Here is a 113,350-nt window from a genome sequence, read left to right on the forward strand (position 1 = left end):
AGTCCCACTGGGGGCACCAAAAGGCCAGGTCAGAGAGTTTTCTGACCTGGCTTTTTGCTATTTGTGTGCGCTACACACGTATTACGGCAGGACGTTGAACTTCTTGCCGAGAACAAGTGCCGTGTTGAACACCTTCGAGTACAGCTCACGCGGCATCTGTGGCATCGACACCGGGGAAAGACGCTGCACGGTCACCGTCTGCGCATCGGTGTACTTCAGCAAGCCGCCCGCTGCTTGACGACGGCCCACACCCGAATCCTTGAAACCACCCATCGGGGCATCGACAGACGCGAAGGCCGCAGCAAAACCATCGTTGACATTCACGGTGCCGGCCTCAAGCTGTGGAGCCAGCTCCTTTGCACGACGCGGGGAGGTCCACAGCGAAGCGTTGAGACCATAACGGGAATCGTTGGACTTGGCGATAGCCTCATGGACATCCGAGACACGCTGGAGGACTACCACTGGGCCGAATACCTCTTCGGTCAGCAGGGCGACGCCCTCCGGGACGTCGGTAAGCACGGTCGGCTCGTAGAACAGCGGTCCTAGATCCGGGCGAGGACGACCACCGGCCAGTACAGTGGCGCCGGCCTCGATGGCCTCGTCGACCATGGACTTGACGATGTCGAACTGGCCCTGAGACTGCAGGCAGCCCATTTCGGTTTCCCACTCGTAGCCAGCGCCGATGGACATTGCCTTCACGCGGTCGGTGAATGCCGGGACGAATTCGTCCCAGACGGAGTCCACGACATAGATTCGCTCAATGGACACGCACAGGTGACCGGAGTTGGTGAAGCAGCCGATGCGCGCGCCCTCGACCGCGCGGTTGATGTTGGCATCCTCAGCGACAATCAGCGGGTTCTTGCCGCCGAGCTCCGCGGAGAAACTAATCAGGCGCTCGCCGCACTGCTGTGCCAGTGAGCGGCCGGTCTCGGAGGAGCCGGTGAACATCAGGAAGTCGCACTGGCCGACAATGCCCTGGCCGACAACGCGACCTGGGCCTGGAATGACCTGGAAGAGATCCTCCGGAAGACCAGCGCGGTAGAGCAAATCGACAGCGAAGAGAGCGGTAAACGGAGTGGTGCTGTCCGGCTTGAGCACGATGGCGTTACCAGCCATCAGTGCAGCCAGCGCGTCGGAAACCGCGAGAGTCAGTGGGTAATTCCACGGAGCAATAACACCGACGACGCCCTTTGGGTGGTGGTAGACGGTGGTCTTGGAAAGTACTGGGACAGCACCGTGTGCTCGCTTCGGCTCAAGCAGTTTCGGGCCCTGATTGCCGTAGTAGCGGGCGGTGATAGCGGTGTGTACGAGCTCCTCGTGGGCACTGGCGCGGTTCTTGCCGGTCTCGGCCTGCAGCAGGTCCAGCACCTGGTCGCAGTGGGTAAACAGCAGGTCGTGGAAGTGGTGCAGCACTTCGCCGCGCTTTTCCGGTGCCATGCGGGCCCACTTCTTCTGCGCCGCACGGGCACGCTTGAAGGCCTCGTCGACATCGGCCTGGGTACCGACAGGAATCTGCGCCAGCTCCTGGCCGGTAAATGGCGCCGAGATAGTGGCGGTCTTCGACTTATCAGCTACCGTGACGCGCTGAAGAAGGCGGGCAACGAGCTCGTCGTTAAGCGGATTGCGGATGGTAGTTCGGTTTGTCGTGGCAGTAGATGCTGTCATGGCACAGATACTACTGTTGCGCGACGCTCCGAGATAGTAAATTTGGCAAAACTACTAAAATTTAGAAAACTCTAGTAAGTAGTCCAGCCCATCCGACGGTTGCGGTCCGGGTCTCGCGGGCCATCGTTGCCGAACTCGAACGGTTCGTGACCGTCGACATCGCCGTAGCGCATCTCCGGGTCATCATCCAGATCGTCATCGATGTCGATGTCCGGCTTTTCCTCTGCCAACCGCTTGCCGAGAGTGTCATGCGGAGAAGCGCCTCGCCAGCGGTCTGGAGGATCCATTACATAATTCTCGCCGTCACCGGTGAGGAAGTCGCCATCGAGCCCCTCTGAGCCATCGAGCGTGGTCTCGTCGAAATCACCAGTGGTATCCGGATCGTAGTCAAGGCCATCAGACATCTTGACCAACCTCCTGTTTCGTAATCACTCAAGTGGTGCCCACGCCTGGCGACTGTGAGTGTTTCCGCGATTACAAAATCACCGCCAGCAGGCGAGGAATTACCTTGATACTAACTGTTTTTCAGGGTTGGGAACAATACCTTTACGTCGCCCGTTGTAGACAGTGTAGGCAGACGTATGCACGTGTGCCTAAGTTCAAAACTTGTAAGAAAAACTGAGAAAAAGAAAGAAGGACGACGTGCGCGAAAGCAGCAATCCTGCATTCAGTTCACTTACTAAGACCGTCGCCCGCGGACAGGCGGGCGCACAACACTACGGCCAAGGTCAGATGGGCGCTGACTACGGGGATAACCCGTACCAGTCGCAGGTTGCCGCCGACTACCGTCCGATGACGGTCGACGATGTCGTTTCCAAGACCGGCATCACGCTGGCAACCATCATCGTTTTGGCTGCAGTCAACTTCTTCATTGCCGTTAGCGTCTCCACCAGCCTGGCCATGATTCTGACCATCGTCGGCGCCATCGGTGGTCTGATTACTGTTTTGGTTTCCACCTTCGGCAAGAAGTACGGCTCCGCGCCGGTTACCCTCACCTACGCGGCCTTCGAGGGGCTCTTTGTCGGCGGCATCAGCTTCATGTTCACCGCCCCGATTCAGGGCGTTGCTGCTGGTGCGCTGATTATGCAGGCCGTGCTGGCCACCCTGGGTGTCTTCATCGGTATGCTCTTCGTCTACAAGTCGGGCGCTATCCGTGTGACCCCGAAGTTCACCCGATTCATGAGTGCGGCTCTGATTGGTGTCCTGGTCCTCATGCTGGGCAACCTGGTGCTCTCCCTGTTCGGCCTGGGCTTCCCGCTGCGTGACGGTGGCATGCTGTCGATCATCTTCTCGCTGGTCTGCATCGGCCTGGCAGCCTTTAGCTTCCTGATTGACTTTGATCAGGCTGACCGACTGGTCCGCGCAGGTGCTCCGGCTCAGTACGCCTGGGGTGTCGCCCTCGGCCTGGCTGTGACCTTGGTCTGGCTCTACACCGAGATTCTGCGTCTGCTGTCCTACTTCAGGGACTAAACGCTAGAAAACTAACTAACGCACAAGCGCCGGTTAGCCCGTTTTACGGGTTGGCCGGCGCTTTGCTCTTATCTGATGAGCTGCTTTCTCGATTCGCATTAAACACGGACGCGCGGTGGGCCAATCGACCGGCAGTCAACATTTTGACCAATCGGGCTGTGCAGTGTGACGTCGTAAAGCGCGATATTGAAGCGGGAGAGGGTACAAAAAATGGACCGATAGGCCATATGGGCTTCTATCGGTCCAAGAATCGGGCGCTGTGGCCCGAGATCGCCGCCTGGGTTGAGGCGGTCTAGCGCCGGGGGTAAGTAACCTCAGCGCTTAGGCATCCATCTCCGGGTTGTACGGCTCAGCCTTAACTACGGTGACAGACACTTCGTCGCCGCTCGGGGAAGCGTAAGTGCGGGTCTCGCCCTCCTTAGCGCCGACCAGAGCCTTACCCAGCGGGGAATCGGTGGAGTAGGTCTCCAGGTTCGGGTTGGAGGAGTCAGCGCCACGGGTACCGATGAGGAAGGTCTCGGTGTCGTCCTCGTCGCCGTCGTAGTAGACGTGGACCACGGTGCCGACCAGAGCCACACCGGACTCCTGCGGGATCTCGCCGACAGTGGCGCGCTGGAGCAGGTCTTCGAGGTAGCGGATGCGTGCCTCTTCCTGTCCCTGCTGCTCGCGGGCGGCATCGTAGCCGGCGTTTTCCTTCAAGTCGCCCTCTTCGCGACGCTCGTTAATCTCGGCGGCGATGACCGGGCGGTTTTCATATAGCGCCTCAAGCTCGGCCTTGAGCTTGTCGTAGGACTCCTGGGTGAGCCATGGGCTATTGTTCTTTGCCTCAGTCATGGTTCCTCCTGTGTTTTTGGCTATTTAATACAAAAGCGGCCCCGCGTGGGGCCGTCGGCTGCGTCACAGGATAGCACTGTCACGCCACATGGCAATAACAGGCGCGTCGGAGTGTTGTCGCGCACGCTTTACGACGTGCCCCCCGCAGCGCATGATCCTCAGTCGCGAAGGGAGATTACTTCGCAGGTGCGAGGAACTCCGGAATGTCGGTGGAGCAGCCATAGACATCGCCTGCGACGGCCAGCTCGCGGGTGGCAATGGGGACGTCCATCCGCACGGTAGCGGGGCCGCCGCCCGGGATGAATACGTCGCGACGCCCGACCTCTGCCACGTCATAGTTCAGCGCATAGATAATGCAGTAGCTATCCAGCTCCGGCTTTTCGCGGGTGACGTCCAGCGTGAAGATGAACTGCTCATCTTCCTTACCTGGAGTGCGGCTCCAGCCCGCTTGCGTTGCAGAGACATCCGGGGCGGAGACGCGGTTCATCTGAACGAAGATGTATGCGCCGGCGATGACGAGCATGCCAACAATAGCGATGACAACCAATTTTGCGGGGAGAGTGCGACTGTTGTCCCCATAGCGCTCGCGCTCTCGCTTCGGCGCTGCGGTATTTCGGGTGTTTCGCTCCGAACTTTCAGCCATGCTTTTTAGCCTATCGGAGTTCTCGGTCGACGTGGTAAAATGTTGACAGTTAAACAATCTTTCTGGTGTGGCGCGGTGTCCTGCTGCTATGTCGTTCCACCGAGTAGCGATGCTGCGTGGTCATATGATGGTGCAGCGCTATAGTGGGGCGGTATTGAAACGGTGCTGGAGTAGCATCGTTGCGGTCGAAGGGCTCCGGCCTTGGCCAGAAAACATGGACTGAGATAGTAGCGGGAGTGACTTCAATTGACACTTCGTCTGATGGCAATTCACGCTCATCCTGATGACGAATCGAGCAAGGGCGCCGCAACGATGGCCCGATATGCGGCGGAAGGGCATCGCGTCAAAGTGGTGACCTGCACCGGCGGTGAGGCCGGCAGCATTCTCAACCCTGCGATGGATCGGCCGGAGGTGCGGGAGAATATCGCCGCAGTGCGCGTTCACGAAATGGCTGCAGCCGCTGAGACTCTCGGCGTTGAACATGAGTGGCTCGGCTTTACCGACTCCGGTCTGCCTGCGGGCAACCCGGTGCCGGTGCTGTCGCACGGAGTGTTTGCTCGCCAATCGGTCGAGGATGCGACCAAGCCTCTCATTCGGGCAATTCGCGAGTTTCGTCCGCACGTCGTCATTACTTACGACGAAAACGGTGGCTACCCGCACCCGGACCACATCATGACCCATATCGTGTCCATGCGCGCTTGGCTGGAGTCTGGAACGGATAAGTACCCCGAGCTCGGTGAACCATGGGAAATTTCCAAGCTCTACTACACCCACGGTTTCATCAAGGCGCGTCTCATCGCGCTGGACAACTACTATCGCGACAACGGTTTGGAAAGCCCGCTGGCCGAGTCCTTCCGCCGTTGGACTAAGACTCCCGGCGACATCATGACCCGCGTGACCACGCAGGTTGAGTGCGGCGATTACTTCCAGCAGCGGGATCAGGCGCTGCTGGCGCACGCTACGCAGATCGATCCGAACGGGCCATTCTTCGCCGTGCCGGTAGACATTCAGCAGCGCGTTTGGCCGACCGAAGAGTTTGAGCTTGCCCGCACTCGAGTGCAGACCGAGCTGCCAGAGACCGATCTCTTCGCCGGTATCGACCCCGACGCGGAATAGTCCGGAATTAACGCTAAGCTGGAACTCATGATTGAAAGCTTCGATGCCTTGGCGGCTCGCACGACAATTTTCCTGGCGCAGAACCCCACTGGTCCGCGGGGTGCTGACTTCGGAAAGGCCTCTCCTGTTGGCCTGCTCATCATTGTCGTTTTGCTCATCGTCATCCTGGCTCTCGGCTGGGATCTCTCGCGGCGCGCGAAGCGCATGGCCGCTCGCCGGAAGTTCGCCGAGGCGCACGACATGGATCCCTTCGATTCCGAGGCTGTGGATAAGGCGATGGCTGCAGCAGAGCAGCGTCGTGAAGCGGAGTAGTCAGCGTCAAGGTGTGTGCGCGTCGCTTGACGACGGGCAGTTGCGCGCACCCCTGATTGTTTCCCGTGTGGCGGGATTTGGAGTTCGAATTGCGGGATTCTAGGCAGTGCGCTACAGTCAAGCGCATGCGTATGTGGCGATTTTATTTTTCGAAGGCTCCGGAGGCAGTGACGACATAGTCACAGCCGGCGGCTATTCGTCACGTCGCCACCAACCGGAGCCAAAGGCAGCAGCCCCACCAATAGGGGCGCTGCCTTTTGTCGTATCTACAGCCAAATACATGCGTAACGCCCCAGAGAAAAGAGACCTCAGATGACCCCTCCAACTTCCCTCGAAGCCCCCGCCTCTACCGCGAACCGCCGTGTCGTAGCCTTCCACGACCTGCCCTCCCCAGAAGAGGTCATGGCCAAACAGCCACTGACCCCGAACCTAGTTAACGAAGTGGAGCAGTCGCGACTCGACATCGCCCGCGTCATCGCCCGCGAGGACGATCGCCTGCTGGTCGTTGTCGGCCCGTGCTCCATTCACGACCCCGAGGCCGCCATCGACTACGCCCGCCGCCTGAAGGCCACCGCCGATGAGCTCGACGAGGACCTGCTGGTCGTCATGCGCGTCTACTTCGAAAAGCCGCGCACCACCGTCGGCTGGAAGGGACTCATCAACGACCCCGACCTGGATAGCTCCTTCAAAATCAACAAGGGCCTGCACATGGCCCGCGAAGTGCTCATCGAGGTCCTGCGCACCGGCCTGCCCGCCGGCGCTGAATTCCTCGAGCCCAACAGCCCGCAATACATCGCCGATGCCGTCTCCTGGGGTGCGATTGGTGCGCGCACCACGGAGTCGCAGGTCCACCGCCAGCTCGCTTCCGGACTTTCCATGCCCATCGGCTTCAAAAACGGCACCGACGGCAACGTCCAGGTCGCCGTGGACTCGCTGGTCTCTGCAGCAAACCCGCACTTCTTCTTCGGCATGAACGACCAGGGCCGCGCCGCCGTCGTCGAAACCGCCGGCAACCACAATTGCCACCTCATTCTCCGCGGCGGCACCTCCGGCCCGAACTGGGACGAGGCATCGCTTAACGACGCCGAAGCCCGCCTGAACAAGGCCGAGCAAACCATCAGCATCATGGTGGACGCCTCCCACGCCAATTCCGGAAAATCCGAGGTGCGCCAGGCCGAGGTCGTTGAGGAGCTCGGCAAGCTCATCGGTGCCGGCGACGAGCGCATCACCGGCATCATGATGGAGTCCTTCCTCGAAGCCGGTGCGCAAAAAATTACCGATGGGCGTAATGGCCTCGTATACGGCAAGTCCGTCACCGATGCCTGCATGGATTGGGAAACCACCGACCGGCTGCTGCGTACGCTTGCGACAGAAGTCCGGAAGCGTCGGCAGGCACGTGACTAAGCACAAAGCGGCCGTGCCCATTGGGTAGAGTTACATATGTGAAAGAAAACCAGCCGTCCTCACTCCGGCGGATTGCGTATCCGCTCTACGAGCGCAAACTAGCCCAAGAGCTAGAAGGAAAACCTCGCCCCAAGCACGTTGCCATCATGGCCGATGGCAACCGCCGCTGGGCGAGGGAGGCTGGCTTCACCGACGTAAGCCACGGCCACCGCGTCGGCTCCCGCAAAATCGCAGAATTCGTCGGCTGGTGCGCCGAGCAGGAAATCGAGCTGGTCACCATCTACCTGCTCTCCACCGAAAACCTCGGGCGCGACCCCGAAGAGCTGGAGTTACTGTTCGACATCATCGCCGACGTCGTCGACGAATTGGCGCAATCGCCTAACGACGTGCGCCTGCGCATGGTCGGCCACCTCGAGCTCCTTCCGGAAAGAATGACCGCCCGGCTACGCCACGACGAAGAAGTCACTGCGAACAACACCGGCATCCAGGTCAACATCGCCGTTGGCTACGGTGGTCGGCAGGAAATCGTCGACGCAGTACGCAGAATCATCCGGGAATCAGTCGCCGAAGGAATTGATGCTTCCGAGCTCGAGGAGAGCATCACCACCGACGCCATTTCTCGCCGCCTCTATACATCCGGACAACCGGACCCCGATCTAGTCATCCGCACTTCCGGAGAACAGCGGCTCAGCGGCTTCCTTCTCTGGCAAACCGCCTACTCCGAGATTTGGTTCACCGATACCTACTGGCCCGAATTCCGCCGCATCGACTTCCTCCGCGCACTTCGAGACTTTTCGCAGCGCTCACGCCGCTTCGGCAAATAACCTCCCTACATCCGGAAAAATTTCCGGATGTTAGAGTTTGCGCATCCGGACCCTCGAAACCTTGTGGTCCCGAGACTTCGTAAGAACTAATGACGCCCGCACTCGAGTGGGCAAAATATTTTCCGTCAGGTTCGGCAAGTTCACCTGCTGCCAAATGCGTCGGGCCACCTCGGCCGCAGCTTCGTCGTCAAGCGTGGCGTAATCCGCGAAGTGCGCGCCCGGAGCGCGAAACGCCGTCTGGCGGAGACTGAGGAAACGATTAATGTACCAGCGTTCGATGTCCGCGCGCGGGGCATCGACGTAGACACTGAAATCGAAAAGATCGGAAATCATCAGCGTCGGGCCCGTCTGCAAAACGTTGAGCCCCTCGAGAATGAGAATGTCCGGACGATCGACATCGACGAACTCATCCGGCACCCGGTCATAGAGCGTGTGCGAATACACCGGCGCCTTCACATGCCGCGCCCCCGACTTCACCGCCGTGACAAACCGCATCAACGCACGCTGATCATACGACTCCGGATACCCCTTGCGCTGCATAATGCCACGGCGATTCAATTCCTCAGAAGGGTAGAGGAAGCCATCAGTGGTGACCAAGTCCACCCGCGGATTAGTCTCCCAGCGCTCGAGCAGTACCTGCAGCAAACGCGCCGTCGTTGACTTGCCGACCGCCACCGAACCCGCGACGCCGATAATAAACGGCACCGACGCCCCCTTCGAAGGATTTTCCCCAAGGAAGTTCGACGTTACAGCGTTCAGCTCCCGATGCGCCGCCACACGCATATGAATCAACCGGGAAAGCGGAAGATAGACCTCGGCGACTTCGTCCAGGTCGATGTTTTCACCGATACCGGAAAGTCGTTCAGCTTCCTCTTCCGTCAGCACCAGAGGCATATTCTTGCGCATTTCGCGCCACTGCTCGCGTTTGAACTCGACGTACGGGCTGGGGGATGTTGCGCGCGTCATACTTCCAATTGTGCCAAGGGGGTGCCGAAAACCGGAAAACGAGTCAATAAAGGGGGCATGCTTGATTGGTGCTGCTTTCGTGGTTTGCCCCATAAAGGGCTAGCATGGCCTGTGGCATTGAAGTTTTATTGAAAGGTCGAAAACCTACTCATGACCGGGGCTAACAATAACGATGTCCGCTACCAATCGCTGCGTGAACTCGATCCCGACCTCGCAGAGGCAATGGCAGGGGAGCTCTCTCGTCAGCGTGACATGCTCGAAATGATTGCTAGTGAGAACTTTGTTCCACGTGCAGTGCTGCAGGCTCAGGGCTCGGTTCTGACCAACAAGTACGCCGAAGGATACCCGGGTCGTCGTTACTACGGCGGCTGCGAATACGTCGACGTCGTCGAGGACATGGCACGCAACCGCGCCAAGGAGCTCTTCGGCGCTGAGTTCGCCAACGTTCAGCCGCACGCAGGCGCGCAGGCCAACGCTGCCGTTCTGCATGCGCTGATCAACGCCGGCGACAAGATTATGGGCCTCGACCTGGCACACGGCGGTCACCTGACCCACGGCATGAAGCTGAACTTCTCCGGCAAGCTCTACCACGTCGCCGCATACGGTGTGGATAAGGACACCATGCGGATCGATATGGACAAGGTGCGTGAGCAGGCGCTCGCAGAAAAGCCGGATGTCCTCATCGCAGGTTGGTCGGCGTACCCGCGCCACCTCGACTTCGAAGCTTTCCGCTCCATCGCCGATGAGGTCGGCGCGAAGCTGTGGACGGACATGGCGCACTTCGCAGGTTTGGTTGCCGCCGGTCTGCACCCGTCGCCGGTTCCGCATTCTGACGTTGTGTCGACCACCGTTCACAAGACTCTCGGTGGCCCTCGTTCGGGCATGATTTTGGCCAAGCAGGAGTACGCCAAGAAGCTGAACTCCGCTGTTTTCCCGGGGCAGCAAGGTGGTCCGCTGATGCACGCTATCGCCGGCAAGGCCGTGGCGCTGAAGATTGCTGGTACCGAGGAGTTCAAGGAGCGCCAGCAGCGCACTCTCGCCGGTGCCCGCATCCTGGCTGAGCGTCTCACCGCTGCCGACTGCGCCGAGGCTGGCGTCGATGTTCTCACTGGCGGCACCGATGTCCACCTGGTTCTGGCGGATTTGCGCAATTCGGAGATGAACGGCCAGGAGGCCGAGGATCTACTCCACGCTGTTGGCATCACCGTCAACCGCAATGCTGTTCCGTTTGACCCGCGTCCTCCGATGGTTACATCCGGACTTCGTATCGGTACTCCGGCGCTGGCCACCCGCGGTCTCGACGAGAAGGCCTTCACCGAGGTCGCCGATGTCATCGGTACTGCTCTCGCCGCCGGCAAGAATGCGGATGTTGACTCCCTGCGTGCTCGTGTTTCGAAGATCGCTCAGGAATTCCCGCTTTACGACGGCATCGAGGACTGGAACCTCATCTAATTCTGCGTTTTTGCAGCGCAAGTACCCGTTCTAGCAGTGCGCTAGGACGGGTTTTCCCATACATCCGGGTTTTAGTCCGGAGGTGGTGGCTCCGGCCCAAGCTGTTTCGTCGTACCCGCTCGATACCCCGCGTACGACCTCCCGGACATTGACGTCACAAACGAGTTACTAAACAGGGGCGGTCGAGTTTTGTCCGGCGGGCGCCATCGAATATGTCCGGACGTGGGGATGCGTTCGAGATAGCCGTTGCGTCCTTCCCGGTCGTCGTCGTTAAGCCCGTTGTGTTCTCGGCAGACCATGGTGAGGTTGTCCAGCGTGGTTGTGCCGCCGTTTTTGTGGGCGACTAGGTGGTGCGCTTGTCCGCTATAGGCGGGGCGTTCACAGCCGGGCCAGGCGCAGATGGGGTTGTCGATGAGCATCGCGATGCGCTGCTCTTCAGTCGCCAGACGTGGGTTGCCGATGGGAAATAAGTCCGTAATGGCGCTGTGTTCGTCGTAAAGCACGGCCCACCCGGTGTCGGCGAGTAGGGCGTTGAGGAAGACGTCGGGCGCGAGCGCGGAGCCGTTGGTGGTGGCGGCGAAGCGCGGGCTGTAGTCGATGATGTCTTGTGCGGTGATGATGATGGCGGGTTGGTAGCGCATTTCATCGAGCTTGTCGACGGGCATTGCGGCATCGGCATGCTCGAGGCGCTCGGCAAGCGCCTGACCGACGCAACGGTCGTGGGAAAACTCCGGATGGGACTTCCGGATTTCTGCGGCGCGGATGGTAAGCGGCGACAGGAGATTGTCGAGCATATCCGAGGGGCCGGAGATGTGGAAGTGCTTCATTCCCCGGATGTCTACCTTCCGGGAAAACCGGGCGCGCAGGTGCTGGGGTGGTTCGTCTTCGGTGTTGAGCTCGGTGAGAGTTTCCCGCATGTAGAGATCGAGTTCTTCGAAGCCGAGACGCTCGGCGGCCGCGACGAATGTGAGCCGCAGGTTGTCGTGGAGTTCTGCGTTGTTGGCTTGGCGGCTGCGCTTGTCGATAAGCACGCAGGTGTCCAGGCTGAGCCCGAGTCGGCGGGCCAGAGCGGTGGCGTCTTCGCGGGCTTTGGTGTTTTCCTCGGTGTCAGCGGGTTGGAGATAGTGGGCGGCGACGCGTAGCAACAGCCGAAGGCGCGCCGGGTCAAGGCCGAGGGTTGCCGCCAGGTGGGAGGTGGCGTCGTGGCCGTCGGGACGGGCGGCGTGGAGTTCCGCCAGCGTGTCCATTCCGCGCGAGGCCAGTGTGGCGAGCGTCCCAAGAACTGTCATGCCTTCGAAGGTAAAAGTCCGGATGTAGGGGGACAACGCCCATGAGGGCAGGCTGTGGATAAGTCACCCAGTTTAGCAGTTATCCACATCCGGACTTTTCTGTTGCCGCATTACCCTGCAAACGCAGCGCAGCTGAACCTTCACACCGCCGCACAGCAGCATCTCCGCCTTCTACGCCCCGAAGTCAGCGAGCGGCTGTCCGGTGAGGCGGAAGGTGTCCCATTCGTCCATGGGGAAGGCGCCGAGGGAGCGGTAGAAGTCGATGGAGGGTTGATTCCACTTCAGGACGCACCACTCGACACGTGAGTAGCCTCGCTCCACGGCAATTCGCGCGAGGTTCTGCAGCAGTGCTTTGCCCTTGCCGGTGCCGCGTGCCTCGGGACGGACGTAAAGGTCTTCGAGGTAGATGCCGTGGGTGCCTTCCCAGGTGGAGTAGTTCAGGAACCACAGTGCAATGCCGTCGAGGCGAGGGCCGCCACCAACACCGCCACTACTAACAACACCGCCACTACTAACACCGGCGCCGTTATCGTCGCAATCGTCCAAATTTCCGGATGTGGAGTCGACGACATGGCAGAAAATCGCGGGGTTGTCCCCGAAGAGCTGTTCGCGCAGGCGCTCGGGGGTCAGTCGGACGGCGTCGGGTTCTTTTTCGTAGGCTGCCAGGTCTTTGATGAGGTCGACGATCTCGTGGACATCGTCAGGCGTGGCGGGGCGTGGAAGTGTCATGTGTCCCTTGTTACTCGCGGCGGGTGATTTGGTGCAAAAGTGCGTCCGAGGCGGGGGAGATTGCGATAACCTGCGAGGTTATGAGCAACGTTACTCAAGAATTTTCCGACGGCATTCTAGCCATCACCATCGACCGCCCGGATGCATACAACTCCCTGGATAAGAATCTCCGCTTGGAGCTAAAAGCCGCTTTTGAGCGTGCGCAAGAGCCGGACGTGCGCGCTGTTATCCTGCTCGGCGGACCGAAGGCGTTTTGTACGGGCCAGGATTTGAAGGAGCACATCTCTGACCTGCAGTCGGGCGCTGGCATGGGCAAGGTTGTCGAGGAGTACAACCCGATGGTCGCGGAGCTGACCGCGATTAACGTTCCGGTTATTGCCGCTATCGAAGGTGCTGCGGCGGGTGCCGGTTGGTCGCTGGCGCTGCACTGTGATTTCCGTATCGCTGGCCCGAAGGCGTCGTTCAAAGCGGCGTTCCCGTCGATTGGCCTGGCCACGGACTGTGGCATGTCGGCGCTGCTGCCGCGCATGGTCAGCGACGCGAAGGCGCGCGAGCTGTTGTTCTTCGATAAAAAGGTGCTTGCCGACGAGGCCCTGAGCCTCGGCCTGGTTACTGAAGTGGTGGATGATCCAGCGGCTCGGGCACGTGAGCTGGCAGCCCAGTTTGCCGCGGGCCCGACGGCCGCGCTGAAGGAGATCAAGACTCTGCTGCGCCGGGACACTCTGGCCGCTGCGGCGGCGGAGGCGGATGCGCAGGCACGCCTGGCGGTCTCGGCCGACCATAAGGAAGCGGTGGCCGCTTTCTTGGAGAAGCGACCACCGCGTTTCGTAGGTGAGTAAGTCAGATACCTGGAGTGGCAGGAGAGAAGTAGTAGTGAAGAACTACTGCTCTTCCTGCGCTCCTAGTACTTCGCTGGTGAGCTCTGGGTGATCTCCCAGTTCACCGGAAACCTCGTCGGGGTGCTTGGATAGGCTGATCAGCGCGACCGCCAGGCCGCCCCAGATGACGATGATGAACAGTGCCATCATGACAATTGCGATACCGGACATTTGGCTTAAACCTCCTGATTTTCCGGAGTGTGCTTGCGTGGCAGGTGTGAGGTCCGCTTGAAATCTGGCGTCACGCCGAAGTCCGAGCCCGGAGGGCCGTCGAGACGGTGTTGGCCGCGCCAAGGCAGGATGGCCATAATCAGAGCGCCGATGAGAATCACGCCGATGACGCCCCAACCGAAGATGTCGATTTGGGTGTCGGAGTAGCCTTCGTAGTTTTCCTGGAAAAGTCCAATGAGCTCCTGGAACAGGATGACGGCGAGAATGACCGGCGTGATGTTTCCGACGAAGATCTGCCACATGGTGCCGACCTTGAACGAGGACACGGCGTTGAGGTGCATAGCGAACTCGTTGGTGCGGCGCAGGATCCAGTCGATTGCGATGATGGTCAACAGCGCAACCAGGACGATACCGACGTTGTTGGTGAACTTATCGACGATGTCGAGGGTTACCAGACCTGAGGTGGTCGGGAAAGCCAGCAGCGAGATGACGGCCATGGAGCCGCCGACAGTGAGAGTGGCCTGGACGCGGCCGAGGTTCAGCTTGTCCTTGACTGCGGAGACGACGACCTCGAGTAGCGACATCAGGGAGGTCACACCGGCGATTGCCAGGGAGAGGAAGAATAGCAGGCCGAAGACCGAACCGATGAAGTTTGGCATCTCAGAGATGACCGTCGGGAAGGCGATGAAGGCAAGACCAATACCGGAGGTTGCGACCTCGTCGACAGCCTGACCCGACTGCGCTGCCATGAAGCCCAGGGTGGCGAAGACACCGATACCGGCGAGAACCTCGAAGGAGGAGTTTGCGAACGCGGTGACCAGGCCGGAGCCGGTGAGGTTCGTGCGTGGCTTCAGGTAGGAGGCGTAGGTCAGCATAATGCCGAAGGCCACGGACAGGGAGAAGAAAATCTGGCCGTAGGCGGCAATCCAGACGCTGGAGTCAGTGAGCGCGGACCAGTCTGGGGTGAAGAATGCGTCCAGGCCCTGTGCAGCGCCGTCCAGGGTCAGGGAGTAGATGACCACTGCGACGAAGAGAACGGTCAGCAGCGGGATGAAGATGACGGAGACCTTACCGATGCCCTTGTCCACACCAGCGGCCAGAATGCCGATGACGAGTACCCAGACAATGAGCAGGACGATGGAAATCGAGGGGACGAAGTCGAGAGAGAAGACGCTCTCGGTGTCCGCTTGGAGGAAGTCCTTCATGAAGTGGGTCTCGGCATCTGGGCCCCAGCTCTTGCGGATGGACTTCCAGGCGTAGATGAAGGACCACGCGATAATAACGGCGTAGTAGACGGTAATGAAGAAGGCGATACCGACCTGAATCCAGCCAATTGGCTCTGCCCAGGACTTAATGCGGCGCATCGACTTCGGTGCGGAACCGCGGAAGCGGTGGCCGATGGCGAAGTCGAGGAAGAGCAGTGGGATACCCGCGGTCAGAAGTGCGACCAGGTAGGGGATAAGGAAGGCGCCACCGCCGGAGCCGTATGCGACATAGGGGAAACGCCAGATGTTTCCAAGCCCGACTGCCGAGCCGATGGCGGCGAAAATGAAGGCTGCTCGGGTGGAAAACACCTCCCTTCGCTGAGGGGTAGCGGTCGAGTTAGTTGTGCTCATACCTCTGGAACTCCAATCCTTCATCTTCGGTCACGCGCCCGCGTGGCCGAGGGGAAAATTGGTGAAGTGCATCACCATTACCTAATGGAATCTTAGTATATGAGATAGGTATCTCATTGTATAGTTTCAGTTTTGTAGGGGGTAATGGTTTTGGTGAGGGGTGTGGCACAGGGGGAGGGCAGCTCCAATCAAGCCTCGTAAATAATCACCAGCCATGAACTTTGAGGTATGCAAAAACCCCGCCAGGAAAACCTGACGGGGTTTGTGTCGAATCAGCTAGGCCGACGTGCGCTATTTACTCTGCGCCGCCCTTGGCGATGCGACGGAAGATGATTTCCTTCATGATCTCGTTGGTGCCACCGTAAATGGTCTGGACCTTGGAGTCGAGGTAGTGAGTGGAGATCGGGTACTCGAGCATGAAGCCGTAGCCACCGAACATCTGCAGACAGCGGGTAACGATGTCCTGCTGCTCCTCGGTGGTCCAGTACTTGGCCATGGAAGCGCCGGTCTCGTCCAGCTGGCCTGCGTTGTGAGCCATAACGGCCTGGTCAACGAAAGCCTGCAGGGCGGTGACGCGGGTGGCGATGTCAGCCAGGTAGTGGCCGTGGACCTGGTGCTGGATGATCGGGCGGCCGAATGCCTCGCGCTCCTGAGCGTACTTGTAAGCGAGGGTCCAGGCGCGGCGGGAAGTTGCAACAGAGCCGCAAGCCAGGGTCAGTCGCTCGTGAGCGAGGTTGGTGCGCAGGTAGCCGAAGGCGGCACCCTCTTCGCCGAGCAGGTTCTCGGCCGGAACGCGGACGTTGTCGAAGTTGAGCTCAGCGGTGTCCTGAGCCTTCAAGCCGACCTTCTGCAGCGGGCCAGCCTTGGTGAAGCCCTCGAGGTCGGCGTCGACGATGAACATGGAGACACCAGCGCGGCCCTTGGATGGGTCGGTGATAGCTGCGACGAGAGCGAAGTCGGCCATCATGCCGTTGGAGATGAAGATCTTGGTGCCGTTGAGGACGTAGTGGTCGCCGTCCTTCTTGGCGAAGGTGCGCATACCTGCCAGGTCGGAACCTGCGCCCGGTTCGGTCATGGCGAGGCAGCCGATGGTGTCGCCGGCGTTCATGGAAGCCAGGTACTTCTGCTTCTGCTCTTCGTTGCCGAACTTAGCCAGGTACGGAGCGACCAGGTCGTTGAGAACGCCGAAGGAAACGACGATGGAGCCACAGTCAGCGTTGGAGAGCTCCTCGTTCAGGACCTGGTTGTAGCGGAAGTCCATCTCTCCGCCGCCGCCGTATGCCTCCGGAGTGGACATACCAATCAGACCGAGCTCGCCGGCCTTCTTGAAGACCTCGCGATCCGGCTGGCCTTCCTTGTGCCAGCGCTCTACGTTTGGGGTGATTTCCTTCTCGACGAAGCCGCGAACCATGTCGCGGAACATGTTGTGCTCTTCTTCGAAGTGAGTACGGGGCAGAAAGTCCTTCATGACATGCTCCTAGAAATATTGTCGTGGAATTTTTGTCTTAAGGCCTTTTCGTACGTCGCAGATAAACGCTGCAGATAAACGCGATGGCCTCGGTTCATCGTCATAGTGACTATGACTGTTGTACCCCATTATGCATGAGTGTGATGAGAGACACTTGTTTTTTTAAAAGTTTTTTCCCGATTGGTGATGTGGAATCGCTTGACGACGGATATTGCGCCCAGCCTTCCCGGAAAACTACCCCCGTTGCGGTTGGGGGTTGCTATTGAATTCGGACTATCGCCGACGGTCGGCAATATTAGGTAATGCTAACCTACAAAGCCAGGTGGATGGCTATTTTTGTCATGTCTGCCAGTCGGGCCGCTGGGACTTTGGGGTGGAGAGTGTAAGCGTTTGAGATGGCCGTCATGGGGGTGATTAACGAAACATTCTCGTTTTCTTATTCCCATTAGTGCTGGTGGTCGTTAGTATGAGCATCAGGTGGAGACCGGTTCCCTTGATTATCCGAGCTTCTTCCACTGCAGTCATAGCAACCTCCAATTGCACTCGAAAAAATGACGCGACCCGTGCGCCGTCCCTGTGGAATGGACAGCGAGCAGGTCGCGTCATTTTTTATTTTTTATTGCTGCGATTAGGCGCTAGTCGGCAATCCCATCAATGTGCGCCAGCAGAGCAGAGTTGTAGTACTCCGGGGTCTCCTGGTTAAGCAGGTGCTTGGCCGGCGAAATGACGACCATGGTCGAGCCCGCGATGCCGTCGTGAAGCGAAGTGACGACGTCGAGAGACGTCGAGGTGTCCTGCTTGCCGGCGATAACCAGCGTCGGAGCGGTGATCTCGGCGAGACGCTCGCGGGTGTCGAAGCGGGACAGTGCTCCGCAGGCGCCGATGTAGCCGTCATCGGGGCAATCTGCGATCATGCCGCGGAAGCGGGCGGGGAGCTCAGGGGTGGTGCCGAAGCACTCGTCGGTAAACCAGTTGCGGACGACAGTATCGGCGAGCGCGACCGTGCCCTTGTCGCGCACGAGCTCGGCCTTTTCCTGCCAGGCCTCGGGTGTGCCGAATTTCGGCGCCGTCGACGACAGCGTCAGGCTGACCACGCGATCGGCATGTTCTAGTGCGATGGTCTGGGCGATAGCGCCGCCGAGGGATAGTCCCACAAAATGTGCGCGGTCAACATCCTCCTCGTCGAGGACCTCGATGATGTCGGCGGCCAAGTGGCTCATGTCCCACTCACCCTCGGGGATAGGGGATTCGCCATGGCCACGGACATCTGGCGTGATGACCTGGTACTTTTCACTCAAAGTGGCTACCTGTGGCTCCCACATCCCCTGTGTGGTGCCCAGCGAGCCAATCAGGACAACCGTACCGTTGCCCTTGTGGTTGATTGCATGTGCGGTGTAGTCGATGGCCACGAGGATCCTCCTTGAAGACGTCGGCTGTGTCTGCTGTGTCTGCTGTGTCTGCTATTTCTCGGCGTTGCGAGCAGCTTCAGCGGCAGCCCGACCAGGGCCGTCGTCCTTCTTGGACTCTGCCTCAGCGGCTTCCACGCGCTGCTTCGCCAGAGACGCACGAGCGGCCTCCAGCCACTCCGGCATCTGCTCGAGCAAATCCTTAATCTCCGCCGTTGTCAGCGGCTTGTCCATGTCATTCTTCTTCAACGCCGTGATAGTAATGCCCAGCTTGCGGGCAACTTCCGGGCGCGGGTGCGGTCCGTTGCGGCGTAGCTCAGCGAGCCACTCCGGCGGATTGGACTGCAGTTCCGCAAACTGCGCGTGCGAAATCTCACCAGTGCGAAATTCCTCGGGTGTGGCCGGGAGGAAAATGCCAAGTTTCTTGGCTGCGGTTAGGGGTTTCATGGGTTCAACGCTAGCACCCATTCGAGTAACCTTGCGGAGTATGTCGACTCCTGAACCCGCCGTCCTGCGCATCGTGTTCGCCACCGGCACCAGTCCCGAGAAGTGGTTTCGCCGCTTTAGAGATCGGATTCCGGCAACACTGCACACCCACGCCGCCGACGATCCGATGTCCGACCTGGTCGGCGGTGCCGCTGACATGGCGCTGGTTCGGTTAGAGTCCGAAGGCTCGCTGCCCGAGTCGCTCCATCGCATCCGGCTTTACGACGAAGCCTGGGGCGTGGCCTACGAAAAAGAACACGTATTCTCCCTCACAGAGTCCGTGCCGGAGGAGCTGTTGGCGGACGAAACTGTGCTGCTGACCTCCGTGGATGCGGACGAGCTGCGACAGATGCTGCCTGTCGCAGCCACTGGTGCAGGTGTCGTAGTGGGGCCTCGCACGATTTTGAAGGCGCTATCGAAGAAGGCGGTGGCCTCATCGAACTTGGTGGCTGAGGAAGGTGCCACAGATCCGCTGTCCCGAACAGCTATTTGGTTGGTGTGGCCGAAAGCAGAGGACGACGAGCTCCGGCAGGAGTTCGTCGGCATTGTCCAGGGGCGTCGGGAGGGATCGACACGCACGCAGCTGGGGCGCAGGAAGGCTGACGAAGCTCCAAAGAAGTTGTCGGCCCGAGAAAAGACGCTTGCTAAGCAAGCCCGTCGGCAGCGCGCTGGGGCCGTCGTAAAGCATGCGCGCAGTGGCCGTGGCGGACGTCGAAGCGGTGGCGGAAGCGGGCGACCACGCAGGAGAAAGTAATCTTTTTACAATATTTTTGGCGTTTCGTTCGACGTGCGCGAAAAAATTAGCCACACTTGTAGTTATGGCTGAAAAGAAGCGCGATTTCACGATCCGAATGATGCGTGAAGAGGACTATCCACAGATCCAAGAAATCTATGAGATTGGCCTTGATACAGGACATGCATCGTGGGAACATTCGGCACCCGAATGGGACGAATTTATCGCTCTAAAGCGCGTTGACCTGTGTTATGTCGCAGTCGATGCGGAGAATCCAGACAAGATTTTGGCATGGGCATCAGCCGCGCCAGTGTCCAAGCGCCCGATTTTCAATGGCGTCATTGAAGACTCCATCTACGTCCACCCTGACGGGCAGGGCATGGGGCTGGCGGCGACGCTGCTGCAGAAGCTTATCGACGATGCCACGGAGCGCGGCTGCTGGTCGATTCACTCGTGGGTCTTTCCGGAGAATGTGGGATCGCTAAAGCTGCATCGAAAGCTTGGCTTCCGAGAAGTGGGGATTTACCACCACATGGCAAAGATGACCTACGGCCCAATGGCGGGGCAGTGGCGCGATGTCATTATTTTGGAAAAGCTCCTGGAAAAGCCAGAGGAGCGTGCGCTGAAGCGCGTCCAGGAAGAAGCAGAAGCCGCCGGTGAGCCGAACCGTCCGATTCTGGACAAGCTCGATCGCGCCGACGGCCAGGTGGGGGCATAGCTGCCGGGAGCTGTGGCTCCCGCGAATTAATTACTCGACGGTTTCCTTCAAAGGATCCTCGCGAACGAAGAACACAATGATTGCCGCCAGAATAATCACTGGCGTTAGTACCAAGAAAATCGGCGTCAAACCATCGTTGTAGCTGGAGATCAGCGCTTCATGGATTGGCGCCGGCATGCTATCCAGTACATGCGGCGTCAGTGAACCAATCGACTTAGAGGAAAAGCCCTCCGGGCCCATCTGCTTTGCGAACTCCGCTGCAGCTTCCGGTGATGCGGCCTTGATTTGTTCGACAGCCGCCGGAACGCGTTCGCCTGCCAGGTCCTTCATCCGGTGGATGAAAATCGAACCCACAATGGAGGAACCGACCGCACCGCCAATCTGGCGGAAGAAGTTATTCGCAGCGGTAGCGGTACCGACCATGGCGACCGGGAAGGAGTTCTGCACGATGAGAACCAGAACCTGCATGCCGGTTCCCAGGCCGAAGCCCATGATGAACAGGTAAACACCAACCTGCCACAGTGGGGTGGTGGTCTCCAGCGTGGACAGCAAGTAGAGGGAGACAGCCATAATCATCAGGCCGACGAAGGGGTAGAAGCGATACTTACCAGTCCGCGAAATAATCTGGCCAACGCCAATCGAGGTCAGAAGCATGCCGACCATCATCGGCGTCATCATCAAACCTGCAGCGGTCGGTGACATTGAGTGCACCATCTGCAGGTAGGTCGGAATATAAGCCATAGTGCCGAACATCGCGATACCCAGAATGAGGCCCGACACAGTCGTGAGCACGAAGTTTCGGTTATTAAACAAGTGCGTCGGAATCAGTGGGTTGGAAACGCGAGTCTCAGTGAGGAAGAACAGCACCCAGGAAACGACAGAGGCAACGATAAGCGAGATGATGACCCCAGAGTTCCAGTCGTACTGTGTACCGCCCCACGTGGTGGTAAGAATTAGCGTCGAGGCAGCAGCGGTCAAGAACGTCGTACCGATGTAGTCGAAGTTTCCTTCGCGCTGGCGTCGGGGCAGCTTCAGGAAGGCCGCAGCTGCCGATAGTGCAACCACGCCCATCGGGACGTTGATCCACAGACCCCAGCGCCAGCCTGGGCCGTCGGTGAACCAGCCTCCCAGTACTGGTCCCAGCACGGAGCTCAGGCCGAACACAGCACCCATGATGCCCATGTACTTACCGCGCTGGCGTGCGGGAATAACCTCGGCCAGGATGGCCTGTGAGGAAACCATCAATGTACCGCCAGCGAATCCCTGAAAAGCGCGGGCGGCGATGAGCAGGCTCATGGAGCTGGTGACTGCACCCATGACGGAACCGATTATGAACAGAGCGATGCCCATCATGAACAGGCCCTTGCGCCCAATCATGTCACCGAGCTTGCCGACAATCGGCATTGCCACAGTCTGTGCCAACAGGAATGCAGAAATAACCCACGACATGTGGTCAACTCCGCCGAGCTCGCCGACGATGGTCGGCAGGGCGGTGGCGAAAATCATCTGCCCCAGCGAGCTCATCAGCATAGTGAGAATGAGCGCGAAGAAGATGATTCCCAAGTGGGACTTGTTGCCAGAAACCGTGGTGTCGGTTTGGCCTTGAGCAGTGGTGTTGCTAGCTGTCACTATTCCTCCTCCAAAAATTTTTAACGACGTCGGCGGCGTCGTGAAGCGGTGTGTCTGTTGTGAATTCGTCCCGATGAGCCGATGAGTAGAGCACGCATTCGCGGACGAAACCGACTGACAGGGCTACCTCGTGCTCGACGGGCAGCTCGGGGTGCGTGCGCGACTGTGGATTCATCTCGAAATAGCGCTCAAATGCGGACCGGACGCGGCGCATTGAGCTGCCAAAATTGGAAATGACAACCGTCGAGAGCTTTGGCTCATTGCGCAAAATCTCGCGGATACGCTCCTTGAGCATGCAGTGAAATTCCTCGGTTGCCCCCAGCTCTTTATATCGGAGTAGCTGGGCCCGCTGCTTTTTCTCGATGAAATTGAGCATGTCCGCGATGGGGTCTTGGTGGGTTTGGGCGAGGAATGTCTCTTCATCGTCAGCATCGAATGACATGATGCCGTTGCCGAAGATGGATTGATCCTTGGAGTCGAAGTAATTGAAGAATGTGCGTCGACTGATATTGACCCGCTGGCAGATGTCTTCGATGTTGACGTGGTCGTATCCGCGATCCAACACAAGAGTGGTTGCGGCATCGGCCAAAGCGCAGTGTGTTTGAAACCTTTTGAGCTCTCGGAGACTGCATTCGGGATGTTCGCCCGGGTCCAATCTGGGAGAAGCTTTTTCATCAATTTGCACAAGGTGCAAAGTTACACCGAGTGCAATGTGGTGGCAAGTTGACTAATCAACATAAAGCTTGCCGCAGGGCGCATCCCCGGCAGTATGGCAGGGGGCGAATGGGGGACACGAAGTCACTCTCCGATCATTGCGAATGGAGAGTACCAAAACAAAGGACCCCGGAGTCTCTCAACGAAGTGAGACTCCGGGGTCTTATACGGAAGGTGCATTCACACCTTTGAGCTCAGAAAAGAACTAGTCACGATCAGTGTTGGCCATTGCCAGCACGTCGAGGCGCTTGTCCAGCTCTTCCTCGGTCAGCTTCTCGCCGTCGACGAAGCCCATGTCGATAACAGTCTGACGGATGGTCTTACCTTCCTTCAGAGCGGTCTTAGCGACCTTAGCTGCGTTCTCGTAGCCGATGGCGGAGTTCAGCGGGGTCACAATCGACGGGGAAGACTCAGCCAGAGTCTTCATGCGCTCAACGTTCGGCTCGATGCCGTCAACCAGCTTCTCGGCGAAGACGCGTGCGGTGTTCGCCAGCAGCTTAGCGGACTCCAGCACGTTACGTGCCATGACCGGGATGAAGACGTTCAGCTCGAATGCGCCGTTAGCGCCCGCGAACTCAACAGCGGTGTCGTTGCCCAGAACCTGCGCTGCGACCTGGGTAGCGGTCTCACACAGAACCGGGTTGACCTTGCCCGGCATGATGGAGGAACCCGGCTGCAGGTCCGGCAGGTGAATCTCAGCAAGACCGGTCAGCGGGCCGGAGCCCATCCAGCGGATGTCGTTTGCGATCTTGTTCAGGGAGACTGCAACGGTGCGCATAGCGCCGGAGAACTCAACCAGGCCGTCGCGGTTAGCCTGAGCCTCGAAGTGGTTCTGAGCCTCGCGCAGCTCCTTGATGCCGGTCAGCTCGACGAGCTCAGCGGTGACCTTGGCACCGAAGTCCGCTGGGGTGTTCAGGCCAGTGCCAACAGCTGTACCACCAATTGGCAGCTCGCCCAGACGCGGCAGGGTCGCCTCGATGCGCTCAATGCCAGCCTCAATCTGGCGAGCGTAACCGGAGAACTCTTGACCCAGGGTCACCGGGACGGCATCCATCAGGTGGGTACGGCCGGACTTAACAACGGTCTCCCATTCCTTGGCCTTCTTAGCCAGGGACTCCTGCAGAACCTTCAGTCCCGGGATGAGGTCCTTGACAGCTGCCTCGGTTGCTGCGACGTGAGTAGCAGTCGGGAAGGTGTCGTTGGAAGACTGGCCCATGTTGACGTGGTCATTCGGGTGAACCTCAACGCCGTTGGCCTTTGCGATGGATGCAATGACTTCGTTGGTGTTCATGTTGGAGGAAGTGCCCGAACCGGTCTGGAAGACGTCAATCGGGAACTCAGCATCGTGCTTGCCTTCAGCAATTTCCTTGGCAGCGGCGACGATGGCATCTGCCTGCTCAGCAGACAGCAGGCCGCGGTCCTTGTTGACGATGGCGCAAGCTGCCTTCAGCAGACCCATAGCGCGAATCTGTGCAGACTCCAGCGGACGGCCGGAAATCGGGAAGTTCTCAACTGCACGCTGAGTCTGTGCGCGCCACAGGGCGTTAACCGGAACCTTAACCTCGCCCATAGTGTCGTGCTCGATGCGGAACTGCTGCTCTGTCATTCGTTGCCTCTTTCAGCTAGGGAAACTTGAGTGCGCGCAAAACGGCCAATTATGCATGTCATTTTCATGCGACGCAGAACCGTTAGCGCATTCGCCTTCAAGTATGAATCAGATTGATAAAAAAGTGGTGCCCTGAGGGCACCACTAAAGGGGTAGTTACTTACAGATCGATGTTCGGCATCTCACCGGAGCCGTAGTCGATGGTGGCGTACTTACGCAGCTTCTCCAGAGAGTGGAAAGCCTCGATGCGGCGAATGGTGCCGGACTTGGAGCGCATAACCAGCGAGCGGGTCCATGCACCGTTACCGCGGTAAGCGACGCCGCGCAGCATGTCGCCGTTGGTGACACCGGTGGCAACGAAGTAGCAGTTGTCGGATGCAACCAGGTCATCGGTGGTCAGAACACGAGAAAGATCGTGTCCAGCGTCGAGAGCCTTCTTAATTTCAGCCTCATCGCGCGGGTGCAGTTTGCCCTGGATCTCGCCGCCCATACACTTCATGGCGCATGCGGTGATGACACCTTCTGGGGTGCCGCCGACGCCCATCATGATATCGACGGAGTTCGTGTCCTGCGCTGCGGCAACAGCGCCGGCAACGTCACCGTCGCCGATGAGGCGAACCTTGGCGCCAGCCTCGCGGATGTCACGAATCATGTCAGCGTGGCGCGGGCGATCCAGCACGACAACGGTGACATCTTCCGGACGCAGACCCTTGGCCTTAGCGACGGCCTTAATGTTGTGCTCAACCGGAGCCTCGATGTCAATCTTGCCGGCAGCCTCCGGGCCAACAGCAATCTTGTCCATGTAGAACACAGCCGATGGGTCGTACATGGAACCGCGGTCTGCAGCGGCAAGAACAGCGATGGAGTTCGGGCGGCCCTCAGCCATCAGAGTCGTGCCGTCAATCGGGTCAACCGCGATGTCAACGGCCGGGCCTTGGCCGTTGCCGACCTTTTCGCCGTTGAACAGCATCGGAGCTTCGTCCTTTTCGCCCTCGCCAATAACAACGACACCGTTCATAGCCACGGTGTTGATGAGCTGACGCATGGCATCGACGGCAGCGCCGTCGCCCTTTTCCTTCTGACCACGACCGACCCACTGACCAGCTGCCAGTGCAGCGGACTCAGTAACTCGGACGAGCTCCATCGCAAGGTTGCGATCTGGTGCTTCAGGATTCGAGGCGTTCATTGAATTCTGGCCCTTCCGTCGTTTTCTAGGAACTCTTTTGAGGTTTGAGAATGTGCTGGGAGACGCCACGCCAGGAAACTGGGGTTTAGCGCTGCAACAATTCCTATTAATCGATGTTTGGCGCGACCTTTTGAGCGCCATTGCATCTGTTACTAGTGTTCCACCTTTTTGGTGTTCGGGGGTGGACGCAGCGCCAAAGTGGGGGGAGCTTCAGGGCTAAACCCCCACATCACGCGGGTATCAAGAGTTTGTTCCGGCGTCAGTTCGCTTGACGACGTCGACAGCGTCCGTCATCAAGTATTGCTAGCCGCAGCTGTGCGGATGCGATTGATGACTAGGTTCGTTGCGGGGCCTTTGGCATACTTGAGCGCGTGGCGAATGAGAAACCTAGGATTTTGCAGGACAGTCGAGACATGATTCTCACCCTCGTGGTGATGTTTCTTGCGGTGGCTGTCACCATCGGCTTTACCGGCCTGTGCAGTTTTAACCCCGGGAAGCCGGAAAACGGTCCGGTGCGCGAGGTCGATGCCGCCCCATTCGTGAACATGGAGGCTCGGCGCGTGGACTATCCAGTTCGCCTGCCGAAGGTGCCTGAGGGCTGGACTTCAAACTCGACCCGCGCGGGTATGGCGGCGGGGAAGCAGACGACCATTATTGGCTATGTCACCGCTAGCGGAGCATTCGTCCAGGTCACGCAGACAGATGCGGAAGCAGGTCAGCTGCCGGATGACGGTAAGAATCGTCTCCGCGACGGTACCACTGACGTGGAAGGTACAACCTGGACTAAGTATGTGCCGGCTGAGGACAACGTGCGTCGCGTATGGGTTGGGGACCTCGGTGACTCCCGCGCAATTATCGAGGGCACTGCCAACGACGAGGAGTTCACACAGTTGGCGGCGGCTTTGCAGAAGGCCGAGCCAATCGATCCGGACGCGACAATGCCGGATCCGTCACAGCCGCAGCAGACTGCGTCCGAGACGCCGTCGGCACCAGCAAAGTAGGCCGAGTCGAGCACTCACCTGGATTGGTAATCCCAACTAGGGCCATAAAATAGCTGAACTCAGCTATCGGCGACGAGACGAGAATCGATATGCACTGACGGTCGTTTCTCGTCTCTTTTTATTCCTCACCGCTCCCATTCTCGGCCGAAGCCGCGGCATCCTGATTCTTGCTGGCCAAGGCGGCTTCAACCTTTGCCCGGGCGCCAGCCAAATGCTCCTCACAGCGGCGGGCCAGCGCCTCGCCTCGCTCCCACAGCGCCAGGGATTCATCCAGGCTCATCTGCCCGAGTTCTAGGAGCTTGACGGTTTCGACGAGTGCATCTCGCGCTTGCTCGTAGCTCAGGTTCTCCACCGGTACCTGTTCTTCCGAAGAGGGAGCCTGACCCGCGCCGAAAACATTGTCATTCATTAGCGAATACGTCCTTCACATCTAGTAATTAAAGCTTCAAGGTTGGAAAAGTCATTGCTTATTAATTCGCCGGCTTCGTAGCTAGCGTCGCTGCAGAGATGGAACCGTCACTGACGCGAATTCGCAGTTGGGAACCCATCGGAGCATCTGTAATAGAAGTCACAATCTGTGGTTCTGGCTGAGTAGCCGATTGTGCCTGCACGATGGCATAGCCGCGAGCGAGTGTGGCAGAGGGGCCAAGTGCTGAGACCTTGCCGCGCAATCCCGATACCGCTGCTTCCTCGCGTTCCAGACTGCGGTGAATGAGAAAACGCAGCCGATCCACCTGCGCCGTGACAAACTCTTCACGCACGCGGATGGGAGTGAGCGGATCGCGCAGTACCGGCCGCGACGTCAAATCCCGCAGGGTCGCTACTTCACGGTCAACCCATCGCCGCAGAGATGCTGAGGAGCGCTCACGCAGCTGTGCAATTAGGCGGCGTTCCTCAGCAGCATCGGGCACTGTTTTCTTCGCTGCATCCGTAGGTGTGGCAGCACGTAAATCAGCGACGTAATCCAACAGCGGAGTATCCGGCTCGTGTCCAATCGCAGAAACCACCGGTGTTGTCGCCTTACTCACCGCACGAATCAGCGCCTCATCTGAAAAGGGCAGCAAATCTTCGACGCTGCCACCGCCACGGGCGACGATGATGACATCGACCTCCGGGTCGGCGTCGAGCTGTGCCAGCGCCTCAATAATTTCCGGAACAGCCTTGGCTCCCTGCACAATTGTGTTGATTATCCGGAAATCCGCCTCAGGCCAGCGGGCACCCGCGACCGAAAGCACATCGCGTTCAGCTGCCGAACCGCGACCGGTAATCAACCCGATCTTGTTGGGGAGGTAGGGCAGAGGGCGTTTCAGCCGTGGATCAAAAAGGCCTTCCGCCGCTAGCGCTTGGCGCAGCTGTTCCAGCCGTGCCAATAGTTGCCCCAAACCTACGGGCCTCCACTCCGTAGCCCACAGGGAAAACTGCCCCCGCCCGGCATAAAACGCAGGCTTGCCCAAAACCACTACGCGGTCGCCGTTGCGCAACGGATTATTACGCAGTGCCGCAGTAGAACAAGTCACCGACACCGAAAACTCCGCGGAGGTGTCACGCAGAGTGATGTAGGAGAGCTTCCAACTCGGCTTGGAGTTGACCTGGGCGATTTCCCCCTCGACCCAAATCTGTCCAAGGCGCTCAATATAGTCCTTGACTAACTGGTTCAGGCGCCGAACCTGAACCGGTTTCTCGGCCGACGTTTCCAATTTCGACATACATCAACACTTACACGATGGGGCGGATCGCCCTGCTAATAAACGCAGGTTGCCCACAGGCTAAATTTGCCTGTGGGCAACTGTGACGGTAAAAGTGCAAGCCCGAGTTACTTGCGGTAACGAGACCTGCTATCGCGGCCGGTTATCCGCTCCTGGCGAGGGCGCTGCTGTCGCGGTGGCCACTCCTCGGTGCGGCGGTGGTTGCCCACTTGGCGTGCGGGGCTCTGTTGAGACTTTTCGGACGGAGACTCCGGCGAGGACTGTTCTCCCCACATCCGTGCCGTTCCTTCAGTTTGACGACGGGGAAACTCTGGCGTTGGCCGCTGCGGTGCGTTTGGCCTTTCAATCGGACGACGAGGCTGCTGTCTAGTCGAGTTCGGCGAAGTGGAATCCTGAGTGAACTGCGCCTGCCCCGGATGCGAGCGAGACTGCCAACGGGAGGTTGGCTGCTGAGCCCGCTGTGCGAAATTCGCGCGCTGCTGGGCACGCTCCCCAGAACGGTCAACTGGTCGCTTACGCAGTTGCTCGGCGTTGCGCGATGCCGAGTTGGCGTTCGCTGCAGGTCGGGCACCAGAACGAGAAGTCTCCTGCCGAGAGCGTGCAGCTTGCTGGCGCGCCTGGCGGCGAGCTTCGGCATCTCGGATAATGTCCGCAGCGGGACGTCGTGAAGCAGGACGTTCCTGGGTGCGAGAGGCGACCCGGCGATCAGATTCGGCGAGACGACGGCGAACCTGAGAGCTGGATTCGACAGCGGCTTCGTCACGGTGCTGGCGTTGTTTAGCGACCTTGCGCTGGGTGTTGAGGGATTTCTCCTGGGTGCGGGTGATTTCGAGGTAACGCCACACTGCGATGATGACACAGATAATCATCAAGACCAGCAGCCACGGGAACTGCTGGATGATGGGATATGCCGAGGTCACCAGGCGAGCGCGTTTAGAGGTTGTCGCGGTCGCGCCACCATTTTCAGGATCGGCGAGAGAACCGGTAAACCACGCTGTGAAAAAGGTGACAAGCGCGAACAAAATGGGGATTTGAGCGACGGTAACTACCAGACCGCGAGGAACCACCAACAGTGTTCCGGCCACAGCAGCCACGGCAAAAGCAATGAAGTAGGGCTTGCCAATCGAACCGTTGGGAACAGAAAAGAGCAAACCAATAACGCCAGCTAGAAGCATCAGCAACGGCGGCACAAACATTGGCACGCGTGGAAGCAGGGGTTTGTTTCCACTGCCTTTACGGGTTATTGCTGATCTGTTCGACACGAATGCGTATCCTACCGGTTATTAGTGATAATACGGGCAAGCCCGGTATGTGGGCTCGCCCGTGTCTTAAAATTTCGCCTTACTTCTTTTTCTTAGAGAAAGACCCGGAGACCACTTCAGAGACTTTATGGAAGGCCTTGGTCATCGTTCCCTCTTCCTGCTTGGTCGGACCAGCATCGGGGGAAACCTTACCGGCGGTGCGAGCATCTGCCTTCACGGCGCTCTCTGCAGAGCTGTCGGAGTCGTCACTGCCCAGGCGGAACGAAGCCAGTCGGTCGCGCATCGCACGGCCGGCAGCTTCAATCTGAATGCCGGAGATCGATCCGGCATCCGTGGCGAACTCGATATCCTTTGCGGTCTTGTCACCCGTACGCAAATCTGTGAGGTCGCCGAGGTAGCGGAACCAGACCGCGACGACTGCAGTGACTGGCACCGCCAGGAAGGCGCCGATGATGCCGAAGATACCGCCACCGAGCAGAACCACCAGCAGGACGATTGCGGCGTGCAGGTCCATAGCCTTGGACTGCAGAATCGGGGAGAGGATGTTGCCCTCGATTTGCTGGACAGCAATGATGATGAGCAATACGAGGATTGCTGTAGTCAGGCCGTTGGCGACGAGTGCGACTACCACTGCAATGAAGCCGGCGGTGAAAGCACCGACAATAGGAATGAAGCCAGCGAAGAAAGTCACCACGGCCAGAACCATTGCCAGCGGCACATTCAAAATCGCAAGACCAGCACCGATGAAGACCGCGTCGATAAGCGAAACGATAGCCTGCGTGCGGATGTAGCCCGACAGCGTGTTCCAGGAGCGGGTGAGTACCTCGGTGAGGTGCCAGCCGAGGCGACGTCCGGTCAGGCGGCGGAGCCATGGCAGGAAGTCCTGGCCGTCCTTGATGAAGAAGAACGTCAGAACCAGCATTGCCATCAAGGTTACGGCGGCCGAGGAGACCACCGATATGCCTTGGAAGACTGTGTTGGCGATATCGCCGGAGCGCTCCTGAAGCCATGTGGACCCCTGGTCCAGAGCATCGAGAATCTGCTCATCCTTGACGTTAAATGGTGGGGCCTGAATGATGTTCTGGACTTCTTGGATGCCGTCGGTGAACTGGCGACGCAATTCTGGGAACTGCGACTGCACAGTCGGTGCGAGGACCGCGACAACGCCGCCAAGCACCGCCAGCGCGCCTAGGATGACCGTCAGTGCGGAGAGCGCGCGGGGCCAGCGGTGTTTCATCAGGAACACTGCGGGCGGGGCCAGCACCGTGGAGACAATCAGGGCCAACAGAATCGGCAGAACGCCAGCCCAAATCTTTCCCAGAATCATAGCGCTGACGTACAGCGCCGCTGCGGTGATGAGGAAACGCAGACACCAACCTGCGAACCACCGGGCGCCCTCGCCAATGACGTCGGCGCGGTCGATGGACTCGGAGTCATTTTCGCTCATAAGCTCATCGAGGTTTTCAGCATCTTCCGGCAAATCCGGTTGCGTTGCCGCTGACTTATGGGCGTCGGAGGGTATAGACAGAGACTGTTCTATACGCAGAGGCTCCGATCCCATTACGTGATCGATAGCGTCTTTTTCGGACTGCGCAGTCCGCTCTTCGCCTTCATTGGGTTTATTGCTCACATATTCATTATGGGGGTTCGCAGGGGATAGGGGGAAACTTCACGAAGTTAGGGCGAGTTCAAATCTGTCTCCCCAAGCCCGTAAGATGGGCAATGTGAGTCTTACACTTGGAATCGTCGGTCTGCCCAATGTCGGAAAGTCAACCCTGTTTAACGCCTTGACGCGCAACGATGTGCTGGCTGCGAATTATCCGTTCGCCACCATCGAGCCGAACGTCGGCGTTGTGGAGCTTCCCGATCCACGTTTGAATAAGCTCGCCGAAATTTACGGCTCCGAGCGTATTCTTCCGGCTACGGTGTCGTTTGTGGACATCGCCGGCATCGTCAAGGGTGCATCGGAGGGCGAAGGTCTTGGTAACAAGTTCCTCGCCAACATCCGCGAGGCTGACGCTATCTGTCAGGTCGTCCGAGTATTCAATGATGATGATGTCGTGCATGTCGACGGCAAGGTCGACCCGGCCTCTGACATCGGTGTGATTGAAACCGAGCTGATTCTGGCTGATATCCAGACTATTGAGAAGGCGCTGCCGCGTCTGGAGAAGGAAGCCAAGAAGGATAAGGAAAAGGTCGGCGAGGTTGAAGCCGTCAAGCAGGCTCTTGCCGTGCTGGAAGAGGGGCGCACTCTCTTCGCTGCTTCTGATGATGTGAAGCTCTCCGCTCTGCGCGAGCTGCACTTGCTCACCGCAAAGCCGTTCCTCTACGTCTTCAATGCTGACGAGGAAGTGCTTGCCGACGAGGACCGCCGCGCGGATCTGGCCGCTGCTGTGGAACCGGCGGACTGTGTATTCCTCGATGCGAAGGCCGAGTCGGACCTGCTGGAGCTGGATGAGGAATCCCGCAATGAGCTGCTGGCCGAAATTGGTCAGACTGAGCCGGGCCTGCATTCGCTTGCTCGCGCTGGTTTCCGCACCCTGGGGCTACAGACCTACCTGACCGCTGGCCCGAAGGAGTCTCGCGCCTGGACCATTCCGAAGGGTGCTACGGCTCCGCAGGCTGCCGGCGTGATTCACACTGATTTTGAGCGCGGTTTCATTAAGGCTGAAATTGTGTCCTTCAACGACTTGGTCGAGGCCGGTTCGATTGCCGAGGCGAAGGCCAAGGGCAAGGTCCGCCAGGAGGGCAAGGACTACATCATGCACGACGGTGACGTGGTGGAGTTTAGATTCAACGTGTGATCGACGGCCGATTACCGGGCACGCTGGACTTCAGTTCATCTGTGGTCGAGTGGCCCAGGCGTTGACATTGCATTGCTGCTCGGTGTGGTCGCCCGCAGCCACGACTGTTCCGTCGGCGCGCAGCCCGAGCGAGTGTCTCGCTCCGGCTGCGATGGCTGTGATGCCGGTCCATGACTGGACATCGCACTGACCGAACTGGTTGTCGCCCGTTCCGAAGACCCTTCCGGTCTGGCTCAGCGCGAGCGTATGGACGGAGCCGGCCGCCACTGAGGTGATGCTTCTCCACGATGACACCTCGCACTAGCCTCTGCTGTCGTCGCCGACGGCGACGACGGTGCCGTCTTCGTGTAAGCCGACGGTGTGCAGGGTAGCCGGCAGAGACCCCAGACACGTGTGTCCACCGGGCGACGTCGGTCTGCCCTCGCTGATTGTTGCCAGTTGCGAGGGCTGTGCCGTCGCGTCGAACTGCGATTGTGTGCCAGTCGTCGCATCCGATCTCAGTTGACCATGATCTCGCTGTAGATTGTCCTACGTGGGGGCATATGGTGGAGTAAAGATTTTCGACCTGACATCTGGCCGCAAGACAGGAAGGAGCCCGGACCGGGAGCACGATGCCTAATGATCCTCTCAACCTCGACAAGGCCGGCGAGTGGGCTGGCGTGTGGTGGCTGCCGGAAGCCCCTAGCGAGAAGGTCCCGGGTGTCCTACGGTACGACCCGGAAGATGGTCTCTCTCTGTCGCTGATCGGCACCTTCGAGGATCGGATCTTGACGACGGACTCGTCTGGATGGACTGCTGTTCACGAAGGAACCCGCACCTGGGAAGTCATGCACGGTGTGGCCGAGCTCAGGGAGATCACACTGCTCGGCTGTGTTCCTAGGAGCACCAGAAGGACCATGGGTGCGCGAGTGGCGAGCCCTGACAAGCAGACCGTGACCGCGACGGTCGCCATCATCGGCGCGCATGTCAGCGGTGACGCGGATCCGGCGTTCGCTGGGGCAGAAGTCTCAGTCGAGGATTTGAGTCTCTGGGCGGCGTCTTCTGTGTTCGAAGGATCCCTCGGGGCTCCCGGCGGCAAGATCGACGGGACCGGGCGTATCTCGGTGAAGCCGGTCGAGGCGCAATCGGTCGTGGTCGACGACACTGAGTATCGCCTTCAGCACACGCACACGCTTCCATTCTTCGACCAGCGCAAGGGAGGAAGCGTCGGACGTATGCGGGACACGGTGTCCATCCGCGTCGTGCCAGCCGAACCATTCTCTCTGAGTGTTGCTCTGCAGGAGGCGAGCCTGGTGCAGGACCTGATCTCCCTGGCGACGCATCGCGCGGCCGGAGTGATCTGGCTCCGACTGGAAGTTGCCGGAACCGAGTCGCACTTCCCTGATGGCCGCCCGCTGCCGCGCCGACGTGCCGATGTGCTCTACTCACCGGCCGCGCTTGGAAAACACGACGCGAAAGCCGTCGATCACCACCGAATGTTCTTCACCTGCGGCTCGATCCCATTTGAGGAGGTCATGCCCCGATGGTGCGAGGCCCATGGCCGCCTGGAGGCAGCGACAAACATGATCTTGGGCTTGCGCTACGCACCGGCCCGTTTTGTTGAGAACAATCTTCTGACGGCAGTCGGTGCTGCCGAGGTGTTGCACCGCAACCTCCGCATCGACGAGAAACCGTTCCCCAACGCGGAGTTCAGGGCGATGCGAGAGGCGATGCTGACGCAGGTTCCCGATGAGCACCGAAACAGGTTCAAGGGGGCGATCCGCAACGACCCGACCCTCCGTGATCGGCTCCACGCCCTCGCCGCGCGACCCGATCAGGAAGCGATCGCACAGCTCTTACCGGATGTCGACCATTGGGCGAAGAGGACGACGCGCGCCCGCAATGACCTCGCGCACGAGGGCAGAACGCCCAACCATTCCATCGAGGAGCTGATCGCCGTCGTCGAGGTGACGACCGCGGTCGTAATCCTCAACCTCTTGCACGAGCTCGGGTTGCCGGCGGAGCGGCAGCGAGAGATCGTGCGGGAGCACCCGCAACTGAGGGCTACGTTCCGTACCGCTGCCGAATGGCTGGTTCCCTCACCAAACCCTTAGGTGCACTGCGATAGCCGCTACTTCGGAACCTCCGTGACGCTGCTGCCCGGTCGTTTAGTGCGAGACGCGTGTAAGCCTGCTCTATCGCTCGTTCGTTGAGTGCGTCATGGCGGGCGGGCGAGACGACCGGCTGTAAGTGGTGGCAGCGCGTCAGTGCCGCCTGGTGCGGCGGTGAGACGGGAGAATGTCGTCGGCCCTTAAGAACGCGGTGGAGTTCCGCTTCAATGTCAAAGCTCCATGTCGACGTGCTGCCGGGCCCGTTACCCCCCGGAAGCATGTCTGAGACCGTCGTGACGCCCGAGACGCTTGCCCTACGCAAGATTCTCGTTGCGCGTCTTGACAAGTTCCAGGTGCTCCTCGATCGGTACGGCGCGACCAACCCGAAGTTGTTCGGGTCCGTCGCGCGCGGCACCGCGTCTGCAGGATCGGACATCGACATCCTCGTCGGGATGGACCCTGCGGAGGGAAATCTCCTGATGCGTGCGTCTGGTCTGCTCGAGGAGAGTCGCGCTCTGTTCGGGCGCGATGGCATCGACGTGTTTCCTGCCCAGTTGCTCAGGCACCCGGTCTCCGCTTCGACGCTCGCCGAGGCGGTGCCGCTGTGAGTCGCAGTCCGGCGAAGCCGTGAACCATCTTCCCGATGAGATCACCGGCGCGCACCCTGAGATCGCCTGGCCTCAGATTCGGGATTTCCGCAACATCCTGGTGCACCAGTATTTCGGCGTCGACATCGACGTGGTCCGCGATGTCGTCGATACTCATCTGCCTCCTCTTGCCTAGGCGCTGCGGTGCCACATCTCTGCTGACTGACGGCGCGGCTCCAAAGGTTATTCGGCTACGGAACGTGGTGGAGTTTAAGTTTAACGTTTAGCCGAAAGCTCATGTCCGGTTCTCAGCGGAGAGCCCACACATCGAGACAGCAGTGCTGTCGCATGGCCGTCGCAGAGAGGCCCGCTCCCGCACCTGAGCGGACAGCTTGTGAGCCCTCACGAGCGCAACGCCGGTCAGCGCGGTCCAGAGCGCCAGCGAGTCGAAGGAGAGCCGCTCGGCACCGCCGAGCCCAATCCAAGGCATTTCGTACCCACCCAGTGCTGCGACGAACATGATAAAGCTTGCGACGGAGAGGATCACGACCGCGGCCGTGACCTTCCGGAATCTGCCCGGCCCGGCGGCGACGGCGATGAGCATCATGGCGATCCACTGCGCGGCGGCTTGAAGCAGGGCGAAACCGTCGTGGGCTGCGGGCGACACGTCCCAGGGGAGAAGGCCAACGCCGATGACCGAGGCTCCGGCGATCGCCATCAGGGTGGTTCCGGCCTGGCCGGCGAGCCGAGTCCAGTATCCATGCAGGGCAACCGCGCCGAGCAGGACCAGAGCCCCGGAAGCGACCATGCCGATGTTGAAGACCGCGTGTTCCGGCGAGCACACCTGACGTATCTGCTGACCGAGTTCGGAGTACTCCCCGCAGGTGGTCACACCGAGATCGCTGATGGTGTTGCGAGATAGCGAGTAGTGATTTGGCCAGCCCAGCGCCACGAACAACTGAATCGGGAGCACCAGTGCGCTGAGCACCCAGGCCATCGCGCCGACGCGGTACCGCTTCATACGAGCCTCCACTAGAATACGATCGTATGGTAGATGCTAGCAGCGATCGTCGACGTGTTCGACGTGCACAGGCAGTCGGCGCCCAGCTCGTGGTGGATGCGGCGGTGCGCGTCCTCGTGCGGGATGGCTTGGATGGGTTGTCGGTGCGCAAGGTGGCGTCGGAGGCCGGGCTCTCCATCGGCGCGGTTCAGCATCATTACGCGACGAAGAATGCACTGCTCGTCGCGGCGTCTGAGTGCGTGACGGAACAGTTCACGGCACGCGCTGATGCCCTCACCCACCGAGCTCTCGTCGAGGGCGGAACGTTCGCGGCATTCGTCGCCTTCTGCGAGCTCTTGGCGAACGCGTCACCGCCACCGGAGGGGACCGGGGACGATACGACGGCGTCCACCGTGTGGCTCTGGTACGCGGCGAAGGCGACGCGGCCCGGGCCCGTGGCCGATGCCTTCGCCGTGGCGTGGTCCCGAACGGAGGAGTATCTCGCGGATGTCATCGCTGAGCTGTACCCCACGCTCAATCCGGTAGACGAGGCGTCTCATCTCCTCGCTGTTCTCGACGGCATCGCCGTCGCGCGAGCCGCGGAACCTCAGCGGATGCCGCTCGCGCGGGCACGGATGCTGGTGCGGCGGCATCTGGACTGCTTGTCGCGGCGATGATGCACGGGGTTGTCAGCAGGCCAAGCTCAGCGCTCCTGTGCTCGGTTCAGCGTTGCTGATGGCAAGCACTGCTGCGCGGCGGCGCGGTGCTGCTGTCTCGGTAAAGCCGTAACACGGCCTGTGTCGGCGTAGAGGAAGACGGCGAGAGGCTCGGGCGTGCCGTCGAGGAAGATCGTCATGTCCCCCGGGAGCCCGCGCGGGGCACAGCCTGCCTCCGGGAGGGTCCTTGGGGAAGCCAATGACGGCAAGCTTGGGCGTGCTCCATGCGGAGACGCGCTCGCCGGCCTACTTGATGCCGTCCAGCGCTTCCCAAGAAGCCTGTCCTCCCTCTGCGTATCCTGTACGTGTCGTCGGCGACGGCCCAGCTCGGACGGGGTCTTGAGACCGGCCCGCCCGAGGACGTTCTTGAGCCGGGGCGCTCACGTTCCCGCGCGTGGTCAGACTCCGGTCGTCCTGGGCATGCTTGCCCTCCCATGTCTCGCGATCCTCGAGGAGCACAAAAGACGGCCGTAGCGCCGAGGCAGTCGAAGGCCTCGACATCGGCCTCGGTGGTGAAGCCATCGGTGGCCACCGAATTAGGGCGACCTCGGTGGCCACCCCGGGCAGGAGCGTGCGGACGAGGCTGGTGATCAGCGCTGTGTGGCAGGGGATCTGGGGCGCTAATTTAAAGTCCATCCGCAGGTCGCCGCGATCACTGCGTTGCGCGTCGCGTGACTACGATTAGTCGCCTTCGTACGACGACGATGCTCAGTGAGAATGCATGCCGACATTGATGACGTTGCCTGATCCGTCGCGGTAGAAGAAGCGCGTTACGCCCCACTCTTCGGTCGTGAGAGGGTGCACGATCTCGCAACCTGCCTCGACAGCGCGACCGTAGGCGGCTTCGACATCGCTGACGAAGACTGAGACATCGGGATTCTCGCGGGCTGTGGCATCTTTCGCGAGGAGATTCAGCTGACAGCCTCTGGAATCGGCGAGTGTGACGATCCAGCCGTGATCCATGACCACCTCGAGACCGAGGACCGCAGCGTGTTCGTCGACGCTTCTGCGGAGGTCTGCCACCGTGAGGTTGGGGACGATGCGTTCGATATCCATGCCTTCATGCTTCCCGCTGGAGGAGTGCCAGTCAAGAGGTTATTCGGCTACGGAACGTGGTCGAGTTCAAGTTCAACGTGTAGTGCTTAACCTCTGCGAGGAACTCTTTGATCCCGGGACGTGATGAGGACTGGGGCTATTGTGCTCCCCCGAACGCTACGGCCCGGGGGCACGAGGCTGTGTAGCAGGTGCAAGCGAGAGGACCAGGAGCGAAACACAGACCGCTGAGTCGACGCAGTCACGGTAAAGACGGAGCCGTCTAGGCGGTGCTCGAGGTTGTGCGAGACACGGTGACGCTGGGCGTCGGTAAGCGATGCGCATTCGGCGACATTGATGGAAAGCTGAGCTTTGCCGTCCGTCGTGTTGACGCCCTGGCTGCCTGGAGTCGACGATTCCGCGAAACGCTCCGCGAGATCGGCGGCGGCGATGACCGCACCGTCGGGGATCCCCGGGCCGGGCGCTATGGTCATGTCGTTCATGCCGCCCAGCCTAGGTGCCCACAACCCTTTCTCGTCTCGGCGGAAGCGGAGACCGCGTCGCGACGGCCGGGATCCAGCCTCAGTATTATCCTCGTCACCGGTTGATTCGAACGCTTTTTGCTCCTCCTTCTCCCGTCGGGCTTCGATTTTAGCGGCCTCCGCAGGTGGCAGTGATCGCTGGATCCGCTCGAACTACCGGTTCCGATCAGTGGTCGAAGGATTTTCGCAGCAGCCGGACCTGCGGCGCCGGTGCCGCCGCCGTAGCCTGACGAGCATCCCCGCCATGACGGCCATCACGACGGCGGTCCCGGCACCGATGATCCAGGGATTACCGAGGAGCCCACCGACGCCTGCGAGTGCTCCGCCCGCCGCGATGAACGGCAGGCCGCAGCAGAGCAGCGACGGAAGCGCGCAGCATGCCAGCAAGAGCAGCCCGGTCACTGCAGCGACGACGGGACCGGCGCGCCATTCGTCGCGGTCCTGATCGGCGCTCATCGTCTGCTTCAGGATGAGATCTCCCCGATTGCCTGCGTTGCCGTTCATGCGCAGCACGACAGCAGCGACGGGTCGGTGGTGAAGGCCTTCGCGGCGATCCGGATGCCCTCGGCCATGGTCAGGTAGGGGGCCCAGGCGTTGGCGACCTCGGCGACGGTCCTGCCGAGCACGTGGACGCCTGCGGCGGCGAGCTCCCCGGCGTCCTTGGCGACGGCGGTCAGGCCGAGGATCTCTTTCGTCTCGGCGTTCACGACGATCTTGATGAACCCGCGGGTGTCGCGGTTCACCAAGGCGCGGGGCACGTGGTGCAGGGGCAGGACGCGGCAGTCGCAGCGGATCCCCGCGGCGACGACCTCCTTCTCGGTCATCCCGACCGCGCCGATCGCCGGTCCGGTGAACGTCACCCGCGGCAGATGGGAGTAGTCGACGGACCGGTCGGCGTCGGCGAACGCGTTCTCGGCGACGAGGGTGCCGTGGTGGGCCGCGACGTAGACGAACTCCGGGTGCCCGGTCACGTCGCCCGCGGCCCAGATCCGCGGGTTCGACGACTGCAGATGGTCGGAGACGACCACCTCGCCAGAGTCCCCGGTCTTCACCCCGACCGCATCGAGGTTCAAGCCGTCGGTGACGGGACGGCGTCCGAGGGCGACGAGCACCTGGTCGGCGCGGAACTCCTGCGAGCCGCCGGACACGTCCGCGGTAACCACGACCTGCCCGGTCGCCGCGTCCCGGGACACCCGGGTCGGCACCGCGCGGCGGACCACCTGGATGCCCTCGTCGGCGAACACCTCCTGCAGTGTCCGGGACACCTCCGGCTCCTCCTTCGACGCGAGCCGGGACCGCACCAGCACGGTGACCTGGGAGCCGAGGCGGACGAACAGCTGCGTCTGCTCCAGGGCGACGTAGCCGCCGCCGAGCACCAGCAGCGACTCGGGGACCTCCGTCAGCTCCATCGCCGTGGTCGAGGTCAGGTACCCGGTCTCCTCCAGGCCGTCGATCGGCGGTGCCCACGGGCGAGAACCAGTCGCGACCAGGTAGTGGTGGGCCTCGATGGTCTCGACGCTTCCGTCGGATCCGGCAACATCGAGAACCGGCGCATCAGGGGTGCCCACGAACGAGGCGTCGCCGCGGAGGACCTGCCAGCCGTAGGAGTCGGCGACGTCGGCGTACTTCTCGCCGCGCAGCGACTCCACCAACGCTTGCTTCCCAGCGATCAGCGCGGGCATGTCGACGGGATCCGCCGTCGTAGCGATCCCGGGGAACCGGGTTGCGGCGTCGACCGCGACGTGCCGCGCGCCGGCCGCGGCAATGAGCGCCTTCGACGGGACGCAGCCCGTGTTCACGCAGGTGCCGCCGAGCGTCCCGCGCTCGATCATCACCACCGACTTCCCGAGCGTGCTGGCGCGGATCGCAGCGGCGAACGCGCCGCCTCCCGATCCGATGATGGCGAGATCGTACTTCGTAGGCATCGCTGCTCCTGTCAACTCTTGGCTTTCTGCTCTGTCTCAGCCATACTGGACCTTCCAGTGCAGGGGAAGGTCAAGCGCGGCCACGGAGGGAGACAGTAATGTGGATCGGAGAACTCGCCGAGAGGGCGGGCACTACCGCGAAGACCCTTCGCTTCTACGAGGAACAGGGCCTTCTGCCCCCGACCGAGCGCACGCCGTCCGGATACCGCGACTACGCGCCCGAGACGGTCGCTCGGATCGACTTCATCCACCGCGGCCAGGCCGCGGGCCTCACCCTCGCCCAGATCCGCCAGATCCTCGACATCCGCGACGGCGGCCATGCGCCCTGCGAGCACGTGCGCGACCTGCTTGACGTGCGCCTCGCTGAGATCGAGCAGCAGATCGCGCAGCTCTCCGTGCTGCGCGACACTATCGCGGACCTTAGCCAGGACGCCGCGCACCCGGATCCTGAAACGTGCAGCACCGATCAAGTGTGTAGGTACTTGTAGACGGCGGGACTCAATGACTCAAACGCTACAACCCCGATATGCGCTAGCGCAGGTCGATGCCGCCGGTGTCCACCTCGATGATTTTGGTGGTGGCCGCGATAGCACACAGCAGCGGCATCGGGGCGGAGGCCTGCAGCGCGAAGTGGTGGACTCGGAAGGACGCGTTGTTCACGCCGATTTCGTCCGCAGCCTGGGTGATCTCCAGACGAGTCTTGGCGATCTTTTCCGCAGATGGCCCGCACTAGCTGCCGAAGGCGTAATGCCCGAAGCTTAAGAAGCCGAACGCTTTCATTGGATAACACTCCTTTTGATGGTGTTAACGAGAGGGAGTAACTTTGCAACGACATACCGTCGAGTTCAAGTTCAACGTTTAAGCGCCGCGTCTGACTTATAGCGAAGGTGTTCTATGAGCATGATCGAGCTGAACGGCATCTTGATCTGCAAAGACCACAGTGATGTTTCAATCGTTGAACGGTTCCTTCCAAAACACGTTGAGCTCTCTCGTGATGAACCCGGGTGTCTGCGCTTCGAGGTCACTCAATCCGACGACCCGCTCGTATGGAATGTATCAGAACAATTCACTGATCAAGCATCGTTCGATTCGCACCAAGCGCGGGTTAAAGCGAGCGAGTGGGGTCAGGCAACAGCGCATATTCAACGTGACTACACCATCACGGGGCCCAGGGGAGGGTGAAATCGTTGACTACCGCTAGCAAGCTTCCGCCAGTGTACCCGAGCGTAAAGGCGCTAGGCAGTCACGCGCCCAACAGCAGCGTGCTGAGCAAGGGCGCTGGTGTTCCGACGGTGTACGTCCTATTGGCTACAGCTCAACAGGCGAGATCATCCCTGCTGAGGCGGAGGCTGTACTTGGTATCTATCGTGCTATCGAACGCGGTAATTCCATGCGCGATATCGCCAGCGTGCAGTGCATTGCTGCTTCAATTGGCCCTTCTTGCGTGCTCTCTTCTGTCCCAGCCACTTTATTGACACGTAGATTGCACTATGTACTAGGCAGCCATTTCATTGACACGTTAATTAAACAGTGAAGTAGCCAGCCATTCGATTGGCACGTTTACTGCGCAATAGATTGACACCAACGCCGTGTCCTTTACTCGGGAGACACCCCCGGTGACGGTGGCCAGCACAAAGACGACGGTGAAGCCGAGAATGAACAACCCGGCCGCACCCGCTACCGCCCACTGGCGTTTGGTGACCACCGCGCCCCCCTCGGCGTCGTAGTCGACCTCCCCGCCGACCACACTGGCCAGATACGACATATATCCGGGTACCAGGGGTACGACGCACGGGGAGGCGAACGAGATCAGACCTGCAGCTGCTGCAGCCAGGATGCCGATCATCAGTGGCCCGGTGGCCGCGGCGTCGGCGAACTGCTGGCCAATCGCCAACTGCGCAATCACATCAACGGTCATGATGCTGGTGCCTCCTCGGCCAGCGGCAGAGCGACATCAAGGATGTCATCGGCGGTGACCTCCCTCAGGAACACCGCGGCCGGGCGGTGGCTTCGGTCCAGGACAATGGTGGTCGGGATGACCGAGGTCGGCACCTCCCAGGGCCGCAGCGATACGAAACGGCGGGTCGTAGATCGAGGGATAGGTCACCGCGTTGTCGAGTTTGAAGTCCTGGGCGATGGTCTGGTTGTAGTCACGGACGTTGATGCCCAGCACCGTGCCACCGAGGGGGTCGAGAGTCTCCTGGACAAGCTGCAGGTCATCGACTTCCGTCCGGCACGGTGCACACCACTAGCCCCAAGCGTTGAGGACGACGACCTCGCCTTCAAAATCAGACAGGCTGATCTCCTCACTTTCCTCCATCAACGACGGGCAGGAGAAGCCCGGCAGCGGCGCACATTCCTCCTCTGCGTAGATAATCTCGGTTTGGCCTCCTGGTGAGTGGAACTGGAAGGTGCCCCCCCCCGACGGCGACGGCGTTTCGGACGCCGTCGCCTGAGGAACAGGCCACCAGGGTCACGGCGGTGAGCACCGCGGCAACCGCGATGGCGGCTCTGCGGGGTGTGCTCGGCATGGATTAGATCTCCATATTCCGGGGCGGTGGGGAAGAAGACGGTGTTCTGGTTGTCCCGGAAGACCACAACACCGAGGAAGGTCATCGTGCTGCCCGGTGGGTGGCCTGCAGCGACTCTGCCCACCTCGGCACTCAACCCTGCTGTGGGGGGTTACTCGTAGCGAAGCGAGCTGAGCATCCCGGTTTCCATGTGATAGGCGTTATGGCAGTGAAATGCCCACTCACCGGGGTTGTCAGCGATCAGGTCGGCAATCATGGTTTCACCGTGGCGGAGAAGGACGGTGTCCTTGCGTAGCCCGCCGCTGCCGGGCAGCGCCCACGTGTGGCCGTGGATGTGCATGGGATGGGGCATCATGGTCCTGTTGCGCATGACCATCCGCAGGCGCTGGCCCTCCTGCACGGTCGCGGAGGACGATTGGCCGTCGGTGAGAATGCTCCATTCATACGGCATCATCTGCCCGCCCAGGTCGATGCTGACTTCTCGGTCTGGTGTGCCCTCAGGCAGGAGTGCACGGTCTGCTGGCTTCAGGGAGGACAGAAGCAGTCCGGTGGATGACAACTCGGGGAAGTCGACATCGGGGCGGGGAGCCTGGCCGCCGGCGGTGCGGATGACGGCGAAGGCGCGGTCGTCCTTACCCACCGCCAAAGCCGTGAGCGGGAAGATGCCGTCGCCGAGGATGACCTCGACGTCGACACGCTCGCCCATCGACAGGTAGATCGATTCGGTCTCCCGGGGCTGGACAGGGAAGCCGTCGGTGTGGGTGACGGTCATGCGGTGACCACCGAGGGCCACCTTGAAGATGGTGTCACCGCCGGAGTTGATAAACCGCAGGCGGGCCTTGTCGCCCGGGCGAGCCTCGAAGGTCCGGTGAGCACGGGGGATACGTCCGTTGATGAGGTAGTGCGGATACATCACATCGCCGGCATCCCCGCCCAGTACCCGGTCCGGGGTGCCGTGCATCATATGGCCGTGACCTCCCATCCCCTTCTTCCCGTTATGGTCGTCCGAACCCATTCCGGTGAGCTTGTCGAGCTCATCGTCGGGAGTGCCCTGAATGCCATCGACCCAGTCGTCGAGCACGATGGTCCACTCGACGTCCTGGTCCTCAGCGTCTTGCGGGTCACGGACGATCAGTGGGGCGTGGAGGCCGCGATCAAGCTGCAGGCCGGAGTGGGAATGGTAGAAGTAGCTGCCACCGTGGGGGACTTCAAAAACATAGGAGAAAGACTCGCCAGGTTCAATGGGGTCCTGGGTCATGCCGGGCACACCGTCGGCTGCGTTGTGGAGTGCGATGCCATGCCAGTGGATGGAGGTGCTCTCAGGCAGTTCATTGGTGATATCGACCTGGAGGACGTCGCCGGCGGTGGCCTCAATGGCCGCATCCCCGGTGTCAGAGACGTATCCCCACGTCTTGGCTTCGATACCGCCGATATCCAGAGAGAGGGGCCGGGCGGTCAGTGTCCGGCGCACCGTCGGCTCACCGAGCGCAGTGGGGGTGGGAGTGGGGCGAAGGGAGGAACCTGGTGCCGAGGCAGCGGGTCCAGGATCGCTGGTGCAGGCGGCCACGGCCCCGGTGCCGGCGAGGACGAGCCCGCCGAGCAGAAACTGTCGTCGGGAAAACGCATTCGTCATGATTTAACCTTCCTGGTGTAAGAATTCAGTGACACGGGAGACAGGCGCAGGTGAGGACCCTGCTGAGCCATCACGTCAGGCGCAGGTCTGTGACACAGGTGGCACCGTCGTCGGCGGTGGAAAACTCCGTGGTGCCGGTACGCCCCTGGTAGCTGACCTCAATCAGACCGGTGACATCATCGGGAAGCCAGAAGCCAATAAACCCGTTGTCGAAGGTGGTTGTCGCCTCGTCCACCAGCACCTCACCGGTCGCCTCATCGGTGATCGTGACCTGGATATCCTCATTGTCGAGTTCCCCCAGGCAGGTCGTGAGGCTGTGGTAGAAGCAGTCGTGGGTGGAGGTGAGATAGGGTGCGATCGAGACATACGTCTGATTGTCGGGAAGATCGACCACGACTTCCTGGTCACCGCTCGAGAGCAGCAGTTCATCGGCACGCACTGAGGCGATCAAATCCGTGGGACGCTCAGTGACCTTCTGCCGGTCGAGGTGATCAATGATCTCCACCGCGCCCATGTCGGCCAGGCCATGGGCAGTCAGGAATGTATCCTGGGACACCGTCCCGTCGGCCGTGGGTTCCGGGTCGGCAGCCGAACACCCCGTGAGGGCGAGGGCAAGGGCGGCGACTGCGATCGCTGCTCGTTTCACGTCAATCTCCTTGGATCGTGGTAAGACCATGAGAAGACACCGCCTCAAGGTCGATGCCATGCCTTTATCTAGCACGGGTGCCTGACGGACTAGAAATCAAAAACCCTGCTCACGGCGTTATAGCAGGGCGAAAAGAGGGTGAATTCGGTGAGCTGGGTCACCACCGGGACACCACCCCACAGCCGTGGGCGATGTCCTTCTACCCGCCCCGGGTATGCGGTGCTTGCAGTAAAATCCCTGGTGGCGCCTGCTGAACCGACCAAGGGAGGTGATGCCGCCGGCCCGGGGTGGGGCACAGGGGTGACGGCGGTCGAAGGGTTATATTTGAAGATTTGATGAAGATTCCCCGCCGGGCACTGAGCGAGGATGGTATTCCCCTCTGACCGGAGCGATACTGGGGTCTATGGCTGACCACACACCGACCACCGCCACGCCCCCGGGGCGGGTGCTGGTCGTCGATGATGAACAACCCCTGGCTCAGATGGTGGCCTCCTACCTCATCCGGGCAGGCTTCGATACCCGTCAGGCGCACACCGGCACCCAGGCCGTGGACGAGACCCGTCGCTTTTCCCCCGATGTTGTAGTGCTGGATCTGGGGCTGCCCGAACTCGACGGCCTGGAGGTGTGCCGACGGATCCGCACCTTCTCGGACTGCTACATCCTCATGCTCACCGCGCGTGGCAGCGAGGACGACAAGATCAGCGGTTTGACCCTGGGGGCGGATGACTACATCACCAAACCTTTTAGCATCCGGGAACTGGTGACCCGGGTGCATGCAGTGCTGCGCCGCCCGCGCACCAGCACCACCCCACCGCAGGTGACCACCCCCTTAATCGTTGGTGACCTCATCCTTGACCCCGTCGCCCATCAGGTGCGGGTGGGGGAGACTACCGTGGAGCTCACCCGCACGGAGTTCGAGCTGCTGGTTGCCCTGGCCCTGCGCCCCGGCCAGGCGCTGACCCGCCACGACCTGGTCACCGAGGTCTGGGACACTACCTGGGTCGGTGATGAACGCATCGTCGATGTCCACATCGGCAACTTGCGTCGCAAGCTCGGCACCGACACCCGAGGCCGGGGGTTTATCGACACCGTGCGTGGCGTGGGCTACCGGGTGGGGCAGCCATGAATCACGGACCCGGCTTGACCTTCCGCTTCCTGGCCGCCCAGGTGTTGGTCGTGGTGATTAGCCTGATGGTGGCCGCGGCCGTGGCCACGACGGTGGGGCCGACCCTGTTCCATGATCATATGTTGATGGCCGGCCGGGAGGACCCCTCGCTGGAGCTGTTCCATGCCGAGCAGGCCTACCGGGACGCCAACCTGATCACCCTGGCCGTCGCCCTGCCCACTGCCTTGATCAGCGCCCTACTGGCCAGCCTGTGGTTATCGCGTCGCCTGCGCACCCCCCTGCAGGATCTCACCCGCGCCGCTACCAGCCTGGCGGCCGGTAACTCCCGTATCCGCGTGCCCGCCGGAGAAGCAGGCCCCGAGGTCGCCACCCTGGCAGATGCCTTCAACACCATGGCCGACCGGCTGGAACACACCGAACAGGTCCGCCGCCAGATGCTCTCTGATCTGGCCCACGAAATGGGCACCCCCTTATCGGTGCTCATGGTCTACCTCGATGGTCTCCAGGACGGGGTCGTGGACTGGAATAATGCCAACCATACGATCATGGCTGACCAACTCACCCGCCTGACCCGGTTGATGGAAGACATTGACGATGTCTCCCGAGCCCAGGAACACCGGATCGATTTGGACCTGGCAGAGGAAAGGCTCGGGGATCTGCTCCATACCGCCGCTGCTGCCGCGGGGGAAGCTTATGCTGACAAAGGCGTCGATTTACAGGTCGAGACCATTACGGACACCGCCCGGGTGCTCGTGGACCGGCAACGCTTCGGCCAGGTGATGAGCAATCTCCTGTCGAACGCGCTACGGCACACCCCGGCCGGCGGGCAGGTCCAGATCAGCGTCCACCGACAGGGGGCGTCCACCGCGCTCATCCACGTCGCCGATGACGGCGAGGGCATCCCACCTGGCCAGCTCGGACACATCTTCGAGCGCTTCTACCGGGGGGATGCCGCCCGCAGCCGGGACAACGGCGGGTCTGGTATCGGTCTGACCATCTCCAAGGCATTGATCGAGGCCCACGGCGGCACTCTCACCGCCACCTCCCCCGGACCCGGTCGCGGAGCGGTGTTTGCCCTCCGCCTCCCGCTGTCCCCTCCCGACAGTGAGGAGGCTGCTCGGTGAGCACACCCTGCCCCGTGTGAGGGCCGTGCCCTCCACTCCTTGAAAATATACCCCAGGGGGGTATATGCTAGCGAGCGTTACCGCATCCCACCGACCCGTAGGAGCTTTCCCATGATCACCTCCCCGCCCCGCCTCTTGCCGATGGCCTCCCACGGCTGCAGCTGTTGCGGACCTGCCTCACGTGCCGACACCGCCTCCGTCCCTGCCGCCAGCGACTCGTCAGCAGGAGGGTCCTCCCCTAGCTACCAGGTCACCGGCCTGACCTGCGGGCACTGCGCGAAAAGCGTGACTCAGGCCCTTCAGGGGCTCCCCCAGGTCGACGACGTCCAGATTGACCTCGCTGCTGGTGGTGTTTCCACCGTCACGGTCACCGGTGCCGTACCTCCGGAGATGGTTCGCCGGGCCATCGAGGAGGCCGGCTACACCGTCTTATCCTGATCAGTTTTACCCATCATCTCGACCCCGACCGGGTTGAGCGGAAGGAACGTCATGAGCACTCCCCACCATTCCGGCGATCACCATGGTGATCACCCCGCTCCGGAAACAGACCACACCCACCACCCGGATCATGCCAGCCACGAACACCACACAGATGCCGACACCCACGGCCAGGGGATGCCCCACGATCACCCGCACTCCGCCCTGGACGAAGACCACCACGTTCATGGTCACGGCGAACACGCTGGACACAGCACTGCAATGTTTCGGGACCGCTTCTGGTGGTCGCTGATTCTGTCCATTCCCGCCGTTATTTTCAGCCCCATGGTCGCCCACCTGCTCGGCTACCACCTCCCGGCATTCCCCGGATCCACCTGGATCCCCCCGGTGCTGGGCACGATCATCTTCGTCTACGGCGGAACGCCTTTCCTCAAGGGCGGATGGAAAGAACTGAAATCCCGCCAACCCGGGATGATGCTCCTGATCGCCATGGCCATCACCGTGGCGTTTGTCGCCTCCTGGGTCACCACTCTGGGGCTGGGCGGTTTTGACCTGGACTTCTGGTGGGAGCTGGCCCTGCTGGTGACCATCATGCTGCTGGGCCACTGGCTGGAGATGCGTGCTCTCGGGGCCGCGTCCTCCGCGCTTGACGCGCTGGCTGCCCTGCTGCCGGATGAGGCCGAGAAAGTCATCGACGGGACCACCCGCACCGTGGCCATCTCCGAGCTGGTCGTCGACGACGTCGTGCTGGTGAGGGCCGGTGCCCGGGTGCCGGCCGACGGAACCATCATCGACGGAGCCGCCGAATTCGATGAGGCGATGATCACCGGCGAATCCCGTCCCGTCTTCCGCGACACCGGTGACAAGGTGGTCGCCGGTACCGTGGCCACCGACAACACCGTCCGCATCAGGGTGGAGGCTACCGGCGGGGACACCGCCCTGGCCGGGATCCAACGCATGGTTGCCGACGCCCAAGAGTCCTCCTCCCGGGCCCAGGCCCTGGCGGATCGGGCGGCAGCGTTGTTGTTCTGGTTCGCGCTGATCTCCGCTCTGATCACCGCGGTGGTGTGGACCATCATTGGCAGCCCGGACAATGCCGTGGTGCGCACGGTCACGGTGCTGGTCATCGCCTGTCCGCACGCCCTGGGCCTGGCGATTCCGCTGGTCATTGCGATCTCCAGCGAGCGGGCCGCGAAATCCGGGGTGCTCATCAAGGACCGGATGGCGCTCGAGCGGATGCGCACCATCGACGTGGTGCTCTTCGACAAAACCGGCACCCTGACCGAGGGTGCGCACGCGGTCACCGGTGTCGCAGCAGCTGTCGGCGTCACCGAGGGCGAGCTGCTGGCCCTGGCCGCCGCCGCGGAGGCCGACAGCGAGCACCCCGTGGCCCGCGCCATCGTGGCGGCCGCGGCCGCCCATCCCGAGGCCTCCCGTCGGCAAATGCGTGCAACTGGTTTCAGCGCCGCCTCCGGCCGGGGGTCCGGGCCACTGTCGATGGCGCTGAGATCCTCGTGGGCGGGCCGAACATGCTACGCGAGTTCAACCTCACCACCCCGGCCGAGCTCACCGACACCACCAGTGCCTGGACCGGGCGTGGGGCCGGTGTGCTCCATATTGTCCGCGACGGTCAGATTATCGGTGCGGTGGCCGTCGAGGACAAGATCCGCCCCGAATCCCGCGCCGCCGTGAAAGCCCTGCAGGACCGCGGGGTGAAGGTCGCGATGATCACCGGTGACGCGCAGCAGGTGGCCCAGGCGGTTGGCCAGGACCTGGGGATCGATGAGGTCTTCGCCGAGGTCCTGCCCCAGGACAAAGACACCAAGGTCATGCAGCTGCAGGACCGGGGTTTGAGCGTGGCCATGGTCGGTGACGGTGTCAATGACGCCCCCGCTCTGACCCGTGCGGAGGTCGGTATCGCCATCGGTGCCGGCACGGATGTGGCCATGGAATCTGCCGGGGTGGTCCTAGCCAGTGATGACCCGCGGGCAGTGCTGTCGATGATTGAGCTGTCCCAGGCCAGCTACCGCAAGATGATCCAGAACCTGGTCTGGGCCTCTGGCTACAACATCCTCGCCGTGCCGCTGGCCGCCGGAGTGCTCGCCTCGATCGGGTTCGTGCTGTCCCCGGCCGTGGGCGCGATCTTGATGTCTGCCTCGACCATCGTGGTGGCCCTGAACGCCCAGTTGTTGCGCCGGATTGATCTGGACCCGGCCCACCTGGCTCCCACCAGTCCGAAGGAGTAACACACCACGCCTACTCCGAAATCCACCGCCGTCCACTGATCCATCACTTCTCTCCACTGACCCCATATGACCCTGAAAGGGCTCCACCATAAAGCGCACCCTTATTCTTTCCGCTCTCGCCGTGGCCTCCACCCTGGTGCTGGCCGCCTGCGGTGAGGCCACCGACTCAGGCAACACCGACGCCACCACCTCGGCCACCAGCACTGCGACGACTACCGCTGAGACGACCGAGACCACCAGGGCGGCGACTGAGGAGGACGGGGAGATCTCCGCCGATCACAACGACGCGGACATCATGTTTGCCCAGATGATGATCCCCCATCACAAGCAGGCCGTGGAAATGAGTGAGATGCTCTTGGCCAAGGAGGGCATCCCCGCCCAGGTCGTGGAGTTTGCCTAGGGAGTTATTGACGCCCAGGGACCGGAGATTGACCGGATGAACGCCATGCTCGAGGCCTGGGACCAGCAGCCGGTCACCGACTCTGGGGCATGGGAACCATGGATGAGATAGGTGGAATGGATCACGGCGAGATGGGTAGCATGAGCGGGATGATGAGCCAGGAGGACATGACAGCCCTTGAGGAAGCCCAGGGCACCGGCGCCGCCCGCCTTTACCTGGAGCAGATGACCGCCCACCACGAAGGCGCGGTCGACATGGCCCGTGACGAGGTTGCTGACGGCCAGAATCCCCATGCAATCACCCTGGCCGAACAAATTATCAACGACCAGGAGGACGAGATTGCCCAGATGCAGCAAATGCTCACTGACCTATGACAGGTCCCCGTCTTTTTCTGATCCCGAGGACAGGAATCTGAAAAAGAGGGATAACCGTGACGATTGCCACCTGCTGCGGGCGATGGGTCGTTGTCACCGCAGCGGGTGCACCGGGGTGGATGTTTCTACTCCCTCTGGTCGCACCACTGAGGAAAGGGGAAAGCCCCTGTGTCCAGAACCTTGGAGGACTACGCATTATTGTCCGATACTCACACGGCCGCCCTGGTCTGCCGGCAGGGCAGCATTAATGTTGGGGGTGTCCCCCGAGTAGTGGACACGGCGTTGGTGTCAGTTAGGCAACGAGGCCTACGGTAGCAGCCGTCGTCGGATTCTCGGTGGCGATTCCGACCCGAACCTCGGGGACATTCTCGCGCTTCCTCATCTACGTGAGCTCCGCGACGCCGGCCAGCTCACCGCTACCTCCATCTTCGATAGCTTGAGCGAGCTCGACCACGACCATCTAATCTGGTGCACTGGTTTCCGTCCGGCCCTCGGTCCATTCCGCCACCTCATGCGTGGCCGTGAAACCGCGATGAAGAATCTCCATCTAGTTGGTTACAGCAACTGGACCGGCGACGGCTCGGCAACCCTGACGGGTGTCGAGTCCTTTTGCTAAATACGCTGCCCAGGTAGTCGCGGGTCGTGTCGATGAAGCGCGGCATCAAAAGTTTTGAGACGACGCTTGGTCCCTGAGCAGCTCGATCCTTCAAAGATCCGCGCTGGAGAGCCGCGCGCTGGGCGAAGGTGCGCGTCAGCGCTTCGCTCGCGCAGCCCGCAGGCCGTTCAAGATCACGATAACTTCAGCGACCTCGTGAACCAATACGACGGCGGCCAGACCCAGCACGCCGCTGATCGCCAGCGGCATCAACACGATGATGATGGCCAGAGACAGCACGATGTTCTGGTTAATAATCCTGCTGCCTCGACGGGCGTGCTGCAGCGCCTGCGGGATCAACCGGAGGTCGTGGCCGGTGAAGGCGACGTCAGCGGACTCGATTGCGGCGTCAGAGCCGGTCGCTCCCATTGCTATGCCCACCGTCGCGCCCGCCAGCGCAGGAGCGTCGTTGATGCCGTCGCCAATCATCGCCGTCGGCGTCTTGGAGGAGAGCTTGGCGACGATGCTTGCCTTGTCCTCTGGACGCAGCTCGGCGCGCACGTCGTCGATTCCGGCGATTTCAGCCAGCGCCCGGGCGGTGCGAGTGTTGTCGCCGGTGAGCATGCTCACTTCCACGCCGTTGGCGTGCAGGGCCTGCACAGCTTCGGGCACCTCGGGCCGCAGTTCGTCGCGAACCCCGATCGCCCCGGCGAGGGCGTCATCGACGGTGACAAGGACGCAGGTTTGACCCTCGGACTCCATGCGCTCAACGTCTGCCTTCAGTGGCCCGGCGTCGATCCACCGGGGACTGCCCACAAGTACCCGTCGACCTTCGACGGTGCCGCCGATGCCATGCCCGGCTTCCTCGCTGATGTCCAAGGCAGCGGGCGCTTCGGGCACCGCTGCCGCGATCGCCGCAGCGAGGGGGTGCGTCGATTGCTGCTCAACTGCCGCCGCGAAAGCAAGCACCTGCGCCGGATCGAATCCGTCTGCCGGGACCACGTCGGTAACCTCGGGCTGGTTGCGGGTAAGGGTTCCGGTCTTGTCCACCGCCAGGTGATGGATGCCGCCGAGTCGCTCGAACGCCGCGCCGGATTTGATGACCACGCCGAACTGGCTGGCCGCGCCGATCGCGGCCACGACCGTCAGCGGCACGGAGATTGCCAGTGCACACGGCGATGCTGCGACCAGGACCACCAACGCGCGGGTGATCCACGTCTCGGGGTCGCCCAGCAGCGAGCCAATCATGCCGACCAGCACCGCCAGGATCATCACCCCGGGCACTAGGGGTTGGGCAATCCGGTCGGCGATCCGGGCGCGGTCGCCCTTTTCCGCCTGCGCCTGCTCGACCAGGTCCACGAGTGTGGTCAGCGAGTTGTCCGTTCCAGCTGCGGTCGTCTCGACCTCCAGCACGCCGGCGGAGTTGATTGCTCCCGCGGGCACCTCGTCGCCGGGCGCAACCTCCTCCGGAATGGATTCTCCGGTGACCGCTGAGGTGTCAAGGCTGGAGCGCCCAGACCGAATGATGCCATCCGTGGCAATCCGCTCTCCGGGGCGCACGAGCATCAGCTCGCCAGCCGCGAGGTCCTTCGCTGCGACCTCAACCGCCGTACCGTCGCGCAGCACGGTCGCGGTTTGCGGTACCAGCTTCAACAGTGCCCGCAGTCCGCCTTGGGCCCGGTCCATCGCCTTGTCTTCCAGTGCCTCGGCGATCGAGTACAGGAACGCTAGCGCCGCGGCCTCTCCGACGTAACCGAGGATTACCGCGCCGACCGCGCTGATCGTCATCAGCAAGCCAATGCCGAGCTTGCGCTTTGTGACAAGGTTCCGGATAGCGCTGGGCGCGAACGTATACGCCCCTAGCAACAGGCCGATCCAGAACAGGACTGTCGCGGGTGTCTCTAGCCCGGACCAATCCAGCGCCAGGCCTATACCGAGGGCTACGCCGGAGAAGATCGGCAGTAGCAACTCGGGGTCCTTCCACCATGGCCGATCGAGATCTTCGATCTCCGTGGCTGGTTCGTGTTCGCATCCACATGCTGAACTCATGCGTCCGCTCCTTTCCCGTCGCAGCCGGGCACCGAGCACTCAGGGTCGATGCACGGGGCGTTTGCGTCGACAGCCAACGTCGCGTTCACTAGCGCGTTGAGCGCTGTCGCAAGGTGCGGATCGGCGATTTCGTAGCGTGTCTTGCGGCCCTCCGGCTCGGCGACGACGATGCCGCAGTCACGCAAGCAGGTCAGGTGGTTCGAGACGTTCGAGCGGGTCAGGTCCAGGTCGCGCGAAAGCACGGCCGGGTAGCTCGGGCCGTCGAGTAGGGTGATCAGGATTCTGGAGCGCGTCGGATCCGCCATGGCCCGGCCGAGCCGGTTCATGACGTCGAGGCGTGAAGCAATAGTCAGCATATGCTGAACTATACAGCAATTACTGAACTTTTCAACACGCACTGAACTGACATTGAAGCGAAGAGCTTGCGAACTGGAGGAATTAGTCGATGGGATAGCCGGTAACTGGGCCTTCGTGATTCGGCTGCCAACCCAACGCGGGGGCGACATGCGTGGCGAAGTTGTCCAAGATCTTCACGTTGACGTCGACGCCCATCCCAGTGGGGATGGTGATGAGCAGGGTGTCGGCGGACATGACGGCGGCGTCGGCTTTGAGTTGCTCAATGAGTTTGTCCGGCTCGGCGGCGTAGGTGCGGCCGAAGGTGGAGGCGCCGACGTCGGGAAGCATGCCCACCTGATCGGAGCCGGAGGCCTGCATGCCGAACAACTGCATGTCCGCGCCGTCGACGATGGGGAAGACGGAGCGGGACACCGACACACGCGGCGTCCAATCGTGGCCCGCCTTCTTCCACGCGGCGCGGTAGCGGCTGATCTGATCCGCCTGGATTTCGCCCAGAATCTCGGCGGTGGTCTCGGAGACCAGGGTGGAGGACATCAGGTTGAGCCCGTCCTTGGCGGTTTGCTCGGCAGAAGCGTGGGTGCCGGAGCCGTAGAAAATGTGCTTACGCAGCTCGGGCACCATGGGGAAGACCGGCAGGGCGGAGCCGGGTTGGAACATGTTGGGGTACTGCCGGTCTAGCGGTGCGGCGGTGGCGAATCCGTTGCCGTCCACTGCAGCCATGAACGCCTCGAGGTGGGCTCGCGCCACGTCCGCGCCGTTGGGCGCTTTACCCTTGTAGCCGAAGGCCTCCCAGCCGCGGTCAGCCACCTCTGGGGCGCCGCGCGAGACGCCCAGGGCCACGCGGCCACCGGAAATTTGGTACAGCGACGCGGCCTCTTCGGCGAGGTAGAGCGGGTTTTCATAGCGCATGTCGATGACACCGGTGCCCATCTCGATGTGTTTGGTGGTGGCCGCGACAGCACCCAGCAGCGGCATCGGGGCGGAGGCCTGCGGCACGAAGTGGTGGACTCGGAAGGACGCGTTGTTCACGCCGATTTCGTCCGCAGCCTGGGTGATCTCCAGACGAGTCTTGGCGATCTTTTCCGCAGATGGCCCGCGCTGGCCACCGAAGGCGTAATGCCCGAAGCTTAAGAATCCGAACGCTTTCATTGGATACCACTCCTTTTCATGGTGCTAACGAGAAAGTAACTTTGCAACGAGATACCGTGGACTTTAAGCTCGACGTCTAGGTCCGTGGCAAGACGGTAGATCGATTTTTCGATTCGGCGCTTTGGGGCGCTACCGGAGTCCCCGGTGGTCTTCTTAGATTGAGCGGTTCAGATTTCCTAACCTAAAGCTCGTTTGAGCGTGCTATCCGCTGGTGCGCCTCCGATACTGCTGCTCATAAGGTGGCGGGCGCTCCATGAATACAAAGCGTAGGTCAGGCCGAGGAGGATGCAGCCCCCTGGGCTCTGGTGTATGCGCTAGCCCCGCTCGGGGTAGCGCACGAGGAGATCGTTGCCGATGACTGCGCCGTCGTTGAGCGTTGCCTCGCTCACCTTCGCCCCGGCTGCACCCAGGCCCATAATGTGGCCAACCTCGTCACCGTGGGCGATGAGGTGGTCGGCGATGATACGCCGGTGGCAGCGCCACCACACCGCCTCGGAGCACATGATCGCGGTGGGAGTTTCGGCTGCGTTCGCCCGTAGCTGCGAGATCGCGTCGGAGAACTCCTCGCCCAGCGCATGGTCGGCGTAATTGTGGAAACTGCGGTTACGCCAGTTGCCGTTAACCTCAAACGGCACCGAGTGGGACACGTTGCGCCGTCCGGTTAGGCCCTCGCTTCTGCTGTAAGTGATGCCACATGTGGGAAGGTGTTCGGCAAGGTGGTCGCCGTTGAACCACGGGTACTTCCTGGACCCGGGCAGCTTGCGCACATCCACGATGGATGCCACACCGGCCGCCTTGATCATTTCAGCGAAGTCCTCGAACTCGAGGTTGGAGTGGCCCACGGTGAAAATGCGCATGTCACCAATGCTACGCGCCAAGCGATTACACTCACATCGGCTTCACGAATGAGAAGGTGACTTTGCAACGACACGTCGTGGAGTTTAAGTGCAACGTGTAAAGGTTTTTCAAGCGTCGCGCGATGGGGATGTGGACCCACGATTGCAGGGTCGACTGCGACGGAGTGACCATTGTCTGGCTCAGCCAAGCTATTGACTCTGCGATGCCGCGGGTGCGCCATCAGACTCTTCATGCTGAATGCGCGAGGCATGCAGTCGGGCGTGGGCGATGGCGTCGAGAGTGTTGTCGAAGACGTGATTCTCGTGCGCAAGCTGGTCGAATACGCCGAGTTCGCGCAACACCGGAATATGTTCGGGCTTCGTGGCTGCGAGCAAGACCCTGGTACCGCGGCGTTCGAGGCGCCCAATCGTGTCGGCGAGCATCTGGGCGCCGGTGGCGTCGATCGTCGTAACGTAGCGCATGCGGAGCACGACAACCTTGACCGACGAGACATCAGCGAGCTCGAGGAGGAAATCGTGCGCTGCACCAAAGAAGAGGGGGCCTTCCATACGGAAGGCGGCGATGTGCTCGTCGAGAAGCTCACGCTCCTTGTCGCGGTGGTCTCCCTCGTCTAGCGGGGCGGCCTCTAATACCGCCGTGCGGGCGGTATCGCGCAGTGCGAAGAAGCCCGCCATAACGAGGCCGATGAGCACGGCGACGACAAGATCGAACACGACGGTGGCGGCAGCCGTGATGAGCAGGGTCGCCCCGTCGCCCTTGGTGGCGCGTATCACCGAGCGGAGGTTCCGCGGGTGGATCATCTGAATCGCAGTGGCGATGAGCACGCCGGCGAGCGCGGCGAGAGGAATCTCGCCCACCCACCGAGCCGCGACGAGTACGGCGACGAGCAGGAGCAGCGAATGGAACACCGCTGCCAGGCGTGTGCCTGCGCCTGCCCGCACATTGACGGCAGTTCGGGCGATCGCGGCGGTCGCGGGAATCCCGCCGAACAGGGGCGCGACGACGTTGGCCACGCCCTGTCCGAAGAGCTCGCGGTCGGGATCGTGCCGGTCGCCAACAGTCATTGCGTCGGCAACCGTCGCAGATAGTAACGATTCCAACGCGCCGAGAGCTGCGACGGCGACTGCTGCCAACAGAAGCGAATCCAGGTGCTCCCACGGGATCTGTGGCCAGCGCGGGGCAGGCAACGTCGACGGGATGTACCCGATTGTCTTCAGGCCGCTGTCTGCCAGCATGTTGATGGCCGTCGCGGCAGCTACCAACACCAGCGCCGCGGGGAAGCCGCTACGAACGCGCGCAGCAAGCACGATTCCAGCCGCCACCGCAATGGTCATCACCGGCGCCTGCCATGCCGGAGCATCTAACCAAGCTTTGATCGAGCCCCACGCCAACCCGAGGACTTTCTCGCCGTCCACGTCAACGCCGAGTGCTGCGGGCAGCTGTTGGAGGCCGATGATTAACGCAATACCGGCGGTGAAACCTTCGACGACAGGTAACGGCATGTACTTCATCGCGCGGCCAGCGCCGGTGAACGCCAGCAAGAGCAGCATGAGCCCCGCCAGCACGCCGACGACGAGCACCCCATCGGCACCATGGTTGGCCACGATGGGGATTAACACGACGGTCATTGCGCCGGTCGGGCCGCTTACCTGGACATTGCTACCGCCGAAGACTGCGGCCAGGATACCCGCGACGATGGCCGTCGTAATTCCGGCCGCCGCGCCGACACCGGACGCAACGCCGAAGCCGAGTGCGAGGGGGAGGGCGACGAGGGCCACCATGAGGCCTGCCGAGAGGTCGCGCCCGATTGTCGCGCGGGACCAGTCCGAGCGGCGCGGTGCGAAACGCAGGGCACGGGACCGGATGCCCACCGTAGAGGCGGCGGAGGAGGGGCGGGTCATACTACTTTCTTGCTCCTTCAGGGCTCAATGACACTCAAAGGATACACAAGGTGCCATCCTCCGACGGTCACATTCCCGGTTCTGGCCGAGGCCTCATGTCGGGGGAATAAAACTTCCTGACCTGGCGGGAGTTCGCTGGAGCGTTGTCGCGGTGCTTGGAGTGACGTGCGTGAGCCGGTGTCCGAAGAGCAGGTAGCCCAGGAGAACCGGTACCAGTGTCATACAGAGCGCGACACCACTGCTCATGGGTCGGGCCTGACGGCGGGCTGGGGGCGAGGGCCGGCTACCGGATCCGGGCTTTCGCAGTGACGAGCAGCAGGGCGGCATGGTCGACTTCGCCGTTTTTGATCTCGCGATTGAGCTTGTGTAGCACCACGGGGCAGCGCAGGCAGCGGATGCCGGATTTGCAGCACTTCTTCTTCGGTGTCATCGCAGCCAGTTTGAAGGGGTCCTTGCCGGCGAGCTTTTTCGCGGCTTTGGCCTCGGCCTTCGAGTATTCGGGCAGACGTAGCGAGGTCGTTGCCGCAGCCTTTTTCGCGGCTTTGGCGGCGTCCTTCTTCTTGCCCTTGTCGCCTTTCTTGCCCTTGGCCATGCGCGTTCCCTTCGTCGCGAATTTTCCTGAATTAGGTTAGCGTCACCTCATGCGATGTGGGGAGGCGTGGGTGCCTGACGGGTGTAATTGGGTGTTGCTTGACGACGGCTCGCTTGTCGGCCAGTGTCGCAGCGGTAAATGACGGCCAAAGGACGCAAAATCGACCAAAACGACTCAGGTCTGTTTACTGTGACCTGCGGAAATGACGAGCGGTAATGAGTTGTTTCGGCGACGGGCGCTCCTCGGCGTGCAGGAGTTCATTGTGCGGCAGATTGGGCAGCATCACCCTGGCCGCTGGGCCGATGTCGCTGCTGTCAAAAGCCTGATCCCATTAACTCGAAGCGTGCATAGACGGCGTTACAACCCGAGAAACACTCGGCCCGTGTGTGACCACCTGGGGGAGGCGCCTGCGGGATTCTGGCATGATCACCAGTCCTCGAAGGTCAACTCCATTCGCACCCGTACTCTGATTGAGAAGGCGGACATGGTTGTTGTCCGTTTCGGCGACCAGTACAAGCAGTGGAACGCCGCCTTCGATGCAGGTTACTGCGCTGCGCGGAACAAACCGGACAGCAACAAGCCTGCTAGGAGATTGCGAAGCCAGATGCTGGTCCTGGCTTTTCGACGGGCTCGCCAGCCTCGTCGACCATCCAGTCAATTTCCAGCTCCAGCTCGCGCTCAATGCCAGCGCGCTTTCGGGAATCGACAACTTCCATCGTGGTATTAAACGATGTTGGCATGGTCATCGTCACCGCGGACTTGCCAGTGCCGAGAGTCATTTCCCCGGCGCGGATGCGAGCCGCCAGCGTCTCCAGCAAATCAGCGAGCTCGTCGCGACTGAAGCTTGCCTTGCTCTTCACCAGCTTTTGATTCTTCGGGGGCGTAGTCTTTTTAGGTTTCCGTGCCATGTCTTTACTTACCTTTCCAGCCGTGTCGGTATTTGTGCAGCGTGGAGAATTGGCCGTCACTCCACACTGTCTTTGAAGATGGTCTAGAGAGCTTTCAGGTAGCCTGCCCATCCCCATTATCCCAATAAAAAGGTGTTTTTACCAGGAGAAATAATAAGAGGCTAGAAATTCCTATAGGTAGGTTATAAATTGTGGAAAATCCTTACGCTATGCTCTGGAGTGCAAGGTTCTGAGTGCCTTAGATGAAGAGCTCTAGTAATGGCGCCCTTCGTCAGTGCTTCAAGTGGGTCGACCGACAGCAATAGGGGAGGAGTAAACATCACATGGTGTCACCCGATAACATCCTGATGTACCTTCTGCCTGAGCAAGAGACGCAAGTAAGAGAAATCTTTGCGCAACTCGCAGAGAGTGGCTTACCGCAGCAGAATCAGAAGCCGCACATCACGGTCACGTTCGCGCCGACCATGCGCCCAGTGGTAATCCAACGAGCAGCCGAAATTCTCCCTCCGCTTATGCCAGCAGAGTTTCGCAGGGTAGGAACGGTAGTGTTCGGCACAAAGAGTAAACAGACTGTCGCATGGTTATTAGAAACAAGCGATGAGCTGGAAGAGGCTGCTCGCGCAATCAGTCGTCTCAACCCTGACGGCCGCGGCTCCCGCTGGATTCCGCACCTGACCATGGGCCTGAGAATTCCACGGGATATTGTGCCGGACTACGTGCGCGCACTTGACGAAATAACGAACCCGCACTTTAAAACTCTCAACGCGCCACGAGCTGCGTTCTGGAGTCCCAAAGTGCAGGAATTGACGGAGTTCTAGGGGGACTCCGGTACTTGTGTGCTGATGCTCCTCAGCGATTGCGTCCCGCTATTTCGCAAAAACTGTGGTTTCAGAAAACAGTAGGCTAAGAAGAAAAACTAAGCAGCATCCATAATCTTCTTTGCCTGGGCATCGAAGACCTCCAAGGCACGCTTCTTTGCCGCTTCCTTAGACTCCGGAGTTGCCTCTGGAATCTGCATGGGATCCGTCGTGTTTTCCATGTTGCCAGTTGGTACATCCGGAGTCGGGGCGGCGGACACCATTACCATTACGCCATTGACGATCCCGACAATGTCGTAGCTGGTGGCCGTAGTATCCGTGCCACCGGCGTTGATGTTCGCACTGGTCTCGTGTGCAGTGAACTCAGCTGGCTTGACGGAAAGATTTGGCTCCCACTTTTCTCGGTGCAGTTTCATTGTGGTCGTCATGTCCATGTCATTAAACATGTCCTGCATCTCAGGAGAAATCTCCTGACCTTCCATGGAGTCTTTCAGAATGTCGGAAGCATCCATCGTAGCCGTCACGTCGGAGCACTTTTCGAGGCTGTCCTCGTACTTCTGGTACGCCTCAGGATTCTTCAATATCGAGACGCTGACAGTGACGTTCTCTTCCTTAATGTCCGTGTAAGCGCCGGCAGCATTCTCCAATTCCTCAGTTGAGTTGGTGAAAGTGGCGCATTCGGCCGGTTCAAACTTCATGGAATCTTCCGAAAACATCTCCATGGCATCTTTGAACCCGGTGATCTTGTTTCCGGAGAAGTCCGCCCCTTGAACTTCATTTGTGAGTAGGAGCTGATCTTCGGCTGCAGCAGGAGCTGACCCATCTGCTTTCGTCATCTTGCTGGTCGACTCTTTGCCTGCCTCACCACCGGCATTGCTGCTTTCTTCCCCCGAGCCACATGCTGTGAGCAACGCGGCGCTTGCCAGACCCGCCACTACAGTTGTCGCAAACTTCTCCCACATTCCAGAGCTGCGCTGCTTCATGATTCCTCATTCCATCGAGCTGAATTTCAACAACCTATGCAACCCGCCCAGGAGCCCTGGGCCGGAGCCAAGCTTTTGTGAAAGAAAGAATACAAGAGCTCGTCTCAGCTCGCTTCCCCAAAACAAGAATTTCAGTCGCGTCTGCTTTACGACGCTCCGTCGGACCTCACCGCAGACTGCGCAACCTTTGCCACGGGATACATGGAGACCATTGCAATGATCGCACCGAAGACGAAAACGGGCACAAACCCGAATTTCGGCGCTGCGAAAGAAATAACAAAAGGAGCGAAGAAACCAACATAGGTCAGCGAATAGTAGATAGCGGTGGCAGCACCCAACTCGGCTGGCGGTGCGATAATTTGCACTTCGCGGAGACCGGAGACCATCATTACGCCATATGCGGCACCGAGGGTCAGAGCGGCGGGGAAAACGCTCCACACGTTCTGGGTGAGTGCGACGATGAGGCTGAGCAACATTCCGACCGTCGTTAAGCCAAGACCGAAAATAGCTGGCGGGATAAAGCTGCTGGAACTGATTCGAGTGACCAGTGGTTGCACCAGAACGCCGGTGCCCATCGTGATGCAGGCGATGAGTCCGGCAAAGGCAATGGGGTAGCTGGATTCGGCGATTGTCGGAAGGACGACGAACGATGTGCACGCGGCACCGAAGACCCACGGTGCCCAAGCGGCGACTGCCCACAGGAATCTCGGGCTTAGGGTGGCAGAGGAGAAGAACCGTTGCGGGGTGTCGCTGTGCGCTGAGGTTGGCAGTCCGCCGGAAGCGTTCCATGTCAGTGGTGTGATGCCAAGCAGCAGTGCGAGATGAACAAGATAGGGGATGACATCAGGGCGGGGAGCAAACTCCGCGACCAACCCGGAAGCCAGGGGGCCGAGGGAGAACCCGGCGGAGAGCGCAACGGTTGCGCGCCGAGCGGAAATTTGAGGTGCGACGGGCGCAATCTCTTTAATCCACGAGGCGCCGGCGGCCATTACCATACCCATCGAAATGCCGACGACAAGGCGTCCTATCAGCAGTGATGGGAAGTGGAACCAGACGCCGGTGAGTAGGACGACGGAGCCGGCGGCAGAGGTTATGAGTGCGGGCCGGATGATGGCGCGACGGCCGAGTCGGTCGGAAAGTGGGCCGCAGATGAGTAGTGCGGGGATGAGCCCTGCGACGTAGATGGCGAAGAGAAAGGTGACCTGGGACTGGTTGAGAGCATCGGTTATTCGATACGCGGGCAGGAGTGGGGCAAAGAGGTTGGCGCCAAATGCAACAGCGAACATGCCCAGGGCTACCCGAATCCAGTCTCGTGCCACGATTTGCCTCCTGTCGACTCTCATCTTTTGGGGATAGAACAGTGTGGTAACAACAATAGGCCAGCTAACAAACGCTAGCTGGCCTATTGAGTTACTCGGGTTGCCTACCCAAGTTAGTCGCTCTAGTTATTGGCGGCACCGAAAAACGCGGTAATCGGTGAGAAGAATCCCTTAGACTTCTTTGCCTTCTTAGCTGCCTTAGTCCTGCCAAGAATACGCTCAGAGATGCGGTCGGTAAGAACCCCTACCAGCTTGCCGCTGCTGACGACGGGCAGCTCGCTGCGACGCCCGTCGATAAGCTGGCGAGCCCTGATAGCAGCTGGATCCTCGGGCTTGACGAAGACCTTCACAGGAGCGCCGACGGTGTTCATGTAGGCACCGCGGTCGGCGTATTCGCGGAGTTCCTTCAGTGTAATATCGCTGGTCAGGTAGCCTTCATCGTCGACGAGGAAGACACAGGTATCGTCATCGAGACCAGCAAATTCAGCTGCGTAGGTGCTCAGTGCCTCACCGACAGTGATGTCCTCCGGCAGCGCAATGTAAGAATCCGTCATGTGCATGCTTACGGTGTCGGGCAGGAGGCTGTACGGGCTGATTGAAGACTTCGGCTTGAAGAAGTTGGCGATGGTGTTCTGTGTCTGTGTCATTGTGGATCCTTTTCCAGGTATCCCAGCTCCTTTGCTAGGAGGGAACTTCTGTTGATTGAAAAATTATAGCTCCTTCGCCTATGAGTGTTGGCAATGTAATGCCGTAACTAAAGGTGGCCACTTGAGATGGACCCTTGCCTCGGGAGTCTTTCGAAACTCTCGATAAAGTGCAGGGCAGCGGCCTATGTAGATATAGGAGCCTTACCTAACGAGGTTGTTCGCTACGCAAAGGTTAACACAAGGTTACGTACGCAGTAAAGAGGAATGAACGAAAAGCTTCCTAAAGGTGGCGGAAGCTACAAGCCCATGAACTCTCGAATTGCTGGCCATTCGGCATCGGCTTGCGCCCGGCCGAGCTTGTAGTTGTGTATCAGCTTCGACCGCTTCCGCTCCGCCTTTGTGATGCTCATATTATTGGCGTAGAAAACATATGCTTGGCCTTTTCGTTCAAGCTCAGCAGCCCAATCGAGAGAGGCGTTGTAGCGCTCGTGCCTGGTGATAAGTAGCTCAGCCACCACCGGGTTACTGCGGAAAATCTGTCGCAGCAGCTGTGGGCGCTTAGGGGTGGTGCGGCGGAATCCCTTCGGACGGGTCAGAACGATGAGGAACTTCTTAAAGCCGTCGGCTTCTGCGGCATCGATTGGGATACCGCCTGATGATCCCAGTGCACCGTCGACGAAGGGAACGCCATCAATATAGGGCATACGCATGACGCCCGGAATCGTCGAACTGGCGCGAGTGTACTTCATCAGCGTGGGTAGATCTGGGATATCGTCCGGCCCCCAGTTGATGGTCTCGCCCGTATCCGCTCGGACAGCAGAAATCCGATAGGGAGTTGGATTGTTCTTAAAAGTCTCGTAATCCAGGGGCATGGCGCCGTCGGGAAGCCCCGCGTCTTCATAGATGTACTCGGCATCGAAATAGCCGCGCCCGCGCAACATTGGGCGCCAGCCGCTGCTGGCCGGCTGTGCAATGAAGTCAGTGAAGCTATTTATAGAGCGCTGGATATCCTGGGAAAGGTAATTGACTACGTGAGAGGCACCGGCGCTTACCCCGCCGACCCAACCGACATCGATGTCCTCGCGAAGTAGCCGTTCGACGAAAGGTGCCGTGTAACTATTGCGAGTCCCTCCGCCCTCGAAGACTAATGCTACATCGCTGACCTGCATTTATATCCCTCCGGTTGCTATCGCGCTGCTGTCTTTCGGGCGTTACGATCGTTCAAGACTACCCGAACGCCATCCATATTAGATTTCGGTTAGCGTAGTTTACGGCGCATCCTGGAGAATGACCGGCAGTAGCCCCTCGCCCATATCTGGGTTCGGCAGTACGCCCTCCGGGTCGTAGAACAAGATCTCCTTGCCCTCGTGGCTCAGACGTCGCATCGCTTCCAGAATCAACGTGCGCCCCACCGGGTTGACAACGCCAACGCGGCTGACGTCGAAGACAACTTCGCTTTCCGACGGTGTGGAAGTCGCCAACCTGTTGAGAACAATCTCGGCCGCAGTGAAGTTGACTGGCCCCTGAATCTCGATGATCGAGCGGCCATTGCTGACGCGCGTACCGCGCAGCGCACGCGAACCAATCGCATCGGCATCCATGAGATGAAGACCCAAATCTTCGGAGAGCTTCCGGAAGATGGCAATGCTGCGGACGCTGTTGCCGTGGTCGTTCAATCGCGGCGAAAAGGCTGCGAGACCCGCCTGTCCAGGCAGCGCGCCCAGCAAGCCGCCGGCGACACCGCTCTTGGCGGGAATTCCGACTTCGGTAAACCATTCACCGGCCTCGTCGTACATGCCGGCAATAGCCATCACGGACAAGACTCGGCGAACAACCGAGCGGCCGAGCACAGTCTGGTTGGTAACCGGGTTAACGCCGCCGTTGGCCAACACTGCGGTCATCATGGCGACATCGTGGGTGTTGACCAGCACGGAGCACTGTGCGGTGTAGCCGCGGACAGCATCGTGGGGCGTGGTTTCGATAAAACCGTAAGCTGCCAGCATATGCGCGATGGACATGTTTCGATGCGCGGAGTCCATTTCGCTTTCATAGGCGTCGTAGTCAACGCGGAGCTTGCGGCCAGCCAAAGTTGAGAGAAGCTCCACCATGTGCTTGGTGCGAGTCTTCCAGTTGGCACCTGGCTGGCATACGAACTGGTTGATCGCCAGTGCGCCGACGTTAATCATCGGATTCTTTGGTCGGTGCGTGCCTTGCTCCAACGACAATTCGTTGAAGGCCTCACCGGAAGGCTCGGTGCCCACAATACTGTCGATTTTGTCTTTGCCGTGCTCAGTGATGGCTGCGGCATAAGCGAAGGGCTTGGACATCGACTGAATCGTGAATTCAGTATCGGTATCGCCCGCGGTGTAGGTGCGGCCTGACACCGTGGTCATAGCTAGTGCCAGGCGGTCGGGATTAGCTTCAGCAAGGGTGGGAATATAGTCCGCCACCTCGCCAGACTCATCGGGGCGGACGGATTCGACGATTTCGGAAAGGTAATCTTTGATCGGCGTTTTCATCAGAGTTTGCTAAGCATCTTTCCTGGGAAAGGTAATCCCAGTTGAGTCAGTGGAGTCCCGTTCGAACCTACACCAGGCAAGGCCGGCCACTGATGCTCACCTCTGTGCACTCTCACCGTGCGCGCCGGAAAAATCAGCATATCCTGGGGTATGTGAAATTCCTCAACAATCAGTCCGTGCCCTACGAGCTGACCTACAGCGATGTGTTCATGGTGCCGTCGAAGTCATCCGTCGGCTCTCGCATGGGTGTCGATTTGTCCACTAATGATGGCACCGGCACAACCATTCCGATTGTGGTGTCCAATATGACGGCCATCTCCGGGCGCCGGATGGCCGAAACCACCGCCCGCCGAGGCGGAATTGCCATCCTGCCGCAGGACGTTCCAGCTGATATTGCCGCTGAGACTATTCGCAAGGTCAAGTCCGCTGGGCTGGTTTTCGACACCCCGATCGTCGTCAAGCCTCACCACACCGCGGGGTATGCGCGCCATCTTCTGCCGAAGCGCGCGCACGGTGCGGCAGTGGTGGTGGAAGACAACAAACCGGTTGGTCTGATCACCGGCCGTGATCTTGCGGGCGTTGACAACTTTGCGCAGGTGGGGACGCTCATGTCCACTTCGCTATTTACGCTTCCGGCCGATATTGAGCCCCGTGACGCCTTCGACCAGCTCACTGCATCCGGGCGCAAGCTCGCTCCGGTGGTGGACGCCGATGGTGCGCTGGTGGGTATTCTCACGCGTAAGGGCGCGCTGCGTGCGACGCTTTACAAGCCCGCTGTTGATGCTGAGGGAAAGCTGCGCGTCGGTGCGGCGCTCGGCATCAACGGTGATGTTGAAGGGCGCGCGAAGACACTGCTCGATGCAGGCGCCGACGTGCTCGTTGTCGATACCGCGCACGGTCATCAGGAATCGATGCTCGGTGCTTTACGACGAGTCCGCGCGCTCAACCCGCCTGTGCCAATTGCCGCTGGCAATGTCGTGACCGCCGATGGTGTTCGCGATCTAGCGGAGGCGGGAGCCGACATTATTAAGGTCGGCGTCGGTCCGGGTGCGATGTGCACAACCCGAATGCAGACCGGTGTTGGGCGTCCACAGTTCTCCGCCGTGCTCGAATGCGCTGCAGCTGCTCGTGAATGCGGCGTGCATATCTGGGCTGACGGTGGAGTGAAGGATCCTCGCGATGTTGCGCTTGCGTTGGCTGCGGGTGCGTCCAACGTGATGATTGGCTCGTGGTTTGCCGGCACTTTCGAGTCCCCAGGAGATGTCCAGAAGGACGTCGACGGGCGCATGTTCAAGGAGTCCTTTGGCATGGCTTCACACCGTGCGGTGGAGAGCCGAAATGCGCAGGTAGAGGCCTTTGAGAAGGCCCGGCGTGAGATGTTCGAAGAGGGCATCTCGACTGCGAAAATCTACCTGGAGCCCGGCCGCGAAGGTGTGGAGGACCAGATCGATCGCATTATCTCGGGTGTACGTTCTTCGTTTACATACGCGGGTTCGGCCACCATCGAGCAGTTCGCTGAGCGGGCAGTGGTGGGAATTCAATCCGCTGCGGGCTTTGCGGAAGGAATGCCGAGGGCGACGCGTTAGCCGTCGTCAAGCCTCTCGGGGCTAAACCGACTAGCGGCGCTGCCGGCCAATTGGTAGGTATGTAAAGACGTTGTTAGGACGTGTTTAGTACCACGTGTGAGATTGGGGAGGGGCTGGCGACTATGGGTCGGCAGTTAAGAGAAAACAGTGCTGTAACGGAGGCCGGATTGGGAGCAGGAAACGGTGCTAGAGCAGGAAGCGGGAACGCATTTTTCGCTCGCGCCCGCGTTACTGATTCCGATTTGTGCCCGTGTGGTGGGGGACTCTACGGGCAGTGCTGTGGCCCGCTGCACCGCGGTGAGCGGGAGGCTTTGACGGCAGCTGAGCTGATGGCAGCGAGGTACAGCGCTTACGCTGCCCACGAGGCGGATTACATCTGGCGGACGTGGCATCCGCGCTACCGCCCGGAAGTTATCAATGTCGATGACGGTGTCGAATGGGAAGGACTCACCATCATCAACACTGTCGATGGTGGCGAGGACGACCGCGAAGGCATCGTGGAATTTGAAGCGGCCTTTCATGACCATGACGGTGTCGGCACGATGCACGAGCGTTCCCGTTTTGTTCGTCGTGCGCGGCGTTGGGTCTACGTCGACGGTGAGGTCACCTACTCCTAAGCGTCAGCTTTCCTAGGCAGAGGCCTTCGCTGCATTTTCCTGGTCAGACTTGTCGTGCTTGCCGTGGCCGAATGGCAGCACGGCGACAATCGCCACAATGATTGCACCCCAGATAGTGCCGAAAATCAGTGAGCCGGTGGTGTTGGCCAACCAGCCGAGGAAGCCACCGGTAAACAGCTGCTCAAGGTTGTGGACCAGCTGGTAGGGGAGGTGCCAGCCCAGCTCGTCGAGACCGACCACCATGATGTGGCCACCGACCCACAACATGGCAAACGTGCCGATAATGCCGATCGTGTTCAGAACGATTGGCATGGCTTTGACCAGCGCCGCACCAAACTTGCTGATACCGGCTGACTCCTTGGACTGCAGGTGCAGGCCAATGTCATCAATCTTGACCAAGAAGCCCACCACGCCGTAGACCGCAAGCGTGATGATGAGTGCCACCACGATAAGAATCAGCGCGCGGTTGAGCAGCGGCTGATCAGCGACCTCATTGAGAGAAATCACCATGATTTCCGCAGAGAGAATTAAGTCGGTGAAAATTGCAGACTTCACCAGCGAATCTTCATTCTTCGGTGTGCGGTTGGTCGCCGCCTCCATCCGTTCCTGCTCAGTCTGATCGGGAGAGATCCGGTGCTTAATCTTCTCCCAGACCTTTTCCATGCCCTCAAAGCACAGGTATGAGCCACCGAGCATCAAAATCGGCGTCAGCGCCCAAGGCAGAAACTGACTGAGCAGCAGCGCAATCGGCAGAATAATGACAATTTTATTGACCAAGGAGCCCTTGGCGATACGCCAAATAATCGGCAGCTCGCGTTTCGGTGAGACACCCTCGACGAATTTAGGCGTCACCGCAGCGTCGTCAACCACAACACCGGCGGCTTTAGCGCTAGCCTTGCCGGCCGCAGCCGCAATATCGTCTGTTGTTGCCGCTGCAGCCCGTGCAATCGTGGCAACGTCGTCAAGCAGCGCGACAAGTCCGCCTGCCATAAAAACCTCCCGCATTGGAGGACGCGACCAGGAGTCGTCGTCGTATCAAAGAATTACCGGAGCAATTTTAACCGCTTTCCCGGATTGACTCTTTGTTGTCGGTAGGGCGTCGATGTCCTATCGATAGTTGGCGTGCTCCTCTGAATGTGAGCACGTGGCAAGATATAGGCCATGAACGCTTCCTTCTCCGAAATCTACCGACAGGTCAACGCGGACAACGCCGATAACGCGGACACCGGGGCAGACACCAGCAACGACGCCCACTCCGAGGAACAGCAGCGCCCGGCGCGTCCCCGCATGGCACTGGTAATCGTCGACGCTCAAAATGATTTTTCCGCCGGCGGCGCACTTGCCGTCGACGGTGCTGAGGCAGCGTACACCGCTACATATCTGCATGTCGCGGGCACAGCGAACAAGTACTCGGTTCTTGCGACCACCCGTGACAATCACATCGACCCAGGCACTCACTTCTCTGAAACCCCGGATTACGTCGATACCTGGCCGAAACACTGTGTCGAAGGTACCCCGGGTGCGGAAATTCACCCCGGCATGCAGCGCGCCATCGCGTTTTTTGAGCAGCTCAACCCCGCTGCTGTGCGCATCGATGTTACGAAAGGGGAGTACGCCGCCGCTTACTCCGGTTTTGAGGGAACAACGGAGGCTGGCGTTTCGCTTGCCGACGCTCTCCGCGCCTCTGACATCGAAGAAATCGATGTGGTGGGTGTTGCGACTGACCACTGCGTCCGCGCCACTGTGCTGGATGGTCTCAAGGAGGGCTTTTCCGTCCGCGTTTTGAGCAATCAGGTCGCGGCGGTGGACCCGGAGCGCGGCAAGGCTGCACTAGCGGAATTGGCCGCGGCGGGCGCGACTGTGGTCTAGTTAAAAGTCACCATATCCAGGTCGACCTCGCGGAGGTGGCGGTGGTTGGACGCTGTTTCCACGTAGCGCCCTGCATGGGCGATGAAGCCCTCTGCTTCCTCAGCCGAGAGTTGACGACGCACCTTGGCGGGAACACCTGCAGCCAGCGACCTGGGGTCGATAACCTGATCTTCCAACACCACGGCACCTGCGGCAATGAGGCTGCCAGCGCCGATACGGGAACGCGAAAGCAGGGTGGACTTCATACCGATGAGGCAACCATCTTCAACCGTGGTGCCGTGGACCAAGGCCATGTGTCCGACGGTGACATCATCGCCGAGAATCGTGGGCACGCCCCGGTCGACATGGACTGTGGAGTTGTCCTGAATATTGGTGCGCTGGCCAATGCGGATCGGTGCGACGTCACCTCGGAGAACAGAACCGTAGAACACGGAGCTATCCGCACCGATTTCGACATCACCGATAATGACCGCGCCGGGCGCAATCCAGGCGCTGGAATGAATGCGTGGGGTCTTATCTTGGTACGTGAGAATGAGCGGAGTGTTCATCATACAAACCAATATAACTGTCACCTGAGGTCAGCGTAAGAAAAATTCTCAGCGAAACTCTATTCGTCGAAGGGTGCAATTCTGCTTGGACGCGCATACAGTGGGCGACATGATTTTCATCGTTGTGAATTACCAAGTTAAGCCGGAGTTTGCCGACGAATGGATGGACCACGTCGCTGAGTTCACCGCTGCCACCCGCGCAGAGGCTGGCAACAAGTGGTTTGAATGGTCCCGCAGCGTAGAAGACCCCAACCAGTACATTCTCGTCGAGGCATTCGATGATGACGCTGGTGAAGCCCACGTCAATTCCGAGCACTTCGCCAAGGGCCTTGAGGCGATGAAGCCGCTGCTCGCTGAGACCCCGAAGATTGTCTCGCAGGTACTGCCAGATAAGCAGGACTGGGATCGCATGGGCGAGCTGCAGGTCGACTAATGTCCTCAGACACCATTCGCGATGGCGCAGCCGCTTCCAGCAGCGACACCTATTCTCTGATTGGACGCGGCCTGCGTATTGGCTCTGCGGTGCTGGCCTCTGCGCTCGTCGTTGGACTCAGTGCCTGTGGGGACAGCGATGAGGCAGCTTTGGAGGGCAGCCAACATCAGTCAAGCCAGGCGCCGAGTGCTGTTGCCTCCACCGCCGCTATTCGGGATAACTTGGCTCAGCTGGCGGCGGATACTGCGGCGCTGAAGAAAGCATCGCAAACGCTAATTGCGAAGGAAACGGTCTCGGAAGAGACCCGAAAGATTGCGCAGCAGGCGGAGCCAATCTTTGCTGAAGAGGAATCGCAGCTAGTCAAGACTCTCGGCGTCGATGTCGATCCGTCTGAGACCAAGCTCGACACCGCCACCATGACTCGCCTCGAAAACGAGGAGGGGCCACACGCAGATATGGCTTATCTGACGTTGATGGAAGGCAGCCTCGATAAGATGCTCGGCCAGTGGGAAGAACTGGAAAAGCATGGCGGAAACGACCTGCAAGAATTGGCACGCTCTTCTCAGCAGCAGCTGGAAGATATTCAGCAGGCGCTGGAAAAACGTATGCAGTACTAGCCGCTGCCCAAACCTCGTGGGGGAAATTCAAGTAAAAAGTCCTGCAAAGCGTGCCCGGGGAACCGGGGAAGTGAGTAGCGTGTAAATAAAGCCAGTGCGCTGTGATCGTCGTCAAGCGAATGCGCACTCGGATGAAGCACAATGCTGACTAATAACCCAGAGTAGAAGGTAGGAAAATACGCCAATGGCAAATAGCATCTCGCGAGTAGGCATCGTCGGCGCCGGTCAGATGGGCTCCGGCATCATTGAGGTCTGTGCGAAGGCCGGCAGTGATGTCAAGGTCTGGGAGGCCAAAGAGGAGTTTCTCGAGTCCGGCCGCGCCCGTATTGAAAAGTCGCTGGATAAGGCCGTTTCCCGTGGCAAGCTGGAGCAGTCCGCACGTGATGAGATTATGGGCCGTATCAGCTTCACCACCAAGCTGGAAGACTTCGCTGACCGTGAGCTGGTCATCGAGGCCATCGTGGAAAACCCGGAAGTAAAGGCCAGCGTCTTCTCGCAGCTCGATGAGATTGTTGAGTCGGACGATGCCATCTTGGCTTCCAACACCTCCTCGCTGCCGATTCAGTCCATTGCTGCAGCCACTAAGCGCCCGGAGCGCGTCATGGGTCTGCACTTCTTCAACCCGGTTCCGGTTCTGCCGCTGGTAGAGCATGTCGTTACCCTGACTACGGGTGATGTTCAATCGGAGCGCGCGTACGAGTACGCTTCCGAGGCGCTGGGCAAGACTGTCATTCGTGCGAAGGACCGCTCGGGCTTCATCGTCAACGCCCTACTCGTTCCGTACATCCTCGGCGCTATTCGCATGCTGCAGGACGGCATTGCTACTGCAGAAGACATCGATGCCGGAATGGTCAATGGCTGTGCGCACCCGATGGGTCCGCTGACTCTGGCCGACATGGTTGGTCTGGACACCATCAAGTTCATTGCCGATGCCATGTTCGATGAGTACAAGGAGCCGACTTACGCGGCACCTCCACTGCTCAAGCGCATGGTTGAGGCGGGTCACTTCGGCCGCAAGTCCGGCCGTGGCTTCTACGACTACTCCAAGTAGTCCACGCTTTTAGCCCCGTTTGGGGCGAGTATTGAGTTCTTACCGGTTGACGGGCGTTTCTCCCGCCAACCGGTTTCTTTTATGCATTTATCAGTGAAAACCCGGAGTCTGAGGGGGAAAGCTCCCACGATCGGCGCTAGCATTTTGAAAACTTGTTTCTTTTCAACGCGCCGAAACCTCACAGTGCGCTTAACATAAGTGAAGATTTTGTCAGACCTTGGCTTATAGAGCACTTCACAACTGGTGCCTCCCACGCAGCAATCTGGAAAGGAATGCTTCAGTGTCTTCTTTGAAGCCGCACAAGCGCACTGCAACACGTACTCGCGTCGGCGCTGCTACCGCAGCAGTGGCAGTTGTAATGGGGCTTACACCGGCAACGGCCGTGGCAGCTCCGGTCAACCCGTTGGCCGAGCACGGCAACCGCCTGGACTCTGTTTCTGATCTTCCAGCTAATGTGGCAGCTCCAGAGGGAATCAAGCTCCCCGGCGGTGGCTTCGAGGTCCCGGATTCCATCTCGCTGCCGTCATCTTCCGGTGAAAACACCGACCCGAATGCGCCGAAGCCAACCTCGTATCGCCCGGACCAGATTGCACGCGCGTACCCGTCGGATGCCGCCACCGATAACTGGTTCTACTTCTACGTTGTGCATCCTTTCGTGGAGCTGGAGAAGAACCACCCAGAGGTTATGGACCAGAACCTCGAAACGGTCGTCCGCATTAACAACGCTGCCAAGAATGACCCGCAGGCACAGGAACTCGCTCTTGATGACGACTACCTGGACCCACTGGCCAATATTTCCACTGCTTTCGGTGCAAACCTGGGCCAGCACTTCCGTGATGCCTATGACGAGGATCGCCTGCCGAAGGTAAAGGCCCTGCTGTCCGGCAACCTTGCTCGCGGCGGCGGTCTGGTCAGCTCGACCTTCTTCGAGAAGTACGTCTACGGCTACGATCGCCCGTTTGTGGTGGCGCCGGAGCGCATCGAGCGCTACTACCGCGAAGGTCAGGACGACCCGTACTCGACCACCCCGTCCTACCCGTCGGGCCACACCAACAAGGCTGCATGGACTTCAACCATGCTGGCCATGATGCTGCCGGAGGTTGCACCGCAGATTCAGGCGCGTGCGTCCGAGGCTGGTCATTCTCGCCTTGTCATGGGCGTCCACTACCCGCTGGACGTTATGGGCGGCCGCATGATGGGCAACCAGGCCGCAGCTGATCGTTGGGCAGACCCAGAGTTCCGCCCACTCATCGAAGAAGCCATGGATGAGCTGCGTACGGAGCTCGAGTACCGCTGTGGCGACACCATCGCCAACTGCGTTGCCAAGGACACTCCGTACATGAGCACCGCAGCTGCCGTTCAGCAGTACACCGAACGCATGACCTACGACTTCAAGCAGGTTGGCCCGGCTAACGAGCCAGTTGTTGTTCCGAAGCGGTACGCAGGTTTGCTGGAGACCCGCTTCCCGCAGCTGACTGAGGAACAGCGCAGCTCCGTCCTCGCTCAGACCGCAATCCCATCCGGCTACCCGCTCGATCGCACTGACGGTGAGGGCCAGCACGTTCGCATGAACCTGGCTCGCGCTCTGGCCGCCAACGTTGTTGTCAACGCCGACGGCAGCGTCACTGTCACCAACTAAAACGTCAACTACAAGCGCAGGGCCGCGTCAAGACGGTCCAGGGCCTCACCGAGGATTTCCGGGGAGGTCGCAAAGTTAAGCCGCACATGCCCAGCCCCGCCTTCGCCGAATGCGAAGCCGGGGTTGAGTGCTATTTTGGCGTTTTCAACCAGCCACGCAGCTGGGTCCTCACTGACAACACCAGGCACGTCACCCAAGTCCAACCACGCCAAAAATGATGCTTGCGGTGGGGTAAAGCGAGCCTGCGGCGCAATAGTGGACAAACGTGTTCGCAGAGTCTCACGGTTGGTGCGCAGGACATCGACAAAATTGTCCAGCCAGGGCACGCCATCGCTGTAGGCGGCGGTGGCCGCGGCGACACCAAGAATAGAAGCGCCTTCGCGAACAATGAAGGGCAGCTCCAGCCAGGTTTTGGCATCTTCGTCGTTAAAGATGATCTGCGCACACTTGAGGCCGGCGGTATTCCAGCCCTTCGAGGTAGCAGTCACCGTGATAGTCACGGCCGCCGCGGTATCCGACACCGACGCGGTTGGAGTGTGAGTGCCATCTAGAACAACTGGGCCGTGAATCTCGTCTGAGATAACGCGCGCACCAAAGCGAGCGGCTAAATCAGTAATCTCACGAAGTTTTTCGGGGGAGTAGGTAAAGCCGAGAGGATTATTCGGGTTACACAAGATCAGGCAACCGGCACCGTCGGCGAAGGCGCGTTCGAGGGCGCCGAGATCCGGGCCGTCGGCAAGCGTGGGAATGCACACTGTCTCACGTCCCAGCGCGGGACCTACCTGGAAGAACGGCATATAAGCGGGAGTGGGGACGACAATTGCGGAATCGGGGCGGGTGAAGCGTTCAACCGCGAGCGTGACACCGCGGACGACGTCGGCGACTGCAAAGATATTGTCGGGGTTCGGGCGCCATCCGTAGCGTGCTTCGGAAAAGTCCGCGGTTGCGGTCGTAAGCGCGGTGATGTCGTGCGAGAGGTATCCGAACTGTTCGCGCTGACACGCCTCGTCGATTGCGGCGCTGACCGCAGGGCAGGTTGTGACATCGGATTCGGCGACCCACAGTGGCAGCACGTCCGGGGGATATGCGGTCCATTTGACTGTCCCGCGGGAGCGGAGTTTATCGAGGGAGGGGAATGTGACAGCGTTATTTACACTCATAGTTTCCGTGTATACAGAAAAAACGGGAAGTCCGAAGACTCCCCGTTTTATCCAGTAGCTACGGCCACATCAGAAGCAGCCACAGCAATGACTAGCGCTAGGCCAGCCTCAGCGCCTCCTCAGCAGCTGGCAGGGCAGCTTCGCGATCAGCCTTGACCAGCCCCAGACGTGTGCGGCGATCGAGAATATCGTCGACACTGAGAGCTCCCTCGTGCGTCACATGCCAGGCGAACTCGGCGCGGGTGACATCGAGACCCTCCGCTACCGGGGCGAGCGGTCGATCGAGCGGACAGGATTCGATGACCTCGGAGGATTCGGCACCGTAGCGATTAAACAGCGGCATCGGGATACGGCCTGCAGCGGCAGCGGTGCGAGCGCGGTCGAGCTCCTCCGGCTCGGAGCCCAGCACAGGGATCGTGCGGGTGGAGCACGGGGCAAGCGAAACACCGAGCTTCTCTTCGACCTTGTCCACGGTTTGCTCAGCCATAAGACGGTACTCGGTGAGCTTGCCACCAGTAATGGAAATCAGGCCGTTCGGGGCCTCCAACAAGGCGTGTTCGCGGGAGAGGTCAGCGGTGTGCGCCTCGCCGGCGTCGATGAGCGGACGCAGGCCGGCGAAAGCGCCGATGACATCGTCGCGAGTGAGCGGAACCTCAAGTGCTTGGTTGATGACATCGAGCAGAAAAACGATGTCATCCTCCGGTACTTCCGGAACATCCGGGATCGGGCCCGGTGCATCCTCATCTGTCAGGCCGATGTAGACGCGGTTGTGCTCTGCGGGCAGGACAAAACAGAAACGGTTGGTGTGACCGGGCACCGGTACCGTGAGAGAGCCGCTAGGGTTGCCTAGCTTCGCGGCGTCGAGAACCAGGTGTGTGCCGCGAGATGGACGAATCTTGATGTTCGTCGCCAGTTCGGCTGCCCACACACCAGTGGCATTGACCACTGCGTGAGCCGGCAGCTCGAAGGGATCGCCAGTGAGCTCGTCGACTAGTGTGGCGCTCGTGCCAGAGGCAGTCTCGCAGCGCACTCGGGTCAGAATAGTTGCACCGTAGCTAGCGGCAGTTCGAGCGATAGCGGTGACCAAGCGTGCGTCGTCACGCAGCTGACCGTCGTAGTTGACGTAGCCGAATCTCACCTCGCGCTTACGTACGGTCGGCGAAAGCTGGCTGACTCGGCGGGAACCGACAGTGCGGGACAGCGGCAGGGTAGTGGCGGCGGTACCAGCGATAATGCGCAAAAAGTCACCGGCCAAAAAGCCTAACCGTGGCAAAATTCGGGTCAGCGGTGCAAACTTATCCATCACCGGTACGACCTGCGGCAGGTTATGCACCAGGTGCGGAGCGGTGACGTCGAGCAGCGCACCACGTTCAATAGCTGAGCGGCGAGCGATACCGACATTGCCGCTGGCAAGGTAGCGCAGGCTGCCGTGGGCGAGCTTCGACGACCAACGAGAGGTACCGAAAGCTAGATCCTTCGATTCGACGAGAACGGTATTCAAACCCCTCGATGCTGCATCTAAAGCGATGCCGACACCAGTGATACCGGCGCCGATGACCAGCAGATCTGGGATGTTGCCCTTAGCGGTTTCTTCGCGCAGACGATTCAAGTCCGCTTGCCGACGAGCCTTGTTCAAAACCGCAGCTGAGCGATCGCGCTGAGGAGCGTGCGTGGCAGTCATAGTCTTTCTTCCTCGACTTTCCCGAAGACGGTAATAGTGATGAAACGATCTGGCGTACGTGATGAAGTTGTGGAGTGCGTAGTGAGCGTGAACTATTTCGGGGCGTAACCCATTGCAAGGCAATTAGAAATAGACTAAGTTGTTCATTATCAACGACCGGCACGGATATTGATTCAAGAAATCTTTCTTAGTTGCGAATCATTTCCCGGGGATTACAAGGAAGGAGACACCTCGATGGCTATGCACCCAGCGTCCAACCGCTCTGAGTCCATGAACCGAGCTTTCGCCGCTACTGCACCATCGCTGCAGATGTGTTGCTGCTGTCTCCAGTCCGTGCCGCCCCAGACAGGTCGTAACTAAAAAGACGCGCTTAGGCATGTAAAACGCCACGCTGTTTGCGGTCGCACGGACGAAATCGCACCGATTGAGCCGACCCATCCCACCATCCGAGCATTCTCGCTTGGAATTCTAGGAAGAAGCGACAGCGACAATGACCGCAGCACTCGAATCTTTTACCCTTGACGATTACGTTTCACTGTTTATTTATGACGGCCCAACGTCGCCAGAAATCTACGCCAGTGAACTGGTCAGTCTAGCTCGCTAACCGAGGCTGGCGGCTAGACAGGCCGGGTTTTGCCGTGGTCAGCAGCAAATAGCGGTTGGGCCGAAGCTGGCGGCGACAGGGTTAGATCATGTTGCCGTCGTAACGCTCTTCCAAGGAGCGCGGGCCGGTAGCCAACTTGCCCGGGTTGAGGATGCCAGCGGGGTCGAGTTCGTCCTTAATTGCGCGCATGACCTTGGCGAACAATTCGGTGTTCTCCTCGTAGTACTGCGGGCTGTGATCCTGGCCAATGCCGTGGTGGTGCGTGATGGTGCCGCCGAATTTCATCATGGCCTCTGATGCCGCGGACTTGATGTCCATCCACTGCTGGAGAATCTCGCCCTCGGTCTCGCGGAAGAAGTACGTGAAGTACAGCGAGCAGCCGGATTCGTACATGTGCGAGATGTGGCAGAAGACGTACACCGGGGTGCCGTGCTTCTCGCCAGCGGCTTCCATTGCGGAGGCGATTTCGCGGCGCAGTGTAGCGGCGTTATCCCAGGTGGTGGCGGTCTCCAGGGTGTCGACACCGACGCGGCGGGTCATCATGACATCGCGCAGGTACGGCGAGGAGAAGCGGTGGTTAACCCAAGCCATGCCCGGAATGGAGCCCATGCGGACGCACTTCTTGGTCAGCAGGCGACCGGCCAGGCGCTCACGGGTGACGCGGGCGCCGACCGGATCAGTCTGGGCGAAGCCAAAAATCACCATGCACGGGGTATCGATGCCACGCAGCTTCAGGTACTTTGTGACCTTCTCGGACATGCTGGCGGAGCCCAGCTGAGTGAGGCCAAACAGCGTTTCCTTCTCGTCGGAGATGCGCGCTAGGTGCGGGATATTTCCGCTCTGCTCCAACTTGCGCAGCTCCTCGGCGGCTTCCTCAAAGGAGTTGAAGAAGTAGGTGTCGAAGAGCATCTCCTTTTGCGGACGCTGATTTAGGGCAATCGTCACATGCGTGATGATGCCCAGGGTGCCCTCCGACCCCAGGAAAAGCTCACGCGGGTTTGGGCCGGATGCCGACGACGGCATGTCGCGGAACTCCATGGTGCCGGCTGGCGTGACGACGCGCATGCCAATCACATTGCGGTCGATGCGACCGTAACCAGAGGATTCCTGGCCTGCAGAGCGGCAGGAAACCCAACCGCCGACAGTGGAGTACTCGAAGGACTGCGGGAAGTGACCAGCGGTGAAGCCGGCCTTGGACAGTTCCTTTTCCAAGTCGGGGCCGAAAACGCCGGTCTCAACGGTGACGGTGCCGGCGACCTTGTCAATGTCGATGATCTTGTTAAAGGCGGTCATGGACACTGCGATGGCCTTACCCATGCCACCGTCAATAGCCTCCACGCCGCCGACGACCGAGGTGCCGCCGCCGAAGGGGACGACTGCAATCTTGCGCTCAGCGCAGACCTTGAACAGGTTCTCGATATGCTTTTCAGTTTTCGGTAGTACAACAGCATCTGGGGCGACATCGAGCTTGGCTGCGCGAAGGCGAACCAGGTCGGGGTAGGAGCGGCCGACCGCGTGCTTGACACGGGTGTCATGGTCGGTGGCGACGGCATCCGCGCCGATAATAGCCCCCAGGGCCTCGATATCCTCGTTGCTGAGGCGACTATCGGGGATAATGACATCGGCGATATTGCGCGGCGGGTTGTTTGCGTCCAGCGACATACCGATTTCGCGCTGCAGTAGCTTCTCGCTGGCTGCGGTGATTGGCTTGTCGTTGCCGTCAACACCCCAGCCCCACCAGCGCATGCGGTACGGAATCGTGAGCTTGTTAGACATCCTGAGCTTCTCCTTGGGCATCGGTGCTGAGAGCCTGAACTGCGGAATTATGTGTAACTTGTGCAGAAGCACATCTTTACATGTTCGTATTATAGCGGTATTGCGTTACGTTTTCTCAAAAAATGTCAATCATTCTTGGTAGACTTTAGTTAGGTGCGGTAGCAAAACCGCATAAAGGCCAGTTTCGGCCGGTCAAAAGCCCACGTAAAAGTAGGTAATTCTTCGATGAACGCTAACGACAAAGATCTCAGTTACCCGCTGGGAACAACTGAGATTCGTACCCTCGCTCTGGTCACTAACCCCCACGCCGGTCATGGCGCCTCGCAGATTGCCTCAGCTCGGGCAAGTCGGGTGTTCGCGGATCGCGGTATCGACGTCATCGCTCTCCAAGGTGCTAACCCCGACGACGCCCGCAAGCTCATTCGTGAGGTCATCGCCGACGGCCGAATCGATGCCTTGGCAGTTTGCGGCGGCGACGGCATGATTAACCTCGCGCTGCAGGAACAGGCACAGACCGGCATCCCCCTCGGCATTATCCCCGCTGGCACCGGAAACGACCACGGCCGTGAATACAATCTGCCGCGTGGCAATGCTCGCGATGCTGCTCACGTTATCGCCGACGGTTTCTGGACAACCACTGACCTCGGTCGCATTACGAGCGCAACAGGGGACCGGCGCTGGTTCGGCACCATCATGTGTGCCGGCTTCGACTCCATTGTCTCCGACCGCGTCAATCAGATGACCTGGCCACACGGCCGCAACCGCTACAACCTGGCCATCGTCCGCGAATTCTTGGCTTTCCACTCCCTGCCATTTCGCCTCACGCTTGATGACGATCGGGTTCTCGAAGATCCCATCACGCTGGCCGCTTTCGGCAACACCCGTTCTTACGGCGGTGGTATGAAGATTTGCCCGTCTGCAGACCACTCCGATGGCCTGATGGACATCACCGTCATCGGCAAGGCCGGACGGATCAAGGCCGCCCTTGCTTTCAAGTCCGTATTCGACGGCACCGTTGAAAAAATCGGTGAGGTCAGCACCTATCGCGCTAAGAAGGCTTACGTGGAATATATCGGCCCACCACGCCAGATGAATGCCTACGCTGACGGCGACCTCATGTTCCCGATGCCAGTTACGGTGGAAATCGTCCCAGGCGCTGGCCGCTACATCGTTCCCCGTCCGTAAAAGAACGCAAGGGGGTTCTCGTCGTCAAGCTTTTCCCGCATGCTTGACGACGTCGCGTTACCCCTTGATTCCGTAGCTCTTCAGGCGCAGACGATCCGCCGCAGAAGCCGAGGCCGTCAGGCGCAGCAGCTCGGCGTAGATACCGTCAGTCTGTGCCAATTCGGCGGGTGCGCCCACCTCGTCGACGTGACCGTCACGCAGCGTAACGATGGTGTCCACATCGGAAATCGTGGACAGGCGGTGGGCGATGATAACCGTGGTGCGCCCCTCCATCAGCTTGTCTAAGCCACGCTGAACTTCGCGTTCTGCCTTGGTGTCCAGCGCCGAAGTGGCCTCGTCCAGGATGAGGAGGGGAGCATCCTTCAAAATTGCGCGCGCAATAGCGATGCGCTGCTTCTGGCCACCCGAGAGCTTCAGCCCGCGCTCACCAATAGTGGTGTCGTAGCCGTCGGCGAAGCTGCGAATGAAGTTGTCGGCATTGGCCTTTTTGGCCGCAGCGATGACTTCCTCATCGGTAGCGTTGGGTTTGCCGTAGGCGATGTTCTCTCGAATCGTGCCGGAGAACAGCGAGGAGTCCTGGAACACGACGGCAGAGCCGGCGCGCAGAGTGGAACCGGAAACCTCGGAGACATCCGAACCCAGGACGCTCAGGTGGCCTGCGGTCGGCGCATAGAAGCCGAGTAGCAGGTTGACAATGGTGGACTTGCCGCCACCCGATTCGCCGACCAAGGCGATTTTTTGACCTGAGTACGCCTGGAAGCTGACGTTGGAGAGCACCGGCTTGTCCTCTTCGTAGGCGAAGTCCACTGCATCGAAGTCGACAATGGGAGCGCCGGCAGCCTTCTGTTCGGCCGCGCGTTCCAGGGAGGAGCGGTAGGCGCTGTCGCTAGCGGCGTTGGCTGAGATGGAACCAACAGATGCGGGGGCGAAGTCGCCGTTATTCGCGGTCGCCGCATTGAGGAGCTCCGGCTGCGTGCGAGCCTCTGGGGTAAGTTCCATGACCTTGAAGTAGTCCCGGGAACCGGCGACTGCGCGCTGGGCAGCGTCGACCAAGAAGCTCATCATGGTCACCGGTTGGCGCGCCATATTAATCAGCTGAATGAGCATGACCATGGTGCCGATGGAGAATTCGCCCGACAGCGTGCGCAGGAAAAGCAGCAGGTAGATACCTGCGAAGATGACGTTCAAAATGCCGCCGCGCAGGGCATCCATGCGGTGCCACCACGTTGACTGCTCGTGGGTCAGGGAGATGGTGCGGCGGAAACGGGAACCAAAGAAAGCGATTTCGCGCAGCTCCGCGGTGAAGGATCGAACAACCTTGACCTGGCCGATGACCTCGGCAAAACGGCCACCGGCGATATCGATTTGTTCGTTTTTCTTGGCTTCAACCTTTTGCCAGCGTCTCGACGTCAACGCGGTGAGCAGGGTGTAGACCGGGAAAACGATAATCAGCAGCACGGCCAGCGGCCAGTAGTACCAAGCAGTGATGGCCAGCACTGCACCGACGGTCAACAACATCGGGAAGAAGTTGTTGGAAAACGCCTGGAGGAATTGCGTGATATTGGTAATCGAGCGTTCCAGGCGGGCGATAATTGTGCCGGTGACCTGGCTGTCGAAATAGCGCTGCGGCAGAGACAGCAGCTTTGCATAGTAACGGGTCGACAGAATCTCGCGCATGCGCGCAGTCATCACATCGCCCAGGTAACCACCGATGTTATGCACGATGGTTTGCGTCAGATCGGCAATCAGCAGTCCGATGATCAGCCAAATCACGGTGCGAGTGGTGTTGGACATCGCCGCTTGGCTCAAGCCTTCATCGCTGGACACCGCGCCGACGATGGCGTCGGTGGCATCGCGGATGAGGAAGGGGCTAATCAACGACGCGGCGGCGGTGGCCAGCGAACAGATGATGACCCCGATATAGAAAGGCCAGAGCACTCGCGTGGTGGATAGGATTCTGCTGAGCAGACGCACGAAAGACCTCTATCTTGCGGGATGATGACTCCCCGCTATGAAATTACTGCGACAAGAGCCCTATCCTAACAGCGAGCGCACAGCACCAAGCGGCAGCGGTAGCCAGTTGGGACGGTTCTGGGCTTCGTAAAGGCACTCATAGATAGCCTTATCCAGAACAAACGCTTCCAACAGCACCGGGTCGCTGCTGTCGCCATAGCCTTCCAGGAAGGCATCGATATTGCGGCGAGCCCACTGCTCAACACGCTCGGTCGCTGCCTCGGTGTCCTCACGTCCCGTCAGCAGCGGGTAGTGAGCGGCGTAATCGAAGGAGCGAATCATGCCGGCGATATCGCGCAGGCGGTGGTCCGGCAGACGGCGCTCCTCCCACGGGCGCGACGGCTCGCCTTCGAAGTCAATCAAGCGCCATGAGCTTGGAGTGCGCAATACCTGCCCCAAGTGCAGATCACCGTGGATTCGCTGGACGACGGCACCACCTTCCGGTACCGCAGCCTCTGCGCGATCGAAGATAGCCTGCGCCTTATCCTTGACCTCCGCAATTTGTGGCACCACACCAGCGACGAAGTCCAGGCGAGCACGCAGGGGAGCCACCAACTCCGCACCGGTCAGGCGATTCTTCACCGCGACAGCGGCGGCGAGGCTGCTGTGCACCGAGGCCACTGCTTCGCCGAGCGCACGGGCTTCGGAGGTAAAGTCGGTGCCCAAATCTTCCAGCGGGGTCTGGGCGTCGCGGATGGCGTCGCGGACTGCGCCAAGAGCCAGCTCCCAGCCATCGACCGAGTTCGGTGCGAATTCCTGCAGCATGGCGGTGGTGTAGGTGTCCTCGCCAATGGTGGTCTCTACCCAGGAGTAGAGCTCAGGGACGAACTTGCAATCCGCCTGGGCCAGTGCGGCCAGCATCTCCACATCGGCATTAGTGCCGGGGTAGAGGCGACGGAAGAACTTGCACATCACGCGGTCGTCGAAAATGACCGAGGTATTCGACTGTTCGACTCCCATAGGGCGGCCGGATTCCGGTCGGGGCTGCTCAGAGCCCGGCACACGCCGCAGTTCCATGCGGCCGAGCTTGCCTTCGTCGGAAAGCTTCTGGCCGAGTGCCGTAATGGCATCCGAATCAATCAGAGCGTCGTAGCCGACGACGCCCTCGGCGCGAACCAGTAGGGACTGCTCGTGGCCCTCGGGGACGTCCTGCGCCCAAGCGATGGGCAGCTGATAGGTCGGTGCGGAATGGGCGGTGTGCACCCTCACCAATGCGATATCGACATCCGGACTGTTGGGATTGTCGCGCAGTACGGGGTCAAGCGCGAGGATCTCGACGTGGTCGATGTCGGAGACCTTGTCAGCGAAAAAGCGCATCCTGACCAGTGTGTCTGCCAGCTCTTCGGCAATGAAATCGGCGGTGGGAATAGTCATTTCAGTTCATTCGCCTTTCGGGACTTAAAGATCACTCTCTATTATCGGCGTTTGTGACGGCATCGGCATTGGCATCGGTAGCGGTGCCAGAGTGCTCGCGTGATGACGTCACCGGCGCGTCCGATATCGCCTGTGCAACCGGGATTGTCGGCGCGGACATTGAGACGCTCGATTCGGCGTTTGTCTCCGGCGGAAGCTGGATTTCGAACCAGTAGAAACCGTGGCCAGGAAGCGTGATCTGGTAGGAATCGGTGCCAATCGTGGGGAAGGGAACCGAACCAGTGAGCTCTACCGGGGTGGAACCGGCGAACTCGGACAGATCCAGTGAGACGGCCGCGGGGTAGGAAGACAGGTTGTTGACGCACAGCAGCACTTCGTCGCCGTATGTGCGCAGATAGGTCAGAACAGAGGCGGTATCGCTATTCAGCTCGCGGAAGTCACCGAGGCCAAAAGCCTCATAGCGCTTGCGAACCTGAATTAGTCGACGCACCCAATTCAACAGGGAGTTGGAGTAGCTCGCTTGGTTTTCGACATTGACCGCCTGGTAGCCGTAGGTCGCATCCTGAATGGTCGGCAGATAGAGCCGACCGGGGTCGGCCTTGGAGAACCCGGCGTTGCGGTCGGGCGACCACTGCATCGGTGTGCGCACGCCATCGCGGTCGCCGAGCCAGATGTTGTCGCCCATACCGATTTCATCGCCGTAGTAGAGCACCGGCGAACCCGGTAGGGACAACAACAGGGCGTTGAAAAGCTCGAGTTGGGTGCGGTCATTTTGCAGCAATGGCGCTAGCCGACGGCGAATGCCGATGTTGGCCTTCATCCGCGGATCGTGGGCATACTCGGCGTACATGTAGTCGCGCTCTGCATCAGTGACCATTTCCAACGTCAGCTCATCGTGGTTGCGCAGGAAAATACCCCACTGAGCCGAAGAGGGAATCTCTGGCGTGGACTCCAGGATCTCCGAGATGGGAAAGCGGGACTGCTTGCGCACCGCCATGAAAATGCGTGGCATAAGCGGGAAGTGGAAAGCCATGTGGCATTCGTCGCCACCGACCTCCGGGTCGCCGAAGTATTCCACCACATCGGAGGGCCACTGGTTGGCCTCCGCCAGCAGGACGCGACCCGGGTATTCCTCGTCCATGACCTTGCGGCAGCGCTTCAGAAAAGCGTGGGTCTCGGGCAGGTTCTCGCAGTTAGTACCCTCGCGTTCAAACAGGTAGGGAACAGCGTCGAGGCGGAAGCCATCAATGCCGAGATCCGACCAGAAGCGCAGCACATCGAGCATTGCTTCCTGCACCGCCGGATTGTCATAGTTCAGATCTGGCTGGTGGGAGAAGAAGCGGTGCCAGTAGTACTGACCACGCACCGGGTCGTAGGTCCAGTTGGAATCCTCGGTATCCACGAAAATAATGCGTGCGCCCGAGTAGGTGTCCGGGTCATCGGTCCAGACATAAAAGTCGCCGTAGGGGCCATCGGGGTCAGTGCGCGACTGCTGGAACCACTCATGGCTATCGGAGGTGTGGTTCATCACCAGGTCAGTAATAACGCGGATACCGCGCGCATGGGCCTCGTCGAGAAGCACCTTGAAATCCTCGACCGTGCCAAACTCGTCGAGAACGGCGCGGAAGTCGCGGATATCGTAACCGCCGTCGCGCAGCGGGGAGTCGTAGAAAGGCGGCAGCCAGAGGCAGTCGACACCCAGCCATTGCAGATAATCGAGCTTTTCCGTCAGCCCTTTGAGGTCGCCGGAGCCGTTGTTGTCGGAGTCAAAGAAGGCTCGGACGAGCACCTCATAGAACACCGCGCTGCGGTACCACTCGTAATCTTTCTTGGCGATAGTCATGCATCCCAGCGTAATGACTATGCCGCTAGCCTGCAGAGGGAGTTTTCCTGCGAGATCCCACAAAACCGCGCGAGTCGGCGGTCCTGGGAGACCTCATGAAACACCTTTTAAACAGCCTTGTGTTCCTGAATCAGCGCGGCGAGTTGATACGCATCAGCCAGCGCCAACTCCGTTGCCACCGGTGTGACGGTTCCTGGCACCATGTCGATTCGCACGTTCGCCACTCCCGCCGCTTTCTTCAGCGGAGAAATGGTTAGTGTATGCCCCTGGATGCGCTGCCATGGGACCATGAACCGCGTATGCCAGAACCGACCCTTGGTCACCAACAGCCCCCGCCGCGTGGCCTGCACCTTTTGAAATTTCCAGTCAATTGGGCTGAGCCACCATGCCGTGCGTGGAGTCTGCCAGGAGCCCAACAGGTCATCGGCAGAGGACGGTCCCGCAATCTCAGTCATCAAATCATCGACAATCGTATCGGTCTCCGCCGCCGGCGCCACGGGCACCAGTGCGTTGTTCGACTGTGTGCTGTCCAGGCCATAGCCCGCCACCGAGACATCGGCACGGGACCATTTCCACGGGCGCCACCAGAGCGGTTGCACCACTTTGAAGCCATGAATGCGATCAATGGGAATGGTTTGAGCGCGTGTCGACAACAGCCCGGCGGTAATTGCCAGACGCCTGCTTTCCGACGACACCTTCAGCGTGAAATCCCACGACTGATTTAGTACTCCGAAAAGGCCGAGCGCGAAACTGCCAATCACAATCAGAGTAGTGATGGTTACTCCGCTGAGGATTTCCACGATGAAGTCGGTAAACAGCGCAGAGACAACGGCGAGGAGGATGAGAGCTATGCCGACGAAAAGACCGGGTCCAATGGCCACGGATGCGACCAACCGTCCGACATCGACCGGGCCAAAAATAGTTTTCGCGTCGGACATGCGGGAGGACATGTGGGCACTGGAGTCTTGAGCAGCGGCGGGGCTGTCGCCGTCGTAAAGCGAATGTGCCAGTTCGGTGTCCAGCTTTTCTACCTCGCCCAACACGTCAGCGCGGAACTGTTCGCATTGCGGGGGAGTGAGGTATTTGATCGTGAAGTGCGAATCGGAGCCGCCGGCTGTTTCGATGACAATTTCGGCGAGCCCGAAAATGCGCGCCAACAATGGTTGGTTGATATCCACCGCCTGCACGCGGTCGAGCCGTGCCGCGCGTCGAGAACGCAGTAGCCATCCGGAGCCGTAGCGAACCTCATCGTCGGTGAGTTCGTAGAACGTATACCGCCAGGACAACCACGAGAAAAATGCAATTAGACCAATAATTATGGCGACCGCACCGGTACCGATAAGGAGACCGAGCCATGCCCAGTCGTAGAGCTGAGTCACGACAGCAACGGCCAATTGCCACTGATTCGCAACTGCGAATGCAGTCACAGCAGCGATTGTGGCGAAGCTTTTGAGCAGCGGGGATAGTGGATGAACTCTATGCCTCATTTAAAGACCCGCCATCCGGTCGTGGGCGCGCTGAGATAGACGGGCGCGCAGGGCGAGAGCTTCTTCGCGTGGCAGACCGTGGACGGCGGCATCCGAGCTCGCCGATGCTGTGTTGAGCTTCAGCGTTGCCAGTCCAAACAGGCGAAGCAGCGGTCCTTCATCGATGTCGATGAACTGGATTCGTCCGTACGGGACAATAGTGACCGAGCGCCACCAGCGTCCGGACGCAACGATGAAGTCGTTATCTCCTTCGAGGTATCGGTGGGCACGAACTCGGCGGCCGATGAGCCAGTAGATATATGCGAAGTAGAGCACGCAGGCGAGGACTCCCAACCACATCCACGGAGTCCACGCCACCGCGGCTACGGCAGCTGCAACCGTGATAAATAGCAGGGGAGCAGCGTGCGCGATTCGCTTCACCTTAGCCAGCGCGGGGTCGACCGGCTGCAGCGCAGAGTTTTCGGGGACTAGTAAATCAAGTGGCTCCATGGTTGACAGTTAAACACAATTGGTAAAGCTTGCGCCCAACCAGGTGCTTCGGTAAGAACGGTGGCTATGGATCGCAGGAAACTCATTGCAGTACTCATCACGCTAATTACCATTTTGGTCTGCGTGGAGATTTACCAGTACATGCAGACTCTGCCGAGCTAAATAGCAGCGCTAACCGGTGCGGCCAATGGCAAGCCTCAGCCGTCTCATGCGCCTAATCCCGTTTTATGCACCAAAGAGCTGGCGCGGAGCCGCCCACGCATCGATGGCAATGCCCTCGACTGCCTGGGCGTCAGCGCCGGCAAAGGTAGTCACCTTGCGGTCGTCGTTGTAGCGGGGCATGTGTGAGGTGCCTTTGCGGATGAACTCGACCGCCACTTGGTGGAAGGGATGGTTGGGTTCCTTCATACCGAAGAAGCGTGCAATGTCGATGCAGTGCGGAGCACCACTGGTGCGGCCAGCAGGTGCATAGCCCAACCCTTCTCCCGGTTCGAACTGTGCCGCCCACACATCCAGCTCAGCCGCCACGGACCGTTCGGCGACTTTAACAGCGTATGAGCGAATCGCTGAGTCAGAAATGACATTCCCCATCGGACGCTCGGCATAGGCGGTGGCCGGAAATTCGCCGTGGCCGCGATGCCCCTTGGCGTAGCGCCGAGCCATCCACTCCCGCATGGGCAACTTGTCCATCGCCACAACCGGCGGTTCTGAGAAGAACTCTTCGCTGGTGGCGGTCACCATCGTCGGCAGTGTGGGAGCAAAGCTGTCGAAGCGAGGCCCAATTGCCGGATCCGAAGGCGAGGATGCCGACACCAATTTCTGGGCCCGAGCGACCCTGCGTTCGTCGGCACGCGAAAAGACGTCGGTGGACGGCACACGTCCCACGCCGATGCCGGCCAACGTGCGGCGGAGGCGCGAGCCCGACAGCAGCGAGAAGGCCGGCGACATGGCAATGGTGCGTTGGATCTGGCCGCGCGTGCGATCGTCGGCAGCCAGAGTGAGCGCCAGCGCCGCACCCGCCGATTGCCCCGAGATAGTGATGTTGTCGATATCGCCGCCGAAGGCAGGCGCGTTACGACGAGCCCACTGCAGCCCCAGATACAGGTCATCAATGGCCCGGTAGGTCTCTGTTTCACTGTCACGCCAGAAGCCCTCGAGGCCCTTGCGGTATCCAAGCGAAACGGTGACGATGCCCGCCTGTGCGAAGGCCGTCGCGTCCGTCCAGGGTTCGGAGGGATGCCCAAACTCGTAGCTACCACCGTGAATCCACAGCAATACCGGATAGGAGGCGTCCGCGGGCTCAGCCGGTGCGGTGACGGTGAGAACTAATTCGCGCTCGGGTTCACAGCGCCGAGTGCCCGACTGTGGGCCGTCTGCCACCGGTGCCGACGCGGCGAACGGAGAAGCATCTGCGTAATCGATATTGAAAACTTGTATTGCGCCATCGTGAATACGGCCGGTTAGCCTCCCGCAGGGAGCGGAAATAGTCGTCTCTGTCATGGCGGAAAACGCCTCCTCGTCACTGTTGGTCCTGCCAGAAGGGCGGGGAGCCTGTGGTAGTCGCGCTCGCGTTTTCGAGCACGCTACAGTTGAATTCACTATGACTAATGATGCACGAAATCCACTGTTGACACCGTCGGAATTGTTCTGCGAATTGCCAGATTTTGCGGCAATCGATGACAGCCACGTCCGCGAGGCGTTTAGCGAAGCAATGCGCAGCCATGCACGCGAGATTGACGCCATCGCCACGTCGTCGGAGGCACCGACCTTTGTTAACACCATCGAGGCAATGGAGAAGGCGGGCCAAGATCTGGACCGCGTCGCTGCTTATTTCTTCAACGTTGCCGGCACGGACGCCACCGATGTCCGCATGGAAATTGAAGCCGAGATTGCCCCGCAGCTTTCGGCACACCTGGATCAGATTCGCATGCGCAGTGACCTGTGGCAGCGCATCAATGCCATTGACAGCGTTGACGATGCCGCCAACCCGGAAGAGGCGAAGCTGCTGCTGAAGAAGGTCCGCGAGGACTTCCAGCGCGCCGGTGCGGACCTCAGCGACGAGGACAAAACCGAGCTTAGCCGTATCAATTCCCGCCTCTCTGAGCTTTCCACCGCCTTCGGCGAAAACCTGCTGAAGGACACCGTTGCGCGCGCCGTGGAAATCTACGACCGCGAGGAGCTCGCCGGGCTTTCCGACGATGCCATTGCGTCCTTCGCCGCCTACGCGAAAAAGGCAGACACCGATGCGCCGTGGCTGATTCCACTGGACCTACCATCAACTCCGGCACAGCTGGCTGACCTGGATAGTCCGGCTACTCGTGCCAAGCTCTACGAAGCCTCACTGGGACGTGCGGGTGCTGCCTCCGGCAAGTTCGACAACTCCGACATTGTGCTGGAAATGGCACGCCTGCGTGCCCGCCGCGCCAAGCTGCTCGGCTACGACACGCATGCGGATTACGTCATTGCCAAGGAGACGGCAACCACCGCAGAGGCTGCTCGAAAGCTCATTGCAGACCTGGCACCAGCTGCCATTGCCAATGCTGAAGGTGAGTACAAGCGGGTCGCTGATTTGGCTGGCGATGAGACGGTCACGGGCGCTGACTGGCCGTACTGGGAGCGCCGTCGTAAAGCGGAAGAATTCGCAGTCGACACGGAGGAGCTCAAGAACTACTTCGAGCTGCACCGTGTCATCGAAGACGGCGTGTTCTACGCTGCCCGCAAGCTTTACGGCATCGAAGTCGTCAAGCGCGAGGATCTGCAGGGATACGCGCCGGGCACGACTGTGTGGGAGGTCCGCCAGGGCGGAGGGGAGACCATCGGCCTGATTATCACGGACTACTTCTCGCGTCCGACCAAGCGCGGTGGTGCGTGGATGAGCTCGTTTAGGGATCAGTCCCGTCTGCTGGGCCGCCTGCCGGTCGTGGTCAACGTGATGAACATTGCCGAAACCGAGCCGGGAACCCCGGTGCTGCTGACACTCGACGAGGTCACCACTGCTTTCCACGAGTTCGGGCACGCCCTCCACGGTCTGCTTTCCGACGTCACGTACCCGACCTTCTCGGGCACTAACGTCCCGCGCGACTTTGTGGAATTCCCCTCCCAGATCAACGAGAACTGGGCGCTTGAGCCGTCCATTCTGGCCAACTACGCCGTCCACGTTCGTACCGGTGAGCCGATCCCAGCAGAGCTAGTCGAGTCGGTGAAGAAGGCCCGCACCGCTGGTGAGGGATTTGCCACGGTTGAGTACCTCGCAGCGTGCGCAATCGATCTGGCCTGGCACAGCCTCACCGAGGAGGAAGCGGCTAAGGTCACCGATGTCGACGCTTTCGAAGCGGAAGCACTTGCCGAACTTGGCCTCGATGTTCCCCACCTGGCCCCGCGTTACCGTTCCCGCTACTTCAACCACATCTTCGCCGGTGGGTATTCGGCGGGCTATTACTCCTACCTGTGGGCAGAGGTGCTCGATGCGGACGGTTTCGGTTGGTTCACCGACAACGGCGGTGCCACAATCAGCGGCGGCAGCCACTTCCGTGAAGAGATCCTCTCCCGTGGTGGTGCCATCGACTTCATGGCTGCGTACCGCGCTTTCCGAGGCCGCGATAAGGACATCCAGCCGCTCCTCGAACGCCGCGGGCTGTCGGGCACTGATGCCTAGCTTCATGCTTTACGACGAGCCCCGCGACCGCCGCCCACTGGTTATTCCGGTCACCGGCAGGGTAGGTTGACACTCATGGCAGAAGCATTCGACAGGGTAGGGCAGTGGCTTATTCAATTGCCACTGCTTGCGCAGGTCAGCGCGCTATGCGTGGTTCTGCTGGTAGTCGGAGGTTTTGTTGCTTTCGTTCTCGTTGGTGCAATCGATGTTGTCAGCGGTCGTCTGTGGCAGTGGTCGGTGCGCCGGCGGGAGCGTTCGCAGGAGTGTCGAGGAGCGGGCAGCGACAGCTAGCCGATGCGGTAGTGGCCCGCGGATAGCTCACTGGGAGGCCCGAAGAATTGAGCTGGGACAAGCCCCCTTTAAGTATTGGGTCGCTATCGCTGCCCTAAGGTATGTCTTAAAGTATTAGGAAATTTGCCCAACAGGCTAGAGTTGGGTAGTTCGCAAATATTTCGCAGTAGGGAGCTGAGTTAGCATGCATCGGTCGAGGCACTCGAAGGTCCTACTTGCCCTAATCGTTTTGCTTCTTCTCATCCTCATCGCTGGTGCAGTCACCGATTTCCAGTTTTAGCCTCGGTTTTAGTACCGGGCACATAACCTGAAAAATCGGTGAACGGCAAAAATGAGGGATTAGGCGCTCACGAACCAATTAACGCTTGAATCCGGGGAAGCGAGGCAGGTCCTCGACAAGCACGGCCTTGCCCTCGGCATCGGTTAGCGGAATGCACCAGTTCGGGTACTGGTCGTGGGTCGTGCCCGGCTGGTTCTGGGTACGACGATCGCCGACCATGTCCACCAGGGCCTCACACTTCAGCGCGGATGGAGTCTGGTCGAGGAAGCGGTGCAGGCCCGTGACCAGTGCGTCAATTGGTGGCAGATTATCGCGGGTGAGGGACTGAACATCCATGTCCGCGGCAGCCGTGTCACCAAAGCAGCCAGCTTCTTCGGCAGCGCCCAAAACCTTTCGAATCCACTCGAAGTCCCGGCGGTCTTCCTCCGCGACGTCGGAAAGCAATAGCCCCAGGCGTTCCCGCAGCTTGATGTGCTCGCCTGCGAGGTAGCCTGCCGTCGGCGGCAAATCGTGCGTGGTGACGGAGGACAGGCACAGGCTGCGGTAGGCGCTCGGTGGTTTCGGCTGGTCGCCCTCGGATTCAAACCACACAATCGAGGTGCCCATGATGCCCCGCGAGGCCAGGTAGTCCTGCACCCACGGCTCGAAGGTGCCCAGGTCTTCGCCTACGACGACGGCCCCAGCGAGCTCGGCCTCAAGTGCGAGAATGCCGACCATGGCCTCGTGGTCGAAGTACAGGTACGTGCCATTGACTGGGGACTCCATCCGCGGCATGACCCAGAGGCGGAACATACCCAGCACGTGGTCAACACGAATGCCACCTGCGTGGCGAAAGATTGTGCGCAGCATGTCGCGCCAGGGGCGGTAGCCGGCCTCGGCTAGCTTGTGCGGGTTCCACGGCGGCTGCGACCAGTCTTGGCCGCGCTGGTTAAAACCGTCTGGCGGTGCGCCAACAGAGATAGCAGGAGCGAGCCAATCCGCAAGGTTCTCGGCATCCGCGCCGCCAGGGTGTACGCCGACGGCAAGGTCGGCCATGATGCCGATGCGCATACCCGCATCCAGGGCTGCCTCTTGTGCCTGACCGAGCTGCTGATCGAGGATCCACTGCACCCAGAGGTGGAACTGGAAGATTTCCTCCCGCAGAGATTCGACACTGGCGTGGTTGCCCAGCGGTGGAACCAACTCGATATCGTTCTCGGCTACGGCACCAGAATCGGAAGTGGCAGCGCGTGCAGCATCGCGGGCAGCAGCGCGATCCGCGAGCTCACGCTCGGTGCACCACGACGCGTAGTCGTAAATGCCCCGGCCCTCGGCCTCCAGCCAACGGTCAAATTCCGCCTGGCGCGCGCTGGACAGGGGGATCTTGTGGATTGCCCGCAATACCTTGAGCTTTGCAGCGTAGATGGGGTTGCGGTCAATCTCATCAGAGCTGTGATTGAGCTGGTGGAAAGAGTTCGCTAGCGCACGGGCTTCATCGGCCTCGTCCTTGTCCAGGTACCCGAACTCGTCGATAAGCTCTGGCCGTGCGTACAGCGGATTGACATAGCGGCGCGTGGTGGGCAGGTACGGCGAGTCTTCTACCGGAGGCAGCGGTTCTGCGGCGTGCAACGGATTGATGAGGACGAAATCAGAGCCTGCGTGCTGAGCGCTGACCTGTGCCAAGTCGCCGAGGGTAGCGAAATCGCCGATACCCCAGCTGCGGCTGGAACGTACCGAGTACAGCTGTGCCATGACGCCATGCGCAGGATTCTGCACGTACTTGTCGGCAGTAGCGAGACGGTTGGGGGTTACGGCCACATCGCACTCAGTGACGTTGTCGTCGTTGACTGCACGCAAGCGGTGCCAACCAAGTGGCAGATCCTCTGGAATTGCGAAGGCGGCTTCTCCCATCAACACATCGCCGACCTGGCGTGGTGGAACCAAGTGGTGCACCTGTGCGCAGGGCCATTCTGCGCCATCCTCCAGTTTCACAGTCACGCTGACATTGCTGCCGTGCGGTACGTGGACCAGAACTCGGTGGAAGATGCCCTGGCGGGTAACTACCACGGGCGGGAGAAGGCGAGACCACTGCGTGTCCGCCCACTCACGACGGGCATCGTTGATTTCGGCATCACTGGGATCTGGGCCCAAATCGATGTCGAGAGCAGCGAGAGTTTTTAGCACTGTCTCACGAGAGACGTGCACGAGTTGGCCCTCGGTGGAGTAGTAGGAAACCCCAACTCCGACATCTTTAGCGAGGTCGGCGAGCGGAGAGGAAAGGGGAGGATTGGAAGCTGCCTGTGTCACTCTTTCCATCATGCCAGTTTAGAAAAACTTTGCCAGTAGTAAGGCAAATCACTTCGTTATCGAAATATTTAGTGAAATCACAACGGCGCAGGGTTTGATGTTCTAAGTTGATTCCTAACGAAACCAACGACGGACAGAACTACCGAAAGTAGGGGTTTGTAACTCGATGCGTGAATATACTACTGAGGCGAAATACGTCATCGGCGAGGACGAAACGATTATTACCTCGCTGCAGGAGCTGGTGCAGAAGCGCCCGAAGCTGGTGCTTTTCACCCGCCCCAAGAACTTTGAGTGGGTAAATGTCACCGCTCAGGAGTTTTATGACGAGGCAAAGGGGGTCGCTAAGGGGCTAATCGCCAATGGTGTTCAGCCAGGCGACCGCGTAGCGCTGCTCAGTGAGACTCGCTACGAGTGGAACCTGATCAATACCGCTATCTGGATGGCGGGCGCCGCTGTTGTCCCGATTTACGGCTCCTCTTCCTCTGGGCAGATCCGTTGGATTATTGAAAACTCCGGTGCGGTCTTCGCATTCACCGAGTCGCGTGAGCACACCGACCGCATGAAGCCGCTGCTGGTCGAAAAAGGCACCGAGAACCCGGAGGGTGAGTCTCAGCTGCGTCGTGTGCTGGAGATTAACGCTTCCGCTACTGACACCATTAGCTACGAAGGCCGTGACATTGACGGCGACGAGGTCGAGCGTCGCATCAAGGACACCAAGGCCGACGACCTGGCAACCGTGATTTACACCTCCGGTACCACTGGCCGTCCGAAGGGCTGCGTGCTCCTGCACAGCAACTGGCTGGCGGAGGCCCGCGCCATCCTCACCAACGAGATTGGCCTGATTGCCCGTCCGGGTAACCGCATTCTGACCTTCCTGCCGTTGGCGCACGTGTTGGCTCACGCAGTGTCCCTGGCTTCGATTATCGCTGGTGCTACCCAGTCTCACTGGGCCGATACCAAGACCGTCACCCTGGAGTTCCAGCGTTCTCGTCCGCACCTGATTCTCGGTGTGCCGCGCGTGTTCGAGAAGGTTCGTGACTCCGCCTACGCCTCCGCTAAGGAGAAGGGCGCATTCGGTCTGGCCATGTTCGAGCGTGCTGAGGCCACCGCCATCGAGTACTCCAAAGCACTGGATACTCCGGCAGGTCCGTCGCGCGTCTTGAAGCTGCGTCGCCAGCTCTACGATCGCCTGCTGTTCTCGAAGATTCGCGCAGCTATGGGGGACGCCGTTCAGTACACCATCTCCGGTGGTTCGGCTCTGTCCTCTGACCTCGGGCACTTCTTCCGCGGTCTCGGTGTGCCTGTCTACGAAGGCTACGGTCTGACCGAGTCCACGGCCGCCATCACCGTGAACAACCCGGGCGAGCAAATCATTGGCACCGTTGGTCGTCCAGTTGGTGGCTGTTCCGCCGCTATCGCTGATGATGGCGAAGTTCTGCTGCGCGGTCCGGTTGTGTTTGACCGCTACTGGAAGAACGAAGAGGCAACCAAGGAAGCCTTCATCGACGGCGAATGGTTTAAGACTGGCGACCTCGGTGAGCTGACCGAAGAAGGTCACCTGAAGATCACCGGCCGCAAGAAGGACCTCATTGTCACCGCCGGTGGTAAGAATGTCGCGCCGGGCCCGATGGAGGACCGCATGCGTGCGCACCCGCTGGTGTCCCAGGCAGTCGTCATCGGCGACGGTCGTCCGTTCGTCTCTGTGTTGGTCACTCTTGATGAGGAAGCACTGGAGAAGTGGAAGATTGAGCACTCCGTCCCCGAGCACACCTCAATCCGTGAACTCGCTGCCTCCAGCGCAGTTTTGCGCGCCGAGATTCAGGACGCCGTCAACTCCGCTAACGAGCTGGTTTCTCACGCAGAGGCTATTAAGAAGTTCCACATCCTGGACAAGGACTTCACCGAGGAAAGCGGCGAGCTGACCCCGACCATGAAGGTCAAGCGCAACATTGTCATGGACAACTACTCGCGCGACATTGAGGCTCTCTACCAGCGTTAATTCGCTTTCAACCCGCTGTCGATAGAAAACGGCAGCGTGTTGTTACCGCGCTAGCGCCCCTCACCCCATTAAGGTGAGGGGCGCTAGAAATTTTTAAGGAGTTTTCAGTTTTCGAACGCCGAAGTTCGCCGATATTTTCCGGCATTCGCCGAAATTCGTCGAAGTTCGAAAGACGAAACGAAAATGATGTCACCGAGGCCGAAGATGTCGTGGGAGGGCGGGCAATGATTAACCACTTCGATGCTCGGCTACGCCTGCGCGAAGTGACCCAAGAGCTCTACGACATTGGTGACGAAGTTGCCGAACATATCGAGCACCTCGCTCAGGCGGTTGCTGATGTAGATCGTGAGCTGGTGGACGAATGTGTCCTCGAGCTCGCTGACATCGTCGACGAGGCCGTTGAGGACTGCCGCCCTCTGATTGGTGAACTCGATGGGCTACGCCAAGCGTTTACCTCCGGCATTCGCTCGGGGCGCATCGGTACTCTTTCCTCTGCTTCGGCACCGCGGCGTCACCCGCATCCGGCACCGAAGTCACCGGATGTGCAGTCGCTGTCACTCATCCCGGCACCGTTGAAGCATCCGGTTGCAGTCCCTACGGTCACGCAGGCAATGATTGCTCGCTCCGATGCCGTGGCCTCCTACCTGGAGGAACTCGCCGACTGGGTTTCCGCCGAAAACATCCGAGGCGTGGAAAAGCTCGGCAGTGTGGTGCTTCCGCAGCTTTACGCGCAGTCTGGTCGCCGTGCACTGTCTGCTGCCGCTGCCTGGTGCGTCGCTGTTCCCGAGACTCATCCTGCAGTTGCAAATGCGCTGCGCGGCCGCAGGCCTCCGGAGTTCCTGATGGAACGCGCCCGCATCGATGAAATTGTCCGCCGCGTCAAGCAACGTCGAGCCAAGGAGCATGCGTGAGCGAAGCCTCCGCACACACCGATTCCTTCGGTGTCTATTTACACGTACCATTCTGTGCCACCCGTTGTGGCTACTGTGATTTCAACACGTACACGCCAGGTCAGCTGGGCAGTGGCGCAACGCAGGGAGACTACCTCGATGCCATCGTGGCTGAGCTCGAGATGGCCGTCGTAAAGCACCCTGAACTCGCGCGTGGCGCCGACACCGTATTCGTCGGCGGTGGTACGCCGTCGATGTTGGGGGCGAGCGGTCTTCGTCGTCTGCTCGACGGTGTGCGCAACAGTTTTGGGCTTGCCGACGACGCCGAGGTCACCACCGAGTCGAATCCCGAGTCGACCTCTCCGGAGTTCTTCGAAGGCCTGGCCGAGGCAGGGTTTACCCGTGTGAGCTTGGGCATGCAGTCGGCTGTGCCGCATGTGCTGGCCACTTTGGATCGTACGCACACGCCGGGGCGTCCTGCGGCAGCGGTGGCGGAGGCCCGCGCGGCCGGTTTTGAGCACATAAACCTCGACGTTATCTATGGCACGCCAGGGGAGTCGATGGCTGACCTCGATACGACGTTGGAGGCAGTCCTGGCCACGGAGGTCGATCATGTTTCGGCGTACTCGCTGATTGTCGAGCCAGGTACCGCGATGGCGCGTAAGGTTCGTCGCGGTGAGCTGCCGATGCCCGACGACGACGATCTCGCCGACCGCTACGAGCGCATCGATGCTGCACTGAGTCAGGTCGGTTTCTCCTGGTACGAGGTGTCCAACTGGGCAAAACCGGGCGGCCAGTGTCGTCACAACATGCTCTACTGGCGCGATGGAAATTGGTGGGGTGCGGGACCTGGTGCACATTCGCACCTGGATGGCACGAGGTTTTACAACGTCAAGCATCCGGCTCGCTACGCGGTGACCATTTCCGGCGGCGAGTTGCCAGTCAAGGATTCAGAAGGGCTAACGGCCGAGGATCGACACACCGAGAAGATTATGTTGGGCCTCCGCCTGGCCGAGGGTATTGATGCCAGTCTGCTCGGTGAGGATGAACTGGACAAGGCACGTCGGCAAGCGGAAGCGGGCATGGTGGAGTTTGTTTCCGTCGATGGTGGTCAGCGGATTCAGCTGACCAATCGCGGCCGTTTGCTGGCCGACGCAATAATTGTTGACATCCTTAGTTAAACTATCCGCATGTCATCTCAGACGGATAAGCGCAGGCAGGAAGTTCTTCGGGCAATTGTCTCGGATTATGTAGCTTCCCAGGAGCCGGTCGGCTCGAAGGCTCTGGTGGAGCGCCACAATCTGGGTGTGTCCTCGGCGACCATTAGAAATGACATGGCTGTGCTGGAGGCCGAGGGGTATATCCAGCAGGAACATGCATCGTCCGGGCGTATCCCGACTGAGAAGGGCTACCGCCTTTTTGTGGACAACCTTTCGCAGATTAAGCCGCTGTCCCGGGCTGAGCGCCGAGCTATCCTCGAGTTCCTCGAAGGTGGCGTCGATTTGGAGGACGTGCTGCGCCGAAGTGTGCAGCTGCTGGCCCAGCTAACCCGCCAGGTCGCAGTAGTGCAGGTGCCGACGCTGGAGGTCTCCCGCGTCCGACACTGCGAGGTCGTCCAGCTCGCCGACGCGCGATTGTTGCTGGTAGTCATCACCGACACCGGGCGCGTGGAGCAGCGCAATGTCGAGCTGCCAGCACCGATGGATCCCGATCTTGTGCCGCTGTTGCGTGAGCATTTCAACCGTGCAATGTCGGGGCACACACTTGCCGACGCGTCGATTGCGATTTCCGATCTTGCGGCTAACGCCCCGCGCGATTTGCGGGATGTAATCATCCGCTGCTCGACGGTGCTGGTGGAGTCGTTAATTGAGAGGCCGAATGACAGGCTCATCCTGGCCGGGGCGTCGAATTTGACCCGTGGTAATATGGCCGGTCGCTTACCTTCTACGTTGCCCATGGTTCTTGAGGCTCTCGAAGAACAGGTGGTCGTGTTGAAACTGCTGTCGGCCGCGCAGGATTTACACCATGTCCGCGTTTCTATCGGTGAGGAAAACGAGGACGAGGAGCTGCGCGCTACTTCAGTTGTTTCAACTGGCTATGGCACCGGCACCGAGATTTTGGGTGGCATGGGAGTAGTTGGCCCCACATTTATGGATTATCCGGGAACAATTTCCTCGGTTGCTGCTGTTGCACAGTACGTTGGCCGGGTATTGAAAGGAAGTAGCTAAAGTTGGCACGCGACTATTACGGCATCCTCGGAGTGGAGAAGGACGCTACGGACGCTGAGATTAAGAAGGCGTACCGAAAGCTGGCGCTCAAGTACCACCCAGACCGTAATCCGGGTGATGAAGAAGCTGCGGAGAAGTTCCGTGAGGCCTCTGAAGCGAACGAGGTCCTGCTGGATCCTGAAAAGCGCCGGATTGTGGATATGGGAGGAGATCCTCTCAATCCGCAGGACGGTATGCCAGGCGGTGGCTTCGGCGGTTTCGGCGGCGGCGGAGTCGGCGATATCTTCGAGGCATTCTTCGGCGGTGCCGGCGGTACCCGCCAGCGCCGCTCGCGTGTGCAGCCAGGTGCAGATGCGCTGCTGCGTATTTCTCTGGGCCTCGATGAGGCATTCACCGGTGTCCGCAAGCCCATCACGGTGGACACCGCGGTGCTGTGTGAGCAGTGCGAGGGAACCGGCTCGAAGTCCAAGTCCAAGCCGAAGATGTGTACCAGCTGTGATGGCACTGGCGAGATTCAACAGGTCCAGCGTTCTTTCCTGGGCAATGTGATGACCTCGCGGCCGTGCCCGACTTGTGAGGGCACCGGCGAGATCATCCCCGATCCGTGTAACAACTGCGGTGGCGACGGTCGCGTTCGCGCTCGCCGTGATCTGACGGTAAACGTTCCGGCAGGTATCTCTGATGGCATGCGTATTCGCATGGCAGGGCAGGGCGAGGTCGGCCCGGGCGGTGGCCCGGCGGGTGACCTCTACGTGGAAGTTGCCATGGACCCGCACCCTGTATTCGAGCGTGAGGGCGATGATCTGCACTTTAACGTGCAGGTGCCCATGGCTGATGCCGCTCTTGGTACCGAGTTTGAGGTCGACGACCTGCTCGGTGAGCCAATGACCATCAAGGTTGATTCGGGAACCCAGCCGGCAGAGCAGATTCGCCTGTCGGGCAAGGGAATGCCACATTTGCGCGGCGAGGGCAATGGCGACGTGGTCGCACACGTCGATGTCACAGTGCCGACGAAGCTGGACCGCAAGTCCCGCGAGCTGCTGGAGAAGCTACGCGAGCACCGCGATGATGATGCCAAGGTGGCAGACTCGAATGAGCGCCACGGTTTCTTCTCCCGTTTCCGCCGCCGTTAAAACACGCCATCTCCAAAGCCCCCTCCAGTGAGTGTGAAGCACGCATGAGTTTGCCCGTATTTCTCGGTGAGTTCACCGAGCTGCCGCGCCCGGAAGAAATCATTCGAATCCTCGGGTCGGAGGCCAAACACATCAGCGTTCGCAGGCTGAAGGAGGGCTCGGAGATTCTTCTTGCCAATGGTGCGGACAAGGTGGTGCGAGCACAGCTCATGCACGTAGACCCTCGTGAGGTCCACGTTCGTGTGGTTGCCGCTGAGGAACGTCCACGTCCGCGCCCGCACGTCACTGTGGTGCAGGCGCTGCCGAAGTCAGATCGTGCTGAGCTTGCGGTCGATATGATGACCGAGGCCGGGGTCGATGAGATTATCCCCTGGGCGGCCGTGAATTGTGTAGCCCGATGGCAGGGTACCGCGAAGGTCACTAAGGCCCGCACCAAGTGGCAGTCGACTGCGCGCGAGGCAGCCAAGCAGGCTCGTCGTGCATGGATTCCGCCGGTCGCGGACCTGCATAGCTCCGCCGATATTGAGCAACTCATCCGGGAAACCACATCAGCAGGTGGTGTGGCAGCAGTTTTGCACGAGGAGGAAACAGCTCCGTTCGTGGACTTCGCCGCGCAGGCAGCAAACGCTGACAAGGTTCTTTTCATCGTCGGCCCAGAAGGGGGAGTCAGTCCTGGGGAACTCGAGGCCTTCCGCGCCGCAGGTGCTAGCTCGGTAGTACTCGGCCCGACAGTTCTCCGCAGCGCCCTCGCGGGAGCTGCTGCTCTTTGCGCACTGGGCCCGTTGACAAAGCGCTGGGGCGGCGCACCCACGCCTGGTCAGTAGGATAGACGCATAATGACAAAGTATTCAGTAACTGCTCGTACCACTGCCGTCGTCGAGCTCGATGACAATCTCGCGCCGATTGTGGTCGGTCATGCGGATCAGAACCTACGTCTGCTGGAATCTCTGCTGGCAGCGGATATTCATGTCCGCGGCGGAGTTGTGACAATCAAGGGTGCTCCGGCGGATGTTTCGTTGGCTGTCCGCGCTTTCAAGGAGTTAGAGGCAATGGCCCGTCGTGGGCACGAGCTCTCCCCGGAGTCGGTGCGGCACGCGGTGGGCATTGTGGATCGCGGGGAGAAGTCCGCCAGCGAGGTGCTCGGTGGCGGCATCGTGACGCATCGTGGCAAGACCGTGCGTCCCAAGACTGAGGGACAAAAGAACTACGTCGATGCCATCGACCGCTATAACGTTGTTTTCGGTATCGGCCCCGCCGGTACGGGCAAGACCTTCCTGGCCATGGCCAAGGCTGTTGCTGCGCTGAAGAATAAGCAGGTCGAACGCATTATTCTGACTCGCCCCGCAGTGGAGGCGGGTGAGAACCTGGGCTTCCTGCCGGGTACGCTGCACGAGAAGATTGACCCCTACCTGCGCCCATTGCATGATGCGATGCGCGAAATGCTTGAGCCAGAGTTGATTCCAAAGCTGATGGAAACTGGGGTAGTGGAGGTCGCACCGCTGGCGTACATGCGCGGTCGTACCTTGAACAATGCTTTCATCATTCTCGACGAAGCACAGAACACTACTCCGGCGCAGATGAAAATGTTCCTCACCCGCCTGGGCTTCGGTTCGAAGATGGTCATCACCGGCGATGCCAGCCAGGTCGACCTACCCCGTGGGCAGAAGTCTGGCCTGGCCGTCGCCCGTGAGGTGCTGCGCGGCGTGCCGGGAATCGCTTTTCCGGCGTTGGCCGCCGCAGATGTGGTGCGCAACCCGCTGGTGACCGCAATTGTCGAGGCCTACGATGACTACGATGCCTATAACGAAGGTATTGAGCAGGGCGCCGAGTCCCCACAAAAGCGACAGTCCGCCACAAAGCGATAAAGGACGCTGAAATTACATGAGCATTGAAGTTTTCAACGAGTCCGGTCAGGGCGTCAATGAAGAGTCGCTTATCGACGTTGCCCGGTATACGCTGGGGCGCCTGGACGTGCATCCGGCAGCTGAGCTGAGCATTCATATTGTCGACTTGAAGACGATCGAAGACCTCCATGTGCGCTGGCTGGATCTGCCGGGGCCGACGGATGTGATGAGCTTCCCGATGGATGAGCTCACTCCTGGCTCTGGCCGACCGGATGCAGCTAGTCCAGGGCCTGCGATGCTGGGCGACATTGTGTTGTGCCCGGAGTTTGCCGCGGGGCAGGCGGAGCGTGCAGGCCATCCGCTGAGCCACGAGTTGGTTTTGCTCACCGTGCACGGCGTACTGCACCTGTTGGGCTATGACCATGTCACGGCGGAGGAAGAGCGCCAGATGTTCTCCCTGCAGAATGGTCTGTTGGCGGACTGGTACGACGACATCGATCGTCGTGGCGTGAGCTTTTCCGAAAAACCAATCAACCCCAATGCGTTCCCGGAGCGTTCTAACGAGCGATGATCACTTTGGTAATTGTCGCCGTTGTGGCGATGATCTGCGCTGGCGGACTCAACACAGTCGAAACTGCGGTCGCAGGGATTTCCCGTGCACGCGTGGCAGAGCTGCAGCGTGACGAGGTCGCGGGTGCTAATGCGCTTCTCAAGGTCGTAGAAAATCGGGCTCGGCACGTCAATGTGCTGGTGATTTTGCGGACGCTGTGCGAGTCAATCGGTGCAGTGACGCTTGCGGCAGTCTGTCTTAAGCTTTTCGAGCCGGAGCGCTGGGCCATTGTGGCTGCAGTGGTGTTGCTGGCTCTGTTCACCTTCCTGGTCCTCGGGGTGTTTTCCCGCACGATGGGTCGGAAGAATCCATACTCGATTTCCCTTGCCACCGCGGTCGTTCTGAGTTTTATGGCCAAGGTGTTGGGGCCACTGGAAAAGTTGCTGATTTGGTTCGGCAACATCATCACCCCTGGTGGTGGCTTTCGCGATGGCCCGTTCGCCACCGAAGTCGAGTTGCGCGAGATGGTCGATATCGCCCAGGAGCGCGGCATTGTGGAGCACGATGAGCGCCGCATGATTCAGTCTGTGTTTGATCTCGCGGAAACGTCGGCACGCGTTGTTATGGTTCCGCGCCCAGAGATGGTGTGGATCGAGGCAGATAAGCACTGTGGTCAGGCAGTGGCCCTATGCGTGAAGTCAGGGCACTCGCGACTGCCGGTGATTGGCGAGAGCGTTGAGGACATCGTCGGCGTCATTTACTTGAAGGACATTGTCCAGCAGACGTACTCGCGTACTGATGGCGGCCGCGGTGTTCGCGTCTCCGAGGTCATGCGCAACTGCGTTTTTGTACCCGACTCCAAGCCACTGGATGATCTGCTCGATGAAATGCAGCGCACCCGCAATCACATCGCCATTCTCATCGACGAATATGGATCGGTCGCCGGCCTTATCTCTATTGAGGACATCCTCGAGGAAATTGTTGGTGAGATTGCCGACGAATACGACGAGGCCGAGCAGGCCCCCATCGAACCGCTGGGGGATGCCTCCTACCGCGTGCAGGCGCGCCTCAGCTTGGGCGAGCTCATTGAGCTTTACGACGAAGCCCACGGGCGCCAACTCGTTTTCGATGATGAGGTCACCGATGAGGTGGATACGGTCTCCGGTCTGTTGGCCTATGCGCTTGGACGTGTGCCACTACCCGGTTCGTACGTAGAATATGCAGGACTGAAGTTTACCGCCGAGGGCTCGCGTGACCGTCGTGGTCGTATGCGGGTACGCACTGTGGTGGTGGAGCCGACTGCGGAGTTCTACTCCGAGGAAGAAGATACTGATGGGCAATCTTGATGACATGCTGGCCAATGCCGGACTTGGCGGCGATGCTGATGATTACAGCGCGCCGGAGGGCTTTCGCTCCGGGTTCGTTTCCATTGTGGGACGTCCGAACACGGGTAAGTCCACGCTGACCAATTCCCTGGTGGGCGAGAAGATCGCTATTACCGCTAACCAGCCGGAAACCACGCGTCACCCGGTGCGCGGTGTGGTTCACCGCGAGAACTGTCAGATTGTTGTCGTGGATACGCCCGGTCTGCACAAGCCACGCACGCTGCTCGGTGAGCGCCTCAATGACATGGTTCAGGAGACCTATTCCGATGTGGATCTGGTCGCGATGGTCGTGCCTGCCGACGAGAAAATTGGCCCCGGTGACCGTTGGATCTACGAGAACGTCTCCAAAGGCTGCAAGAACATCATGGGCATTGTGTCCAAGGTGGATAAGGTCTCTCGCGACACCATTATCGAGCGCCTGATTGAGCTGCAGGAGTTGCTCGGTCCGGATGCTGAGCTGGTGCCACTGTCGTCGAAGTCCGGCGAGAACATCAACACGCTGATTGATGTAATGGCTTCCCAGTTGCCGGAGGGACCGCGACTGTACCCAAAGGGGCACATCACCGATGAGGATCTGCACACTCGGATGGCAGAGCTCATCCGCGAGGCGGCCCTCGGCGGTCTGCGCGATGAGTTGCCGCACTCTGTGGCAGTCCAGATTGATGAGGTGCTACCAAGCCAGGACCGCGAAGGCGTCCTGGACGTCCACGCCGTTATCTATGTCGAGCGTTCGGGGCAGAAGTCCATTCTCATGGGGCGCGACGGTCGACGCATGGGCACCACCATTCACAAGGCTCGTAAGGAACTCATCGCGTTGCTTGGCCAGAATGTTTACCTTGACTTGCGCGTGAAAGTGTTGAAGGACTGGCAGTCGGACCCGAAGCAGCTGGGCAAGTTGGGATTCTAAAAAATTGGTCGAGCCGTATCGCGACCGTGCGCTGGTCGTACGCCGCTACGACCTCGGCGAAGCCGACCGCATCATCGTCCTTTTCACCCGCGACCACGGCCTAGTCCGCGGTGTCGCCAAAGGCGTGCGCCGAGCGAAGAGCCGCTTCGGCTCCCGCCTGTCACCATTCGTCGACGTGGATGTCAACATCTACCCACGCCGGGGGCTGTCCACTATCGCAGGCGCAGATACCGTGCGCACGTGGGCGGCACCGCTTGTCGACGACTATGCGCGCTACACCTGTGCGTGTGCAGTCCTGGACGTCGCCGAACGTATTGTCGGTGAGGAACAAGTGCCGGCTCCCGAATTGTGGGATCTCACCACCCAATCGCTCGACGACGTTGCGGCCGGTCGCCATCGCCCCGATTTGTTGTTGACCTCCTACATCCTGCGGGCAATGGCACAGGCCGGTTGGCAGCCAAGCCTCTTTGAATGCGCGGGCTGTGGCAAAGCCGGGCCTCATCATGCGTTTTCTCCCGCACTGGGTGGAGCAGTGTGCACCAACTGTAGGCCACCGGGCGCAGATACTCCGCCGACCGAGGTTCTGCATCTGATGTGGCAGCTCGCTCATGAGCAATGGGCGGGCATCGATACGTCGTCAAGCGAATTTGAGGGGCGGATGGCGACGGCGCGTACCCTAACGGCGAAGTACCTGCAGTACTACCTGGGCCGCCGGGTGCCGGCGCTGGAACATGTGGATGCTTTTTGGCAGTAAATAGTGGCGGTGGGGCACAATAGGAAGCGTGTTGAATCCTCCTGTACCGCAGCAATTCGTGCCCAATCACATCGCGCTTGTGATGGACGGCAATGGTAGATGGGCCGAGCAGCGTGGGCTCAAGCGCACCGAGGGGCACAAGCGCGGTGAAGCCGTGCTGATGGAGTGCGTCGATGCTTGTTTGGAGATGGGCGTTAAGCACCTGTCGGCCTACGCATTTTCCACTGAGAATTGGCGCCGTTCTGTCGATGAGGTCCGATTCCTGATGGGCTTTAATCGTGATGTGCTGCGCCGACGCCGTGATGAATTGGATTCGAAGAACGTTCGCGTGCGTTGGGCAGGGCGTCGTCCGCGCCTGTGGCGCTCGGTGATTAAGGAGCTTGAGATCGCCGAGGAACAGACGAAGGACAATGACGCGCTAACTCTGTATATGTGCGTCAACTACGGTGGTCGCGCTGAGATTGTTGACGCTGCTAGAGAGATTGCTCGTCAAGCAGCAGCGGGGGAGCTCAGCGAATATGACTTGACTGAGAAGTCTTTCGCACAGTTCCTGGATGAGCCGACTATGCCGGATGTTGATTTGTTCCTGCGTCCGTCGGGTGAGCAGCGCACGTCCAACTTCTTGATCTGGCAGTCCGCGTATGCGGAGATGGTCTATCAGGACAAGCTTTTCCCGGATTTCGGTCGGGATGACATGCGCGCCGCAGTGGTGGAGTACGCCAAGCGCGACCGTAGGTTCGGCAAGGCCTAGAGCCGGTATTTTTCGGGGAGGGGAGCCGGGCTACTTCTTCTGGCAGTCCCTGCACAGGCCGAAGACCTCGGCAGTGTGTCCGGTCAGATTAAAGCCGTGCTCCTCTGCCAGGTTGTGAGCCCACTGCTCGACGGGTCCGCCAGCGACTTCAACGGTGCTGCCGCAATCGGTGCAGACTAGGTGATGATGGTGGTGGTCACCGCACAGCCGGTAGAGAGCCTCCCCGGAGGCATTGTGCAGAACATCGACAATGTCCATTTCTGCAAGGGACTGGAGCGTCCGATAGACCGTCGTCAAGCCGACCTTGTCCCCACGTTCCGTCAGTGACTTATGAATGTCAGCAGCGGAGCGAAAATTAGGAGCTTCACTCATAATCGACACGACGGCGCGGCGTTGGCGAGTACTGCGCTGGCCGATGCGCGTTGCGGCCGGCCGCGCGGAGGCGTGCGCCCCGGGGCTAGCGGAGGAGCCCGTACCACGTGGGTTTTCGCCAGAACTAACTTCGTGCATATCTTCGCCAGCCATGTAAACGACACTACCCGGTATCGGTTGGGCAAGATGCGCTAGAGTATAGGGGAACTTTTAACTGGCCTCTCGGGGTCAGTACATTTTGCTTTTCATTACGTCGTTCGCCGCACGGAACGGGCCGAATCGAGTGTCCGGAAAAGGCGTGTGGTGTGCGATGCGAAGCCATTTATAAGGAGTGGTCTAGACCGTGGCACCTAAGTCAGTTGTCGATACCGTCGCCAACCTGTGTAAGCGCAGGGGATTCGTTTACCCGTGTGGTGAAATTTACGGCGGTACCCGCTCGGCATGGGATTACGGTCCCCTGGGTGTGGAGCTGAAGGAAAACATCAAGCGCCAGTGGTGGAAGACCTTCGTCACCGGTCGTAAGGATGTCGTCGGCCTGGATTCCTCCATTATCCTGCCGCGCCAGGTCTGGGAAGCTTCCGGTCACGTCGCTACCTTCACCGACCCGCTGGTGGAGTCCCTGCACACCCACAAGCGCTACCGCGCTGACCACCTGCTGGAGGCCTACGAGGCCAAGCACGGCCACCCGCCGGCCAATGGTCTGGCAGACGTTCCGGACCCGGAGACCGGACAGCCGGGCAATTGGACCGAGCCGCAGATGTTCTCCGGTCTGATGAAGACCTTCCTCGGCCCGGTCGACAATGAGCAGGGCCTGCACTACATGCGCCCGGAGACCGCTCAGGGTATCTTCGTCAACTTCAAGAACGTTATGACCACGGCTCGTATGAAGCCACCGTTCGGTATCGGCCAGACCGGTAAGGCATTCCGCAACGAGATCACCCCGGGTAACTTCATCTTCCGTACCCGCGAGTTCGAGCAGATGGAGATCGAGTACTTCGTCGCACCGGACCAGGCTGAAGAGAAGTTCGACGAGTGGGTCGACGCCTGCTGGAACTGGTTTATTGACCTGGGCGTTAACCCGGAGAACATGCGTCAGTTCGACGTTCCGAAGGACGAGCGCGCGCACTACTCTGCACGCACGATTGACTTCGAATACCGCTTCCACTTCCAGGGCAACGAGTGGGGCGAGCTGATGGGTGTCGCCAACCGTACGGACTACGACCTCGGCTGCCACATCGAGCACTCCAAGGAAGATCTGCGCTACCACGACCAGGTCACCGGCGAAAAGTACGTCCCGTACGTCATCGAGCCGTCCTTCGGCCTGACCCGCGCCCTGATGGCCTTCCTGTGCGATGCCTACACCGAGGAAGAGGTGCCGAACGCAAAGGGCGGCACCGACACCCGTACCGTGCTGAAGCTCGACCCGCGTCTATCTCCGGTTAAGGTTGCTGTTCTGCCGCTGTCGAAGAAGGACACCCTGACTCCGACTGCTGAGGCTGTCGCGGACAAGCTGCGCCAGCACTGGGCCGTCGATTACGACACCTCCGGTGCTATCGGCCGTCGTTACCGTCGCCAGGATGAGATTGGTACTCCGTTCTGTGTCACCGTTGACTTCGATACTCTCGAAGACGACGCTGTGACCGTCCGTGACCGCGACACCATGGAGCAGGAGCGCGTCAAGATTGACGAGCTGGAAGGCTACCTCGCAGCTCGCCTGGTGGGCTGCTAATGGCCGAAGAAGTTTTTTGGGAATCCTATAGTCTCGGCGATGGCTCTCGGGAAAAATCCGAGCAGACCTGGCCGATTCTGAAGGAAAGCACCGAAATAGGCACGTACAGCCGTGATGAGCAGGGCGATCGCCTCAACACCCCGGAAGGGGAGTGGGTTATTGACGCCTCTGCTGATCACCGTGTCTCCGCCACGCTTCCCGACGGTCGCGTGTTCTCGACCGTTGCTGCTGACCGTGACAAGATTTCGCGAGCCAAGCAGCTTTCAGTGACCTTTGGGCCGGATCGCCCCGAAGGCAAGCTGGTGTGTGAGGGATCGACGAACTACGTCATCGAGAATGCAAAGACCGGCGAGAAGTGGGGCCAGTTCACCGGTGCGTCCCGTGGCGTGCGCCACGCAGAGGTGCAGTTCGACACCGACGAAGGCCGTGCGCTGCCGGAAGAGGAGAAAATCTTCCTGGTCTACAGTGCTCGTCGAGTGCTGGAGTCCCGCATGGTTTCCTCAACCTGGATTCTCACTGTCTGCTTGCTCTTGCTGATTGCCTATATGATTTGGGTGTGGATCGTGTAGCAACTATTGCAGACGGCGTCGTTTACGACGAGAACAAGAAGACCCTGTCCGACGGTTGGAGCTGTCAGGACGGGGTCTTTAGTGCTTTTTGGATCACCTCGCCACAAGGGCGTGGTTGGCAGGTGAAAGCCCGCTTTTTTAGCACGAACGCGCTAGTAATGACGAATTCGGACGAGGGGGAGTCTTTCGTCCTAAACAGAGAAGGACGGGGAATTCGCACGGTCTTCGACGTCGAGCGTCCAGGCTATGAGCTCGCCCGAATCGTCAGAGAGGACAGCCTAGGCCGAGGGGTATTTGGTGTCTATGCCCAGGAGGGAGACTTCCGGGGGAGTTTCGAAGACTGGCTGATTGCCGCCGCACTGGCGACGTGGTCTGTGGATGGGCCACGCCAGATGCGAATTTAGGCGGGAATCTAGAAGCCCATTGTGCTGCCGGAGCCGCCTGGTCGGCTCGAACCTCCGCCGAAGCCGCCGAAGCCGCCGATGCTGCCACCAAAGCCGCTGTTGTTGCTGAGCATGCTGCCCAGCACCATGCCGGCGACCATCGAACCGTTGCTGCCGCCACCGCGGCGCTGATCCTGGTAGCGGCGGATGTCACGGCGAGCTAAGTCAGCGGCCTCAGCGGCGAGCTTGCGCGCACGACGTGCGTAGGCCAACGCCTTTCGCGGATCGCCGTTGGCCAAGCCCTGAGCAGAGCCGTAAGCACGCTGTGCCTCCGCGAGGCGAGTGCGAGCCTCAGCGCCAACCACACGGCGGCGGGTAGCAATCAAGTCAGCTGCGGCGCGAATGTGATTGTCGGCATCCTGCATGCTGTGCTGCAAAGTGGCGGTAGCGCGGGCGAACGACGCGGCCTTGTCTCGAGCGGAGTCCAGGGCTTCGTCGAGCAGCTCATCGGCATCGGTCAGTGCGGTCCAGCAACTCAGCGGATCCACTTCGGACTTATTGGCTGCCACGCCGAGTGCTTCACGGCCTGCTTCGATGGCCGCATTGAGACGCTCGCGGTTGATGTTGGCGCCGTGCGGTGCTGACATCAGGTGCGAGGCCTCATCGATTTCACCGCGGACCTCGGCGATAAGGGAAGCCAGTCCAGCGACTGCAGCGTGAATATCGCTATCGGCGTGTTCAATGGCGCCCAGCAGGCTGTCAGCCTGTGTGAGGGCAAAGTCGGTCGTCGACAGTGCATCAATCAAACCGCTCTGCTCACCGGCCGGTAGGTCAGCCATGCGACGGGCCTCAGTCATTGACTGTTCAGCCTGGTTCAAGTGCTCCGTGGCCATGTCAATATTGTCGGTCACAGAGCTGAGCATCTGCTCGTCATAGCGTGCACGCAGCCCGTCGAGAATTTCGCTAGCACGCGGCATGCGGGAGCGCAGCTCAATACTGCGCTGAGTGAGCTTAGTGATGGTCTCATCAGCGTTCATCAGCTCCTGGCGGAGCTTCTGGAAGTTCGCGGCCTCGCCGTCGAGATGATCATCGGCAACACCACAGGTGGAGATAATCTCCAGCAGGACACTGCGGCGCTCGATTTCGTCGGTCACGGAGCCGTCGTCAAGCTGTTGGCGAAGCGTGAACGCGCGCTCGAGAGTGGAGCGGGAGTGCTTCAGCGCGTTGTCAAAACTGCGGACGCGCTCGGTGCCGAACTCGGCGCGAGCGAGGTCGAGTTCAGTGCTGGCCTTGCGGATGGATTCATCGGTACTGACGATCTCATCGTGCGCGAGAACGTCGAGTGAGCTGGTGCTTAGCGAGTCCAGTGAAGAGACATCCGCGGGATTGATGTTGCGGCCTCGAGCGATTTCCTCCTCGTCGCGCTTCTTCTTGTTGCGACGGCCCACAGCCCAGGTAGCGCCACCGACAACAGCGGCACCACCGAGGCCGGCGCCGAGCGCCCACCCGCCGGCGGAGTCACTGCCACCGCCGGCCTCGGCGATAGCAGCTTCACCTGCAGCTGCCCAGTTGTCGCCTTCTAGCAGTTGCCCTTGAGCTGCACTGTTAACAGCTTCTGCGTTACTGGGAAAGGAGTGTCCGACGAAAGCGCCCAGATTGCGGTCTTCGACTGCGACGACCATGACACCGCGGTTATCGGCAGCGCCGAGTTGCTCCCAGGCCTGCTGCGCCCACTGCTCGCCCTGAATGCCGTCGAAACTCTTGATGTAATACACCGAGAACAGGAGCCGCTTGTCGGTCTTGAGCTGCTGAATCTGCTCCTTTAAGCGAGCCTCTTCGCCGCCGCTCAGCACACCTGCGAGATCGGCCACCTCACCGGATACGTCCGTTGGCGCCTCAGCATGTGCGAGCGATGCTGACGGCGCGATTGCCAGAAGTGAAGCGGGTGCATGAACCGGCGGTTGGGTCGGTAGTGCAGCAGTGATTAGAGGCATGCTCAGGCCGAGGAAAGCACCCGATGCGGCAAGGTAAAGGGGGCGAAACACGCGATTCCTGTCAGACATATCTACAAGGATACGTAAGAATAATTACGTGGCCGGTAAATTTTCGTATTCATCTTTTGAACTTGCCCGTATTGTTGAGGAGTCTCCGAAGCAGTCGTTGCTGCCCGGGGTGCAATCCTTGGAATCTCATCGGGCGGCGTTTGCACGAGATCGCGCCCGCGTTTTGCACTCCGCAGCGCTGCGCAGACTGGCGGACAAAACCCAGGTCGTGGGGCCAGGGGAGGGCGATACTCCGCGCACACGCCTGACTCACTCGCTGGAGGTCGCGCAGATTTCCCGTGGAATCGCCAGTGAGCTGGGTGCAGATGAGGATCTCGCAGAGCTGGCCGGCCTGACGCACGACATCGGGCACCCGCCGTATGGTCACAACGGCGAGCGCGCCCTCAACGAGATTGCTGCTGGTTGCGGCGGGTTCGAGGGCAATGCACAGACGCTGCGTATTCTCACTCGCCTGGAGCCGAAAGTGCTCGATGGCACAGGGGAGCCCTGCGGACTCAATCTCACTCGGGCGGCGCTCGATGCAGCCTGTAAGTACCCGTGGACACCAATCGGTCCCGATGGTCAGCTGCGGCACAAGTACGGCGCCTATCAGGAAGATGCCGCGATTCTGCAGTGGATTCGCCAGGGCGTTCCGCACGGCAAGCAGTGTCTTGAGGCGCAGATTATGGACTGGTCTGACGATGTCGCCTATTCCGTCCACGATGTCGAGGATGGCATCGTCTCTGGCCGCGTTGACCTTGGCGTTCTGTGGGACACGGTGGAACTGGCCGCGCTCGCTGACAAGGGCGCTGCCGCATTCGGTGGCGATCCAGCGGAGCTCGTCGAAGCTGCCGGGCGTCTTGCCAGCTTGCCGGTGGTCTCCGCTGCGGCGTCCTACGACGGTTCACTGCGCTCGCTGGTCGCGCTGAAACGGATGACCTCGGAGCTGGTTGGCCGCTTCGTCACGGCTTCCGTCGCGGGTACGCGTGCTGCCTCCGGGTCGACGCTTCCGCTCGGGCGTTACGACGCGGACCTTGCCGTGCCCAGCTCGATTCTGGCCGAGGTCACCATGCTGAAGACCATCGCCGTGCTGTATGTGATGGATCTTCCGCGTCATATTCGCCGTCAGGAGCGTGAGCGCGATCGCCTTTTCCGGGTGGCCGAGTATCTGCAGGAGGGTGCTCCGGGAACGCTTGATCCGATGTTCCAGTGGCTCTATTCCCGCGCGGAGAGTGACCAAGCGCGGCTGCGGGTGATTGTTGACCAGCTGGCGTCGATGACGGAGTCGCGTGTAGAGCGGCTTGATCGCCAGATTGCTGGTGTGGCCGCGGCATGGGGATAGTGCTGTCGGCAATTACTATTTTTGAAGTATCCGCTGAAGGCTACTACTGAGGTCATCGGAAAGCGCCTTTGCAGTCTCTGCGTCGGGCTTTGCATGCATGTAATCGAGAGCTAGTCCATTAACGATAGCTGTGATGAGCCGGGCCGTCTGAGCTATATCTCCAGGGACGTCTGCAGCGGACAGTGCTGAAATGAGATGGTCCCGGAATCTACCGAGTTCGTTCTGGTACTCCTGGGCCAGGACTTTGCGTGTTGATGCAGCGGCACCGAGGATAACCCACAATGCTGCGTCTTCGCGCTGTATTGGGCCGATGGGGAGCAGTTCGAGCAGTGAGCGGTGGAGCTGTTCTAGCGGCGAGGTGTTTGATTGAAAGCGTAGCGACGAGACTCTTTCATGCTGTCGTGCTGCCGAGCGCAGGAGTGCCCTGCTGAGTAGTTCGTCTTTCGTGCCCATAAAATACTGCACTGTTCCAGGGGCTACGCCCGCCTGTTGAGCCACTTTTCGAACGCTGACAACGTCGAATCCCTGGTTAACAATTACTTTGATTGCTGCATCGGAAATGGCTTTTTCTTGAGGTGACATCGTGCTCATATCCTAAAACTCCTTTGGGGTTTCATTCGCGCTACTTCCCATACGACTGTATGATAGTTCACTATACGAATGTATGAGGGAGTGATGGAGATGGATTATCTTGTGCTAGTGGGGCTTGCGCTTCTTGACAGCCTCAGTGCTGGAACCCTGCTGATTCCAGTAGTGCTGCTAATCGTCTGGCGGCGGATGAGGGGCGCCGCATAC

Annotated in this window: 106 protein-coding genes and 7 pseudogenes (1 of these 113 running past the window's edge); 52 read left to right on the top strand and 61 right to left on the bottom strand. The window is 60.2% G+C overall.

The genetic code is table 11. From position 1 onward, the window contains the following. Positions 1-81: 81 nt before the first annotated feature. Positions 82-1,665: a succinic semialdehyde dehydrogenase gene (locus tag HMPREF3042_RS02795; RefSeq protein WP_038626196.1), complete on the bottom strand. Its 1,584-nt coding sequence runs from the start codon at positions 1,663-1,665 to the stop codon at positions 82-84. A 71-nt stretch (positions 1,666-1,736) separates the two neighbouring features. Continuing rightward, the gene (locus tag HMPREF3042_RS02800) at positions 1,737-2,069 is read right to left on the bottom strand and encodes a hypothetical protein (RefSeq protein ID WP_016423195.1); all 333 of its coding nucleotides are present in this window, start codon (positions 2,067-2,069) and stop codon (positions 1,737-1,739) included. A gap of 238 nt (positions 2,070-2,307) precedes the next feature. On the opposite strand from HMPREF3042_RS02800, the gene HMPREF3042_RS02805 reads away from it, so the two are divergent. Continuing rightward, positions 2,308-3,135: a Bax inhibitor-1/YccA family protein gene (locus HMPREF3042_RS02805; RefSeq protein WP_016423194.1), complete on the top strand. Its 828-nt coding sequence runs from the start codon at positions 2,308-2,310 to the stop codon at positions 3,133-3,135. Between the two features lie 321 nt (positions 3,136-3,456). Here the strand turns inward: HMPREF3042_RS02805 and greA are convergent, their stop codons facing one another. Together greA and HMPREF3042_RS02815 are read right to left on the bottom strand one after the other, a co-directional pair. After that, positions 3,457-3,969, bottom strand: a complete 513-nt coding sequence (gene greA, locus HMPREF3042_RS02810; protein ID WP_016423193.1) for a transcription elongation factor GreA — start codon at positions 3,967-3,969, stop codon at positions 3,457-3,459. A 175-nt stretch (positions 3,970-4,144) separates the two neighbouring features. After that, entirely contained in the window at positions 4,145-4,612 is a 468-nt protein-coding gene (locus tag HMPREF3042_RS02815) for a DUF4307 domain-containing protein (RefSeq protein ID WP_070566587.1), read from the bottom strand. A 261-nt stretch (positions 4,613-4,873) separates the two neighbouring features. On the opposite strand from HMPREF3042_RS02815, the gene mca reads away from it, so the two are divergent. From mca to HMPREF3042_RS02835, 4 genes are all read left to right on the top strand, one after another. Then, positions 4,874-5,728, top strand: a complete 855-nt coding sequence (gene mca, locus HMPREF3042_RS02820) for a mycothiol conjugate amidase Mca (protein ID WP_070546065.1) — start codon at positions 4,874-4,876, stop codon at positions 5,726-5,728. A gap of 27 nt (positions 5,729-5,755) precedes the next feature. After that, positions 5,756-6,040 carry a hypothetical protein gene (locus HMPREF3042_RS02825; RefSeq protein WP_016423190.1) on the top strand — a complete coding sequence of 95 codons (285 nt, stop codon included), beginning with the start codon at positions 5,756-5,758 and terminating at the stop codon, positions 6,038-6,040. Positions 6,041-6,352: 312 nt separating this feature from the next. Continuing rightward, entirely contained in the window at positions 6,353-7,444 is a 1,092-nt protein-coding gene (locus tag HMPREF3042_RS02830) for a 3-deoxy-7-phosphoheptulonate synthase (protein WP_070560110.1), read from the top strand. Between the two features lie 38 nt (positions 7,445-7,482). Next, on the top strand, positions 7,483-8,268 hold the full coding sequence (locus HMPREF3042_RS02835; protein ID WP_038626180.1) for an isoprenyl transferase: 786 nt from the start codon (positions 7,483-7,485) through the stop codon (positions 8,266-8,268). A gap of 30 nt (positions 8,269-8,298) precedes the next feature. Here HMPREF3042_RS02835 and coaA read toward each other — a convergent pair whose 3' ends face one another. After that, complete coding sequence (coaA, locus tag HMPREF3042_RS02840) at positions 8,299-9,234, bottom strand: type I pantothenate kinase (RefSeq protein WP_038626177.1); 936 nt, start codon at positions 9,232-9,234, stop codon at positions 8,299-8,301. A gap of 150 nt (positions 9,235-9,384) precedes the next feature. Here coaA and glyA point away from each other — a divergent pair, with 150 nt between their 5' ends. Further along, the gene (glyA, locus tag HMPREF3042_RS02845) at positions 9,385-10,686 is read left to right on the top strand and encodes a serine hydroxymethyltransferase (RefSeq protein WP_049192849.1); all 1,302 of its coding nucleotides are present in this window, start codon (positions 9,385-9,387) and stop codon (positions 10,684-10,686) included. Between the two features lie 71 nt (positions 10,687-10,757). Here the strand turns inward: glyA and HMPREF3042_RS02850 are convergent, their stop codons facing one another. Together HMPREF3042_RS02850 and HMPREF3042_RS02855 are read right to left on the bottom strand one after the other, a co-directional pair. Next, a complete protein-coding gene (locus HMPREF3042_RS02850; protein ID WP_232250777.1) occupies positions 10,758-11,975 on the bottom strand; it encodes an HNH endonuclease signature motif containing protein in 1,218 nt (405 codons plus the stop codon). Between the two features lie 171 nt (positions 11,976-12,146). Further along, positions 12,147-12,704: a GNAT family N-acetyltransferase gene (locus tag HMPREF3042_RS02855; protein WP_070856013.1), complete on the bottom strand. Its 558-nt coding sequence runs from the start codon at positions 12,702-12,704 to the stop codon at positions 12,147-12,149. Positions 12,705-12,784: 80 nt separating this feature from the next. Here HMPREF3042_RS02855 and HMPREF3042_RS02860 point away from each other — a divergent pair, with 80 nt between their 5' ends. Then, on the top strand, positions 12,785-13,543 hold the full coding sequence (locus tag HMPREF3042_RS02860) for an enoyl-CoA hydratase-related protein (protein WP_070767186.1): 759 nt from the start codon (positions 12,785-12,787) through the stop codon (positions 13,541-13,543). A 42-nt stretch (positions 13,544-13,585) separates the two neighbouring features. On the opposite strand, the gene metS is transcribed toward HMPREF3042_RS02860, so the two are convergent. The 5 genes from metS to HMPREF3042_RS02885 all read right to left on the bottom strand — a co-directional run bounded on the left by metS (position 13,586) and on the right by HMPREF3042_RS02885 (position 18,690). After that, positions 13,586-13,753, bottom strand: a complete 168-nt coding sequence (gene metS, locus HMPREF3042_RS02865) for a methionine/alanine import NSS transporter subunit MetS (protein ID WP_070856014.1) — start codon at positions 13,751-13,753, stop codon at positions 13,586-13,588. A 5-nt stretch (positions 13,754-13,758) separates the two neighbouring features. Beyond that, positions 13,759-15,369 (bottom strand): sodium-dependent transporter, encoded by a 1,611-nt coding sequence (locus HMPREF3042_RS02870; RefSeq protein WP_070856015.1) that lies wholly within the window; start codon positions 15,367-15,369, stop codon positions 13,759-13,761. A 295-nt stretch (positions 15,370-15,664) separates the two neighbouring features. Next, entirely contained in the window at positions 15,665-16,837 is a 1,173-nt protein-coding gene (locus HMPREF3042_RS02875; protein ID WP_048759734.1) for an acyl-CoA dehydrogenase family protein, read from the bottom strand. Between the two features lie 635 nt (positions 16,838-17,472). Further along, positions 17,473-18,246 carry an alpha/beta fold hydrolase gene (locus HMPREF3042_RS02880; RefSeq protein WP_070856016.1) on the bottom strand — a complete coding sequence of 258 codons (774 nt, stop codon included), beginning with the start codon at positions 18,244-18,246 and terminating at the stop codon, positions 17,473-17,475. 51 nt (positions 18,247-18,297) lie between these two features. Continuing rightward, positions 18,298-18,690 carry a DUF5997 family protein gene (locus HMPREF3042_RS02885; RefSeq protein ID WP_070595549.1) on the bottom strand — a complete coding sequence of 131 codons (393 nt, stop codon included), beginning with the start codon at positions 18,688-18,690 and terminating at the stop codon, positions 18,298-18,300. 40 nt (positions 18,691-18,730) lie between these two features. Between HMPREF3042_RS02885 and HMPREF3042_RS02890 the strand changes: the two genes are divergently transcribed. Together HMPREF3042_RS02890 and HMPREF3042_RS02895 are read left to right on the top strand one after the other, a co-directional pair. Continuing rightward, on the top strand, positions 18,731-19,483 hold the full coding sequence (locus HMPREF3042_RS02890; protein WP_049181647.1) for a type 2 periplasmic-binding domain-containing protein: 753 nt from the start codon (positions 18,731-18,733) through the stop codon (positions 19,481-19,483). 64 nt (positions 19,484-19,547) lie between these two features. Further along, the gene (locus HMPREF3042_RS02895; RefSeq protein ID WP_038626150.1) at positions 19,548-20,180 is read left to right on the top strand and encodes a GNAT family N-acetyltransferase; all 633 of its coding nucleotides are present in this window, start codon (positions 19,548-19,550) and stop codon (positions 20,178-20,180) included. 30 nt (positions 20,181-20,210) lie between these two features. On the opposite strand, the gene HMPREF3042_RS02900 is transcribed toward HMPREF3042_RS02895, so the two are convergent. The 4 genes from HMPREF3042_RS02900 to glpX form a co-directional block, all read right to left on the bottom strand. Continuing rightward, complete coding sequence (locus HMPREF3042_RS02900) at positions 20,211-21,809, bottom strand: MDR family MFS transporter (RefSeq protein WP_048733831.1); 1,599 nt, start codon at positions 21,807-21,809, stop codon at positions 20,211-20,213. Then, a complete protein-coding gene (locus tag HMPREF3042_RS02905) occupies positions 21,799-22,398 on the bottom strand; it encodes a TetR/AcrR family transcriptional regulator (RefSeq protein ID WP_246822295.1) in 600 nt (199 codons plus the stop codon). The genes HMPREF3042_RS02900 and HMPREF3042_RS02905 overlap by 11 nt, the downstream gene beginning before the upstream one ends. A 330-nt stretch (positions 22,399-22,728) precedes the next feature. Further along, positions 22,729-24,129 carry a class II fumarate hydratase gene (locus HMPREF3042_RS02910; RefSeq protein ID WP_048733835.1) on the bottom strand — a complete coding sequence of 467 codons (1,401 nt, stop codon included), beginning with the start codon at positions 24,127-24,129 and terminating at the stop codon, positions 22,729-22,731. Positions 24,130-24,289: 160 nt separating this feature from the next. Beyond that, positions 24,290-25,315 (bottom strand): class II fructose-bisphosphatase, encoded by a 1,026-nt coding sequence (glpX, locus tag HMPREF3042_RS02915; protein ID WP_048733837.1) that lies wholly within the window; start codon positions 25,313-25,315, stop codon positions 24,290-24,292. A gap of 371 nt (positions 25,316-25,686) precedes the next feature. Here glpX and HMPREF3042_RS02920 point away from each other — a divergent pair, with 371 nt between their 5' ends. Then, on the top strand, positions 25,687-26,316 hold the full coding sequence (locus tag HMPREF3042_RS02920) for a DUF4245 domain-containing protein (RefSeq protein ID WP_083327410.1): 630 nt from the start codon (positions 25,687-25,689) through the stop codon (positions 26,314-26,316). A gap of 118 nt (positions 26,317-26,434) precedes the next feature. Here the strand turns inward: HMPREF3042_RS02920 and HMPREF3042_RS02925 are convergent, their stop codons facing one another. The 4 genes from HMPREF3042_RS02925 to HMPREF3042_RS02940 form a co-directional block, all read right to left on the bottom strand. Beyond that, the gene (locus HMPREF3042_RS02925) at positions 26,435-26,725 is read right to left on the bottom strand and encodes an exodeoxyribonuclease VII small subunit (protein WP_048733840.1); all 291 of its coding nucleotides are present in this window, start codon (positions 26,723-26,725) and stop codon (positions 26,435-26,437) included. A 61-nt stretch (positions 26,726-26,786) separates the two neighbouring features. Further along, positions 26,787-28,022 carry an exodeoxyribonuclease VII large subunit gene (gene xseA, locus HMPREF3042_RS02930; RefSeq protein WP_070856019.1) on the bottom strand — a complete coding sequence of 412 codons (1,236 nt, stop codon included), beginning with the start codon at positions 28,020-28,022 and terminating at the stop codon, positions 26,787-26,789. Positions 28,023-28,129: 107 nt separating this feature from the next. Beyond that, positions 28,130-29,218: a DUF6542 domain-containing protein gene (locus HMPREF3042_RS02935; RefSeq protein ID WP_246822299.1), complete on the bottom strand. Its 1,089-nt coding sequence runs from the start codon at positions 29,216-29,218 to the stop codon at positions 28,130-28,132. A 145-nt stretch (positions 29,219-29,363) separates the two neighbouring features. Then, positions 29,364-30,914, bottom strand: coding sequence for an AI-2E family transporter (locus tag HMPREF3042_RS02940; RefSeq protein ID WP_070856021.1), 1,551 nt, complete (start codon positions 30,912-30,914; stop codon positions 29,364-29,366). 94 nt (positions 30,915-31,008) lie between these two features. Between HMPREF3042_RS02940 and ychF the strand changes: the two genes are divergently transcribed. Further along, complete coding sequence (gene ychF, locus HMPREF3042_RS02945) at positions 31,009-32,088, top strand: redox-regulated ATPase YchF (RefSeq protein WP_070856062.1); 1,080 nt, start codon at positions 31,009-31,011, stop codon at positions 32,086-32,088. A gap of 30 nt (positions 32,089-32,118) precedes the next feature. Here the strand turns inward: ychF and HMPREF3042_RS11110 are convergent, their stop codons facing one another. Beyond that, positions 32,119-32,382, bottom strand: coding sequence for an RCC1 domain-containing protein (locus tag HMPREF3042_RS11110; protein ID WP_353888595.1), 264 nt, complete (start codon positions 32,380-32,382; stop codon positions 32,119-32,121). Between the two features lie 151 nt (positions 32,383-32,533). Then, positions 32,534-32,698 (bottom strand): annotated as a pseudogene (locus tag HMPREF3042_RS11115) (hypothetical protein); the annotation flags it as partial. 1 nt (position 32,699) lies between these two features. Here HMPREF3042_RS11115 and HMPREF3042_RS02955 point away from each other — a divergent pair. The 3 genes from HMPREF3042_RS02955 (at position 32,700) to HMPREF3042_RS11055 (ending at position 34,961) form a co-directional block, all read left to right on the top strand. After that, positions 32,700-34,181 (top strand): ApeA N-terminal domain 1-containing protein, encoded by a 1,482-nt coding sequence (locus tag HMPREF3042_RS02955; RefSeq protein WP_070856022.1) that lies wholly within the window; start codon positions 32,700-32,702, stop codon positions 34,179-34,181. Positions 34,182-34,456: 275 nt separating this feature from the next. After that, the gene (locus HMPREF3042_RS02960; RefSeq protein ID WP_070856023.1) at positions 34,457-34,786 is read left to right on the top strand and encodes a nucleotidyltransferase family protein; all 330 of its coding nucleotides are present in this window, start codon (positions 34,457-34,459) and stop codon (positions 34,784-34,786) included. After that, positions 34,707-34,961, top strand: a complete 255-nt coding sequence (locus HMPREF3042_RS11055) for a HepT-like ribonuclease domain-containing protein (RefSeq protein ID WP_083327411.1) — start codon at positions 34,707-34,709, stop codon at positions 34,959-34,961. Before HMPREF3042_RS02960 ends, HMPREF3042_RS11055 begins: the two co-directional genes overlap by 80 nt. A gap of 99 nt (positions 34,962-35,060) precedes the next feature. Here HMPREF3042_RS11055 and HMPREF3042_RS02970 read toward each other — a convergent pair whose 3' ends face one another. Next, a complete protein-coding gene (locus HMPREF3042_RS02970; protein ID WP_070856024.1) occupies positions 35,061-35,786 on the bottom strand; it encodes a DUF998 domain-containing protein in 726 nt (241 codons plus the stop codon). Positions 35,787-35,812: 26 nt separating this feature from the next. On the opposite strand from HMPREF3042_RS02970, the gene HMPREF3042_RS02975 reads away from it, so the two are divergent. Beyond that, positions 35,813-36,442 (top strand): TetR/AcrR family transcriptional regulator, encoded by a 630-nt coding sequence (locus tag HMPREF3042_RS02975; RefSeq protein ID WP_083327412.1) that lies wholly within the window; start codon positions 35,813-35,815, stop codon positions 36,440-36,442. A gap of 26 nt (positions 36,443-36,468) precedes the next feature. Here the strand turns inward: HMPREF3042_RS02975 and HMPREF3042_RS10755 are convergent, their stop codons facing one another. The 5 genes from HMPREF3042_RS10755 to merA all read right to left on the bottom strand — a co-directional run bounded on the left by HMPREF3042_RS10755 (position 36,469) and on the right by merA (position 39,980). Continuing rightward, a complete protein-coding gene (locus HMPREF3042_RS10755; RefSeq protein ID WP_141764776.1) occupies positions 36,469-36,681 on the bottom strand; it encodes a hypothetical protein in 213 nt (70 codons plus the stop codon). Between the two features lie 508 nt (positions 36,682-37,189). Further along, positions 37,190-37,537 carry a VOC family protein gene (locus HMPREF3042_RS02980; RefSeq protein ID WP_070834064.1) on the bottom strand — a complete coding sequence of 116 codons (348 nt, stop codon included), beginning with the start codon at positions 37,535-37,537 and terminating at the stop codon, positions 37,190-37,192. Positions 37,538-37,623: 86 nt separating this feature from the next. Further along, positions 37,624-38,016 carry a peptide chain release factor I gene (locus HMPREF3042_RS02985; RefSeq protein ID WP_040361288.1) on the bottom strand — a complete coding sequence of 131 codons (393 nt, stop codon included), beginning with the start codon at positions 38,014-38,016 and terminating at the stop codon, positions 37,624-37,626. Between the two features lie 192 nt (positions 38,017-38,208). Then, a complete protein-coding gene (locus tag HMPREF3042_RS02990) occupies positions 38,209-38,559 on the bottom strand; it encodes a hypothetical protein (RefSeq protein ID WP_005510697.1) in 351 nt (116 codons plus the stop codon). Then, positions 38,556-39,980 carry a mercury(II) reductase gene (gene merA, locus HMPREF3042_RS02995; RefSeq protein WP_070856026.1) on the bottom strand — a complete coding sequence of 475 codons (1,425 nt, stop codon included), beginning with the start codon at positions 39,978-39,980 and terminating at the stop codon, positions 38,556-38,558. Before merA ends, HMPREF3042_RS02990 begins: the two co-directional genes overlap by 4 nt. A 98-nt stretch (positions 39,981-40,078) precedes the next feature. Here merA and HMPREF3042_RS03000 point away from each other — a divergent pair, with 98 nt between their 5' ends. Further along, positions 40,079-40,468 carry a heavy metal-responsive transcriptional regulator gene (locus tag HMPREF3042_RS03000; RefSeq protein WP_005290994.1) on the top strand — a complete coding sequence of 130 codons (390 nt, stop codon included), beginning with the start codon at positions 40,079-40,081 and terminating at the stop codon, positions 40,466-40,468. Positions 40,469-40,514: 46 nt separating this feature from the next. Here HMPREF3042_RS03000 and HMPREF3042_RS11120 read toward each other — a convergent pair. Then, positions 40,515-40,760 (bottom strand): annotated as a pseudogene (locus tag HMPREF3042_RS11120) (alkane 1-monooxygenase); the annotation flags it as partial. A gap of 114 nt (positions 40,761-40,874) precedes the next feature. On the opposite strand from HMPREF3042_RS11120, the gene HMPREF3042_RS03010 reads away from it, so the two are divergent. Beyond that, positions 40,875-41,162, top strand: a complete 288-nt coding sequence (locus HMPREF3042_RS03010) for a putative quinol monooxygenase (protein ID WP_048734831.1) — start codon at positions 40,875-40,877, stop codon at positions 41,160-41,162. Positions 41,163-41,595: 433 nt separating this feature from the next. Here HMPREF3042_RS03010 and HMPREF3042_RS03015 read toward each other — a convergent pair. The 4 genes and pseudogenes from HMPREF3042_RS03015 to HMPREF3042_RS03030 all read right to left on the bottom strand — a co-directional run. Beyond that, positions 41,596-41,898 (bottom strand): annotated as a pseudogene (locus tag HMPREF3042_RS03015) (cytochrome c biogenesis protein CcdA); the annotation flags it as partial. Beyond that, positions 41,895-42,511, bottom strand: a pseudogene (locus HMPREF3042_RS10600) (TlpA family protein disulfide reductase). The pseudogenes HMPREF3042_RS03015 and HMPREF3042_RS10600, both read right to left, overlap by 4 nt. Before the next feature lie 151 nt (positions 42,512-42,662). Then, positions 42,663-44,144 carry a multicopper oxidase family protein gene (locus HMPREF3042_RS03025; protein WP_070856027.1) on the bottom strand — a complete coding sequence of 494 codons (1,482 nt, stop codon included), beginning with the start codon at positions 44,142-44,144 and terminating at the stop codon, positions 42,663-42,665. Between the two features lie 70 nt (positions 44,145-44,214). Further along, a complete protein-coding gene (locus tag HMPREF3042_RS03030) occupies positions 44,215-44,790 on the bottom strand; it encodes a CueP family metal-binding protein (protein WP_070856063.1) in 576 nt (191 codons plus the stop codon). 403 nt (positions 44,791-45,193) lie between these two features. On the opposite strand from HMPREF3042_RS03030, the gene HMPREF3042_RS03035 reads away from it, so the two are divergent. The 3 genes from HMPREF3042_RS03035 (at position 45,194) to HMPREF3042_RS03045 (ending at position 47,478) form a co-directional block, all read left to right on the top strand. After that, positions 45,194-45,916: a response regulator transcription factor gene (locus tag HMPREF3042_RS03035; protein ID WP_038626116.1), complete on the top strand. Its 723-nt coding sequence runs from the start codon at positions 45,194-45,196 to the stop codon at positions 45,914-45,916. Further along, a complete protein-coding gene (locus HMPREF3042_RS03040; protein WP_070856028.1) occupies positions 45,913-47,040 on the top strand; it encodes a sensor histidine kinase in 1,128 nt (375 codons plus the stop codon). Before HMPREF3042_RS03035 ends, HMPREF3042_RS03040 begins: the two co-directional genes overlap by 4 nt. A gap of 111 nt (positions 47,041-47,151) precedes the next feature. Then, positions 47,152-47,478, top strand: coding sequence for a heavy-metal-associated domain-containing protein (locus HMPREF3042_RS03045; RefSeq protein WP_048731341.1), 327 nt, complete (start codon positions 47,152-47,154; stop codon positions 47,476-47,478). 6 nt (positions 47,479-47,484) lie between these two features. On the opposite strand, the gene HMPREF3042_RS10950 is transcribed toward HMPREF3042_RS03045, so the two are convergent. Continuing rightward, positions 47,485-47,706, bottom strand: a complete 222-nt coding sequence (locus HMPREF3042_RS10950; protein WP_246822300.1) for a hypothetical protein — start codon at positions 47,704-47,706, stop codon at positions 47,485-47,487. A 33-nt stretch (positions 47,707-47,739) separates the two neighbouring features. Between HMPREF3042_RS10950 and HMPREF3042_RS03055 the strand changes: the two are divergent. The 3 genes and pseudogenes from HMPREF3042_RS03055 to HMPREF3042_RS10955 all read left to right on the top strand — a co-directional run bounded on the left by HMPREF3042_RS03055 (position 47,740) and on the right by HMPREF3042_RS10955 (position 51,114). Beyond that, positions 47,740-49,724, top strand: a pseudogene (locus HMPREF3042_RS03055) (copper-translocating P-type ATPase). Between the two features lie 88 nt (positions 49,725-49,812). Then, positions 49,813-50,498: pseudogene (locus HMPREF3042_RS11125) on the top strand (DUF305 domain-containing protein). 436 nt (positions 50,499-50,934) lie between these two features. Beyond that, positions 50,935-51,114, top strand: coding sequence for a hypothetical protein (locus HMPREF3042_RS10955; RefSeq protein WP_224784021.1), 180 nt, complete (start codon positions 50,935-50,937; stop codon positions 51,112-51,114). 135 nt (positions 51,115-51,249) lie between these two features. Here the strand turns inward: HMPREF3042_RS10955 and HMPREF3042_RS03070 are convergent, their stop codons facing one another. The 6 genes from HMPREF3042_RS03070 to HMPREF3042_RS03095 form a co-directional block, all read right to left on the bottom strand. Then, entirely contained in the window at positions 51,250-53,142 is a 1,893-nt protein-coding gene (locus HMPREF3042_RS03070; protein ID WP_070856030.1) for a heavy metal translocating P-type ATPase, read from the bottom strand. Next, a complete protein-coding gene (locus HMPREF3042_RS03075; protein ID WP_048733754.1) occupies positions 53,139-53,498 on the bottom strand; it encodes a Cd(II)/Pb(II)-sensing metalloregulatory transcriptional regulator CmtR in 360 nt (119 codons plus the stop codon). Before HMPREF3042_RS03075 ends, HMPREF3042_RS03070 begins: the two co-directional genes overlap by 4 nt. Before the next feature lie 82 nt (positions 53,499-53,580). Then, complete coding sequence (locus tag HMPREF3042_RS03080; protein WP_070856031.1) at positions 53,581-54,648, bottom strand: LLM class flavin-dependent oxidoreductase; 1,068 nt, start codon at positions 54,646-54,648, stop codon at positions 53,581-53,583. A 314-nt stretch (positions 54,649-54,962) separates the two neighbouring features. Beyond that, entirely contained in the window at positions 54,963-55,505 is a 543-nt protein-coding gene (locus tag HMPREF3042_RS03085) for a DUF488 domain-containing protein (protein ID WP_042389435.1), read from the bottom strand. 189 nt (positions 55,506-55,694) lie between these two features. Beyond that, positions 55,695-57,407 carry a SulP family inorganic anion transporter gene (locus HMPREF3042_RS03090; protein ID WP_070851720.1) on the bottom strand — a complete coding sequence of 571 codons (1,713 nt, stop codon included), beginning with the start codon at positions 57,405-57,407 and terminating at the stop codon, positions 55,695-55,697. A gap of 283 nt (positions 57,408-57,690) precedes the next feature. After that, a complete protein-coding gene (locus HMPREF3042_RS03095) occupies positions 57,691-57,999 on the bottom strand; it encodes a hypothetical protein (RefSeq protein ID WP_070851721.1) in 309 nt (102 codons plus the stop codon). A gap of 388 nt (positions 58,000-58,387) precedes the next feature. Between HMPREF3042_RS03095 and HMPREF3042_RS10610 the strand changes: the two are divergent. Continuing rightward, positions 58,388-58,567: pseudogene (locus HMPREF3042_RS10610) on the top strand (YtoQ family protein); the annotation flags it as partial. Positions 58,568-58,583: 16 nt separating this feature from the next. Here the strand turns inward: HMPREF3042_RS10610 and HMPREF3042_RS03100 are convergent. After that, on the bottom strand, positions 58,584-58,907 hold the full coding sequence (locus HMPREF3042_RS03100; protein ID WP_048732770.1) for an amphi-Trp domain-containing protein: 324 nt from the start codon (positions 58,905-58,907) through the stop codon (positions 58,584-58,586). A 323-nt stretch (positions 58,908-59,230) separates the two neighbouring features. On the opposite strand from HMPREF3042_RS03100, the gene HMPREF3042_RS03105 reads away from it, so the two are divergent. Next, complete coding sequence (locus HMPREF3042_RS03105) at positions 59,231-59,725, top strand: 2'-5' RNA ligase family protein (RefSeq protein WP_070856032.1); 495 nt, start codon at positions 59,231-59,233, stop codon at positions 59,723-59,725. A gap of 98 nt (positions 59,726-59,823) precedes the next feature. Here HMPREF3042_RS03105 and HMPREF3042_RS03110 read toward each other — a convergent pair whose 3' ends face one another. The 5 genes from HMPREF3042_RS03110 to HMPREF3042_RS03130 form a co-directional block, all read right to left on the bottom strand. Beyond that, a complete protein-coding gene (locus HMPREF3042_RS03110) occupies positions 59,824-60,708 on the bottom strand; it encodes a hypothetical protein (protein WP_070856033.1) in 885 nt (294 codons plus the stop codon). A 146-nt stretch (positions 60,709-60,854) separates the two neighbouring features. Next, positions 60,855-62,027: an MFS transporter gene (locus tag HMPREF3042_RS03115; RefSeq protein ID WP_083296893.1), complete on the bottom strand. Its 1,173-nt coding sequence runs from the start codon at positions 62,025-62,027 to the stop codon at positions 60,855-60,857. A 122-nt stretch (positions 62,028-62,149) separates the two neighbouring features. After that, positions 62,150-62,674, bottom strand: a complete 525-nt coding sequence (locus HMPREF3042_RS03120; protein ID WP_016423146.1) for a CBS domain-containing protein — start codon at positions 62,672-62,674, stop codon at positions 62,150-62,152. 296 nt (positions 62,675-62,970) lie between these two features. Then, positions 62,971-63,843 carry a patatin-like phospholipase family protein gene (locus HMPREF3042_RS03125; protein ID WP_070605722.1) on the bottom strand — a complete coding sequence of 291 codons (873 nt, stop codon included), beginning with the start codon at positions 63,841-63,843 and terminating at the stop codon, positions 62,971-62,973. Between the two features lie 99 nt (positions 63,844-63,942). Further along, entirely contained in the window at positions 63,943-65,193 is a 1,251-nt protein-coding gene (locus tag HMPREF3042_RS03130; RefSeq protein WP_049170675.1) for a glutaminase, read from the bottom strand. Positions 65,194-65,345: 152 nt separating this feature from the next. On the opposite strand from HMPREF3042_RS03130, the gene HMPREF3042_RS03135 reads away from it, so the two are divergent. Continuing rightward, complete coding sequence (locus HMPREF3042_RS03135; protein ID WP_049170755.1) at positions 65,346-66,779, top strand: GuaB1 family IMP dehydrogenase-related protein; 1,434 nt, start codon at positions 65,346-65,348, stop codon at positions 66,777-66,779. A 167-nt stretch (positions 66,780-66,946) separates the two neighbouring features. Further along, entirely contained in the window at positions 66,947-67,396 is a 450-nt protein-coding gene (locus HMPREF3042_RS03140) for a YchJ family protein (protein WP_168168122.1), read from the top strand. A gap of 12 nt (positions 67,397-67,408) precedes the next feature. On the opposite strand, the gene HMPREF3042_RS03145 is transcribed toward HMPREF3042_RS03140, so the two are convergent. Further along, positions 67,409-68,386 (bottom strand): DUF808 domain-containing protein, encoded by a 978-nt coding sequence (locus HMPREF3042_RS03145; protein ID WP_070856034.1) that lies wholly within the window; start codon positions 68,384-68,386, stop codon positions 67,409-67,411. Positions 68,387-68,557: 171 nt separating this feature from the next. Here HMPREF3042_RS03145 and HMPREF3042_RS03150 point away from each other — a divergent pair, with 171 nt between their 5' ends. Further along, the gene (locus HMPREF3042_RS03150) at positions 68,558-69,265 is read left to right on the top strand and encodes an isochorismatase family protein (protein ID WP_070856035.1); all 708 of its coding nucleotides are present in this window, start codon (positions 68,558-68,560) and stop codon (positions 69,263-69,265) included. Here the strand turns inward: HMPREF3042_RS03150 and HMPREF3042_RS03155 are convergent. Continuing rightward, positions 69,262-69,813, bottom strand: a complete 552-nt coding sequence (locus HMPREF3042_RS03155) for a gamma carbonic anhydrase family protein (protein ID WP_370547258.1) — start codon at positions 69,811-69,813, stop codon at positions 69,262-69,264. The genes HMPREF3042_RS03150 and HMPREF3042_RS03155 overlap by 4 nt on opposite strands. 109 nt (positions 69,814-69,922) lie before the next feature. On the opposite strand from HMPREF3042_RS03155, the gene HMPREF3042_RS03160 reads away from it, so the two are divergent. From HMPREF3042_RS03160 to HMPREF3042_RS03180, 4 genes are all read left to right on the top strand, one after another. Then, positions 69,923-70,246 (top strand): putative quinol monooxygenase, encoded by a 324-nt coding sequence (locus HMPREF3042_RS03160; protein WP_038629105.1) that lies wholly within the window; start codon positions 69,923-69,925, stop codon positions 70,244-70,246. After that, positions 70,246-70,863: a hypothetical protein gene (locus HMPREF3042_RS03165; protein WP_070856036.1), complete on the top strand. Its 618-nt coding sequence runs from the start codon at positions 70,246-70,248 to the stop codon at positions 70,861-70,863. Before HMPREF3042_RS03160 ends, HMPREF3042_RS03165 begins: the two co-directional genes overlap by 1 nt. Positions 70,864-71,047: 184 nt before the next feature. Continuing rightward, positions 71,048-71,914 (top strand): 3-hydroxybutyryl-CoA dehydrogenase, encoded by an 867-nt coding sequence (locus HMPREF3042_RS03170; protein WP_070856037.1) that lies wholly within the window; start codon positions 71,048-71,050, stop codon positions 71,912-71,914. Positions 71,915-72,194: 280 nt separating this feature from the next. Then, complete coding sequence (locus HMPREF3042_RS03180; RefSeq protein WP_070856038.1) at positions 72,195-73,553, top strand: acid phosphatase; 1,359 nt, start codon at positions 72,195-72,197, stop codon at positions 73,551-73,553. An 8-nt stretch (positions 73,554-73,561) separates the two neighbouring features. Here HMPREF3042_RS03180 and HMPREF3042_RS03185 read toward each other — a convergent pair whose 3' ends face one another. From HMPREF3042_RS03185 to HMPREF3042_RS03195, 3 genes are all read right to left on the bottom strand, one after another. Beyond that, positions 73,562-74,713 (bottom strand): MalY/PatB family protein, encoded by a 1,152-nt coding sequence (locus tag HMPREF3042_RS03185; RefSeq protein WP_070856039.1) that lies wholly within the window; start codon positions 74,711-74,713, stop codon positions 73,562-73,564. A gap of 97 nt (positions 74,714-74,810) precedes the next feature. Then, on the bottom strand, positions 74,811-76,394 hold the full coding sequence (locus HMPREF3042_RS03190; protein WP_070856040.1) for a glycerol-3-phosphate dehydrogenase/oxidase: 1,584 nt from the start codon (positions 76,392-76,394) through the stop codon (positions 74,811-74,813). A gap of 685 nt (positions 76,395-77,079) precedes the next feature. Next, positions 77,080-78,774: an FAD-binding oxidoreductase gene (locus HMPREF3042_RS03195; protein WP_083327413.1), complete on the bottom strand. Its 1,695-nt coding sequence runs from the start codon at positions 78,772-78,774 to the stop codon at positions 77,080-77,082. A 225-nt stretch (positions 78,775-78,999) separates the two neighbouring features. On the opposite strand from HMPREF3042_RS03195, the gene HMPREF3042_RS03200 reads away from it, so the two are divergent. Further along, positions 79,000-79,959, top strand: a complete 960-nt coding sequence (locus tag HMPREF3042_RS03200) for a diacylglycerol kinase (RefSeq protein WP_016423132.1) — start codon at positions 79,000-79,002, stop codon at positions 79,957-79,959. Between the two features lie 57 nt (positions 79,960-80,016). Here the strand turns inward: HMPREF3042_RS03200 and HMPREF3042_RS03205 are convergent, their stop codons facing one another. The 6 genes from HMPREF3042_RS03205 to HMPREF3042_RS03230 form a co-directional block, all read right to left on the bottom strand. Beyond that, on the bottom strand, positions 80,017-81,933 hold the full coding sequence (locus HMPREF3042_RS03205) for an ABC transporter ATP-binding protein (RefSeq protein ID WP_070856041.1): 1,917 nt from the start codon (positions 81,931-81,933) through the stop codon (positions 80,017-80,019). A gap of 60 nt (positions 81,934-81,993) precedes the next feature. Then, positions 81,994-83,346 carry a maltokinase N-terminal cap-like domain-containing protein gene (locus tag HMPREF3042_RS03210; protein ID WP_070856042.1) on the bottom strand — a complete coding sequence of 451 codons (1,353 nt, stop codon included), beginning with the start codon at positions 83,344-83,346 and terminating at the stop codon, positions 81,994-81,996. A 31-nt stretch (positions 83,347-83,377) separates the two neighbouring features. Then, a complete protein-coding gene (treS, locus tag HMPREF3042_RS03215; protein WP_070566609.1) occupies positions 83,378-85,189 on the bottom strand; it encodes a maltose alpha-D-glucosyltransferase in 1,812 nt (603 codons plus the stop codon). A gap of 107 nt (positions 85,190-85,296) precedes the next feature. Then, entirely contained in the window at positions 85,297-86,616 is a 1,320-nt protein-coding gene (locus HMPREF3042_RS03220) for a PH domain-containing protein (RefSeq protein ID WP_168168121.1), read from the bottom strand. Between the two features lie 60 nt (positions 86,617-86,676). Further along, positions 86,677-87,165 (bottom strand): PH domain-containing protein, encoded by a 489-nt coding sequence (locus HMPREF3042_RS03225; RefSeq protein ID WP_070856044.1) that lies wholly within the window; start codon positions 87,163-87,165, stop codon positions 86,677-86,679. Between the two features lie 225 nt (positions 87,166-87,390). After that, entirely contained in the window at positions 87,391-88,665 is a 1,275-nt protein-coding gene (locus tag HMPREF3042_RS03230; protein ID WP_070856045.1) for a carboxylesterase family protein, read from the bottom strand. Positions 88,666-88,765: 100 nt separating this feature from the next. On the opposite strand from HMPREF3042_RS03230, the gene HMPREF3042_RS03235 reads away from it, so the two are divergent. Both HMPREF3042_RS03235 and HMPREF3042_RS03240 read left to right on the top strand, forming a co-directional pair. Beyond that, positions 88,766-90,820 (top strand): M3 family metallopeptidase, encoded by a 2,055-nt coding sequence (locus HMPREF3042_RS03235; RefSeq protein WP_070856066.1) that lies wholly within the window; start codon positions 88,766-88,768, stop codon positions 90,818-90,820. 75 nt (positions 90,821-90,895) lie between these two features. Next, positions 90,896-91,111, top strand: coding sequence for a hypothetical protein (locus tag HMPREF3042_RS03240; RefSeq protein WP_070429166.1), 216 nt, complete (start codon positions 90,896-90,898; stop codon positions 91,109-91,111). A 358-nt stretch (positions 91,112-91,469) separates the two neighbouring features. On the opposite strand, the gene malQ is transcribed toward HMPREF3042_RS03240, so the two are convergent. Continuing rightward, a complete protein-coding gene (gene malQ / locus HMPREF3042_RS03245; protein ID WP_070856046.1) occupies positions 91,470-93,689 on the bottom strand; it encodes a 4-alpha-glucanotransferase in 2,220 nt (739 codons plus the stop codon). Between the two features lie 154 nt (positions 93,690-93,843). Between malQ and HMPREF3042_RS03250 the strand changes: the two genes are divergently transcribed. From HMPREF3042_RS03250 to HMPREF3042_RS03305, 12 genes are all read left to right on the top strand, one after another. Then, positions 93,844-95,676, top strand: coding sequence for an AMP-dependent synthetase/ligase (locus tag HMPREF3042_RS03250; protein WP_070856047.1), 1,833 nt, complete (start codon positions 93,844-93,846; stop codon positions 95,674-95,676). A 224-nt stretch (positions 95,677-95,900) separates the two neighbouring features. Then, on the top strand, positions 95,901-96,587 hold the full coding sequence (locus HMPREF3042_RS03255) for a hypothetical protein (protein ID WP_070856048.1): 687 nt from the start codon (positions 95,901-95,903) through the stop codon (positions 96,585-96,587). Continuing rightward, positions 96,584-97,747, top strand: a complete 1,164-nt coding sequence (gene hemW / locus HMPREF3042_RS03260; RefSeq protein ID WP_070856049.1) for a radical SAM family heme chaperone HemW — start codon at positions 96,584-96,586, stop codon at positions 97,745-97,747. Before HMPREF3042_RS03255 ends, hemW begins: the two co-directional genes overlap by 4 nt. Positions 97,748-97,756: 9 nt before the next feature. Continuing rightward, positions 97,757-98,794, top strand: a complete 1,038-nt coding sequence (gene hrcA, locus HMPREF3042_RS03265; protein WP_048732700.1) for a heat-inducible transcriptional repressor HrcA — start codon at positions 97,757-97,759, stop codon at positions 98,792-98,794. Between the two features lie 2 nt (positions 98,795-98,796). Continuing rightward, a complete protein-coding gene (dnaJ, locus tag HMPREF3042_RS03270) occupies positions 98,797-99,927 on the top strand; it encodes a molecular chaperone DnaJ (protein ID WP_070856050.1) in 1,131 nt (376 codons plus the stop codon). 44 nt (positions 99,928-99,971) lie between these two features. Continuing rightward, positions 99,972-100,751: a 16S rRNA (uracil(1498)-N(3))-methyltransferase gene (locus HMPREF3042_RS03275; RefSeq protein WP_070602952.1), complete on the top strand. Its 780-nt coding sequence runs from the start codon at positions 99,972-99,974 to the stop codon at positions 100,749-100,751. A gap of 12 nt (positions 100,752-100,763) precedes the next feature. Continuing rightward, a complete protein-coding gene (locus HMPREF3042_RS03280) occupies positions 100,764-101,792 on the top strand; it encodes a PhoH family protein (protein WP_005511086.1) in 1,029 nt (342 codons plus the stop codon). Positions 101,793-101,808: 16 nt separating this feature from the next. Further along, positions 101,809-102,342, top strand: coding sequence for an rRNA maturation RNase YbeY (gene ybeY, locus HMPREF3042_RS03285; protein WP_070856051.1), 534 nt, complete (start codon positions 101,809-101,811; stop codon positions 102,340-102,342). After that, positions 102,339-103,667 carry a hemolysin family protein gene (locus HMPREF3042_RS03290; RefSeq protein ID WP_038626034.1) on the top strand — a complete coding sequence of 443 codons (1,329 nt, stop codon included), beginning with the start codon at positions 102,339-102,341 and terminating at the stop codon, positions 103,665-103,667. Before ybeY ends, HMPREF3042_RS03290 begins: the two co-directional genes overlap by 4 nt. A 4-nt stretch (positions 103,668-103,671) precedes the next feature. Then, positions 103,672-104,613, top strand: coding sequence for a GTPase Era (era, locus tag HMPREF3042_RS03295; RefSeq protein WP_052155617.1), 942 nt, complete (start codon positions 103,672-103,674; stop codon positions 104,611-104,613). Between the two features lie 4 nt (positions 104,614-104,617). Then, positions 104,618-105,367 carry a DNA repair protein RecO gene (recO, locus tag HMPREF3042_RS03300; RefSeq protein WP_016423113.1) on the top strand — a complete coding sequence of 250 codons (750 nt, stop codon included), beginning with the start codon at positions 104,618-104,620 and terminating at the stop codon, positions 105,365-105,367. A gap of 28 nt (positions 105,368-105,395) precedes the next feature. Further along, complete coding sequence (locus HMPREF3042_RS03305; protein ID WP_016423112.1) at positions 105,396-106,118, top strand: isoprenyl transferase; 723 nt, start codon at positions 105,396-105,398, stop codon at positions 106,116-106,118. Positions 106,119-106,148: 30 nt separating this feature from the next. On the opposite strand, the gene HMPREF3042_RS03310 is transcribed toward HMPREF3042_RS03305, so the two are convergent. Then, the gene (locus HMPREF3042_RS03310) at positions 106,149-106,643 is read right to left on the bottom strand and encodes a Fur family transcriptional regulator (protein WP_070856052.1); all 495 of its coding nucleotides are present in this window, start codon (positions 106,641-106,643) and stop codon (positions 106,149-106,151) included. Between the two features lie 190 nt (positions 106,644-106,833). Between HMPREF3042_RS03310 and HMPREF3042_RS03315 the strand changes: the two genes are divergently transcribed. The 3 genes from HMPREF3042_RS03315 to HMPREF3042_RS10830 are packed head-to-tail and all read left to right on the top strand — an operon-like array spanning position 106,834 to position 109,192. Beyond that, positions 106,834-108,219, top strand: a complete 1,386-nt coding sequence (locus HMPREF3042_RS03315; RefSeq protein ID WP_070856053.1) for a glycine--tRNA ligase — start codon at positions 106,834-106,836, stop codon at positions 108,217-108,219. Beyond that, positions 108,219-108,788: a hypothetical protein gene (locus HMPREF3042_RS03320; protein ID WP_049181324.1), complete on the top strand. Its 570-nt coding sequence runs from the start codon at positions 108,219-108,221 to the stop codon at positions 108,786-108,788. The genes HMPREF3042_RS03315 and HMPREF3042_RS03320 overlap by 1 nt, the downstream gene beginning before the upstream one ends. After that, positions 108,776-109,192, top strand: coding sequence for a hypothetical protein (locus HMPREF3042_RS10830; protein WP_070856054.1), 417 nt, complete (start codon positions 108,776-108,778; stop codon positions 109,190-109,192). Before HMPREF3042_RS03320 ends, HMPREF3042_RS10830 begins: the two co-directional genes overlap by 13 nt. 8 nt (positions 109,193-109,200) lie before the next feature. Here HMPREF3042_RS10830 and HMPREF3042_RS03330 read toward each other — a convergent pair whose 3' ends face one another. Further along, the gene (locus tag HMPREF3042_RS03330; RefSeq protein ID WP_246822297.1) at positions 109,201-111,234 is read right to left on the bottom strand and encodes a TPM domain-containing protein; all 2,034 of its coding nucleotides are present in this window, start codon (positions 111,232-111,234) and stop codon (positions 109,201-109,203) included. Positions 111,235-111,262: 28 nt separating this feature from the next. Here HMPREF3042_RS03330 and HMPREF3042_RS03335 point away from each other — a divergent pair, with 28 nt between their 5' ends. Continuing rightward, positions 111,263-112,555 (top strand): deoxyguanosinetriphosphate triphosphohydrolase, encoded by a 1,293-nt coding sequence (locus tag HMPREF3042_RS03335; protein ID WP_016423106.1) that lies wholly within the window; start codon positions 111,263-111,265, stop codon positions 112,553-112,555. 15 nt (positions 112,556-112,570) lie between these two features. Here HMPREF3042_RS03335 and HMPREF3042_RS03340 read toward each other — a convergent pair whose 3' ends face one another. After that, positions 112,571-113,146, bottom strand: coding sequence for a TetR/AcrR family transcriptional regulator (locus HMPREF3042_RS03340; RefSeq protein ID WP_070856056.1), 576 nt, complete (start codon positions 113,144-113,146; stop codon positions 112,571-112,573). Between the two features lie 84 nt (positions 113,147-113,230). Between HMPREF3042_RS03340 and HMPREF3042_RS03345 the strand changes: the two genes are divergently transcribed. After that, positions 113,231-113,350: the 5' end (the start) of a GAP family protein gene (locus tag HMPREF3042_RS03345; protein ID WP_083327414.1), read on the top strand. The gene runs 576 nt beyond the window's last position; only the first 120 of its 696 coding nucleotides appear in the window; it begins with the start codon at positions 113,231-113,233; the stop codon falls past the right edge of the window.

It is taken from the genome of Corynebacterium sp. HMSC074C05, assembly GCF_001838325.1.
Lineage (GTDB): Bacteria > Actinomycetota > Actinomycetes > Mycobacteriales > Mycobacteriaceae > Corynebacterium > Corynebacterium amycolatum.

Coding starts and splice junctions, on each gene's coding strand:
- greA (WP_016423193.1), bottom strand. CDS start 3,969: ATGACTGAGGCAAAGAACAATAGCCCATGGCTCACCCAGGAGTCCTAC.
- HMPREF3042_RS02890 (WP_049181647.1), top strand. CDS start 18,731: ATGTCGACTCCTGAACCCGCCGTCCTGCGCATCGTGTTCGCCACCGGC.
- HMPREF3042_RS03275 (WP_070602952.1), top strand. CDS start 99,972: ATGAGTTTGCCCGTATTTCTCGGTGAGTTCACCGAGCTGCCGCGCCCG.
- HMPREF3042_RS03080 (WP_070856031.1), bottom strand. CDS start 54,648: ATGAAAGCGTTCGGATTCTTAAGCTTCGGGCATTACGCCTTCGGTGGC.
- metS (WP_070856014.1), bottom strand. CDS start 13,753: ATGTCCGGTATCGCAATTGTCATGATGGCACTGTTCATCATCGTCATC.
- HMPREF3042_RS03105 (WP_070856032.1), top strand. CDS start 59,231: ATGGTGTCACCCGATAACATCCTGATGTACCTTCTGCCTGAGCAAGAG.
- HMPREF3042_RS03045 (WP_048731341.1), top strand. CDS start 47,152: ATGATCACCTCCCCGCCCCGCCTCTTGCCGATGGCCTCCCACGGCTGC.
- HMPREF3042_RS02885 (WP_070595549.1), bottom strand. CDS start 18,690: ATGAAACCCCTAACCGCAGCCAAGAAACTTGGCATTTTCCTCCCGGCC.
- coaA (WP_038626177.1), bottom strand. CDS start 9,234: ATGACGCGCGCAACATCCCCCAGCCCGTACGTCGAGTTCAAACGCGAG.
- glpX (WP_048733837.1), bottom strand. CDS start 25,315: ATGAACGCCTCGAATCCTGAAGCACCAGATCGCAACCTTGCGATGGAG.
- HMPREF3042_RS02815 (WP_070566587.1), bottom strand. CDS start 4,612: ATGGCTGAAAGTTCGGAGCGAAACACCCGAAATACCGCAGCGCCGAAG.
- HMPREF3042_RS03240 (WP_070429166.1), top strand. CDS start 90,896: ATGGCAGAAGCATTCGACAGGGTAGGGCAGTGGCTTATTCAATTGCCA.
- HMPREF3042_RS11055 (WP_083327411.1), top strand. CDS start 34,707: ATGGCATCGACGTGTTTCCTGCCCAGTTGCTCAGGCACCCGGTCTCCG.
- HMPREF3042_RS03340 (WP_070856056.1), bottom strand. CDS start 113,146: ATGAGCACGATGTCACCTCAAGAAAAAGCCATTTCCGATGCAGCAATC.
- HMPREF3042_RS02800 (WP_016423195.1), bottom strand. CDS start 2,069: ATGTCTGATGGCCTTGACTACGATCCGGATACCACTGGTGATTTCGAC.
- HMPREF3042_RS03235 (WP_070856066.1), top strand. CDS start 88,766: ATGACTAATGATGCACGAAATCCACTGTTGACACCGTCGGAATTGTTC.
- HMPREF3042_RS02985 (WP_040361288.1), bottom strand. CDS start 38,016: ATGAACGACATGACCATAGCGCCCGGCCCGGGGATCCCCGACGGTGCG.
- HMPREF3042_RS02860 (WP_070767186.1), top strand. CDS start 12,785: ATGAGCAACGTTACTCAAGAATTTTCCGACGGCATTCTAGCCATCACC.
- HMPREF3042_RS03150 (WP_070856035.1), top strand. CDS start 68,558: ATGAACGCTTCCTTCTCCGAAATCTACCGACAGGTCAACGCGGACAAC.
- HMPREF3042_RS03075 (WP_048733754.1), bottom strand. CDS start 53,498: ATGCTGACTATTGCTTCACGCCTCGACGTCATGAACCGGCTCGGCCGG.
- HMPREF3042_RS03310 (WP_070856052.1), bottom strand. CDS start 106,643: ATGGCTGGCGAAGATATGCACGAAGTTAGTTCTGGCGAAAACCCACGT.
- HMPREF3042_RS03250 (WP_070856047.1), top strand. CDS start 93,844: ATGCGTGAATATACTACTGAGGCGAAATACGTCATCGGCGAGGACGAA.
- HMPREF3042_RS03025 (WP_070856027.1), bottom strand. CDS start 44,144: ATGACGAATGCGTTTTCCCGACGACAGTTTCTGCTCGGCGGGCTCGTC.
- HMPREF3042_RS02960 (WP_070856023.1), top strand. CDS start 34,457: ATGTCTGAGACCGTCGTGACGCCCGAGACGCTTGCCCTACGCAAGATT.
- HMPREF3042_RS02825 (WP_016423190.1), top strand. CDS start 5,756: ATGATTGAAAGCTTCGATGCCTTGGCGGCTCGCACGACAATTTTCCTG.
- HMPREF3042_RS03255 (WP_070856048.1), top strand. CDS start 95,901: ATGATTAACCACTTCGATGCTCGGCTACGCCTGCGCGAAGTGACCCAA.
- HMPREF3042_RS03290 (WP_038626034.1), top strand. CDS start 102,339: ATGATCACTTTGGTAATTGTCGCCGTTGTGGCGATGATCTGCGCTGGC.
- HMPREF3042_RS02910 (WP_048733835.1), bottom strand. CDS start 24,129: ATGACAGAGCAGCAGTTCCGCATCGAGCACGACACTATGGGCGAGGTT.
- HMPREF3042_RS03090 (WP_070851720.1), bottom strand. CDS start 57,407: ATGACCCGCCCCTCCTCCGCCGCCTCTACGGTGGGCATCCGGTCCCGT.
- HMPREF3042_RS03190 (WP_070856040.1), bottom strand. CDS start 76,394: ATGACTGCCACGCACGCTCCTCAGCGCGATCGCTCAGCTGCGGTTTTG.
- HMPREF3042_RS10950 (WP_246822300.1), bottom strand. CDS start 47,706: ATGAACGTGGTGGTCTTCGTCCAGGGCGGAGTGCGGGTGATCGTGGGG.
- HMPREF3042_RS03095 (WP_070851721.1), bottom strand. CDS start 57,999: ATGGCCAAGGGCAAGAAAGGCGACAAGGGCAAGAAGAAGGACGCCGCC.
- HMPREF3042_RS02830 (WP_070560110.1), top strand. CDS start 6,353: ATGACCCCTCCAACTTCCCTCGAAGCCCCCGCCTCTACCGCGAACCGC.
- xseA (WP_070856019.1), bottom strand. CDS start 28,022: ATGTCGAAATTGGAAACGTCGGCCGAGAAACCGGTTCAGGTTCGGCGC.
- ybeY (WP_070856051.1), top strand. CDS start 101,809: ATGAGCATTGAAGTTTTCAACGAGTCCGGTCAGGGCGTCAATGAAGAG.
- HMPREF3042_RS02990 (WP_005510697.1), bottom strand. CDS start 38,559: ATGAACGGCAACGCAGGCAATCGGGGAGATCTCATCCTGAAGCAGACG.
- HMPREF3042_RS03160 (WP_038629105.1), top strand. CDS start 69,923: ATGATTTTCATCGTTGTGAATTACCAAGTTAAGCCGGAGTTTGCCGAC.
- HMPREF3042_RS03185 (WP_070856039.1), bottom strand. CDS start 74,713: ATGAGTGTAAATAACGCTGTCACATTCCCCTCCCTCGATAAACTCCGC.
- HMPREF3042_RS02875 (WP_048759734.1), bottom strand. CDS start 16,837: ATGAAGGACTTTCTGCCCCGTACTCACTTCGAAGAAGAGCACAACATG.
- HMPREF3042_RS03010 (WP_048734831.1), top strand. CDS start 40,875: ATGAGCATGATCGAGCTGAACGGCATCTTGATCTGCAAAGACCACAGT.
- HMPREF3042_RS02955 (WP_070856022.1), top strand. CDS start 32,700: ATGCCTAATGATCCTCTCAACCTCGACAAGGCCGGCGAGTGGGCTGGC.
- HMPREF3042_RS02855 (WP_070856013.1), bottom strand. CDS start 12,704: ATGACACTTCCACGCCCCGCCACGCCTGACGATGTCCACGAGATCGTC.
- HMPREF3042_RS03210 (WP_070856042.1), bottom strand. CDS start 83,346: ATGACTATTCCCACCGCCGATTTCATTGCCGAAGAGCTGGCAGACACA.
- HMPREF3042_RS03225 (WP_070856044.1), bottom strand. CDS start 87,165: ATGGAGCCACTTGATTTACTAGTCCCCGAAAACTCTGCGCTGCAGCCG.
- HMPREF3042_RS03120 (WP_016423146.1), bottom strand. CDS start 62,674: ATGACACAGACACAGAACACCATCGCCAACTTCTTCAAGCCGAAGTCT.
- HMPREF3042_RS03035 (WP_038626116.1), top strand. CDS start 45,194: ATGGCTGACCACACACCGACCACCGCCACGCCCCCGGGGCGGGTGCTG.
- treS (WP_070566609.1), bottom strand. CDS start 85,189: ATGACTATCGCCAAGAAAGATTACGAGTGGTACCGCAGCGCGGTGTTC.
- HMPREF3042_RS03040 (WP_070856028.1), top strand. CDS start 45,913: ATGAATCACGGACCCGGCTTGACCTTCCGCTTCCTGGCCGCCCAGGTG.
- HMPREF3042_RS02975 (WP_083327412.1), top strand. CDS start 35,813: ATGGTAGATGCTAGCAGCGATCGTCGACGTGTTCGACGTGCACAGGCA.
- HMPREF3042_RS03320 (WP_049181324.1), top strand. CDS start 108,219: ATGGCCGAAGAAGTTTTTTGGGAATCCTATAGTCTCGGCGATGGCTCT.
- HMPREF3042_RS03280 (WP_005511086.1), top strand. CDS start 100,764: ATGACAAAGTATTCAGTAACTGCTCGTACCACTGCCGTCGTCGAGCTC.
- HMPREF3042_RS02980 (WP_070834064.1), bottom strand. CDS start 37,537: ATGGATATCGAACGCATCGTCCCCAACCTCACGGTGGCAGACCTCCGC.
- HMPREF3042_RS03165 (WP_070856036.1), top strand. CDS start 70,246: ATGTCCTCAGACACCATTCGCGATGGCGCAGCCGCTTCCAGCAGCGAC.
- HMPREF3042_RS03100 (WP_048732770.1), bottom strand. CDS start 58,907: ATGGCACGGAAACCTAAAAAGACTACGCCCCCGAAGAATCAAAAGCTG.
- HMPREF3042_RS03330 (WP_246822297.1), bottom strand. CDS start 111,234: ATGTCTGACAGGAATCGCGTGTTTCGCCCCCTTTACCTTGCCGCATCG.
- HMPREF3042_RS02870 (WP_070856015.1), bottom strand. CDS start 15,369: ATGAGCACAACTAACTCGACCGCTACCCCTCAGCGAAGGGAGGTGTTT.
- HMPREF3042_RS03200 (WP_016423132.1), top strand. CDS start 79,000: ATGAACGCTAACGACAAAGATCTCAGTTACCCGCTGGGAACAACTGAG.
- HMPREF3042_RS03085 (WP_042389435.1), bottom strand. CDS start 55,505: ATGCGCATTTTCACCGTGGGCCACTCCAACCTCGAGTTCGAGGACTTC.
- HMPREF3042_RS03145 (WP_070856034.1), bottom strand. CDS start 68,386: ATGGCAGGCGGACTTGTCGCGCTGCTTGACGACGTTGCCACGATTGCA.
- HMPREF3042_RS03170 (WP_070856037.1), top strand. CDS start 71,048: ATGGCAAATAGCATCTCGCGAGTAGGCATCGTCGGCGCCGGTCAGATG.
- HMPREF3042_RS03125 (WP_070605722.1), bottom strand. CDS start 63,843: ATGCAGGTCAGCGATGTAGCATTAGTCTTCGAGGGCGGAGGGACTCGC.
- HMPREF3042_RS03000 (WP_005290994.1), top strand. CDS start 40,079: ATGTGGATCGGAGAACTCGCCGAGAGGGCGGGCACTACCGCGAAGACC.
- HMPREF3042_RS02970 (WP_070856024.1), bottom strand. CDS start 35,786: ATGAAGCGGTACCGCGTCGGCGCGATGGCCTGGGTGCTCAGCGCACTG.
- HMPREF3042_RS02925 (WP_048733840.1), bottom strand. CDS start 26,725: ATGAATGACAATGTTTTCGGCGCGGGTCAGGCTCCCTCTTCGGAAGAA.
- HMPREF3042_RS03070 (WP_070856030.1), bottom strand. CDS start 53,142: ATGAGTTCAGCATGTGGATGCGAACACGAACCAGCCACGGAGATCGAA.
- HMPREF3042_RS03110 (WP_070856033.1), bottom strand. CDS start 60,708: ATGAAGCAGCGCAGCTCTGGAATGTGGGAGAAGTTTGCGACAACTGTA.
- HMPREF3042_RS02795 (WP_038626196.1), bottom strand. CDS start 1,665: ATGACAGCATCTACTGCCACGACAAACCGAACTACCATCCGCAATCCG.
- HMPREF3042_RS03230 (WP_070856045.1), bottom strand. CDS start 88,665: ATGACAGAGACGACTATTTCCGCTCCCTGCGGGAGGCTAACCGGCCGT.
- HMPREF3042_RS03130 (WP_049170675.1), bottom strand. CDS start 65,193: ATGAAAACGCCGATCAAAGATTACCTTTCCGAAATCGTCGAATCCGTC.
- hrcA (WP_048732700.1), top strand. CDS start 97,757: ATGTCATCTCAGACGGATAAGCGCAGGCAGGAAGTTCTTCGGGCAATT.
- merA (WP_070856026.1), bottom strand. CDS start 39,980: ATGCCTACGAAGTACGATCTCGCCATCATCGGATCGGGAGGCGGCGCG.
- era (WP_052155617.1), top strand. CDS start 103,672: ATGCTGGCCAATGCCGGACTTGGCGGCGATGCTGATGATTACAGCGCG.
- malQ (WP_070856046.1), bottom strand. CDS start 93,689: ATGATGGAAAGAGTGACACAGGCAGCTTCCAATCCTCCCCTTTCCTCT.
- HMPREF3042_RS03155 (WP_370547258.1), bottom strand. CDS start 69,813: ATGAACACTCCGCTCATTCTCACGTACCAAGATAAGACCCCACGCATT.
- HMPREF3042_RS02935 (WP_246822299.1), bottom strand. CDS start 29,218: ATGTTTGTGCCGCCGTTGCTGATGCTTCTAGCTGGCGTTATTGGTTTG.
- HMPREF3042_RS03195 (WP_083327413.1), bottom strand. CDS start 78,774: ATGTCTAACAAGCTCACGATTCCGTACCGCATGCGCTGGTGGGGCTGG.
- HMPREF3042_RS02850 (WP_232250777.1), bottom strand. CDS start 11,975: ATGACAGTTCTTGGGACGCTCGCCACACTGGCCTCGCGCGGAATGGAC.
- mca (WP_070546065.1), top strand. CDS start 4,874: ATGGCAATTCACGCTCATCCTGATGACGAATCGAGCAAGGGCGCCGCA.
- glyA (WP_049192849.1), top strand. CDS start 9,385: ATGACCGGGGCTAACAATAACGATGTCCGCTACCAATCGCTGCGTGAA.
- HMPREF3042_RS02895 (WP_038626150.1), top strand. CDS start 19,548: ATGGCTGAAAAGAAGCGCGATTTCACGATCCGAATGATGCGTGAAGAG.